Below are 115,343 nucleotides of genomic sequence, written 5' to 3'. Positions count from 1 at the left end.
ATCTATGGAGAACAATCATGTACCAGGCTCCATCCTCAGAGAATCACGATCCATGCGGTAATGTAAGCCCTCTCGTTTCAAAGTCCTCCCTGACGCGGGCTCTGGGGCTGGCCTCGGCCATGATACTGCTGGCGGCCTGCTCCGAACCGGCGCCTGACACCGTTCACGAAGCAATGACCGATGCGGCGCCTGACTATCTTTACGACACTGAAATTCGCTGGACCAGTAACGGTATCCCGCACGTCAAAGCAGATGACTGGGGCAGCCTGGGGTATGGTTTTGCCTACGCCACAGCCAATGATGCGATCTGCACCATAGCCCGCGATGTGCTGATGGTGAACGGGGAGCTGTCCGCCAACTTCGGGCGCGACGGTGGTAACTATGAGAGTGATGTGTTTCACCGGGCCGTGCTGGACGATGCCATGATCGAGCGTTTCCGGCAGGGACAGAGTGAGCAGACCATCGACTTCTCGGCGGGTTATGTAGCGGGGTATAACCGTTACCTCAGCGAGAATGCCAGTAATTTGCCACCGGCATGTGCGGGCGCCGACTGGGTGCGGCAGCTGACAGAAAGAGATGTCGACAAACTCACCGTGGGAGTGGGCATTCGTTATGGACTGGGCCTGTTCCAGCGTGAAATGGCTAACGCCGCGCCACCCGGCACCGAGGTGGCTGTCGTGGCGACCGACTTTGATCAACTGACCGGCATTGGCAGCAATGCTGTCGCTTTGGGTGGTGAGGTTACAGAAAACGGCAGTGGCATTCTGCTGGGTAATCCGCATTACCCCTGGCAGGGTTCGTCGCGCTTTCACATGATCCACACCACGATTCCCGGTGAATTGGACGTGATGGGCGTCAGTCTGTACACCACCAGTCGTGTGTCCATCGGCTTCAATCATGATGTTGCCTGGACCCATACAGTGTCCACTGGCATGCGTTCCACACTGTACGCGCTGGAGCTTGATCCGGAGGATCCTACCCGCTACCGGTACGGTGATGAGTACCGGGACATGGAAGAGATCACCATTGATGTGCCCGTCGACGGTGGCACAGAAACGCACACTGTTTATTCGACGCACTATGGGCCGGTAGTCGTTTCGGCGCAATTGCCCTGGACAGAGTCGATGGCCTTCGCCATACGCGACGTCAATCTGTACAACGATAAGTCGGCCGCCACCTATGATGCGCTGAACAAAGCTGAAAGCATTGATGATGTCGAAGCTGCACTGAGCATGCAGGGCGTATCCTGGGTGAATACCATTGCCGCCGACCGGCACGGTACGGCTTTCTACGCGGACATCAGTGTTGTGCCGAATGTCGATGCGGAGCTGTTCGAGCGTTGCCGGGTGCCAGCCAAAGGTGTGCCGTCACGCCTGGTTATCCTGAACGGCGCCGATCCGTCCTGTGAATGGTATGCGTCCGATCAATCAGAAGTACCTGGCGCCATGCCGGCAGACAATATGCCGCGTCTGCGCCGTGACGATTACGTGCATAACGCCAACGACAGCTACTGGCTCTCAACACCCCGCGAACCGCTGGAGGGTTATTCACCCATCATCGGCAGCGAACGCTCCATGGTCAGCCTGCGCACACGGGCAGGGCTGACATTTATTGAAGAGGCCTTGCAGCAAAAGCAGGCGGCGGGCGAAAAGATGGGCCCGCAGGACCTGCAGGACATGCTGTTCAGTCATCGGCACTATGGTGCCGAGCAGCATCTCGATGATGTGCTGGCGCTGTGTGAAAGCGCAGAGCAGCCCGTGACCCTGGATGACAGCGAAGTTGATGTGACGCCTGCCTGTGAGGCGCTGGCAGCCTGGGACCGTCGCGAAGACATCGACAGCCGCGGCGCGCATGTCTGGCGCGAGTTCTGGCGTGACGTGTCTGGCACCGACAATCTGTTTTCGGTGCCGTTTGATGTGGCCGATCCGGTCAATACGCCCCGGGATCTGGCGCTGGACCGCACCGAAGTGCGCCAGGCTGTACTGGAGTCGCTGGCGCATGCCCAGACCTTCTGGCAGGACCAGGGTGTGGCGCTGGATGCCGAGCTTGGCACATTGCAGTACGAACCGCGCAACGACGAGAACATACCGATTCCCGGTGGCGATGGCGGGGCCGGCATGTGGAGTGTCATCACCAGCCGCTTCAACCCGGAAGCTGGCGCCTATACGCCGATTCTGCACGGCAACAGCTACATGCAGGTGGTCAGCTGGGATGCGGACGGCAGGGTCAATCCCACCGGTATTCTGAGTTATTCACAGTCGGAAGATCCACGATCGCCACACTTTGCCGACCAGACGCGGTTATACTCCCAGAGTATGTGGCTTGATCTGCCGTTTCATGAAGCTGATATTCTGGCTGACCCGGAATTGAGGACCCTGAGACTGCAGGAATGATCAGCTTGATAAATTGCATTGAGAGATGGGGTAGTTGTAAGTGTTGATCAAAGAAGTTCGGTCAGTAGCCCTGGTGGCACTGGCTGCATTGCTGGCGGCGTGTGCGAGTAGCCGGGTGTTGGATGAGTGGCCGGAAACCGTTCCGGAACAGAACTGGTTTATACAGGCCTACCAGGCAGACGAAGCGAATCAGCAACGCCAGACAGACGTTGAGTACCTGACCTGGGTAGTTCGCTTTTATGAAGGCTGGGAACTGATGGCAACCGGCTGGAACGACATCACACCGGCACTGATGGTGGATATGGAAGGCGAACAGCGCCGCGAACTGGCGGCACGAAGTGAGCAGCTGGGCAAGATGATCTCGGCAGAGTGGGCCAAGGACAACGATGTGCGCTCCATCGATACCTCTATGCTCAGTCTGTGGGGCAGTGTCATGCTGGCAGTCGAGGAACCGCATGCCAAACTGGCAGCGGTGGCCCTGATTGATCAGGATGTTGATGCCCTGCTCAGAGGTGAACTGAGCGCAGATGAAGTCAACGATCAGCGCTATATGCAGCGCCTGGATCTGCCGGCTGACTTTTAGATCGGGCCGGCAGGTTCAGTGCCGTCAGGAGACCCCTTACTCAGGGCGGTTGCAGCGCGGATCGCCCTGCTGAATGCCAACAATCATTTCGCGGCTCAACGGAATCGGGTCACAGCCGTGACCGGTTTCGCAGATCATGTCCCACTGTGGCTCCGCTTTCACGTGGCAGTCCAGGCAGTTCCCGCCAAAACGATTGACCACATCGGTAAAGCCACGCGTCACAATCTCCGACTCACCTGAGCTGACATCCAGCTCAAAAAATTCCCAGTCATTGGTCTGCGGGCTGGTCCCAGCGGGCTGTTTTACCATGACTTCAGTCGGCACCAGCTGTACCACAGAGCCGGTAGGCCAGGTGCCGCCGGTTTCTGAATTGGCGACCGCCAGCGTGGCTGCGATATCACCAAGCAGGTTATCAACATAGAATCCCCGCACAGGTGTCATCTCGGTAATGCACTCAAAGGTGTCTGCATCGATTTCAATCGGTGCGTCAGCAGCGTAAATCTGGGCAACGCCAGCCAGTGCAGCGGCGCTGGCCAGGGTAGTAGCTAGGGCAATCTTTTTCAGTCGTGTCATGGCAGGTGCTCCGTAGTTATGTTGTTTGCGATAATATCGCGCGCGATATAAATTATCAAGTACTGCAAATGCGGTCGATCGTGCAGATAATGCCATTGGCCGCGAAACGTCAGTCGGTGTCGAGACCTTTCAGGTGTGTCAAAAACTGGTCCAGCTGCCGCTTGAGAGCGATAGCGTCCTCTATCGGATAGCCAACCTGGGTGAAAAGCTGTTCGGGTATGCAGGCGCACCGTCGGCGCAGGGCTTTGCCAGCGCGCGTCAGAAGTATGGTGACCACGCGCTCGTCATCGGTGCTCCGGCGGCGCTCAATCAACTCCATGGCCTCCAGGCGTTTAAGCAGTGGTGTCAAAGTGTTGGTCGCAAGCTGCGCGCGGCGACCAATGTGAGAGACAGTGCAGGGCTGATCCTCCCACAGAATCAGCAGCACGATATATTGCGGATAGGTCAGGCCCAGTGGCTCCAGCAGGGGCTGGTAAAGCCGGGTTACCAGACGTGAGGCCGCATACAGCGGAAAACATATCTGGTTGTCCAGTGCCTGCGCGTCGATGTCGGCAGGTATGGTGTTCTTGTTATTGGCAGACAACAGGGCCTCTCCTCAAGCGGGTCATGGGGACCCGGGTGTTATTGCTGTGTCATTCCGTACGCAACTCCTTGTGGCGCACGATAATACGGCTCATATCGTGACGGCAGGAGCCGGCTTTCTTGATCAGCTTGTCTTCACAGATATCACAGCGTACACATTCCTTGAAGTCAATCTTCTCCCGCCGGATGGCACCGGTGGGGCAGGCGTGTTCGCAAACGGTACACACGGTGCACTGTGGCACCCGCTTTATGCGCAGCGGACTGACAAAAGATACCACACCCAGGGCTGCACCGAGCGGGCAGACATAACGGCAATAAAAACGCGGCACAACCACACAGGCCAGCAGGATCGCCGCCAGGATGGCAAACAGCACGGCCGAACCACTCAGGAAGAACAGCGTGCCAAATGGCTCAAAGTACTGGAAAACGGCAACATTGTTGGCGATCAGTGCGGCACCGATGATAAACGCCAGGAAGCCGTATTTCAGATAAATGGCCTTGTCATGGACCTTCTGCGGCATCAGCCGGCTGAATTTATGGCGCAGTCGCTTGGGTGTCAGTCGGGTAATAATGTCCTGTACCGCACCAAAAGGACACAGCGAGGAGCAGAACACGCGGCCCCATATCAGGGTAGTGACGACGGTAAAGACAACCAGCATGGTCAGTGGAAGGTTGTTCAGAAACACATCTGGTCCCTGCAGCAACACGCCAGTGATATGCGCCACCGACAGGAATCCTGCCTCCATGATACCCAGGTACACCAGTGTGGCGGTCAGGGCCACCCAGCGCCAGCGTGAACTCTTGCGTATAAAGGCGACCATCACCAGGGTGAAGATAAGCAGCGACATCAGCACGCTGCCCCAGGGCGTCACGCCCCATGGCGGATTGTTGATGAACTGCCGAATGGCGCTGTTTTCGGCGCGGATGATGCGCTCTATTTCCTGTTCGCTGAGGATGGGGTCGCCACTGGCAATGCGCGCACCCATGCCTACTGGCTGGAATGTCAGCTCATAGGGCTCCAGGCTGCCCAGCGGCTGATAAAAAATATTAAGCGGTTGAGTGATGTCATAGTTGTCGTCAATGACCAGCGCACCGGCGAATTCGGCGTGACCTGCAATCATGCCGACGTCGGCATTACCCGCGGTAACCAGTCGGTTTGCCATCACGCGCCGACGTGGTGAACCATCCTGCTGCAATTGCATGCGGTCCTGGCGGAATTGCCCGAAGCCACTGCCGCCAACGCCAAGCAGAATCAGCTGATTGCCACCCAGTTGGGCTGCGGCATCCCGTTCTGCGCGGGCGTAGGCCTGACGGCCGATAAAAAACTCACCAAGCGCCGGGTGGCCCATGTAAGTGAGTGTCAACTGCAGCTCCTGGCCGCCAGGGATGGGCATGGTCAGCTGCTGCACAATGCCTTCCTCCAGCAACTGCTCCCAGGTGAATTGCTGCATGTGTTCAAGAATTCGCTGCGAGCGGGCCACGTCGACGGCGTTGTCCGGCGTAAACCCATTGTAGGCAGCAGCCACCCGGCGTGCGGCTTCCCGGACACCGCGGCTGATGGCAAAGCTGGTGACGGTGGCGCCGGCAATGCCGTCAATGTCCCGACGGACCTGGAAGTCATCAGCGATATGCTTGCCCTGATATTGCGCCTGAAATACCGGGTCGGCGGCAAAGTCGCCGACGGTGTTCACGTAGGATTCGACGTAATTGAGTATCTTGATGCCTGTCAGCTCATTGTCCAGATTAACGCCCGCAAGCATGTCGATGGGTGCGCTGAAGCCTCGTTCCTCGGGAGGGACGTCAGCAGTCAGGAAGACATAACCTGCCAGAGTCTGTGCGCCGGAGTCCGGGTCGGTCTGGTAACCGCGATACACTGGTGGTTCGCCGGACTTTTCAGAAAATGAATCTGCCTCTGGCATGACCTGGGTCAGCCACTCTGGCTGCACCTCGGTGGAAAAAGGGGTTCTGACCGGATTGCCTTCAACGGGCTGGCGTGGTGGCTGGGCTGTGACCAGCGAACTAGCCATCAGGCTAATGGCCAGGAGTGAAAGCTTTATGATTCGCTTGAACATGAGAAATGAATGTCCTGCTGCCTGGAAAATGGCGGTAACTATACCCTTGCATCACCGGCAGTGGTATAACGGGGCAGTTAAAAATAATGACATTGTGTAACGGGCAGCATGGCAGTCAGTTCCAGTAAATCACTACAGCAGACATGGCGGTTGCGACCGCGCGCTATCACTCTGGCAGTTGCTTACGCAGGAGTGGCCGGACTGTGGATATTCACCTCAGACTGGATATTATTTGCCATTTTACAGGACAGCGCGGCCGTCGAGCGCTGGAGCGTTGCCAAAGGCATCGCGTTTGTCACCATCACCGCGCTGTTTCTACTGGTGTTGATGTGGCGCACCCTGGGGGTACTGGAAAACGCGTTCAACGCACTGAAAGCCTCCGAACGGCGCCTGAGCAGCAGTCGGTCGCAACTGTCCGCTGTGATCAACTCGGCGCGTGATGCCATCATCACCATCGATGGCAACGGCTCTGTGCTGTCATTCAATCCAGCCGCTGAACGTGTGTTTGGTTGCTCGGCACGGCAGGTGCTGGGCAAGTCTGTAAACCAGCTAATACCCACCGGGGTTGACGACAACACCCACGAGTTTCTGATTACCCAGGCGCTGCGCGCAAGTGGCGAAGATTTTCCGGTCGAAATGTCAGTGTCACGTGTCCGTGGCCGTTACGGTGTCATGTACACCGTCATTCTGCGTGACATCGGTCGCCGCCTTGAGCAGGAGAAGGCCCTGCGCGATCTCAATGAGAATCTGGAACGCAAAGTTGCTGAACGCACGCGCGAGCTTCGGGATGCGGTTGTTCGCGCCCAGGCTGCCGATCGTCTTAAGTCGGCATTCCTCGCCACCATGTCCCATGAACTGCGCACACCGCTCAATTCCATCATTGGTTTTACCGGTATCGTGCTTCAGGAGCTGGCCGGCCCTCTTAACGAAGAACAGTCACGTCAGTTACAGATGGTTCGCGGCAGCGCGCGTCATTTGCTGGATCTGATCAATGACGTTCTGGACCTGTCCAAAATTGAGGCAGGTGAGCTTCAGGTGCGCAGCGAGCCATTTGATGCGCGGGAATCGCTGGAACGGGTGGTAGCGTCGATAAAACCCCTGGCAGACAAAAAAAATCTGCAGTTACATGTCAGTATTGATCCGGCAGTCGGTCTGATGATCAGTGATCGGCGCCGTCTCGAACAGATTGTCATCAACCTGCTCAACAATGCCATCAAGTTCACCGATCGAGGGTCTGTCACGCTTGAGTGCCAACTGTTGGGCAAGGAACACGGCGAAAAAGAATTACGGGTCGATGTCAGTGACACGGGTATTGGCATAGAACCGGTGCATCTGAGCGGCCTGTTTCAGCCATTTAACCAGATCGATACCGGCCTGACCCGGGAGCACGAGGGAACCGGTCTGGGCCTGGCTATCTGCCGGCGCTTGTGCGAGCTGCTCGGGGGGCGCATCAGTGTCAGCAGCGAGCAGGGCAAGGGCAGTCGATTTACCGTCGAGTTGCCTGCCAACCAGCCGCAAGAGACTGAAATAAAGGAGTTGCAGTGAACCAGAGTGGCTCTGAAAAACGTAGCCTGAAAATACAGCTCATTGAAGACAATGAGCAGAATCGCTACTTGCTGACTTTCCTGCTGCAGAACAAGGGGCATCAGGTGCTTGCCGCCATCGATGGCCTTAGCGGCATCGAAATGGCCCGCAGCAATGAGCCCGATCTTATCCTGCTGGACATTCAACTGCCGGCCATGCACGGCTACGATGTAGCAGCTGCCCTGAGACAGATCGATACCCTCCAGCAGACACCCATCGTGGCCGTGACATCCTATGCCATGCCGGGCGATCGCGAAAAGGCATTGGCGGCAGGCTGCGATGGTTACATTGAAAAACCGATAGACCCTGAGACCTTCGTTGACGAAGTAGAGCGTTTCTGCCCGGGAAGCTGATAATGCAATTTGTGTTGGTGGTGGACGATAAAGAAGAAAATCGCTATTACCTGCAGGCGCTGCTGACGGGTTATGGCTACCAGGTGGCCGTGGCCCGGCATGGGGCCGAGGCGCTGACCCTGGCACGTCAGACACTCCCGGACATGGTTGTTTCCGATCTGCTGATGCCGGTCATGGATGGCTATACGCTGCTGCGCCACTGGAAAGCTGATCCGCAATTGCAGCACGTCCCCTTCATCGTATACACCGCAACGTATACACAGGCAGAAGATGAAGAGCTGGCACTGAAGCTGGGTGCTGATGCGTTTATTCTCAAGCCTGCCGAGCCAGAAGATTTTGTTGCCAGCATTCGAGAGGTTGCCGATCGGGTCCGGCCGAGACAGCCAGGGCCTTTAGAGGGGGGTACGGTTGAAGACGGCAGTGATGAAGAGCTCCTGAAGCACTATAGCGAGACCCTGATACGCAAGCTCGAAGAAAAGAGCATGCAACTCGAGGACGTCAATGCCACGCTGGCAGCCAGCGAGGAGCGGTTTCGGTTGCTGGCGCAGGCGACCAACGACGCTGTCTGGGACTGGGATGTGACCCAGGACCGCCGCTGGTGGGGAGCCGGGTTCTCCAATCTGTTTGGCTACCGGGAAGGTACGGTTGCAACGTCGCGCAGCAGCTGGGCGGAATTGATTCATCCGGATGATCGTGTCGAGGTGCTCGCTAAATTTCGCCAGACACTGGCATCGGAAGACGACTGGTATGCGGAGTATCGATTCCGGCGCGCCGACGGCAGCTGGGCCCATGTCGAAGACCGGGGGCACCTGGTTCGCAACCAGCACGGCACCCCTGTACGCATGGTTGGCGGTATCTCGGATGTCAGTTCACGCAAGCTGCTGGAGGAGCGTCTGCACAATGCCCAGCGGATGGAGGCAGTGGGTCAATTGACAGGGGGCATCGCCCATGATTTCAATAACCTGCTGACCGTTGTGCTGGGCAATGCCGAGTGTCTGGTGGAAATGCTCGAGGACCAGCCGGATGCGCAGTCTTTTGCGCAAATGATCACCGACGCCGCAGAACGAGGTGCCGATCTCACACGCCGCCTGCTCACCTTTGCCCGCAAGCAGTCGCTGACACCGGCGCCGACCGATATCAACAGATTGATCAATGGCTTGCAGCCCATGCTGCAGCGAGTACTGAATCGACATATACGGTTCGAGTACATACCTCAGCCCGGCCTGCCACCAACAATGATAGATGTGGCGCAAATGGAGAACGCACTGCTGAACCTGTGTGTGAATGCGCGCGACGCCATGCCGGATGGGGGTGTTCTGAAAATCGAGACCTCTTCCAGGCATCTGGACAAGGCAGAAAATCTGGGCGATGTCTCGCTGGCCGCAGGTGACTATCTGCTCGTATCTGTCAGTGACACAGGCGCTGGTATTGCGGCGGAATATCGCGACAAAGTGTTTGAGCCGTTTTTTACCACCAAGCCGGAAGGCAAGGGGTCGGGGCTGGGCCTGGCCATGGTGTATGGTTTTGTACGCCAGTCTGGTGGTTATATTGCAGTCGAGTCATCGCCCGGCGAAGGCGCCCGCTTCGACCTGTATCTGCCAGTGGTGGAAGCTGCCGACCACAGCTCAGAGTCCCCCCGTGCAGACCAGGGCATTGCTTTGGGGTCGGAACGGGTGCTGCTGGTTGAGGACGAGCCGCAGGTGCGAGAGCTGGCAAGGGTAAGCCTGGAGTCTCTGGGATATCAGGTGACGGTGGCAGAGTCGGGTGAGCAGGCCCTGGCCAGACTGGATGCCGCGCAGGATGGCGACGCCAGAATCGACCTGCTGTTCACCGATGTGCAGATGTCCGGAATGAATGGTCCCGAGCTGGCGGCCCGGGCGCTGGTCCGGCAACCCGGACTGCCGGTGCTATATACCTCAGGTTTTACCGGCTCTGGCGAGCGAGGCCCCTTGCCGCATACGGACTTCCCGGTTCTGGGTAAACCCTACCGGCGTGCCGAGCTGGCCGAGGCCGTTGCGCAGGTATTTGGGCGCTCCGCTCAGTAGTGCTATACTCCGCACCACTTTTTTCACGCGATTCCACCCAAATTCAAAGAAGTAGGAAACACTATGTCGAACGATGGTGCCAAGATTATCTACACCGAAACCGATGAAGCGCCACGCCTGGCAACATACTCCCTGTTGCCCATTATTCAGGCGTTTGCAAAGGCTGTGGGCGTTTCGGTGGAAACCCGGGACATCTCACTGGCTGGCCGCATTATCGCCAACTTCCCGGAGTATCTGAACGAGAATCAGCGAATTGGTGACGCCCTGCAGGAATTGGGTGAGCTGGCCAAGACGCCAGAAGCCAATATCATCAAGCTGCCCAATATCAGCGCTTCTATCCCACAGATGACCGCGTGCATTAAAGAGCTGCAGTCACAGGGCTACGCGCTGCCAAACTACCCGTTTGAGCCGCAGACTGATGAAGAGCGTGATATCAAGGCGCGCTACGACAAGATCAAGGGTTCTGCTGTAAACCCTGTTCTGCGTGAAGGTAACTCTGATCGCCGGGCACCGGCATCCGTCAAGAACTACGCCAAAAAGCATCCGCATCGCATGGGCAAATGGAGCAGCGACTCCAAGACTCACGTGGCGCACATGCACGAAGGCGACTTCTTCGGCAGCGAACAGTCCACGACCTTTGCCAAAGCAGACGAGCTGAAGATCGTCCTGAAAACGGCAAGCGGCGAACAGGTGCTGAAACCCTCCGTTAAAGTGCTGGCAGGCGAAGTTGTCGATGCAGCCACCATGAGCGCTGCCAAACTGCAGGATTTCTTTGCACGTGAAACGGCTGCCGCCAAAGACGAAGGTGTGCTGCTGTCACTGCACCTGAAAGCCACCATGATGAAAGTGTCCGACCCCATCATGTTTGGTCACGCCGTCAAAGTGTTTTTTGACAAAGTGTTCAGCAAGCACGGTGATATCTTCAAGACACTGGGCGTTGATGCTACCAATGGTTTTGGCGATGTCGTGGCCAAGATTGCTGAGCTGCCTGCCGACAAGCGAGCAGAGATCGAAGCCGATATTCAGGCAGCCTACAACGATCGCCCTGAGCTGGCGATGGTCAACTCCGACAAAGGCATTACCAACCTGCACGTGCCCAGCGATGTCATCATCGATGCCTCTATGCCTGCGATGATTCGTGACTCGGGCAAAATGTGGGATCGCAACGGCGAGCGTCAGGACACCAAGGCAATGATCCCTGATCGTTGTTATGCCGGCGTCTACCAGGAAACCATCAACTTTTGTCGTGAAAACGGCGCTTTCGACCCGTCTACCATGGGTACTTGCCCCAACGTTGGCCTGATGGCGCAGAAAGCCGAAGAGTACGGTTCGCACGACAAGACTTTTGAAATTTCTGCAAACGGTACTGTTGTTGTGCTGAATCAGGCAGGCGAAACCGTGTTTTCACACGATGTCGAAAAAGGTGACATCTGGCGCATGTGTCAGGTAAAAGATGCACCGATCCGTGACTGGGTCAAGCTGGCGGTAACGCGTTCGCGCCTGGGCGGCATGCCTGCCGTATTCTGGCTGAATGAAAAACGTGCTCACGATGCCGAACTGATCAAGAAGGTCAATGAGTACCTGAAAGAGCACGACACCGATGGTCTGGATATCCAGATCATGTCGCCGGAAGATGCCACACGTCACACACTGAAGCGCATGAAAAACGGTGAGGACACTATCTCTGTAACCGGCAACGTGCTGCGAGACTACCTGACCGACCTGTTCCCGATTCTGGAGCTGGGTACATCGGCCAAGATGCTGTCCATTGTGCCTCTGATGAATGGCGGTGGCCTGTTTGAAACCGGTGCCGGCGGTTCGGCGCCCAAGCACGTGCAGCAGTTTGTTGAAGAGAACTATCTGCGTTGGGATTCACTGGGTGAGTTCCTGGCGCTGGCAGCGTCACTGGAGCATCTGGCACAGCACGCTGGCAACAAAGGTGCGCAGATTCTGGCGGATGCACTGGACAAAGCTAACGCCAAGTTCCTGGACAATGACAAGTCACCGGCTCGCAAGATTGGTCAGATAGACAATCGTGGCAGTCACTTCTACCTGGGCATGTACTGGGCCGAAGCCCTGGCCGCGCAGGACAAGAATGCCGAGCTGGCCCAGCGTTTTGGCAAGCTGGCCGAGTTCCTGACAGCCAATGAAGACAAGATCGTTCAGGAGCTTAACGGTGTGCAGGGTTCACCAGTAGAAATCGGCGGATACTACCAGCCGAATGCAGACCTGGTATCCACGGCCATGCGTCCTTCAGCTACGCTGAATCAGGCACTGGCTTCTCTGTAAGCAACTGCTGACCCGTAGCCGGCCGCATACTGATCGGCCGGCCAGAAAAAAAGGCGACCCCGCATAGCGAGGTCGCCTTTTTCACATCCATGTGAAACATCCCTGTCATTTCATCCGTGCTCCAGGTTTCCTCTGGAGTGTTGCGCGTGCTTTCCCGTCAATCAATCAGATGACCGATACAGACATAACGGATCAAAGCTAATGTTTATTCCCGCCAAAGCCACGCAGCTGATTCCTTAGTGCTGAGCTTTCGCTGCCAGGCCATGCCGGTGTTAATGATTCACAATTGAGATCGCCGCATTAGCCGTCAGCCGACGCCTGTGTTACTGTTCAAGACCAACATCGGAGGAGCAAAGTCAATGGAAATCAAGACGTTTGGTAATCTGATAGAGTGGACTCGCATCAAGCACGCCGAGCTTGCGAAATGCCTGACACATGCCGCTGACAAACACCCCGACCAGCGCACGGCCATGTTATTGCACTATCTGGCCTCCCAGGAGGCACGCCTGGACAGCATGGTGACGGTATTTCAGGAAAAGGCCGACCCCAAGGCACTGGACATGTACGCCTACGACATGAACATGCACAATCCAATCACGACGCACATGGACATCGACGACCATTACGTGCGGATGAATGCAGATGAAATCCGGGAAGAGGTGTTTGGATTTCATGATCAGATCGCCGAGCTGTTCCGCGCCATGATCGCCAAGGCAGAGATCCCGGAAGCTTCAGATCTGTTGCGTGAGTTTCTTGATATGGAGGTCAACGAGTCGAAACTGCTTGTCCGGCAGACCGAGCGGATGGATGATATGTAGGTCCTGCAAAGTACCCCCTTACTACCACGCCACACCAATGATAGGAGTTAAACAATGAAAAGAATCGCACCACTCCTGGCCGCTATCGCTCTGACTGGCATTTCAACGACTGCCCTGCCCCAGGACAACAGTCTCAGTTTCTTTATTACCAGCGTCGGCAGTGGCGATGGGGCAAATCTGGGAGGACTGGAAGGCGCTGACGCACATTGCGCGGTGTTGGCTGAAGAGGCTGGCGTTACCGGCAAAACCTGGCGAGCCTACCTCAGTGCTCATGCCGCCAATGGCAATCCGGCTGTCAACGCACGCGACCGGATCGGTGATGGTCCCTGGTACAACGCCAACGGTGTGCAGGTGGCCGCCAGTGTTGATGACCTGCACAGTGAGAACAATCGGCTGAGCAAAGAAAACTCTGTCGACGAAAACGGCAATGTTGTTAACGGTCGCGGCGACACGCCCAACCGTCACGATATCCTCACGGGCAGCACCGAAGATGGCTACGCCACGGATGCCACCTGCAATAACTGGACGTCCAATGGTGAAGGCAGTGCCCAGGTTGGGCATCATGATCGCACCGGTGGCGGCGCCAATCCGACTTCCTGGAACAGTGCCCACGGCTCACGTGGCTGCAGCCAGGAGAACCTGGTCGGCACCGGCGGCGATGGGCTGTTTTACTGTTTTGCGCGGTAAGGCTGTCCATTAACCGTCGCGGCCCCGGCAGGCGGCCAACAGGAGCAGGCTCATGAAAACCTTGCATGGTGCCGGCATGGCACTTTCCGCTGTGTTGATGTCCTTGTTGCTGCTGCCGCATGCTGTGGCCCAGCAAAGCGAACAGTACGACTACTGGGCGCCCCAGCGCGCCATGATCCAGCGTGGCCAGCAGGCCATCTTTATGTGCAATGGCCTGTTTACCAGTGAACGGACGCTGGAGCAGGTCTTTGCTGATGAGCTGGCATTTCTGCGTGAGCCAATCGGGACCGCGGCCGGCGGCGATTACCAGGTCGACTGGGAGCGTCGAGCTGTAGAAGTCGGTGCTGCTGATGGCGTACCTGTCATGCGGGCGGTTTTTCGGGACGGTATTGGCTGCATCATCCTTGCACCGGATCAGACGCTGGCCGATATCGACACCCTGCCGCAATTGACGCTGCCGGCTCCGCCCGGTGATGCGGCGCAGATACCCTGGCCGGACGGTGACCTGATCGAATCAGACGAGCTGCCCGATAATATAAATGCCACTGCACTGCAGGCGGCTTCGGACTGGGCGTTCGACCGACCCACCGCCGAGCAGAACACCATCAGTCTGTTGGTCGTCTATAAGGGACAGATCATAGTTGAGCGCTATGCACCTGGCTTTGACATGAGTACTCGCACCAGAACCTGGTCCACCGCCAAGAGTATCGCCTCTACACTGATTGGCATGACGGTAGATGAGGGGCTGCTGGCGCTGGATGAGCCACTGGACCTGGAATGGTTGCCTGCAGTTGGCTCCACCGACACTGATCCTCGACAAAACATTACACTGCGCCATGTTCTGAACATGAGCAGCGGCCTGGAAAGCGTTGATAACAGCGGCATGGAATACGCTACCGGATCAGGTCTTTCCTATTGGGCCGGCGCCAGTTCGGTCAATGGTGCCCTGCAACGCGCCTTGATCCGCGCCCCCGGCACTCACTGGGATTACGAAAACTACGACACCCTGCTGGGCGTGTATGCCATGAAGCGGGCGCTGGGTGATGACCAGGTGTACGCTGAATTCCCACGACGGGCGCTGCTCGACCGGATCGGCATGCGCAATACACTGATCAGCACCGACCGCTTTGGCGACTTTGTGCTGAGCAGTCAGGTTTATACCAATGCCAGAGACCTGGCGCGCTTTGGCCTTCTCTACCTCAATGGCGGAATGTGGAATGACCAGCGGCTGATTTCCGAGGAGTGGATTGCGTTTTCCCGCACGCCGGCGCCGGCAACCCTGGGTCGCGGCAGTCAGTATGGAGGTCAATGGTGGCTGGTGCCAGAAGGGCGCAATGATGTGCCAGCGGACGCATACACCACCAACGGCAACCGTGGGCAGTATACGGTCGTGGTCCCATCACACGACCTGGTCATTGTGCGACGGGGCCTGGATTACGGCCGCCAGGGCTTCAATCCCTGGGATCTGACGCGCGAAGTAATTAAGGCAATCGATTGAACGAGTCAGACCTTATCGTGTAATTCGATACCAAGTTTGAGCAACCGGTTGCGAGCCAGCGCGGGATCGGTCTCGGCTTCTGCAAACTGAATACTAGCGGACGCTTTCTGATGTCCGGCCAGTCCCAGCACCCGCTCTATCTGTATGACAGTGCCAACGGCCGTCAGATAAGTCTGACCCTGTTCTGCGCGAATATACAGCTGACGATCCGCTGCCTGTCCGGCGTCATCCCTGCCCTGAGCAGTCAGCAAGATGCGATGCGCACCGCCATCACCGGGATTATAGAGAATGGCGTGGCGTGTGCGCTCAAAGGCAGGGCGGTTCAACAGCGACCAGACAGGACTGCGCACAAGCCATTTCAGGCTTTCTGTGGCTGATGGGCTGTCGAATGCGATCCGAGCCGATACCGAACGGGCCCCAGTCAGCACGGGCAGGGTCAACTGGTCGGGGGCATCAAATCGATAGGTCCGGGCAGTGCCGTGATCCGGAAAGGTGACTCGACGCGGCTCGGTAAACGGGCGTTTGAGCGTCGATTTGCCCTGTTCAATAACGGTGAACGGGGTCCTCAGCCTGTCCATATACTCGGTAGAGTTGGGGCCGGCTTTGTCATGCATGTCGAACAGAATGTCCATGTTCAGTTCCGCATCATGCAGCCCTTCTGCGAGCGCCCGCGCCAGCGTGGCAGCGGTGGCTGCCATCCACGATGAAGCAAATACTACCGGAGCCTTACTTTGCCCGCCGGTCAATGCCAGCAGGCGGCTTTGGCTTTGCTGCAGGCGCTCGGTCCAGCGCGTGATGTCGATATAGGCACTGCCACGCCGCACCGCACTGAACAGCAATCGATCGTCAGGGTCATTGACCATGGCCACCACCAGATCGGGTATGGCTTTCAGAGATGCCAGCGAGTCCGCATCAACCACATTCATTGTGATTGGCTCTGCGTTCGGCAGAGACCCAAGCAGGGACACCGCTTTATCGGGTGAGCGACCTCCGACAAGAAGCCTGAGTTCCGGATACAGCCTGCCCAGTAGCTGCGCCACCTGCGAGCCAACCACACCTGCACCTCCTGCCAATAGAACCGTTGTCATTGCGTACCTCCTGTCTGACGCCGGGTTGGACTGCACCCAGGACCAGGTGAGTGAATTTTCATTTAATTGGTCATGCGACCAATTGTGCAGAGTATAGGTCGGATGACCAATAGTATGCAAGCTGCTAAACTGCCTCTGGCCAATACAGATCGCGCGGGCGGCAAATCATGAAAAACACCAAACAGGCGGCGATACCCACTAGCATCAAGGGGCGTGAGCGACGGGAGAGTATCCTCGATTGTGCCGAACGGTTATTGGCCAGCGAAGGTTACGCGGGCTTTACCCTCAGAGGTGTTGCCGAGTGTTCGGCTGTTCGCCTGTCCAACGTTCAGTATTACTTCCCTTCCAAGGCGAGCCTGTTGACCGGGCTGCTGCAGCGGTCCCTAGAGCGTGCGTCACAAGAGCTTGTGCAACCACAGCAGGGTAATACCGATCTGGCACAATTGATTGACTACGTGCTCGCCCAGCAGGGTGGGGCGCAATGTCAGCTGTTCTGGGAACTGTGGGCCCTGTCCGCCAGAGACCGGGAGGTGGAACAGATACTGATGAGCTTCTATGAAGGTTATCGACGGGCACTGGCTGAGGCCGTATCGGGTTACACCTTGATACACAGACAACAGGAATTGTCAGCGACTGACGCGCTTAATCGTGCGACACTCATGATGTCATTGCTTGAGGGCGTGTCATTGTTTCGATCACGATTGACTGACCCGGATTTTGATGCGGTGCTCAAGCATAGCCTCATTCGCATCGCCAGTGGCGATTAAGCGTTTATGAGGGGTGTTTCACATCCCAGACTATTGTTGCCAGGGAGGTCATCATGTCCAATCGTCTTGCTGTCATTACCGGTGCTACCAGTGGAATCGGAGCAGCCTACGCCAGGGCATTTGCCCGACAAGGTTACAAGCTGCTGCTTACTGGGCGACGTGAGCCGGAACTGCAGGGCCTGGCAGAGCGACTTCGCACGGAGTATGGCATCACCGTAAGCCTGCAGTTGGGTGACCTGTCAAATACGCAGGACCGGCAGGCACTGGTGGAAACGATTGAGGCACTGCCAGAGCTGGACGCTCTGGTCAATAACGCCGGCTACGCCGAAGATGGCAGGCTGGGAGAGGTGGCCTGGGATAAACACCAGGCACTGATTGATGTACACGTAGTGGCAACCACTCAGTTGTCCCACGCAGCACTGCCCAAGTTACTCAAATCCAAAGGCATGCTGATCAATGTCGCCTCGGTGGCCAGCTGGATACCAACCGGGCAGAGCGTGCTGTACGGTCCCACCAAGGCTTATGTGCGCAGCTTTACCGAAAGCGTTGGTCTGGCCTATCGCCGCGATGGCCTGAAGGCCCTGGCGATCTGCCCGGGATTCACCATCACCGACTTTCACTCGCGAATGGGCATTGATCCCGACCGCTTCTACAAGAAGAAAGGATTCACACGTGCGTGGACGGCGGACCAGGTGGTGGCACGATCATTCCAGGATATTGAAAAAGGCAAGCTGATCTCGATACAGGGCTGGAACTACCGGCTGCTCGTATTTCTGATGCGGCATCTGCCGATGAGCTGGATGATGGCTGCACTTGGGCGTTCCGAGTCGGCCCGGTTCAGCAAATAACAAAAACACAGAGCAGGGCAGAGAGCCTTCTGCCCTCTAAGCTTTGCACATTGTTGTAGCATCCTGTGACAAAACCTGAGCGTATACGATTCGACTTGGTGCACCGACTGCAAATTTTCCCGTTGAAATTCATATAAGTTCTTCATTCCGTCATAATGCGTAGTTTGCACTTTTGGTGCATACGTAGCTCGATAACGGTGCCACATCTTGTCCCTTTAGCGCCGGGTATCACAACACTTTGCTGATATATGCACTGAATTAGTGATTCGTAAAATCCATCACGCCCCGTTTTGGATGCGAAAAATACCACCCTATACAACGCTCGTGATTTTTGCGGTGGCATGAAAGATGCTCCTATCCCCCTGACTGTTTCAATGACGCCAGATTTCGCTGGACTAGACCTAGTGTATGAGGATTCCGCCATGCCCACCAAGAATGACAAAGCATCCGCAAGAGCCGCCACACCTTTTAAGTTAAAAATGCTGTCCGCCGCCATATCCGTATCCATGTTTCCCGTTGCGGCGCCACTTGCGTTCGCCCAGGATCAGCCGCAGCTGGAAGAGGTTGTAGTAACAGGGTCGCGTATCACTCGATTTGAAGGCGACTATGTAGCTCCGGTGCTGTCGCTGGGCGCTGAGCAAATCGAACGCTCAGGCAAAGTCAACGTAGAGGATTTTGTCAGCGAAGTGGCTGCACTGGTGGGCTCGGAAGGGTCCTTTGAAGGAGCTGATGAAGGTGGCCCGATGACCGGTGTCAACGCCCTGAACATGCGAAACCTGGGTACCAACCGTACGCTTGTGCTGGTCAATGGCCGGCGCCATGTCAGTGCCATCGCCACAGGTGAGCCTCTGGTGGATACCAATACCATTCCAACTGCGCTGATTGAGCGCGTGGACGTGCTGACTGGCGGTGCCTCGGCGGTATACGGTGCTGATGCGGTCTCGGGTGCGGTCAACTTTGTCCTCAAGGATGACTTTGAAGGTTTTGACATGCGCACCCAGGGCAGCATGTCGGATCGTGGTGACTCTGAGGACTATTACGCATCATTCGTCTGGGGCAGTAACTTTCATGAGGGGCGCGGCAATATAACCGGCAGCTACGAGTTCCGCAGGCAAGAGAAGCTGGAAATATTCGAGCGTGACTTTGGTCTGGAGGAACGCGTCTATCTGGTTAACAACCCTGCGGAATTCCGTCAGACCGATGATCCCAATGTGCCGGACCGCATTGTAGCCGGACAACGCCATTACATCTTTACATCACCCGCCGGTCGTTATGACATCATGGGAACCGACGCGAATACGGGAGAGGAGATTGGCTTTGGCGACCTGACCCTTAACTCGCAGGGCAACCCCTATCGATTGGGTACTCCTGTTTCCGGCGCACACTATATCGGTGAAGGCGGTGATGGTACGCCCACAGCATATTTCACCAACCAGTTTCTGCCGGAAACGGAAGTGCATTCGGTCAACGCGCTTGGTCGCTATGATCTGACACCGGCGATGACAGCGTTTACAGAACTCAAGTACGTAAAAACAGATGCTGTCAGTCCCAGAAACTCTTCGTTTACCTCGGCGCTTGAGCTCACACTGGATAACCCATTCTTGTCAGACAGCTTCCGTGAGGTGCTGGCTGGCGTCAACGATCCAACCATCAGCCTTGCGCGTGACGACCTGGAGATGCGTTCCGTCGATGACAATACGCGCGAAACATTCCGTGCGGTCGTAGGCCTGCGCGGTGATCTGACCGACTGGCTTAACTATGAAGTCTCCGCCAACTACGGCCGAACTGATGTGCGTGCCAGCATCACCAATATGCGTCGGGAAGACCGCTATTTTGCGGCACTTGATGCCGTGGTGGATCCGGTCACTGGACAGCCGACCTGCCGCTCCAATCTGGATCCGGCTGCGGTACCACCCAATGATGATGTAGTGTCTTCGTGGAAGCCCGCTGTGTGGGGTGACCCCGCCAACATGACATTTACGCCAGGCGCCAACAGTGGCTGTGTTCCTTTCAACCCGTTTATTGATGGTACATCTGGCTACTTTGCCTCAGGCAACCTGCCCGACACGCACCCGAATGCAGCGTCCATCGATTTCATCACCGGCAATGGCATACCGCTGGTCAATCGCGGCAAGATCACACAGGCTGTACTCAACGGTTTTGTCGCGGGCAACAGCAGCGGGCTCGGATTCACATTGCCTGCAGGCCCAGTAGATTTTGTGTTTGGTGGCGAATACCGCGAAGAAAAAATCTCCAATGACGTTAACGATATCAGCAGCAACATTAACGCCCTGACCCAGCTTAACTTCGAACGCGACAGTAAAGCGTCTTACGATGTCAGTGAATTGTTTACGGAAGTATCAGTACCAGTGTTTAACGACCTCGGCCCGTTCCTGCAGGCACTGCGACTGGACGGCGCGTATCGTTTCTCAGACTATTCCACCATTGGTCAGACCAGTGCATTCAGTGTGGGTCTGAACTGGACCCTGAACGACAACTTCATCGTGCGCGGCTCACACGGTCAGTCAGTACGCTCGCCTAACCTGGAGGAACTGTTCTCGCCGGATAACGAAGCTTCATTCCGCCCGGATGATGTCTGTGAACAGACTAACCTGGGGATCCAGACGCCGACCACGGTCGCCAACTGTGCCGCCGTACTGTCCTCGCTGGGTGTTGATCCGGCCACTTTCATCAATGCCTATCCAGTTGGGCGACCGGGTGTGGTCGGTGGTAACCCTGACCTGATGGAGGAGACGGCTGATACGGATACTATTGGTCTGGTATTTACGCCGACCTTCCTGCCGGATTTTGTCGCGACGCTGGACTACTGGAGGATCTCCATGGATCAGGGCATCCTGTATCCAAGCGCTGATGAAATCGTTGAGCAGTGCTACAGTGCTGCCACGCTGGATAACCCGTTCTGTTCACTGTTTACACGGGTATCGCAGGGTCTCGAGGGGGTTGTGGGCGTTGTGGATGCACTGGAGCAGCGACCGGTCAACGTCAGCCAGATCCAGACCTCCGGTTACGACTTCAGTCTGTCCTACCGCACTGAACTTGGCTTTAACGCTGGCTCACTGGCACTGTCGTTTGCCGGTACCAAGCTAGAGGAGTTGTTGAGTCAGCCAACAGTTGCACCTCGTCTGCTTGACGAGACCGGGCAGGTGGATACGCTGCTTGGTGGTCAGGCGCCAGAATGGGTTTTCAACGTCGATGCCGTGTGGGAACGAGGTCCGCTTTCCGTGGCCTATGGTGTTCATTACCAGAGCGGACTGGGCCGCTACCGGGCTGAGGAAATTCAGCGGTCGCCAGATATCTCGGCGCTGCTGGGCACCAAGGACCTGTTTGTCCACGACATACAGGCGGACTACCGCTTCAGCGAGGGGCTGCGTGCCTACGCTGGTGTCAACAACCTTAGTGATCGCATGCCCGATGTTACATATCTGAATGTGCCAGTTGGCGCCCGTGGTCGCGTTGTGTACTTAGGCCTGAACGTCAGCTTTGAAAGTCTGTCGGGATTCGGCTTCCTGTAATGGAGTTGGTGCAGTTGCCTCAGCAAGGCGCCTCACAGGCATGGACGCCTGCCTGCTCCCGGGCTGCACGCTCGCGGAACTGGCCACTCATGCAACAGATTGCGACTGCCTGGACTCGCGCCGAACCTGATTCGGTACAGGCCTGGCAGTCGCTTTCGCATGCCTGCTTTGAGCAGAAACTTTTCACCGAGTCGCTGGACGCCTTCGATGTTGTCCTATCGCTTGACCCGGAAAACTTCCGGCAACATGTCAGTGCGGCACGGATTGCAACAGCCGCAGAGCGTTTTGAACGGGCCCAGCGTCACCTGACGACGGCCGATCGCCTGCAGCCGGGCGCCAGTGAGGTGCAGTTGGCATCGTGCCGTCTTAACTACCTGACCGGCAAGCTGCAACAGGCAGAGCAGGATTGCCGGCAGGCACTGGCTGCCAGCCCGACGCTGGTGCCGGCCTACGTCACTCTCGGGCAACTGTGTCAGGGGCGCCTGCGACGCGAAGAAGTGGCAGCCATTCAGCGGCTGCTTGCGCAGACCTGGCTGCATCCGGAGTATCGTGCAGCGCTGCTGTTTACCTTGGGCGAGGCATTGGACCACGCTGGCGAATATGGAGCTGCGTTCTCTGCCTGGCAACAGGCAAATCGCGTCAACATGCAGTTGAGTCAGCAGGAAGGGATTGCCTATCAGCGCACCGCACAGGAACAGGAGCTGGACATACTCATATCCCTGTTCCCGCATGGCAGTGTCAACCCAGTCAGTCACAGAAAGGCTGCAGGCACGGAGTCACCGCAACCGATATTTGTGCTGGGTATGCCGCGCTCAGGCACCACGCTGGTTGAATCCATACTGGCTTCCCATTCGACAGTACATGGTGGCGGCGAACTGCCGACGTTGCCCGAGATACACGATGAATTAATTACCATGGCGCGTCGCATTGGCATCGAAGAGACGCGCAGCGTCATGCAGCGAAAACTGGCGCGCTGGCGCGAGGCCTATCTGGCTGCATTGCCAACACCGGCTGGTGATGACGCGGGAGAGAAACCAAGGTGGGTTGTCGACAAGCAACCGTTGAACTTCCGCTCCATTGGCCTGATACGCCTGCTGTTTCCCGACTCTCCGATCATCGCCACCGAGCGTGATGCGCTGGAGATTGGCCTGTCGATATACCGTCACGATTTCTCGAAGAACTGGCCCTGCGCCCACCGACTTGAAGATATTGGCCATTACCTCGGACTGCACCGCCGATTGATGGCGCACTGGTACGCTCTGGCACCGAACCACATTCATCGACTTGAACATGCTGACATGATAAAAGATTCATCTGCAGAGATTCGAAGCCTGTTGGCGTTTGCCGGTTTGACTGAAGAACCGGCCTGCCATGAGCCGCATAAAACACAGCGTGCGGTGAGCACCTTCAGTGCTGTACAGGTCAGACAGCCAGTATCAGCGGCTTTCAGCGGACGCGCCAGGCATTATGTGTCCTACCTGGAACCTTTGAAAAAGAATCTTTCTGCATGATCGTGCCAATGTAAATCGTTAGTCCGGTATCCCCGCCAGGAGCACCATGGGTCAACTCATTCAAATGTTCAGCCACCCGGTTATCACAATTGATGACTTCCCGGAGCTGGACGCGATTGCCGACAAATTCTACGAAAAGGCCATGCAATTAAAAGCGGAGTATCCGGATGCCGGCCTGATCAGTGACGCCTGGCACAGTGGCCAGCGTGCAAAAAGCCCGCACGATATCGAACAGCACGGCTTTACATCCTTCTACAACGTCAACCTGGTCAATCGAGCCGACTTTGAATTCATGAACCGTGCCGCCATGGCCGTGTTTGGTGAATACATGCGGATAGTCGGCAAGCCTGAGGTGGGCATGCATTTGGGCAGTGCCTGGGCGTCCATCTATGGGCGCGGCCATTACATCCCCCAACACACCCACCCCATGGCACACCTGAGTATGGTTTTTTACGCGGCGGCGACTGAAGGCACCGGCCAGCTGATTTTCGAGAATCCGGCGCGCGGGCATTTCCAGCACTTCTACCCACCGGAAATCTGCTGGATGCCTTACCGTTTCAGTGTGCAGCCCAAAAAGGGGCTGTTTGTGGTGTTTCCCAGTTACCTGACGCACAACACCGAACCCCATCAGAGCAACGAGTATCGTGTGATTTACTCAGCCAATGTGCAGCTGGCTTTCAGCAAACCCACTGATGCTGATTTAAACGCCCACCGATGAAGAGCTCGTGATAGCAATTCCTCCCCGTAGCCTGTGATCTGCCACTTAAATCTGCGATCTTGAGACACAGGGTCAATATCTTGAGACCCCGGGTCAACCTGTCTCGCTTGACGCAATGCTAGGCTCCCTCCCAGAGAATCCGCCTTCGGCGGGTTCGTGCCGTACTGGTTTCACTGAGGGTTGCAGAACATGGACAAACAACAAAACGGTTTCACGTTGATTGAGATGTCAATCGTGCTCGTCATCATTGGTGTGATTATGGGGGCAGTCGCGATTGGAACCGGATTGCAGCGCGACGCCGAATACAAACGCATCAAGCAAACCTATCTGGATCCCTGGGTCCAGGCCTACAACTCGTATTACCAGCGAACCGGTGTGGTGGTTGGAGACAACCAGGTTGAACCGCGCCTGATGGTCAATGGTGAGCGCTATTCAGCCGCCGGCGGCGCGCCGATTTCTGGTGGCAACATGACCGCAATTACAGCCCCTAATGCTGTATGCAGAGGAGCTGCAGGGCAGAACATGGCGCGTGGTTTCACAGCTGGCACTGACGCCAGTATCCGCGATCTGATGCTGCAGGCCGGTGTGCGCATGCCAGCCGGGCGCGCTGTCGGCTCTGAGGACCGCTACGCCTACCTCGACTCAAATGGAAATCCCCAGGAGCTGCAGGTCTGCTTTCAATGGAACAATCCTGGCACAGCGTCGGGCTCAGGCAATGTTCTGGTTTTGACAGGCCTGACGCCAGATCTGGCGAGAGCACTGGATCAAATGATTGATGGTGTGGCGGATGCACAGGAGGGTGCTTTTCGCCAGGAAGGAATCGCCAATGGCACAGCCAATCAGGCCGGGGTGCAATGGGAGGGTAACAACCAGCAGAACATTACTCAGACTGGTGCCGCAACTGGTGGCAGCGCCTTGAATGAAGATCAGGTTCTGGTTGTGACGGCGCACTACAAGATGAACCAGTAAGTCATACGGAGAATAAAGAATGAAAGATCCAGTTAAATCTTATTCTGCGCAACGCGGGTTCACTCTTATTGAAATGGCTGTAGTGCTGGTAATTATTGGTGTTGTACTCAGTGCGGTTTCGGTCGGCAGAGACCTGCGCCGGGATGCTGAAATGCAAAGAATATTCAGCTCCTTCGCAGGTGCCTGGAAGCAGACTTACGACCAGTATTTTCAGCGAACTGGCGTTGTTCTGGGTGACAACCAGGTGGCTCCAACGTTCATGGTCAACGGACAGGAGGCACAGATCAATAATGCCGGTGGTGCCGTCGCAGGACTTCCGGAGAACTATACAAACACTGGTCTGCGAATCTGCCGTGGACAGGGCTATGCCAGTAATTCAGTGGGCGACGGCGACCCTCAGCTGTCAGGGCAGAATCTACATGAGCTGGTTCGTCGTGTGGGCATCAGCATGCCCAATGGTCGCGCTGTCGGTCAGGAGGACCGTTATCTGTACACAGACAGCAATGGCAATGCCGCAGAACTACAAATATGTTTCCAGTGGAACCCGCCGCAAACAAATAGTGGCGCTGGTAACGTGATGGTGATTCGAGGGCTGACGCCGGATCTCGCCCGAGCACTGGACAGAATGGTGGACGGCGTTCCAGACGCCATCGAAGGCCGCTTTCGGCAGCAGGATTCCTCACTGAATACTGGCGCCAATACGAGTCAGCAGCCAGGCCGGGAGTGGAGTGCCAACAATACATTTGCACAGGGTGGTGGTCAGCAGACAACAGCTGATGGTGAAGGTGACAATCAGGATGAAAACCGGGTGGTGTTGCTGACAGCACACTGGTTGATGGATCAATGACTCCGGCATCGGCAGTGCAGTCCAGAGTTCGCAAATACCGAATAATCTCGTACGGATTTATGCTGATTTCAGCGGTTCTGGTGGTGTGCTCGCTCGCTTATGCACTGGATGCGCGCGCAAGGCTTGCCACAGTGATGAATATGAACCAGGCACAAAGTCAGCGCGCAGACCTTTTGTCGCAGCTACGGCAGGCGCATGCCAAATGGCAGCAACACGCAGCGGAGCGTCAGCAGATGAATCACGACATAGAGTCGACCAGTGTCCTGACAGGAAACTGGCGTTCACGCTCCCTTCTCATTGAGCAGGCAAGCATGACGCGGGATCAGGTGCAGGCCTACCTGGCCTCTTTGCAGCATGCGGAGGGCTATCTGTTCATTCCGCGCCGTTTCGAGCTGAAGGTTCTGCAGGAAGGTGATGATCTCATGAGCTGGACTCAGGGTAGCACCAACCAGTTGGAACTTTCGTTGTCAGGTGATTACCTGATCCGGAGTGAACCATGAAATTAGTGGACTATGGCCAGATACGATTGGACCTGCAGAGCGGGCAATGGTTGATTGAAGATCAACAGGTCAAGCAGGTTGAGGATGAGTTCAGTACATCGGAACCGTGCCTGCTGATATCTGACTTCGGGGGCGCCCCGCAAGGTGTTGAAAAAGTAAAGAGCAACCGCAGGTACGCTGCAGCCATCCTGGAAAAAAGTCTGCGTGACCGGGGGGAAACTGAAGGGATCAGCCAGGTATTGTTGCTCGATACACACACGGATTCCGGGATCACGCAGGCCCTGTACCATGCGGTAAGCTCAGAGGACTATCTGGATTACAGAAAACGAACGCGCAACAGTCGAGATCACCTGATTATAGGCTCTCACCTGTCTCTATTGCTTGCACGGGCCCGCGCAGAAAAAGTAGGTAATGTCTGTGTGCTGTTCCAGCACCAGAACTGCCTGGATGTTCTCGTTCTGCTTAACGATCGCGCTGAGTTCTGCCAGCGCTTTACCGTCTCTGAAAGCAGTGCAGAAGCATGGCTCCGGACTATACAGTTTGTCTCAGAAGAGATCAAAGAGGTCGCGGAAAAGGTCAAGGCAGATCTTCAGTATGCGGTCTGGGCCGACTGGAATCCGATAGGGCCGAATGTATCAGACTCAATCTGCCAGTGGATCGAAAACAATACGTCGATGCAGGTAAGCAGGGATCCGGTTACTACACTTCATTTCGGCGATTTCGTACTGCAATCAGCGCTACCGGGATGGGGCAGACGCTTCCACAGCAAGCATACAGTATTCCCAATGCCCTCACTTGTATGGTACTGGTCGGAGCGCCTTTTGCCAGCCGCAGCTGTGGCATTGCTTGCTGCAGGTATTTCACTCGCAGCTGCGGGTTATCAGTGGCAACAACAGATCGATCTGATTGAGCTCAGCAACGAATCCATGATTTCAGACAGCGATGTAGCGGTGCTGCAGTCTGCGCGTCAGGCTATGCAGCAGGGCCTGCCCGCCATGCCGTCCAGTGATCTGCAACAACTCATTCAGACCTTAACCGATGCGAACTCACAAATGTCGCTGGCATCGGTGATTGCAGATGTTCAGTCCTCCATGCCTGATGAAGTAAGGCTGAGCAGTATCCGTCTGGACACAGTGCAGGCATACCCACAACTTGTTCTCGATGGGTGGATTGATACAACGCCTGCCAACGTCAACACCAGCCTGGAAAATTTTATCGAACAGCTCGGCGCCGCCGGTTACAGCGTCAGAGACAATGGTCTTTCTGCGTATCGGCAGAAGAATTATTTTCAGCTGATACTCGGTATGTCGAAGGGAGCAGCACATGAAGTTTAGTGCCGCGCTCGTATTGGCAATCTCCGCGCTGCTGATTTATGGGGCGCTGCAGGTATTCAGCGGACCTCAACAGGCAAGGTCCAGTCAGCCCGATTACTCGGAGCTGTCGGAAATCGTGCAACTGCGTGATGCGGTGTTTATACAGAGTCAGGCGGAGGCAACAGTAAGTGAGCTACGCGCCAATCTAAGGCTGCTTGATCAGTATTCACAAATCACGCCAGTTGAAATCGACAATCTGATAGCGGTGCGGCCGCCTCCTGTTGTCAGCCCACTAGCCGGATTACCGCGAGCTACTCAAGTCACGGCCGAGCGCGGACAAGAGGATCTGTTGGTAAAGCCGGAGTACAGGCTGTCCATGGTATTTGTCGGTCCCGGCAACCGGTTTGCGGTAGTGAACGGGATGTTTCGCGAAGAAGGGGATCGCATGCCTGAGGGGGGCATATTGCAGAGCATTGGGGAAGACCGTGTTGTGATTGAGAATTCTGGTGAAACTCTCGTTGTTCAAATGCAATGAGGGTAGAAACAGGAAGCGGGGAGTGAACGGTGTATCGGATTTTTTTGTGGACTGTACTGGTTGCTGGCGTTAGTGCGATTATTTTTATGCTGCTCCGTATGTTGGCGACACCAGAGCCAGTAGTCTGGATGCCGACATCAAACCAGATAGCGCCCAACGACATGTTTGAGGAGCGAACCGAAGCAGTTCCGCCTCAGCGTGCTGCTGACACCCAGCTCAGCGGGCAGCGATCGCAGTTACCTTTATCAACAGAAAATGCTGCGGGCCCCGAAACTGCACAGCGTTACGTCCCACCTGATGCCGACAGCAACACTAACGAAGTTGACATGACGCCTGCTTCAGGCAGTCGTGCCACAGATGCGCAATCGGCGTCCGCCATAGAGACCGGGCGAGAAAGGGCAGAAATGCTCAGGGCTGTGCAGAGCAATCTTAATGAAATGCTGATGAGCAGGCAGCAGATAGATGTGAATGATCTTGACAGCATTCTTGGTCGCCTTGAGTCGCTTCAGGGCCCTGATGGTACCGTCGGTGGATTACGTGTCAGCGCTTTGCGCGAGAATCTGAATGCCGCCAACGAGATGATGAGACTTGTTGAACGCATCAATACCGCTGCGCAGGCAGGTGCGGATCAACAGACCATGCAGTCATACGTGGACCAATTGCAGGCCCTGCAACAGAGGATGCAGGCAGGCAGCCAGGGACTGGTCGTCCCCGGCGCAAACCTGCCGCAGGGAGCCGGGCAATGACAGAAGCCCCAGCGGACATCAGCTGTCTTCGCGGTTTCAGCGCTCTTGAGATTGCGCTGGTTCTGCTGGTAGTGGGTTTGCTGCTGGCCGGTGGCCTGGGAGCCTTGCGTGCCGGAGCCAATGCCATAGAAATATCCACAGCCGAGGCGTTTCAGGAGCAGGTCGCCAGCCAGTTGATTGAATTCGCTCGTGCCAACCATCGCCTGCCGTGCCCGGACAGCAATGTCGATGGACTGGAAGATGATTGCAGCAGTTCAACGATTCGGACTGGCGGCGTGCCGTATTACAGCCTGGGCATGGAACCGGGCAGCACTATCGCCAATACCTCTACTGGCATCGAAAACCTGATGTACGGTGTTTACAGAAACAGTACGGCGGGCAGCGCAGGCAATGGTGGAGCTGATCTGTCGATTCTGGATGAGCGAACTGGTGATGCACAGGGAGATGCTGGATACAGAAATCGTGAAGATTTCCGGCAGGCATTAAGAAACGCAGGCAGTGAACTGGTTGATAACGGTGTTACGGCATCCGAGATATATGTGACGGGTGATGGGCAGACTTCCGGTGATGAAAACTGCCAAACGAATCAGGTGGCCAATATGGCATTTGTCCTGATCAGCAGTGGCGCCACCGATATGGACGGCAGCGGTGGGCGCTTTGATGGTTTGAATGATGCCTGGCGCAAAGATGGCAGCGGTGCACTTTGTGCCAGTTCACCCAATAAGCGCAAGAACGCAGGCTACGACGATAAGGTCCTGGCATACAACTTCGACGCCCTGCTGGGCGAACTGAACTAGAACAAACGGGAACTGATGGCTAATGCAAGATCACAATAACATGGTACGCAATTCGTTCAACCCGAAGGCATTTCGGGGTTTGATGCTGGTGTGTTCGGCTACCTTGCTGATTGGGTGCAACAGTGCATCTATTGACTCGCAGCCGGGCGATGAGCCCATCGGTTCGCTGGAGTCAGCGGAGGACATACACGCAAGAATTCGCGCCGAATCCAGTCGACTGCTGGCCATGCAGGAGCGCATTCGCAGTGAGCTGGCGAACGAAACCCCACGTGAAGAACCGGTGGCTGAGGTAGTGGCAGAAATCGACCCACTGGATGATGTTCTGGTCACCATCGATGTTCATAATGAGGATGTTCAAAACGTTCTGCGAGCATTGTCGGAGCAGGCAGGTATGAATCTTCTGCTGGATCCGGAACTGGCAAATCTGAACCGTCGCATCAGCATGAGTTTACGTCAGGTGCCTGCCAGTCTGGTGCTGGATCGCGTCATGCAATTACTGGATCTGAATGGCGAGGTTCAGCGCAATGTGCTGGTTGTCAGGCCGTTTGAGGAGGTCGTGTTCAACCTGGATTTTCTGCAGGATGTAACCAGCATGGATTTCAATATGGGGGGCGATGTGTTTGGCGCCAACAGTACCATGTCGGGCGCCAGTGGTGGTGGCGGAAGTGGCGGCGGAGAGAGTGCCATGACTGGCAATATCGCACTGACAGGCATCAACGCGGAAGGTATGGATCCTTATCAGCAGCTCGATGAAATGCTGCAGGGAATCATCGGTCGACGCGAACGTGGTGGCCGCGAAGGTCCCACTTTGCCCGGTATCAGTCAGTTTCCGGCCACCAGTTCCACGTCAATTGATGAGCTGGAACGCGAAAGCCTGGCGGCAAACCCTGTGTACTCCTTAAATCGAATGACAGGAACACTGTTTATTCGGGCGCGACCCTCCCAGGTTAGTGTGGTTAGAAAACTCATTGATCAGTACCGGGATGTTCTGCAGCGGCAGGTGCTGATCGAAGCACAGATTCTTGATGTGTCTCTGAGTGACCAGTTCGAGTTTGGCATTGACTGGGGGCTGTTGCGCGATGGTGTTGCCGCTGGTTATGGAGGCGGAACCTATACGGCAGACTCGATTACCACACAGCTTCCCGATTCAGTTGAGCAGGCGCGCTCCATTACGATTCCGGGGTTGCAGGCCGGCGGTGAGGGACGGCTTGGTCTGATGTATGGAAGTATGTCCTTTAGTGCGGCGCTGAATATTCTGGATAACTTCGGTAGTGTGCGCGTGCTTTCCAACCCAAGCATCAGGGCACGCAACAGTCGTCCGGCATTCATAAGTGTCGGGCGCAACAGCCGCTATATTGCCGAATCAACCGCTGTCACCAATTCTGTTGGGGGTGGTGATTCGGTGACGAGTACCAGCGTCACAACCAGCTCTGTCTTTAACGGCATCATGCTCGGTGTGCAGCCGTTTATCAGCGACGATGGTGAAATCAGCCTTTCCATCCATCCCATGCAGAGTGAGGTTCAGGAAGAGAGCCTGCAACTGATCGAAGTGGGCGGTGACAGCCGGGTATCACTGCCAATTATTGATTTTAAGGGTATGACAACCTCACTGAGCATGAACAGCGGCGACACAGTCATTCTGGGCGGGCTCATTGACGAAGTAGGTGGTAGTTCCGGCAGCGGCATCCCGGTATTACGTGAGTTGCGGGGAGTCGGAGGTCTGTTTGGCAGGCAGGGACACACCAGCCGCGTGCGCGAGCTGGTGATTGTTCTGCGCGTGACAATAATCTGAGTGCCCTGAAGACGTTATGAGTATGAACGAGGCATTGGATATACAGGAAAATCTCAGTGAACCGCAGCGCATGCGGCTCGGGGCATATTTTCTCATGGCTGGGCTGGTCAGTCCCGATCAGCTGGAGATGGCACTTCAAAAGCAGAAAATAAGTGATGAAAGGCTTGGCGAACTGCTGCTACGGCTGGGTCTTGTCTCAGAGTTTGACCTGGCGCGCATGCTTGCCCGTCAGGCAGAGATACCTTTTAAAGATATAGATGAGCTGGAGAATCCGGCTCCCGCAGTGCTGCGACGATTCAATCAGCAGTTGTGTCTCAACAAGGCGTTTCTTCCGATAAGCATTAGCGATGACATGATGCTGGTAGCGATAGGCAATGCGGATCAGCAGGACGTCGAACAGACGGTACGCGGTCGCACCGGGATGCGGTGTCAGATTGTGCAGTGTGAATTCAGCAAGCTTTTGCAGGCGATTCGTCAGTACTACTACTTCGCAGATCATCCCGTGTCGGATCTGCTGCAACTGGAGATTCGACGCCTGGCGCGGGACACGGAGCAGGTACTGCTGGCCGATAAATTGATCGATCACATTCTACACCTCGCAGTAAAGCAGAGCACCTCCGATATTCACATCCAGCCGGAGGAGCGCAGCATTCACATTTCGTTCCGCATTGATGGCGTTCTGCATCCTATTGTTGCCTTGCCGTCTTCGCTGCGCCGCTTGATCACGACGATAAAAATGCAGGCGAGCATGGATATCTCCGACAGTCTGCGCCCACAGGATGGCAGTTTCTCGGTGAACATTCTGGAGACTGCTTACGATGTGCGTGTCTCCAGCGTAGTTACCGAATACGGGGAGAATCTGGTGATGCGCCTGCTGCCCAGTGGCATGCAGGTCAAGGGTCTGAATCAGCTCGGCTTTTATGACAGTGACCTGGAACTGGTCAACCAACTGTTTGCCAGTCCCCACGGCATCCTGTTGATGACAGGACCCACCGGCTCAGGCAAAAGTACAACGCTGCATGCCGGGTTGCGCGGCATAGGCATGCAGGGCAAAAACATTGTTACTGTTGAAGATCCGATCGAATACAAGCTGCCGGTCATTCGCCAGACAGAAGTCAACCGCAAGGCGGGTTATCAGTTTGATACCGCGATTCGCCACTTTCTCAGACACGACCCGGACGTCATGCTGGTAGGTGAGATTCGCGATGCTGAAACTGCAAAAGCAGCCATCACTGCTGCGGAAACCGGTCACCTGGTGCTCTCCACATTGCATGTCAATAACTTCCTTGGAGTTGTTCCCCGCCTGCAGGCGCTGGGGGTCGGTGCGGACATGATCGCGAACAGCCTGATTGGTGTCATCAACCAGCGACTGGCCAGACGAATTTGTTCGACCTGTAAAGAGTCCTATGTTCCTGATCAGAAAGAGCGCAGTGTGTTCGGCAATCAGAACGTAGATCAACTGTATCGTGGCAAAGGCTGTGAGCACTGTCTGGATACAGGCTTTTCCGGCCGCGTTGCAATTTATGAGGTGGTGCGTATATCGGAAACCATGGCGCAGCACATTGCTGCGGGTGTCATGCGTGCGGAGCTTGCCAGTCTGTTGCGACAGGAAGGGGCTATCAGCATCGTACAGGTGGGCCTGCGACGAGTACTGGAGGGCGACACAACACTGGACGAACTGACACGACTGCTGGGCAGCACACTGTTGAGGGATGCCACATGAAATGCTTTTACTTCCACAGACTGGTTGCCGGCGGGAAACTGGAAAGCGGTTTCGAAAAGCTGTCGTTTACTCAGGCAGAGTCGGCACGATACTACCTGGAGCAGCAGAAGGATTGTGTGATTGTCCGGCTATGGATGCTGCCGGGCTGGGTCGGTAGTTTTTATGACATGTTCAAGCGCGTGTTTCGGTCGCCAATGTCGATGGATGAGATGGCCGACTTTTTCCACAATCTTGCGGTCATGCAGCGCAGTGGTATCCCGATGTTTGAGGCGATGGAAGAGCTGTCGGGTGATGAAAGTTCGGCCTCCGCGCGCAAGCTGGCATTGCATATTCTGGATAGCCTGCGCTCTGGTGCCTCGCTTAGCAGCAGTCTGCAGCGGCATTCGGACACCGTGCCGCATACCGTGCTGCATCTGGTCAGTATTGGCGAAAGCTCCGGCACACTAGATCGCACGCTCATGGATGCAGCCGACCACCTCAGGCGCGTTGGCAAAATATCACAGGACGCGAAGCGGGCGATGATTTACCCGCTGTTTGTTTTTCTCAGCATCCTGGCAGCAACACTGTTCTGGATCGTTTATGTGATACCCGGCCTTTCTGACCTGTTTCGGCAGATGGGCGTTGACATGCCGCCACTGACGACCGCACTGCTGGCGTTCTCCGACATGATCGCGGCCAATCTGACCTGGATATTGCTGGCAGCGGCCATCAGCTCCTATGTGGCCTATGTTCTGGTCCGTAACTGGCAGCCGGCAAGGCTGTGGTTTCACAGTTTATTACTACGACTTCCTGTGTCCAGGGTATTGGTTCGTTCCTCGTCCATGGCCTTTATTACTGAATACCTGAGCTTGCTGGTGGGGGCGGGCATATCAATTCTTAACAGTGTGAAAGTACTGGAAGACGCGACCAGCAATGAAGTCTATCGCCGTGCTTTGCAGCAGGTCAGGGTGGGTATGATGCGTGGCAACAGCCTGAGCCACGAAATGCGTCAGACAGGCCGGTTTCCGGGCTTTGCAGTACGCATGATCAGCGTGGGTGAACAGACAGGGGGGCTGGATGTGCAGCTGCGATATCTGGCCGACGATTACCGAAGGCGCTTTGATCACGTTGTAGCGTCGATAGCCGAGATCGTAAAACCCGTTGTCATGCTGCTGGCGGGTGGTCTGTTTGTGATCATGATCATGGCGCTGTTCCTGCCCATCTACGAATTGATCAGACACATGAGCAACCAGGGCTTTTGATGGATATGCGCATCAACACATGCAATCGTCAACGCGGCTTCTCACTGCTTGAACTGTCAGTGGTTCTGGTTCTGCTGGCCGGGGCTGCTCTGCTTCTGGTGCAGGGCAGGAGCAGTGGCCCGGATGTGTCCAGCACCGATACCTTGCTGGCGTCGGCAGATGAGCAGCTGATTTACTTTCTGGCGATTCACAGCCGATTACCATGTCCGGATTTCGACGGGGACGGGCGTGAGGATTGTGGTGGCAGCGCGAGCAGCAAAGGCACTCTGCCATACAGGACGCTGGGAATGCGTAGCAGTGCATTCAGCCTGCAGGATCTCCCTTTGCGCTACAGTGTCTACCGCCGCAACACTGGTGGGTCAGCGACCACACTGAATGCCACGGATGCCGACCTGACCGCGCGCCGCAATCGTTTTGAGCCCGTCATGGCCAATGGCGAGCTGGTGAGCGTGCAGCAGGTTGGTGCCCCGGATTTTTGTCAGGCCCTGGCGACCGCTCATGATTCATCGTTCAGTGCCAGCTTTACATATACGGCCAGCGCGGATTCGAGCAGAAACGTTGCCTATGCCCTCGCCGCACCCGGCCGCCAGAACAGTGATGGTCAAAACGGGCTGTTTGATGGCAGGAACGGAGTCAATGGCGCCGGCTTCGAAATGCCGAATGCGGCTGCCACCTCGCAATATGATGACCGCGTTCTGGCGCGCGATTTTGATGAACTGTATACCCTGCTGAATTGTGGTCCGCTGATACAGACCATGAACCTGCTGGCCAATGGTCACCAGGCTGAAGTTGAGGTTGCGGATACGCTCGCCTCGAATCAGGAATCCACCGCCATCGGCGCCGCGCTAAACGGCATTGGGCTGGCGCTCAACGCGGTTGACCTGGTGCAATCCGGGTTTGGGGTGATTACCGCCACAACCCAGATTACCGCTGCTGCCAGCCTGCTTTCCGGCGCCATCAGTGGCTGTTTCGCACTGGTCGGGTGTGCGCTCATTCCGGTCTACGCCGCCTCTCTGGCTTCAGCGATAGCCGGACTGGCCAGTGCGGTTGTGGCTGTGGCATCCGCAGCTATCGCCACGGCGGGCCAGCTGACCACCACTGGCCTGTACGTTGCCGCAGCCATCTCGGCGGGCATCGCCACGGCAAGCTATGACCAGCTGGACTATGACGAAACCATAGGCCAGGTGGAAGATCAGTTGAGTGAGGCACGTAACGACCGTGGCGAAATTGTGGCGGCGCGCGACAATGCCAAGAGTCGCAGAGATCCCGCTTTGCAGAAATACCAGGCAAGTCGGGATAAGGTATTCGACTATATCGAATCTTCCAAAGCGCCAGGTGACACTTCAGATGCAGCTGTCAGCCAACGTATATCCGCAGCGTTGACTGCTACCGATGAAGTGCAGGAAGCCCGCAATAACCTGGAACTTCTGCGCCAGGAAGAAGAAACCAAAAAGACAGAGTGTGAATATCGAGATGAAGACACTGCCGCAGAAGATTTTCCCGCCTGCACACAACTGGACAACCTGGCTGATCAGGTAGCCGAAGCTGAAACCCAGGTTGGCCAGAAAAATCTGCAAAGGACACTGGCCGTGGCCGAAGCTGTTGCGGCTGCCAATTCCCATCCGGTGTATATCTCAGACGGTGCCGATGGGCCGGTTTATCAGAGCTGTGATGCTGTACCGGGCTGTACTCTTGGGGAGGACATCTGGCTGCAGGAAGGGCTCGATGAAAACGGCAATGAAATCGCCTCGGGCATGATTGGCGACTACGACTCCTTTCTGTTCGCCGACATCGAATATCAGAATGAAGTCGAACGGCTCGAGCAGCATGATGACATGATTGTAGCGCTTGAAGATTCAGAACAGACTTTGCGGTGTATGTCTCAGGAACTGGGGTACGACCCGAATACCGGTCAGTGTGTGGATCCGGACGACAATCCAGACGCCGTCACCATAGTGCTCGTGCAGGGAGGGGAGGCCGTCATTGAGGCTGTGAGTGCGCGAAGTCTGATGGGGGCACAATGAAAGTGCAGTACTTGCAGCGCCATCGTGGTTACAGTCTGCTTGAGCTGGCGATTGTCATCAGCATCATAGGTGTTTCCGCGTTTATGTTCATATCGCTGGTTGCGCCCGGCGATCCAGGCGGTCAGATAAACAGCGGCGCATCCACAGCGGGAAGCACGGACCGGCGGCTGCTGGCCGCAGAAAGTCTCGCCAGTGGCCAGTCACAGCTGATGGGGTTTCTGCGGGCCCGAAATCGTCTTCCGTGTCCGGACACAACCGGAGATGGCCAGGAAAACTGTGACGCCACAGAGAACACGACAGGTCGCCCTCAACAGGTAGGCGTGTTGCCCTACCGGAGCATGGGGCTGGCTCAGCCGCTCATGAACAGCGACCAGCAGGCTATTGTATACGCCGTATACCGACGCCCTCATGCAACTGCAGCGCGGGATATGGATCTGGCAGTGCTGCGTAACCGCAAGGAACCAGATTTGCCAGACAACACCGTGACAGGCATCAGCAACGCGGTCGACTTCTGCTGGGCTGTTCGAAATGCTGCGCTTGCATCCAATAGTGCAGACTATGTACACACCCATGTTGAAAACCCTTTAAGTCAGGCCTTTGTGCTGGTTGATCCTGGCAGTGCTGATGCCGATGCATCAGGCAGTGTCACCGATGGTCCCAACAGCCCATCACACAGCAGTCAGGCATGGGGGTTCGAGCGTCCCGCTGCGCAGCTGACAGAAACTTACGATGATGTGGTATTGAGTGTCGGGTTCGGACAGCTGGCAGCACGGGTCGGTTGTCCCATGATTCTGGGTGCTGTCAGCAGTGCGGCGAGAGCGGCTGTTGCAGCAGATGACGTGGCTTCATTGACGGACTTTTTTGCCGATTTTCGCGCTTATGCACTGACAGTCGCTGAGCAGGATATCACCATGGCCGATGTCAGCCTGGGCTTTGCAGTCACCGGTGGGCTGTTGACTGCCGTTGACTCGGGTGTGGCCATTGCCCAGGGCATCAATAGTGGGGGGACGGCCGCCGCGGCCGCCGCAGCCGGCATTGCTGTGTCGGTTGCCTTGCAGGTCGAGTCACTGGTGTCAGCCGGCGAAGGGGTTGGCAGTGCCCGGGAAGCGCGTGATGATTCCGCCAGTCTGCGCGACTCGGCAGTCAGCGCCCGGCAACAAACACGAAACTATGCTGACACCTTGCTGCAGACAGCCATAGATACCGAGCGGGAGGCAAGACTGCGATGAAGATCTTGAGACAGCAGGGGTATTCATTGCTGGAGCTGGCAGTAGTCATCGTGGTTGCCGGTGTGCTGCTGACAGCCGGCGCCGGTCTATACGTGCAAAGAGCAGAGCAGGCCCGCGATGTCAGTCATCAGGCACTGGTGGCCGTTGCCGACGATGCCATTGCCGGGTTCCTGTTTGCCAGAGCCCGTATGCCCTGCCCGGCGACGGGCGATAATGGCATTGAAAACTGCCAGGCAGTTATTGGCCAGTTGCCCTATCGATCATTGGGGCTGGCAGAGCCACTCCTGAACACAGCAGGTCAAGCACTGACCTATGCGGTTTACAACCAGCCAAGTGTCACAAATACCCAGGACGCTGCGCTTACGCTTCTGAAAGATCGACTTCAACCATTTTTTGCTGACGCGACTCCGGCCGTTGCCAGCGCGCAGGAGCTCGGTTATCAGAATGGCCTGGATTTTTGTCAGGCACTGGTAATCGCAGCGAGTAAGCCGCCGTCAAGTGCTCATCTCAATGTTGGGCAAAGTGATGATAACTACATCAATGTGGCCTATGTGCTGATTAACCCGGGTGCGCGAGACAGTGACGGTGATGGACAGCTGCTGGATGGCGTAAACAGCGCCATGAGTGATGACAGTCCTCGCGCGGCGTACCCGGATCAGCCCGCTGATGCGAATTATGACGACCAGGTACATGCAGTCTACTTTAGCCAGTTGAATCAAAAGCTCGGCTGCGTTAACGCAATGACGCCCGGAGCAGCACACGCCAATGCCTTGAGTGCGGCTGCGGTGATGCAGCAGGCAATGATCGAGTACCGCGAACAGCTGGAACTTATAGCATTTCTTGCCGGCGCTGATATTGCGGCAGCAACGGCGGATACGCTCAAGTCGGTAGTCGATACGGCTGTCACGGTAGCGGAGTCAGCCACGTCTGTCGCGTCTGCCATCAACAGCGGAGGTGGTTTGTCAGGCGCCCTGGTGGCGGCAGGCCTGGCAACCGGGCTGGCGGTAGTCTCACTGACAGCCACCACCGCTGGACTGGCATTTGCCATCGCAACCGCAGCCATCAGTGACCAGAACGTGAACAATTTTCAGGCGCAGGAGCAGGCTTTGTCGGCGATACGCATACAGATAGACAGCAACCTGAGGGCTGCCGATCAAGCAGGACTTTATGAATAAAAATCACTTGTCATGTAAATCTCAACGTGGGTTCAGCCTGATCGAAATTTCAGTTGTGCTGGTTGTTATCGGTCTGATCATTGGCGCGGTTTCGATTGGCAAGGATCTGCAGCGCAATGCCACTTACCAGAAAATGAATGCGGTGTTTATCCAGGGCTGGCAGAGCGCATATCAGAACTACTATAACCGCACGGGTCTCATCATCGGTGACGACAGTGCCGCTCCTACCTCTCAGGTCAATCAGGGTGGCGCAGCCCTGTGTGGTGACGATCTGGTATCAGAGATGCAGCAGGCAGGTGTCTCCACACCCACCGGGCGAGCGGTGGGTCGAGAAACCGAATACGCCTATCTGGACAGTAACGGAAATCCGCAGCAGGTGGAGATCTGTTTTCGTAACGTCAACTGGGCGATACCTGACGGGACGGGCACCTTTGTCCAAAGGCGGCGCAATACCATGACCCTGACCGGACTGACACCAGACCTGGCGCGCTATGTGGATGCCCAGATAGATGGCCGCTCCGATGCGCGGTTTGGACAATTCAGGGAACAGTCGCAGGCCGCAGCGACGACAACAACAACTGCACAGGCGTGGAGTCGGGATAATCGCTCTGAGTTTTCAGGCGCCGTCAGTAATCTGGATGAGTCCCAGATTGCGGTTTTGCAGGCCTACTATCTGATGAGTCCGTAAACTAATGTTGCGCCGCTACAGCAACTGCTGCGTAAGCCACTGCTCGTAGAGCCTGTCGCCTATCTCAACGTCCTGATCAATGTTTGAGCCCGCTCCATCAGACAGTGAATGACAACCTCGCGCTTCACCCGGCGTCACACCAAACACGCGGCGGAAGATCCTCGTAAATGTGCTGGGTTCGTGAAACCCCCAGAACCCTGCAATCTGAGCGATGCTCAAATGGCGCAATTTGGTGTCCATCAGCGCTGCCAGTACTTTTTTGAGTCGCTGCTGCTGAATGTAATTTTGGACACCTCCCAGCGGGCCACAAAGTCTGTACAAGGTAGCGCGTGACATGCAGCAGGCATGGGCGATTTTGTCAGGACCAAGATCGGGATGGTCCAGATGTTGATTGATGTAGCGTTTGACGGCCATCAGGCTGGCGACGCTGGAGACACTTGAGCGATGTCTGTATTCATTGCGCACAGCAGGGTTTTGGTCCAGCGTAGCGACCAGCAGATCCAGTGTCGGCTGAGTCATGGCCTGGGCCTGTGCGACCGTCAGCCCGGGCGCCTGCTCGTGCAGTGAGGCCAGATAGGTTCGCAAAATGGTGGCAGACGGATCGTCGGCCTTCAGCAGCATGCCATGCAAGGCATCAGGGTCCGTGACCAAAGGTTCCAATAAATTGCGCGGGATCCACAACGTAAAATTTTGTAAATCTTCTGTGTGGGTGAGCAAGGAGCGAGTTGCATCGGTGATATAGATGTCGCCAGGTTTGAACCGTGTCAGTCCCCGGCTATCTGTTGTGTACTCACCGCTTCCACGGACATAGAACTGCACAAGAAAGTGATCCACACCATTGCGTGCGGCATCCAGTGGCGATCGGCGCCACGATGAGCTGACAGTGTTACACACAGACGTGACGATAGAGCCGTAGTTGTAGCTTTCGAGTTCAGCAAAAAAAGGCTTTTTTTCAGGCGCTTGCAGTGGGTTGGTGTCAAAAATGAAGCCAGCGCTATCACGCCAGGCAAGCACACTCAACTTGCTGTCATCAAGCTTTGCTGTGGTAAAAAACGAGCGCTCAATGCAACGTTGTGTGTCGTCTTCAGCAGCAGAGATGTCAGGGTTTTTCTCAAAAGCCATAACAGGATTTTTGCGTATCGCTTATTTTTATCAGTGATTTCTTATTTTAACGCGAGCATTGGAAAAACTTGGCCCCGATGCTAATCCATCGAGGGCCATGCTGCAAATTATTTGGTCCGCCCGGGTCGAAGTTATTGTGTCAGTTCACGGCGCCAGACTGGAGCGTGCCTGAGTTCCCCACTTGCCCTGAGCGTCACGCGTCACAATGTAAAGCGACTCGTAAGTGCCAATCGGTTCATTGCTGGCGTTGTAGCGCTGAAACACCGTATTGATATGTACCTTGCCTGACGAAACCAGCACCGGTTCACGGCTCAGCCAGGCAGAATGATCCCAGCCCGTTGCGGTCAGTCGTTCGAAGGTAGGCTGCTGCGCAAACTCTTCGGCGCTCTGCCAGACAGTCACGGTGCCACTGGCAAATCGCACATGCGGATAGTTCAGTGTTGCCGCCCAGGCCTGCATGTCACGCGCGTTAAAGGTCCGCATAAAATCATCCAGCGCCGCCATGGCGCCCGCGACGGCTTCGGTATTCTCGTCAGCGCTGGTGGTCTGGGCCGATGCGAATCCCGCAGAAAACATCAGGCAGCAAAGCAGGGCAAACGTTTTTATTGTCAGTTTATTCATGATTATGTATTGGCTCCCGTTGAGTGGTCCTTTGGCGATACAAACCGATGGCAATGTCCGCGCCGCAGAAATTTAGCTATTATCCTGCCCCAGGCCAAATATAGCTGAGAACAGCCTGGAAACGCGAACCTCTGGTGCCGAGGCAGCATGATCACTATTAGCTTTGTCAGCCTTCTCGACCTGCTCATACGCACGATGGTGCTGGGGCAGTTGTTGCTGTTAGGTGGATTGTTGTGGCGTTCGCCGCCCTCTACCGTGAGACATCTTGTGTTTGCCGCGGGTGTCAGTGTGGCCGGGCTGCTTATGCTGACAGCGCCCATACCGGACGAACAGTACGGATTATTGCGTAATGTCCTGCTGATACTGACCGACGCTTTCGCCTTCATTTTCTGGTTACTGATTCGTTATTTGTTCGATGACGATTTTGCCCCCCGGCAATGGCCGCGTCCCATCAAACTGTTTCTCGGTCTGTTTGCTCTGATGTACTTCTATGCCCTGGGCGTGCGCGCTGGCGTCAGCCCCCTGCACGACCTGATTCATGCTGTGGGTCTGATACTGATTCTTCATTCGGCTTACGTTGCCTATCGCGGATTTGCCGACGACCTGCTGGATGAGCGCCGTCGCGCCAGAATCTTGGTGGTACTCGTCATCAGTCTTTACAGTACCGTGCTGGTGGGTTTTGAATTTGCTGATGAGCGTTATCGTAATGCTGCCTGGTTTGGTCTGATGAATGCCAGCGTTTTGCTGCTGGCCATATCGGTAGCAATTGGCCGGTTATTTCGTCTGCAATACGAGCCCGCCAGCAGAAAAACTCCTGCTGCGCCCACGGCCATTGCTGGCTCACCCATCGCGACGCTGTCAGCCGCCGACCGACAATTGTCGGAGGCACTGGATGACTTTATAGCCCGCAAGGGCTATCACCAGAATGCCCTGACAATTGGTGTAATGGCCCGTCAGCTTGACTGTCAGGAGCATCGGCTGCGACGACTGATCAATCAAACGCGCGGCTACCGGAATTTCAATAGTCTGCTAAACGATCTACGGGTAGCGGATGCAACAGACCGTCTATCTGACCCTGGCTGCGACCATCTGCCCATACTCAGTATCGCGCTGGATCTGGGCTACGACTCGGTCGGACCGTTCAATCGTGCATTCAAGGCAAAAACTGATCAGACACCTGGTGAATACAGGCGCTCTGTTCAGAATCGGCGCTAGATTTTTGAAATCGGCGAGCCAGCATCCCATGTGATGCCTAGACTCCGGGGCATTAATTCTGGTCTTCGGAGTCTGACTGTCATGATTGTTCGGAAAGTGCTTGCCTGTATTACTGCCATTGTTGTTGCCGTTGTGCTGTTCATTGCCGCGCCAGTGGTTGGTTTCTTCAGCGAGACCACGCCCTGGATGCGGAATCCCCTGGCGTGGCAAGCGGTGCCGGCCAGCAACACCTGCCAGTCGACACCCGTTGCACCGCAGTGGCAGCTAGCGGCGGACAAGGCATGCGAAATGCTGATTGCCCACCGGGCAAGTTTGCACGCACCGTCTTTATCGGCTGCCATCGCCATCGAGGGTGAGGTGGTCTGGCGAGCAGCCGTGGGCTGGGCCAATCTGGCCGACGAGCAAGCGGCCACTCCGGCCACACTGTATCGCATTGGATCAACGTCGAAACCTGTGACCGGTACTTTGCTGGCGCGCCTGGTCGACACTGGTGTCGTAGACCTTGATGAACCCATCGCGTCCTATGACGCCGCGCTGCCCAATGCTGAATGGGATGCCCTGACGCTGCGGCAACTGGCCTCACACATGGCTGGCCTGCCTGAGTACGGCACCAACAGAGATCTGCGTGGCCTGTACCACTCCATGGCCTTGCGACAGCATCACACCGACGTTCGGGAAGGTCTGGCGCTGTTCGATGGCAGTCCGCTGAGGTTCGCGCCAGGCAGTGACTTTGAATACTCCTCATTTGGTACGCATTTGATGGCAGCTGTTTTACAAAGCGCTGATGGGCAAGCGTTTCATGAATTGATCAGGCAACAGGTGCAGCAAGCTCTGGGTCTTTCATCGCCCGTGCCAGACCAGGAGTCACCGCAACGTGCCCGTTTTTATCAGCAGGATGGACAGTGTGTACAACTGTGGCGAGACGTTGATCTGAGCAGCAAGCTGCCAGGCGGCGGGTTCATGTCCACGCCGTCGGATCTGACGCTGATTGGCTCAGCCTGGCTGGATCCGACCTACATCAGCGAGGCGACACGCAAAGCATTCTGGACGCCGCAGGAATTGAACACGGGTGAGGTCAACCCGCAGTCCTACGCGCTCACCTGGCGCTGGAACAGTCGCGACCGCTATGCGCACCATGGTGGCGTGTCCAAGGGTTCGATGGCGTGGCTTGCCGTCTATCCGGATCAGGCGCTGACGATCGCGTTGACGATGAATACAACTATCCCGGACTTTGCAGATTTCTCTTCGGTACAGGGCGAGTTGGTCGAGCTGTTTAAGAAAGCAGCGATGAATGGGGCGGCGTCCGACCGCCAGTCCGGGTCTGCAGAGAATTAAGTGAGGTCACATCCCTGCGCAAAACCCCTTGTGCTGAGGTAAAGTGTAGATCTCACCCTCAGCACGTCGGGCTAGCGGGATGTCCAGAACGTTCACAAGAGTGAGCTGACAATAACAACAGGCAGGGATACTTCGGGGGAGCTCATGCAGAAATCCAGGTCCACGCAGCCATTCATCTCACGCCGCAAATTGCTCGGCTTGACGGCCTCCGCAGTGGTGATATCTGCCACAGGTCTTTCCATTTCAAAACGAGCGCTGGCACAGCTTCCTGAGCTGGCAGATGTACAGGCACTGGTCTTTGACGTGTTTGGCACGGTGGCAGACTGGCGGGGCACCATCATTCAGGAAGGCAATCAGCTAAACGCCCGCAAGGGTTACGAAGTCGACTGGGGCGAGTTTGCCGATCGCTGGCGCAGTGGCTACGGCCCGGCGATGAATCAGGTGCGCAGCGGTGAACTGCCGTGGACCAAGCTGGATGATCTGCACCGCATGGTGCTGGATGAGCTGATCGTGGAGTTTGGGCTGACCGATATGAGCGAGTCAGAGATACAGCATCTGAATCGCGTCTGGCATCGTCTCACGCCCTGGCCTGATGCCATCGCAGGTTTAACACGACTGCGTGAGAAGTACACCATCGCGCCATTGTCCAACGGCAACGTATCCCTGCTGCTGAACATGGCAAAAAATGCCGGACTGCCCTTTGATACCATTCTGTCGGCTGAGTTGTCCCGTCACTACAAACCCGATCCGGAAGCCTATCTCAAGGCGGCGGAGCTGTTCAGCCTGCGACCGGAGCAGGTCATGCTGGTGGCTGCCCATCCCAGTGACCTGCGGGGGGCGGCCAGGGCCGGACTGCGGACCGCCTATGTTCACCGCCCCATGGAGCGTGGGCCGGAACGACCCACGATTGCGCCGGCGAGGGATGAGTTTGATCTGTTTGCAGACGACTTTATCGATCTGGCCGAACAGCTGGGTGCTTAACGAGAGCAGCTTTACTGCTGACGTGCGCCCAGCCACCAGCGCAGCGTCTCTGTCACCATCTCTGCAGCGTCCTGCTGCACAAAATGCCCGGCATTGGGTACTGCCACAATCGTGGTGTCGGCATCGTTCCAGTCCCAGGTATTGTTCAGCCCGTCGGAATGCAGCGCGGTGTCATCCAGGCCATGCATGACCAGTAGCGGAACGTCCAACTGCGGTACCTCGGGTGAGGGTGGTGGTGCTGTCTCCGCCAGTGGCGGCAGCGGCGGATAGTTACGCTTGTAATAGGCCAGCATGGCATCAAAGTCGGACTGGCCAAACGCCTCGATATAACGCTCACGCGCCGTGGGATCCTGCACCCAGCCGGCCAGTGTCTGTGGCATCATCGGCATGCCAAAAAAGATGTCGGGATCGGACGGACTGCCAGCCTGAAAGCGCTGCGCGTAGTTGCTGTTGGCGCGCTGCTCTTCGTTGATGGTCAACTCACGCAGCATGCCGTTCGGATGCGGCAGATTCATCACCACCAGCCGGTCGACCATCTGCGGATAGGCAAAAGCGAAATTCCAGGCCACCATGCCGCCCCAGTCATGCCCCACAATGACAGCGCTGTCTTCCCCAAAGCTGCGAATCACGGCAGCGACATCAGAGGTCAGCAGTGTCATGTCGTAGTTCTCGTCACCCTCAGGGGAGTCGCTGAGGTTGTATCCGCGCTGGTCAATCGCAACCACCTGATAATCATCCTGCAGGCCTTCCATCTGATGTCGCCAGCTGTACCAGAAATCCGGGAAGCCGTGGATCATCACCACCAGCGGTCCTTCGCCGACCGTAGCGTAATGAATGCGCACGCCGTTGTTGTCGGCGTAACCGTGAGTGGCCGTGTCCCAGACGTCGGCGTGCAGGTGTGATGTTGCGGACAGGGTTGCGGCGAGTAAAAAAGCAGAGGAAAGGCGGGCGATCAGGGTCATGACGGGCCTCCGTAGTGAAAAAAGCGCAGCCCGTGAATCAGGCTGCGCCTCTCATTTTTCGAAGTCAGTTGGCACTGACCTTTCAGTTAGAGCTTACTTCCGGATTGGCTTTAACTTCTTTCCAGTAAACCTGACCAAAGAACATCTCGTCCCAGCTCTGCTGGCCCCATGGCACCACACGTGATGGGTCGGGGTTGGCCTTGTTCTGTTCTGAGTTGTCGAAGGCGCCAGTGACTACGACACGAGTGCCGGCTGGTACAAACTTCGGCTCAACCAACTGGTATTCCATCTGCCAGTTGTAGTTGTACTGGGCGATGTTCAGCAGGCGTTCCACGCTGCCATCCGGGTAGTGAGCATCAAACACCATGCGCTTGCCACGGAAATGCATGTGCGGCGTAAAGGCCATGATTTCTGCATCGGTGGTGATCAGCACCTCAGCAGTCTGCTCGAAGTCCGGATCGTAGGCTGGAATGTCAGTCCAGGTTGGTGTGAAGATACAGGCACAGTCACCCAGTCGACGCTCGGTGGGGATCTGATCATCCGGGTAGAACCAGATGCCGATTTCACTGGCATCCACGGTTTCTTTACCGGTTGTTGTGTAGTGCAGGTTCAGCGCCAGTTGCGTGCCAGCACGCAGCAGTCCGCCGGTGTTGGGTTCTTCCACGTGCGGATCCGCACCCGGGATGTAAGGCGTAATGTAGGCCTGGTCGGGGTTGCTGAAGCGGGTGATCAGACCCTGCGACGGACGCTCGCCCGGCACAATAAAGGCATTCAGTGTGTGGTGCAGTACGGTTCTGTCACCAGGGACATACTGGCTGGCACGGACCCAGCGATCGCGTGTGTGACCTTCCAGTGGCACAACCACGTCAATGTAATCCAGCACGCCGGTGGCAGGTATCTGCTGTGGTGGCACCTTGACGATCAGGTCCGGCTCACCAAAGGCCCACTTCTCCTGCGACCAGGTCAGCTCGGCCAACGGATCCGAATCGCCATCCTTGACGGAACCGGCGGCGATCCACTGGATCACTTTCTGCTGCTCTTCCGGCGTCAGCGTGTAGTGGTTGCGGAAGTTGCCGATGTGCGGATCAATCTGACCTGGCGGCATGCGCTTGGTCATCAGCACTTCGCGGATCATCGGTGACCAGCCCTGTGCCATGGTGTGGCTGTTCAGGGCAAACGGTGCAATGCCACCCTCTCGGTGACAGCTGGCGCAGTTTTCAGCCAGAATCGGTGCAACATCCTCACTGTAGGACACACCTGACTGTGCCAACTGGTCAAGCGAACGGTAACTGACCGGGGTGCCCTGGGTCGCGACCATCGCATTGGGAACAGCTTCATCCGCTACCACGGCAGCCAGTGCCTCGGCCAGTGGTGCATCGGCCGGGCCACGGTAAATCACCTGGAAAGTCCTGGGATCGTAAACAAAGGCCTCGCCGGTTTTATCAACGCCCATGGCTTTGGCGATGATCTGCGCATCATCTATCAGCACGGGAATATCGATGCCCAGGCGCTCGGCATCTGCCTTGACGGTAGCGCGCGGCTCACCCAGCGGGTTGATCATCATGAAGACGATGCCCTGGTTGGCGTACTGCTGCTTCAGCGCGTTAAACGATGCCAGCGAGGCCTCGGTGGCAGAGTCGCCACTTGCTTGCACCAGGAATGCGATCGCCTTGTTGTTGTCGTACCAGGCCATGTGGTGAAACAGGCCGTCCTGATCCAGCAGGGCGAAGTCGCCGACGCGATCCTGAGCCATGGCGGAAGCCGCGCTCAGTGAAAACGCCAATGCGGCAGCGCCGACAAATACGGCCTTTCTGCCCCCGGATATCATACCCTTCAGTAAATTATTCATATTATTCTCCGGCATCAAAGCCAGTACAGACCGTAAAGATCAGCACAGATTCTCATTAATAGGTTCGGGGCACGATTGATGATGGACTGCATCAGCGTTAATGAACTCATTCATGTTTGAGCCCGTCAACGCTGACTTTAGCATTAAATTCAGGAACAAAAAGTAGTTATCTGCAAAAAGTGACTTTTGGCAGGTGCCTGTCAACCTCTCTGGAAGCCTGTAGTCGACAGTCCCGGAAATACGACTTCACGTAATAGCTGTGCGTCATAAGCCATATGCGAATGCAGGACTTCAGCCATGAGCTGGCGCAGATCATTGGTCGGCTGCAGATCCCGGCCATCACGCAGACTGCTCTCGCCCAGGCCCGGCCAGGGTCCGGTAACAGCGCTGCCCGAGCTGAATTTGCTGACACTGCCGCCCGCCAGAAACGCCACGCTCGCTGTGCCGTGATCGGTGCCCAGCGACCCGTTGACGCGAACCGTTCTGCCAAACTCTGTCATAACCACCACAACCGTATTCTGCCAGGTGCTGCCCAGCCCGAGCTTTAGCTGTGCCAGGCTGGCATCGAGCTCGGCAAACTTGCGTGGCAGCGTGCCCTGTTCAGTACCCTGGTTGGCGTGGGTGTCCCAGCCATCGTTTTCCAGCACAACAATATTGGGACCATTGACGGCATTTAAAAAACTGGCTGCGGCGTCAACCAGTGCCGGAAATCCGGTAAGGCTTGCTTCGCTGTCCATATCGGTGCCAACAATCTCGCGCGCATTCAGGGCTTCCAAAAGTCTTGGCCCCAGAAAACTGTCCATGTCGTAGAGTTTTTGCAGGCGACTCAGTGTATCGCCATTCATCGCTGGCAATGTGGGTGGAGACCAGGACCCGACACTGGCCTCGCCGCGCAGAATCAAGGGAACTGCCTGCCCCAATGCCATGGCCTGCTGCTGGGTCTGTAATTGCAGGGCCCGGTTCAGCCAGCCGGACGGATTGGGCATGGCAATATCCAGGCCGCTTTCCAGCACGTTCTGGCCGTCAAAGTGGGAGCGCTCGCGGTAGGCGCTTGCCACGGCGTGCACGATGCCCAGCTCACCCGACTGCTGCAGTTTGAATGATTCTGTGAAAGCCGGGTGCAGCGCAAAATAGTTGTCCAGTTTAAGCAGGCTGCTGTCTTCTGGAATCAGGGCGCCACGATAGCCTGCCAGTAATGGATCGCCGTAAGGGATCACGGCAGACAGACCATCCATAGCGCCGCGCAGAATAATCACGGCCAGTTTGTTGTTGCCGGAGATTCCGGTGCTGGCCCAGCTCAATCCGGGAATGCTACCGGCACCTGCCAGCAATGCCGCAGACTTGAGGAACTGGCGACGATTCAGCGAATGTTTTTGATGTTTGGACATGTCAGGCTCTCCACTGAAATTGAGGGCTGGCCAGCAAAAGTGTCAGCGCCTGCGTGCGGCTTTCCGAACGTCGCACCGCCGTCTGTAAGTCAGAGTCTTCAGGCAGGATCAACGGCGCGATATCGCGGGCATCAAAGTCGGGGCCCACCGCGCCACCTACCATGTTGATAAACTCAATGCGTTTCAGCAGCGCATCGGGGCCGCCCCAGTGCTCGGCCTGTTCCGGCCAGCCAGCGGGAGAGGGGGCGGTAAACGGCGTCTGATTAAAACTGCTCAGCGCCTCGTTGATGATCTGCAGGACCTCATCCGTCAGCGGTACGCCAGGAAGGGCGCGCGTGGTGGACACTACAAAATCCTCGGCCGTCTTGAGTTTTTTCATGGCCGGATCCCAGGCCTCGTCCAGCTCCACCAGCGCTGTATGCAGGCTGGGCAGATCACCCTGCGTTTGCGCAAACACCTGCGCCAGCTTTTCCACCGCCGAAGCCGGTGGCTGGTCAGCAACAAAATGGCGAGCCAGTTTGCCGGCAATAAAGTAGGCAGTAGACGGGTGCCTGGCCAGGTCGCGCAGTGCGCTGATGCCCTGTTGTACACCGGTATTGAAATAGGATTTGCCCAGTAGCTGCTGGGTGCCCGGTTCATGCAGTACCGGGTAGAATACAAAGCTGCCAGGTGTCGCCTGCGGGTTGGGCAGGTTACCGTTTCGGGTTGGGACGTTCACGGTCCAGCCGGTCAGGATGCGGGCCAGTGCAATTACATCGTCCTGTGTGTAGCCGCCATCCACGCCCAGCGTATGCAGTTCCAGTGTCTCCCGTGCATAGTTCTCATTCAGGCCCAGCCCATTACGCTGCTGGGCTGCCGTGGAGTTGGGCCCAATGGAGGTGATGTTGTCCAGGTAGGTCAGCATCACCGGATGGGTCGCCACACTGATCAACATGTCTTCAAAACGGCCATTCATATTGGCGCGGATGGCTTCGTTTTCGTAAGCCAGGCCAGCGTAGAGCGTTGTGGGTTTGTTGACGCCCAGGGAGATACTGAAATGATTGGACCAGAAGCGCACCAGGCGTTCAGTAAACGGCGTGTCAGATTCAATCGCGACGGCCAGTCGCTGATTGGCCTGCTCACGATAGAAGGCGGCATTGCGTTCGCGAATCTCCCGAAACTGCTGCACTTCATTGGGGCTCACGCGGCCGTCCTGCTGAATCATCTGCCGTGCGCGATAATCGTCGTAAGCCATCTGAATCAGCCTGGCCGAGGGTTCCATGCCTTGATACCGGGGCGGCAGTCGGTCAGCCAGGGGCAACTGGGCCAGCAGCCAGCCGCGTGGATCCGAATCAATCTCTGTCAGCTCACCGGGCTGAATTCCCAGACCAAACTTGTTGGCGGCAATAAAGGATGAGTAAAGGGCCATGGTCGTATGTTGCTCTTATTGTGAGAGTCTTAAACCAGTATACGCAGGGCCGATTATTTTCCGTCGCACTTCAAGAAAAATATTTTGAGCAGAAACTGGTCGGGTCAACGCGGGCGGGGTGGCATATGCCAGGCATAAACGAGCAGCCACAGACTGTTCACAAGAATCTCTGACTTCTGTGCAAGAGCCGTGGTGCCAATGTTGTAGTCGGTTTCCCCGTTCCAGACCAGTACCACAAAGGTGGAGCTGCTTAGCAGGGCCATGAGCAGGGTAAACCTCCCTAGCGCATCGCTGCGGTGCAGGAACACCCGCAGCCACAGGAATATCGGGAACAGGCCCAGTTGCATGGCCGCCCCAAGGTTGTGCGGAAACCGGATGGTGTAGGGGTAAAAAGCCACCAGGGTCACGCCGAAGGCTGCCATAACGAGCAGGAAAACGCTCAGCAGGTCGCCGGCGGACTGGCGCAGCTCATACAAACGCAAGGCAATCAGTAATTGTGCCAGAGCAATGGCGTAGAAGCCGCTGACCAGCAACCAGCCAGCGGGGCCAACCGCATAGATGCTCAGGTTGCGTTCCCACAAAACCAGATCGGGTCGCAGCGTATGGATAAACACCGCAGTGATGCAGAACCACATCACCAGGGCAAAGGTGAGCCTGCGATAAAGGATGTCGGAAAAACGTGTTGTTTCAGTCATGGTGCCCATCGGGTGTCGTTGCTATTATTCCTGCTCACTCAAATAGTAAACGCCAGGCTGTTGCCAAGCCATAGCCAATGGAGAGCCCCCATCATGATCCAATTGCCGTCCGCCTGTCTGTTGCTTGCCATGGTGTTGCCACTGTCACTGCAGGCGCAGCCACGTTCGCTGGAGGAGGCGCTGGCCGACTCCACTGTGCAGCAAGGGCTGGCGCAGATAGAGCAGACGGCTGATCTGTCGGCTCAACAGTTGGTCCGCATTGGCGGCATCATTTCGCCCTCGGGCCAGGAGCATGAGCGAGCAGCAGCCGTTGCCGACTTGATGCGCGAGATCGGATTGAGTGATGTCTCAGTCTCAGACGCGCCAAATGTCACAGGCCGCATTCCGGGCCGTTCCGGTCAGGCGCTGGTGTTTGTTTCCACGCTGGATGATCTGGCTACCGTCGCCGAACACCAGCGCGCCGCCGATGGCCCACCCGTGATTGACGGTGATCGTGTGGTAGGGCCGGGTACCAATACCTCGCTGACCACCATTGCCATGCTGTCTGCCGCGCGAGCCCTGCTGGAGCAGGGTGTCACGCCGGAACACGACCTGGTATTCGCCTCGGTTGCCCAGGAAGAAACCGGGCTGGTGGGCATGAAGGCCCTGTACGAAGCTTATCGCGATCAGGCGGTGGGGTTTGTGGATATTCTGGGCGAGGGCAACAGTATCAGCTATGGCGCCCTCGGGATTCACTGGTGGCGCGTGCATGCCGAAGGTCCGGCTGGCCATACGCTCAATGGCGGTCTGCCCAACGTCAATCAGGGCATAGGTCGCGCTGTTGACCGCATCCTGCAGATTCGCGATCCACAGCTTTACGATGACCGGCGTACCCGCCTGAACGTGGCCATGCTCAACAGTGGCGCCGTGTTTAATCACAAACCGGAAACTGGCTGGTTCTCACTCGATATCCGCTCGCTGGATCCCGAGCGCATCAACTCCATGGAAGCGCAGGTGCGTCAGATTCTGGCTGATGTCACCGATGAGCTGGGTATTGAGTTTCGCATGGAGCCGTTCTCCATGATGCCGCCTGGCCAGATTGAGGGGGCTCGCGACAGCGCCCTGGTGCAGACCTCGCTGGCCATCTCCGAGTACCTGGGCTCCACACCCAATCTGTCCGACGCCGGTTCTGCCAACCTTAATGTCGCCATTGCCGGTGGCACGCTGGCGATTGGCATTGCCAGTGAGCGTGGCGGTCAGCGCGGCTTTGCCGACGAGTGGGCCAGTATTGAGGTCATGCAGCGTACGGCCAAGAACATATTCCTGACAGCAGTGACGGTGGGCGGGGCTGGTTAATGTGTGCTCAGGAGGTTTTGTTCAGGTTTTCCAGCTTGGCATAAATCGCCTCCGCCTCTTCCTGCAGGGCGGAGTAGCCGCGGATATCTCCATTGCGCTGTGCCTTCATGGCCTCGGACAGCTTGTCTTCATAGGCTTTCTGCAGTTTCTTCTGGGGATCGGCTTTAAACAGCTTGAACATATCAGGTTCCTGGCGGGGTCTGGCCGCAATGGGTCGATGGGTGTTGAGTTAGCATGTCATCGTTGTAGTAGATTACGGCTGAAACGTCGGGGCAGATGACACATGCCAGCTCCAGCGGCCGTGCGGCGTCTGGCGACTGCAATGCATCTGGACAAGCACGGCCACTGTCGATACCTTTGCTTACATTCCGTAATTCCGACTGGACTGTCCCATGAAGCCTACTTTCTCGTTTGCCTCCTTGCCGATCGCTGCACTGCTGCTCACCACCGCATTTAGCGCGCTACCCCTCACTCAGGCTCACGCTCAGCCTCCCGTTCAGGTGCCTGCGTCCGCACCTGCCCATGTACATCCGCTGCCCACCCTGCGTGAGCAGGCGACTGAACAGCAGGCCTGGCTGGAAGCGCGCATGGACCGTGTATTGCCTGCGCTGATGCGTGAGTACGATGTCGACATGTGGATACTGTCGATGCGCGAGTACGCCGAGGACCCTGTGTTCTGGTCCATCACCTCGCCGACCACTTTCGCTGCGCGCCGTCGTTCCATCTATGTGATGACCCTGCAGCCTGATGGCAGTGTCGAACGACTCGCCCTTGGTGGCTCCAGTCAGGGTGGTGTATTCGAAGCATTTCGCTCCACCCGCCCGGCGCCGACACAGGATACCGGCGAGCTGGTGGGCAATGAACAGTGGCGGCTGCTGCGCGAACTGATCGAAGACCGTAACCCCGACAATATTGCCCTGAATATCGATGCCGAGTGGGCCTTCTCCGACGGTCTGCATGCCGGTGAGCGCGAAGCACTTGAAGAGGCACTTGGCCCCTATGTGGATCGCGTTGTGCGCGAACCGCGTCTGGCCATGAACTATATCGCCCTGCGTATTCCCGAGATGATGCCGCGCTACCGCAAGATCATGGAGACGGTGCACTCGGTCATTTCAGAGGCCTTTTCCAATGCCGTGATCACGCCCGGCGAAACCACCACTGAAGATGTCATCTGGTGGATGCGTCAGCGCGTGCAGGAGCTGGGTTATCAGGTCTGGTTTCAGCCCTCGGTGGATGTCTCGCGTCAGGGTGATGGTCGCATCAGCGGCAATACCGTCATCCAGCCCGGTGACCTGCTGTGGACTGACTTTGGTGTGGTCGCCATGAACCTGCACACCGACACCCAGCATCTGGGTTATGTATTAAAGCCGGGTGAGACCGAAGCACCCGCCGGTCTGCAGGCCTGTCTGGACGATTCCAACCGCATGCAGGAACTGCTGCTGGAAGAAATGGAACCCGGCCGAAGCGGCAACGACATTCTCGCCTCCACTCTGTCGCGCATGGCTGCCGAAGGCATCACCGGTACCGTCTACACCCACCCGATTGGTGACCACGGCCATGGCGCCGGCCCGCTGATCGGACGCTGGGACGCCCAGGAAGGGGTGCCCATCAGAGGTGATGCAGTCTTGCTGCCATCAACCTGGCATTCGATTGAGCTGCAGGCCACGCGCGCCATTCCAGAATGGGGCGGTGAGCTGGCCAACTGCCGTCAGGAAGAAGGGGCGTATCTGGATGAGAACGGTGAGCGGCATTGGGTGTTCCGACGTCAGGATGCATTTCATCTGGTGTGGTGACAGGCGCGGGTAAACGATGGCTGTAACACCCTTTACACAACTCGCCTGCCCACTGGATGGCGAGCCACTGCAGCGAGACAGTAACACATGGCGCTGTCCACAGGGGCACAGCTTTGATGTAGCAAAACAGGGTTACGTCAATCTGCTGCCGGTGCAAAACAAACGCTCACGCGATCCGGGCGACAGCAAAGCCATGATGGTCGCCCGCCAGGAATTTCTGGCTGCCGGTTTTTATCAGCCGATTGCCGATGCCGTGGCTGATGCAGTGCTGAACGGTGCTGATTCGTCTGCCGCGTTGAGCTGCCTGGATGCCGGTTGTGGCGAAGGCTATTACCTGCGTCAGTTGGCAGCTCAAAGCGGGGCTGCTCATGGTAGTGCTAGTCAGGTATTGAATCTGCTGGGGCTGGACATCTCCAAGTGGGCCGTGCAGGCTGCTGCCCGCCAGGACAAACAGGTGTCCTGGGTGGTCGGCAACAATGCCAATCTGCCCGTTTTGCCAGGCACGCTCGATCGAGTGTTATGCATGTTTGGTTTCCCGGTGTATCCAGAGTTTCTGCGAGTGCTCAAACCAGGCGGCAAGCTGTTGATGGTAGATGCTGGCGCTGACCACCTACGGGAGCTGCGCGAGATCATCTACCCCACCCTTAAACCCGCCCGTCCCCCGCAGGCTCAGCCACCAGCAGGGTTTGTAGAGGAAGAGTTGCAACAGCTAAGGTTTTCAGTGCATCTGCCTGATACGCAGCAGATCCAGAACCTGCTGATCATGACACCCCATCTCTATCGCGCCAGCGCAGAAGGGCGGGCCAGGGCAGAACAACTAACAGAGCTGACGGTCACCGTGGATGTGCGACTGAGCACACTGGTAAAAATGCGCCGCGATGCCGAACCGAATCAACAATGAGGACAATATGAGAGAGAAACTGAGAGCCATCTTTGCCCCCGTACTGGCCGTGTTTGAAAAAGGCGAACCCGCCGTCAGCTATCGCCCCTCGCACCGCAAGATACTGCTGGCACTGGGCACACTGTTCCTGCTACTGGGCGCGGTGTCCGCCTACCTTGCGTTTAACTCCGGACAACTGGCCTCGCTGATACCGGCGCTGATTTTCGGGGCGGTGAGCCTGGTGAGTGTCGTGGTGGCGACGTTGGGGAATGATACGGCTGTGGCGCGGATTTGGGGGTTGAAGTAAGGGGGATAACATTCTTCATCAATTTCTCTGTATTCGAATTTTAATCGCCCGACTAGACGCGATAATCGAAATTAGAAAAAATAAAGTCACAGGCGGCATGACACTGAATGGCAAGTACCATCCTTCGCCCCAAGGTGCGCTCAGAAATACTGTTAGCAAGCTCAAACCAGAAATCGCATAGAATCGATAGAACCTGGACGAATACTCGGACTGAAAATTGACATCGGAAAGCGCGAATGTCGTCACACCTTGTCGCAGCACTAAGGTGCTGATCCATACTAGAAAAACCGGGACAGAAATCAGAGCAGCTAAGAGGCTCACCGTATCGAATGTGAGAGGGGCAAGGTAGATCTTGCTGATAAGACCATATCCACAAGCAGGAATCGCAAGTCCGACTTGAGCAATATACGAATACTGATATATCCGCATTAGCGTCCGCAGTTTCTCAGGCCCAAACTCGTGTGCGGGTAGCGCTCGAAACTGATTCGTTGACGCAGAGTCAGCTAAACCGTTCAGGTAGTACGTCTCTCCGTTTTGGTAGATCGCCATGCCAGGGTTGTCCCTCGTTGATTAGGTTAGCTAATTAATGGAGGTGTGGCGGTAGCCTTGAACAGCCACCGCCGTGCTCATAGTTAAATTACCTACGAAGCATCCGCTGTCGACAACGTCATCAGGGCACCACCACCGGCAACCAATACCGCGCCGCTTGCCGCTAAGCCGAAGCCGACAACCGCACCGGCTCCAAGAAACGGCACAGCGGCTGCTGTAATCGCACCGCCTACCGCATATCCAAGTCCCTTCATAAAGGTACTGCCATCAAAGTCACCGCCTGAGACGGCGGACACTTCAGCTTCTGTCAGTTCACGCATTTCACACCTCCATTGTGCTTTAGAAATCATGGTGTTACATATCAGCATCGCGAAAAATCTAACGGAGCTGATATTTAGGTTATAGGTGTTGGTTAAAGATTTTGCCAATTCGGAGCGACTTCAATCTAATGAAGACGATATCTATTCAAAGTAGATAGTGTCAGGCTCAACTTGGCGAGATGTATCTGTCCTGATCAGGGTGGTTTGCTGTACTATTCTCTGCACAACAAGGAGATAGCAGCGGGAACTATAGGTGACCATACCCGATTTTCAAACAACCATGCGACCAGTTCTCGAGGTCGTCAAAGACGGCGAAGCATATCCATTGTCATCTGTGCTCAGGCGAGTCGCAGATGCATTTAACCTCACTGACGCAGAGCGTCGAGAATTGCTACCCTCAGGCCGCCAAACTGTCATTAACAACCGGGTTGGCTGGGCGCGCACCTACTTGAACAAAGCTGGACTATTAGTTATCCCGGAACGTGGGATGGTGCAAATCACTGATCGAGGGCTCGAGGCGCTCGCTAACGGCCCTGAGCGCTTTACCATCAGATGGCTCAAACAATTTCCCGAATTCGAGCGGTTCCACACTCACCGCCCAGAGGTTTCCACAACCGCTAGCGTCGTGGAAAACAATGATTCAGATAGCGCAACTACGCCAGACGAGCAGCTTGAATCCGCCTACCAGTCACTAAAAGAGAGCCTGGCTGATGATTTACTCGCTCAAGTTCGGGCAGGATCACCCAGCTTCTTTGAGCAAGTGGTCGTCGATTTAATGCTGGCCATGGGCTATGGCGGCTCACGCAAAGGCGCTGGGCAGGCCACGCAATCAACGAATGACGACGGAATCGATGGCTTTATCAACGAAGACAAACTCGGTTTGGATGTGATTTATCTGCAAGCCAAGCGGTGGACTCAGACCGTTCACCGTCCGGAGATCGACAAATTCATTGGTGCGCTCACACGCCAGAGGGCGAAGAAGGGTGTCTTTATAACCACTTCAGACTTCTCTGCTGGGGCTCGTGACGCGGCAACGGGCTTGGATATGCGGGTTGTGTTGATTGATGGTCGCGAGCTAGCGCAGTTGATGATTCAGCATAACCTGGGTGTAAGTACCCGCGAGGTCTATGAGGTTAAGCAGATCGATAGTGACTACTTCAATGAAGTCTCTTGATGCCCGTCCGAATCGATTCTCTGACGCAGGTTTGAATTAGCAAAGGTCAGGTATGCCGGAGTCACTAACCAGGGAAGCAGTATGAAATTCAACGAAGACACCAGAGTAAAAATCCCGACCATCCTCCATCTGATGAGGCTGGGCTATCAGTATCTCTCGCTCAAGGGCCAGAGTTGGGATCTGGACACCAACATATTCCCTGAGCTGTTTTCGTCAGCAATCACCCGAATCAACCCCGGCATCGAGGCGGATGATGTTTCCCGGCTCCTGGAAGACGTCAAACTGCTGCTAGACAACGAAGACCTCGGGCGCGCCTTCTTTGAACGGCTAAGCGACCGCTCCAACACCAAGCTGATCGACTTCGAAAACTTCGACAACAACAGCTTCCACGTCGTTACCGAACTGACCTGCCAGAATGGCGATGAAGAGTTTCGGCCAGATGTCACTCTGCTGATCAACGGCATGCCGCTGGTCTTTATTGAAGTAAAGAAGCCGAATAACCGTGAAGGTATTTTGGCGGAGCGGGATCGCATCAACAAGCGCTTCCAGAACCCCAAGTTCAAGCGCTTTGCCAACATCACGCAGTTCATGATTTTCTCTAACAATATGGAGTATGACGACGGCGACCCGGAGCCTGTTCAGGGCGCGTTCTACGCCAGCAGCTCTTATCACAAGCCGATCTTCAATTACTTCCGTGAGGAAGAGACTCTGAACCTTACGGCCCTGCTCAAGCCGCTATCGGATGATGACGAGCTCAAGGTGTTGAAGGACAATAACGTGGAAGTCATTCGCAGTAACCCCGAATTCCTCGTAAATAAAGACCCGAACCGACCAACCAACCGTATGTGCACCTCTTTGGTGAACAGAGACAGGCTTGCGTTTATCCTGCGTTATGCACTTGTGTATGTGACTGAGACTGGCGGATTGCAGAAGCACATCATGCGCTATCCTCAGTTGTTCGCCAGCAAGGCCATCGAGAGAAAACTCAATGAAGGCGTTAAGAAGGGGATCATCTGGCACACACAGGGCAGCGGCAAAACAGCGCTTGCGTTCTACAGCGTGCGCTTTCTGACGGATTACTTCCAGAAGCAAAAGGTCATTCCCAAGTTCTACTTCATCGTCGACCGTCTGGATCTATTGCAACAAGCGCAGGAGGAGTTCCGCGCTCGCGGCTTGACGGTGCACACTGTTAACTCCCGTGAAGCCTTTACCCGCGACATAAAAGCAACCCAGGTTATTCACAACCATTCAGGCAAGCCTGAAATCACGGTCGTGAATATCCAGAAATTTAAGGACGACCCGGATGTTGTCTCAACCAAGGACTACGATGTTGCCATCCAGCGTGTGTACTTCCTGGATGAAGTACACCGCAGCTACAACCCCAAGGGCAGCTTCCTGGCTAACCTGAGCCAGTCAGACACCAATGCCGTTAAAATTGGCCTCACGGGTACTCCGTTATTAGGCGACGATTACAACTCCCGAGTGCTATTCGGCGAATACATCCACAAATACTATTACAACGCATCCATTGCCGATGGCTACACCCTGCGTCTGATCCGGGAAGAGATCGCCACCAACTATAAGATGGTGCTGCAACAAGCTCTGGATGAAGTGGAAGTCAAAATGGGTGACGTGGATCGCAAGCTCATCTACGCCCACCCGAGCTTTGTCGAACCCATGCTCGAGTACATCGTCACCGACTTCGAAAAGAGCCGTGGCGCTCTGAATGACGCCACTATCGGCGGCATGGTCATTTGTGATAGCTCCGAGCAAGCAAAAGAAATGTACGAGCTGTTCGTTAGGCAAATGAGTACGCCTGCTTTGGTTGCCGAGTCAGCCGATAACGAATACGAATGGCCAAAAGTTGCTCAGGAACCAGCGAGCTACAAAGTAGTCAGGCAAAATAGAAATAAGGTTAAGACGGCCGCACTTATTCTTCATGACATCGGCACTAAGGAGGAGAGAAAGGACTGGGTAGACGACTTTAAAGCTGGCAAAATCGACTTCCTGTTTGTGTTCAACATGCTGCTCACTGGATTCGATGCCCCAAGGCTCAAGAAAATCTATTTGGGCCGTGTCATTCGTAAACACAATCTGCTTCAAGCGCTGACACGGGTCAATCGTACGTATCAAGGCTTTAGATATGGATATGTGGTTGATTTTGCGGATATCAGCAAAGAGTTCAGGGAGACAAACGAGCGCTACTTAAAGGAGCTCAATGATGAGCTCGGCGATGAAATGGAGCACTACTCCAACCTGTTCAAGTCCCAAGAGGAAATAAAGCAGGAAATCGAGCATATCAAGGATGTGCTGTTCCGCTTCGACATCGAAAATGCCGAGGTATTCACTGACCAGATAAGCCAGATTCAGGACAGGGAAATCATTCTGGCGCTGAAAAAAGCACTGGGCGATGCGAAAAGCCTCTACAACCTCATCCGCCTGCAAGGTGAGTACAGCATCCTGGATGAGCTGGACTTTGCCAAACTGAACATCCTCTATCGGGAAACCTGCAACCACCTGGACATGCTCAACCTCAAGGAAAGCATCGAGCAAGGCACGGATACCGCCAATTTACTGAATGTGGCCCTTGAGGATGTCATCTTTAAATTCATCAAGGTGGGCGAAGAAGAACTGGTGCTGGCCGACAAGCTGAAAAACACCCTGCGCCAAACCCGCGAAGCCCTGGCCAGTAATTTTGACCAGCAAGACCCCAAGTTCGTTAGCCTGAAGGAAGAGCTGGAAAGGCTCTTTAAGAAAAAGAACCTCGGCGAAGTCACCCAGGATGAAATGGTGGCCAACATCGATGCGCTCAACAAGATCCACGAGCGCGTCAAGGAGCTGAACCGCGAGAACAACCAGCTTCGCCAAAAATACCATGGCGATGCCAAATACACCCGCATTCACAAACGCCTGCAAGAGCGTGGCCCAAAACTCAATTTAGCCAGTGAGTCAGAGCGCAAGATCTTTGAAGCCCTCACCGGGGTAAAGCAGGACGCCGATGAGCAGGTACTGAATAACAGCCAGATACTGGACAACGAAAGCTATTTTGAACGCCAGATGGTGCCCTTGGTGATCAGGCGCTTCAAAGGCGAGCAAAACATACAACTCAACGCCGACGCCTCACGCTATATCAATCACCTGGTTGTCGCCGAATACCTGAATGAATTTAGTACCGGAGCACGTACGTGGTAGAACTTGAATTTAGAGACAAAACAAAGGCGCTGATCGATAGCCTGAAGAACATATGCGCCCACTATGGCTTGGGTAACGATGGTAATGAATTCAAAATTATCACCCAAACCTTTCTATACAAGTTCCTGAACGACAAATTCGCCTACGAGGCGAAAAAGATCGACGAGAATGTCGCCAATTCCGAAAAGTGGGAAGAAGCCCTGGTCGCCATGAGCGAAGACGAGCTGGAAATGCTCCAGTTGCAAATGGGCGGCGATACCGCACGCTTAAAGCCGCATCACTTTATCAGCTATCTGTTTAGCCAGCAGAACGCGCCGGACTTCGCCAAGCTATTTGATGACACCTTGCGCGATATTGCCCTGACCAATAATGACGTGTTCGCGGTAAAAACCGATGGCGGCGCCAAGGTGGTGCTGTTTGACCGCGTGAGTGAGTACATTGCCGATGAATCCAAGCGCGATGCCTTCTGCCGCGCCATCATCAATAAGTTGGTGGAGTTCAGCTTCGAGCGAATCTTTACCCAAAAATTCGACTTCTACGCCACCATCTTTGAATACCTGATCAAAGACTATAACAGCAACTCCGGCGGCAAATACGCCGAGTACTACACGCCCCATGCCGTGGCCCGCATTATGGCGGCTATTCTGGTACCCACGGAGCAACAAGGCAAAGTCAAGAACGTTAGTTGCTACGACCCTTCCGCAGGTTCAGGCACGCTGCTAATGAACGTAGCCCATGCCATTGGTGAGAACCGTTGCAGCATCTACACCCAGGACATCTCGCAAAAGTCCTCAAACCTGCTGCGTCTTAACCTGATTCTGAACAACCTGGTGCACTCCATCCCCAATGTGATCCAGGGGAACACCATCTTGCACCCCTTTCACCGGGACGGAAAAGACCTCAAGCGTTTTGACTACATCGTCTCCAATCCGCCGTTCAAGATGGACTTCAGCGACTTCCGCGATGAGCTGGACAGCAAAGAAAACAAAGAGCGTTTCTTTGCGGGCATTCCCAAGATCAAGGCCAAAGCCAAGGACAAGATGGAAATCTACCAGTTGTTCTTGCAACACATCATCCACTCACTAAAAAAAGGTGGCAAAGCGGCTGTGGTGGTGCCTACCGGCTTTATCACCGCGCAATCGGGCATCGACAAAGGCATCCGTAAATACCTGGTAGAGCACAAGATGCTGGCAGGCGTGGTGTCCATGCCCTCCAATATCTTTGCTACTACCGGTACCAATGTTTCCATACTGTTTATGGATGACAGCAACAAAGACAGGGTGGTTCTGATTGATGCCTCTAACCTAGGCGAAAAAATCAAGGACGGCAAAAACCAGAAGACGGTGCTCACCCAAGAAGAAGAGCAACGCATTATCGATACCTTTAATGCCAAGAAGGCAATGGAAGACTTTTCCGTTGCCGTAAGTTACGAGGAAATCGAAGCTAAAAGCTATAGCCTGAGCGCGGGCCAATATTTTGATGTCAAAATCGAATATGTGGAGATTACCCCGGAACAGTTTTCGGAAAAGATGCAGGGATTTACCCGCAATCTGGACGGCCTATTTAGCCAATCTCGCGAACTGGAAGCCCAGATCAAAAAGCAGTTGACAGGGCTGAAGTATGAATAACCAGTTTAGTACATATCAAATAGGTGAAGTTGCAGAAATTATTGCGGGAGGCGATAAACCGAAAGTATTTAGCCTCGAAAAAGAAGCGCCAGTTAGTATACCCGTTCTTGCAAACGCAGAAAAAGACAATGGTTTGATGGGGTACACGGATAATGCACGAATCTTTGAGCCTGCTGTGACTGTCGCAGCAAGGGGGTCGAATGTAGGATTTGTTGCAATTAGAAAAGAACCATTTTTTCCGGTAGTCAGATTGTTGTCATTAATACCGAAGGAAGAGCGCTTAGACGTAGACTATCTGTTCTACAATTTGAAGCAAAATCGTAAAACAGGCACAGGTTCAGGGCAGCCTCAAATTACCATTCCTGACATCTCTACCAAAACTATTTCGTTGCCACCCATTTCTGTTCAGAAAAAAGTTGCTAGGGTTCTTTCCGTACTAGATGTAAAAATCGAACTCAACAAACGCATCAATGCCGAGCTGGAAGCCATGGCCAAAAGCCTGTACAACTATTGGTTTGTGCAGTTCGACTTCCCCAATGCCAACGGCAAGCCCTACAAAACCTCCGGCGGTAAAATGGTCTACAACCCGACCCTAAAGCGGGAAATACCGGAAGGTTGGAATGCCACACCTTTATCGAAAATCACTCCAGTTAGTAACCAGTCAGTAAATCCAGTCGACTATCCTAACAAGGTTTTCAGGCACTTCAGTATCCCAGTATATGACGCCACTAAAACGTTTGGCCTTGAAGCTGGGGAAACCATTGGTAGCAACAAATTTACTGTCAAAGAAAACGACATTCTGGTCTCAAAGCTAAACCCGTGGTTTAGCCGGGTCATCTATGCCATGGAAGAGGAAGATCTTATCTGCTCAACCGAGTTCGTAGTATGGCGAGCACCGAATAGCAGCATTATAAACTTTCTTTATATGGTGGCCACCTCGCCACAATTCATAGCGCACTGCACCCAATCAGCAACTGGCACATCCAACAGCCATAAGCGGGTAAATCCAGGTGTCATGATGCGTTTCGAGACTCCTTTTAAGGAAGAAATCGCTAGTGCTCTTGGCAAGAAGCTAGAGCCCATGATCAAGCAAATTTTAATCAATCAAAGGGAGAATACAACGCTCGCAAAACTGCGCGATTGGCTCCTCCCGATGTTAATGAACGGCCAAGTAACAGTAAAATAAGGAAGTTAGGCGATGACCATAAGCCAAATCGAGATAAGGAACATCAAAGGCATTTCGCATGAATGCTTTAAAGTGCAATTAAAAGCCTACAAACCCAATCTTTTAGTTGCGCCCAATGGCTTTGGCAAGAGCTCGGTCGCTACCGCATTTTCGTCGTTGAATACCAAGCGAATAGATCTCGCCGAAAAGGATCATCATAGAGAGAACGATAGGCTCGCGCCGGAACTTAGTATTACGGTTGACGGGCAGAAGTTAGCCGCCGACAAAACCAAAAACGAGATTCGACAACAATTCGATGTTCTAGTAGTCAATAGCGGCCTCACCCCGAAGGCGAAAAAGCACTTCAAAGGGGCAGTATCCTCCACTATTGAAGTCAAGCCCATAACCATCTGCAAAACCCCAGAAAAAGCAGAATTTTCCTATAAACCCGCCGAGGCTAAAGCCAGCTTTGGTCAAAACGGAAAGATTCTTCCTAATATTTCTGAACAATTAAAAGCCCCAAGACTTTTGAATGCGATTCAGGGCGTCGATCTATCAAAATTCACCCAAGTTCGCATTCAGGCAGCAGTTCAAGCCATAGTCGACAAGGTGAACCAACAGAATGGAAGTGCAGCCGTCCTATCCCAATGGATATTGAATAACTGTATTCATGAACTCAGAGCAGTGCCATTCTTAAATAGCATCTCGGACAGATTAGTCCAGTATGGTGCTGCTGATTCCGAGATTGAAGGCTTTTTTGCAGCTTACCAGATCGCCAGCCTACACGCAGCCGATTCTAAGGCATTTTCCGCTGCGACAGACTGGCTACATTACGTTGCGATCAAAGCTCACTATCAAGACTTGCTGGCCAACTTCAAAAGCTCAACCTGGCAATGGGCTAAAGTTGAAGAAACCAAAAAAAAGAAAGAGCTGGTTGTCAATTTCCCAAAAGCCCACCAATTATCGAACGGACAGCGAGACATTATCACACTTGTGGTTCAGCTCCATAAAACCTTGTACGAGGGCAGCAAGAAACCGCTCATACTGGTCATAGACGAAGTGTTCGACTATCTGGATGACGCCAACCTGGTAGCCTTCCAATATTACGTCACCTCAATTATTGAAGGATACAAAGCACGTAACCAAGTAATTTATCCAATAATACTGACACACCTAGACCCTGGCGTATTCTTTGATTTTTGCTTCAATAAGCACAAAATACAAATCAATTACCTTCTGGCAAAGCCGACCGGCAAGGCACAGAATACTCTGCGGCTTATAGAAGCAAGAGATAGTCAAGAGCAAATCAAGGATAGGTTAGAAAAATACTGGTTTCACTTCCACATTGATCCGTGTGAGATTCCAGAATGTGAGTGGCCAAATAACCTTCCGCAAGACTGGAGGAGTTCGGGGAAATTTCATAATTACACACAGAGCGAGCTGGCCCGATACCTGGGAAACAAGAATTACGATCCTCTCGCGGTGTGTTTTGCTACACGTATTGCTGTTGAAAAACTCGGCCATGGCCTTTTGGTACAGGACAACCAGAAAGACGAATTCCTAGAGACCAAGAAGACCCAAAGTAAAATGGATTTTGTGGCTAACACTGGCGTTGATATTCCGGAAAGTTACTTCCTGCTTGGGTTGATTTACAACACAAACTTGCATTGGAACCAAGGAAGGGACTACGTATCCCCGCTTTCGGCAAAGCTCAACCACCCAACCATAAGGCAATTGATATCCGGTCTTTATGACGTGGCATACAAAAAGGGTGTGTAAATGATTAGAGCTGAATATCCTCGTTTTTTACAAACATTAAATAATCCATCAGTGCCTGAAGCTGTCTGCAAAATGGGCAATTTAGTAGCAGCTAATTTGGATGAGCTGGCGCCACTGAGCACTTATCAGGGCCAACGCATCAAACGAATTGTTGCTCTGGCCCAAGAAAATTGGGAGACAATTCGTCCCGATATACAGCCAATCCCCACAAGTAATGAAGGGCATGTGCCGAAGCTTTCCCATCTTAAACGCATAACAGTTGGCCCCTTTCGCGGCTTTGCCAGACAGGAGGTTTTTGATCTGGCAAGCCGCCTTGTTCTGATTTATGGCCCAAATGGAACCGGTAAGTCTAGCTTCTGCGAAGCGCTGGAATATGGTTTGCTGGGTAACGTTATTGAAGCTGAGAGTAAACGATTCCGTGATCAAAATGAATATTTGAAGAACGCTTATGTAAACCAGTTTTCACCGCCGAATATTTACGGGGACGACGGCGAAGGCAACGAAATAGCTGTTGCGCCCAACGAGACAGCATATCGCTTTTGCTTTGTCGAAAAAAATCGTATAGACAGTTTCTCCAGAATTGCAGCCCAGGCACCTGCAAAGCAGACAGAACTGATTTCCACCTTATTTGGTCTTGACTCCTTTGCAGAATTTGTTCGCAATTTCACGGCAGAAATAGATGGCCGATACATAGATCTGGAGGGACGAAAGGCAGCGTTGCTCACACAGAAGCGGCAGGCATTAACTGGTGCACAACAACAACTTCAGAGCTGCAGCAATGACCTTCAACAAATTGCCGCAGAGGAGTTGGGGCTAGCCAATAAGTATAGAGAAGGTGTTACCTTTAGTCAGATGGTGCTAGAACTCAATGGTAATGACGAAACGCGTGGGGTAATTGAGCGTCTTGAAACCGAGCTGCAGCAACCAGTTGCAGCCAAAAGCAATCTAACCAGTATAGCCTTGGAAACGTTGGGCAATAGTATTACCACAACCATCCAAGAGCTGACCGGAAAACAAAATGAGCTAGCCGCTGCAAGCCTGCAGGTTTCATTTAAACAACTATATGAAGCCGTCTCGCAAGTACAACAAAGTAGTTCAAGCGAGTGTCCCGCATGCAAAACTCCTCTAACCGAGGTTGCCGTAAACCCATATACTCATGCAGGCCAAGAGCTAGAAAAACTTCAGCAGTTGGCTGCTATCCAGCAAGATGCAACTCGGCTTGAGCTAAGCGCAAGACAATCCCTGTTTCACCTCTCGCAAATCATAAATGCGTGCTTGAAGTACAACCCGCAAAGCAACCCCATTAAACCATATGAAGTAGAAGATAACGGTCAACCCAGCATAGAATGGTGGAATTCCATGCTTTGTAGGTTAGCTGATGGCTACACACCGTGGCAGCACTTGTCCTCACAGGTTCAGCATCTTGAAGAGAATGACAAAAAGATTGACCAAACAAATGAACAGAAAAGCAACAAGCAATCTGAACTGATTAGACTTCGTGAATACTCTCGTCAAATTACAATACTGCAAACTCGCAGGCAGACAGCAAATGCGGCAATTACATCTGCTCAACAACTGATCGACAACTTCCAAAATGAAAATGCCCAACTGATTGCAGATGTTGAAGAAGAACAAGCCGTGATATCGAAGAACCAGGAAATCACTTCTGCCTATGCTACATTCGTTCGGAAGTTGAGCAATTACAGTAATAATTTACCTGCACAGTTAGTCGCAGACCTTGGGGAAATAGTCGTTAAATTTTATAACGCTTTCAACCGGAATGACTCAAACTCAGAACAGTTGGCAAACGTTACGCTACCACTGACACAGAACCAGCGCCTTAAAATTGCTTTTTGCAACAACCCCAACCAATTCTACGACGCCCTGCATGTACTTAGTGAAGGGCATATACGATGCCTTGGCCTTGCAATACTGCTGGCCAAAAACCTTAAAGAAAACGCTCCGGTATTGATTTTTGACGACCCTGTAAATGCCATTGACGATGACCATAGGGAATCTATTCGACGGACGCTTTTCGAGGATCAGTATTTCTCAAACAAACAGATACTTTTGACTTGCCATGGTGAAGAGTTCTTTAAGGATATTCAGAATCTATTGCCTGCCCAAGAAGCTAGCCGAGCCAGATCATTTTCTTTTTTACCTCGTCTCGAAGATCCACATATACGGGTAGACTTTAACTGTGCTCCCCGGAACTATATCCTTGCCGCTCGCGGGCACATAAACCAGAACGAAATCAGAGACGCACTAACCAAGTCGCGTCAAGCTCTAGAATCACTAGCAAAAGGAAAAGTCTGGAGATACGTTTCCAGGTACGGAGATGGCAACCTCAGCCTAAAACTACGTTCGTCTTCAGCTCCAATAGAGCTCAGAAATCTTACCGAGCAATTGAAGAGTAAAATAGGTAAGCAAGATTTTTTGGACCACAATAAATCGGCAGTTTTGACTCCTATTGATACCTTATTGGGGGTGAGTGGTGATTCACGTGAATGGCGCTATTTGAATAAAGGTACTCATGACGAAAGTGATCGCGCTGAGTTCGATAGGCATACTGTTAATGTAATCATTTCCGCATTAGAGCATATTGATGCAGCCCTTGTGTGAGAGAAATGAGTTTTGAAATATTAAGATTTCATGGTATTTGGGAACTATAACGCACTATTTTCGCATTCTAAATGCTCTCGTATCTTTGTGTTCAAGGTTGTTGTATATGAAATTGGCCGTTAATCTAGAGTGTCAAATCGACACGGCAACGCTGGCGCGTTTCTTCTCGCCTGGCGTGTTGTCAGATCTGGGCTCTTCAAGCCATTCCTCCTTGGCCTCCCGGCTTTTCCGGCAGCTGAATCTCCATCGTTTTTTTGATTTAGACAACACAGTCGGTCAGTTCTACGACAGACTGTTCTCACGGCTCATTCGCGATTACCGATTTGAGTATGTCTTCAAGAACGCTATCGCAGAAAAGCGCTTTCTTGGTGTCCACAACCTGAATACGGCCTTCATGCTGACCGAGTTCGGGGCGGCAGGCTGCAAGGCGGATGCCGTGATCGTCAATGGCACGTCCCATGTGTATGAAATCAAGACCGCCATGGATGACTTCACGCGCCTTGGCAGTCAATTGTCAGCATACGCCAGGATATTCGACTATATTACGGTAGTGACTGAGGAGCGGTTATTCGCAGCAGCCGAAAGGTTTTTGCCGGTGGAGGTTGGCATCCTGACATTGGCTGATAGAGGCTATCAGTTCCGGGTTCGTGGCAATTACCGGGCACCTGCCAGCAACAAACGGAATACCAAGCCTGAGGCTGTGTTTGATTCGCTGACCAGGCAGGAGTACCTGACCATTCTGAACAATGAGTTCGGTATTTGTCTGAAGGGGCTGCCCAATACAAAAGTCTACACCGAGGCCAAGCGACTGTTCTCCACGCTCGCTCCGGAATTGGCACACGATTACATGGTGGGCGTGCTGCGTTTGCGGAGTAATGCACTGAGCTTGCGTGAGCATCTGGATAGTTTGCCATGCAGCCTGAAAGCAGCCGCGTTGTCGCTGCGACTGAACAGGGCGCAACAAGAGCAATTTGTCAGCCGACTGAACAGCCCGGTAGGCGCTGTTCTGGCATAGTCATGTAGCAAGGGGATTGCGATGTACTACCCATATCTGCGCGGCAAGCAGTTCGAGTTGGTCATGCTCCGGGAGCAGGCTGGAAACATGGCACGCTGGGGTTTTGTGCCGATTATCGAACCTGTGCGCGAGAACTTCCCTGCATTAAAAAGAGCGCTGACGGCGCTGATTGAAAATAACTGCCAGTTTATCCTCATTGCCAATCCCTCTGTTGGGCAGCTTGTTCACGGTAATGGGGATTTGCGCGAACAGATATTTGAGGAGTTGCTGGCGGGCTACCCTGATTTTCAAGCCGGCCTGTGTTTGACACAAAACAGCTCAGTTGCGGATGTCGAGAATTACTTCGCTGGTTTTGAGTTGCCTACTGCCATAATTCATAAGGGTTTTTCTGATGGCCGGGTGCTGGCCGAGGCGCTTGCTGAGTATCAGGGGCAATTGAGCTCCCACGTATTTGTTGGTTTGCAAGCTGCCAGGATGTACCGCAGACATTTCACCGGTATCACACGTGTCATTGTTGAGGATGGGTTTAACAAGCCCCTGCGAAACGCAGATTACCCGGCGTCGGAGCGCTATTCAGATCTTTACCTGACCTACAGCGAGGTGCCGGGTGAGGCCTTTGGTGATTTTCTGGTCGTTGGTGATGACTACAGCGACGGCGGCGGGCCTGCGTTTGCGGTGGCTATTCACCTGACCTATGCGGAACCAGATGACGAAGGGCAGCTTTATATCAACCATTACGTTTCAACGAGTAACGACACCGCCGCTGACACTGCCGGCAAGTTCGCTGAAGCGTTGGAAAAGTTGGTCGCGGACGTAAGCAGCCCCGGTACCAAAGTGTTTCGATCCAATGCTGTCGCCGAATACCTGCGACTTCATCAGGCGCAGCATTTTCCGGGTCTGGGGTACATTAAAAAGCTGTCGATGCAGCATCACATGGAGTTGATGGCTCATCTACTGGGACGGTAAACATGATGTATTGTTGTGCAGGATGCTTCGACGATATACACCTCTCTGAACACATCAATAAGATCGCAGTACGTAAGGGTGATTGTTCCTATTGTGGTGCGACGACCGTCAGCGTTATAACGCCCGACCAGCTGCGGGATGACTTTCAGGCAGTGGCAGCCGCCTATCTGGAATCGCAATCCGAGGAGGCGAGGACATTGCTTGACTGGTTCAGGGTGGACTGGCAAATGTTCTCAGCGCTGGAAGATAACTCAGCGTCAAGGCTTTTATGCGATATTCTGGATGACGCCGGTTACGAAGATCGTGCATTAATTCCGGTTCTATCGACCAGCGAATCACCTGTTATGAAATGGTCTGAGTTTCGAGCAGAGTTGCTGACTCAGAACCGATTCTTTTTTAGGCAAAACCTTGATTTAAAAAGTCTTGAGGTATTCCTCAATCGACTGGAAGTTCCTGCAATGGAAATCGGCACCCCTCTGTTTCGCGCGCGAGTCTGGAATTCGGGGAGTGAGTTTCAGATCGCGGAGTTAGGCATGCCACCGCCCTTCCTCGCAAAGAGCGGACGGGCGAATCCTATCGGCATTCCGTATCTGTACGCCGCATCGACCCCCGAAACTGCGATCGCCGAGGTTCGCCCACACCCTGGCGACAGGGTGAGCGTCGTATCTCTAGGAATGGGGTCAGCCGCTCGCTTGGTGGATTTGCGTTTTCCACGTCGAACCGTCTCGCCGTTTATGACATTGGCGGAGGAGGAAATACCGGAATTTCGACATCAAATGGCATTTTTCACGCATTTGGAAGAGGAGTTATCCAGGCCGGTGCTGCCCAGAGAGGCGGATCTCGAATATCTACCGACTCAGTATCTTTGCGAATTCATCAAAAACTGCGGTTATGACGGGTTGGTGTTTCGGAGCTCGTTGAGCGATGGTGTGAATGTTGCGCTGTTTAACGAGAGTCATGTGGAGTATTTGGACAAGTCTGTTTATGAAGTGACACGACTTAGTTACAGTCAGTGTCGACTCAGCTGAAAAACGTTAAGCCGTTGTCTGGAACTTCTTCAGGGCGTCGATGATTTCGTTCATGGTTATTGTCTGTCGATGGCCAGGGTTATTGAGCCGTATGATTCCATGTACCGTTGCAACAGGCAATAGCGTATGCTGTCTCACCCACAGTCTGTTCTGGAGAAGTTATGGAAGCCAATCATGTCGAGATTCGCCATCTGACTATTGATGATATGCGGGCGCTGCGAGAAGCGTCCGAGCAGGTCTATGACGTTGGCCCACTGCTGACCTGGACTGAAGAGGTTGTTAATACCTTGTTGACGCGATTTCCCGAGGGGCAAATTTGTGTTTGTGTTGATAACAAAGTAGTAGGTTGTGCCTTCTCATTAATAATCGACTACGCGAAATTTGGCGATGATCATACTTACGATGAAATCGTAACTGACTTTTCTTTTCGCAATCATGACCCTGATGGCGATGTGCTGTATGGAATCGAGGTCTTCATCCATCCGGACTTCAGGGGTTTGAGGTTGGCAAGACGACTTTACGATGCCCGTAAGGAGTTGTGTGAAAATCTGAACTTGCGAGCCATTATGGCCGGTGGCAGGATGCCAAACTATGGCAAGTATGCTGATAAGCTGAGTGCGAAAAAGTATATTGAAAAAGTAACAAACAAAGAACTGTACGACCCGGTACTGAGCTTTCAGCTGGCCAATGGATTTCACGTTCGAAAATTGCTTAAAGGGTATATTCCGGGCGACGTCGAGTCTCAGGATTATGCCACCTTGCTTGAATGGTCAAATATTTTTTATACCAAATCGGTCAAGTTGATCAATGCCCCAAAATCCCAGGTTCGTATGGGTCTGGTGCAGTGGCAAATGCGCAGTATGGCAGGCATTGATAACCTGTTTGACCAGATGGAGTTTTTTGTTGATGCGGTTTCGGACTACGGCAGTGATTTTGTCTTGTTTCCAGAGCTGTTTGCAGCTCCACTTATGGCACAATACAACCACTTGAGCGTTACCCAGAGCATTCGCGAGCTGGCCAAGTACACCGAAAGTATCCGCGATAAATTTATCGATTTCGCGATCACCTACAACATCAATATTATCACCGGCAGTATGCCTTACCTCGTAAAAGGAAAGCTGTATAACAGTGGTTTCCTGTGCCGACGTGATGGAAGCTGGGAGAGATATGACAAAGTGCATGTGACGCCGGCAGAGCGAAGGAACTGGGCGATGTCGGGCGGCAATCAGGTCAAAGTGTTTGATACCGATTGCGGTAAAATAGGCATTATGATCTGTTACGATGTTGAGTTTCCGGAATATGCCCGGTTGCTCTCCGATCAGGGAATGAATATTTTGTTTGTGCCATTTCTGACCGACACTCAAAATGGTTATACCCGCGTGAGGCATTGTGCCATGGCGCGCGCTATCGAAAATGAATGTTATGTCGCTATTGCAGGTGCCGTTGGCAATCTGGCGCGGGTTAATAATATGGATATTCAGTATGCCCAGTCCGCCTTGTTCACGCCGTCGGATTTCGCCTTTCCAACCACCGGTATCAAGGCAGAAGCGACACCCAACTCTGAAATGTTGCTGATCGTTGATGTTGACCTGGATGCGTTAAAAGAACTGCATACGCATGGCAGTGTTCACACCATGAAAGACCGGCGGCATGATGTTTACCGGCTGTCGCTGGTGACGTCGGACAATGCCGGGAAGTGAGTCCATGGCGGGGATGTGGTTGTCCCCATCTAACATACTGATACACCGAGGTTTTCATGCGTGGCGCGTTGATTGTTGTTTTGCCCTTCATTCTTGTCGCCTGCGAGCGGGCAGCAACACCGGTTACTGACGGGCCCGGTGAACAACTGACCATCGAGCGACTCTACGGCTCGCCAGATCTGACCGGCCCGACTGCCCGCAATGTGCAGTTCTCACCCGATGGCAGTCGCATCAGCTTCCTGCGCGCAAAAGAAGATGACCGCACCGTGCAGGATCTGTGGGCAATGGATGTTGGCACCGGCGAGGCTTATGTACTGGTCGATGCGCGCCAGCTGGCACCCGAAGAGCGCGAGCTGACGGAGGCTGAAATTCAGTTCCGCGAGCGATCGCGCATCACGTCTTCCGGGGTGGTGACCTATCAATGGGACGAAACAGGCGCAGCGGTGCTGGTGCCTCTGGACGGCGATGTGTTCTACGTCGATGTGGAAAGCGCACAAGCCCGCCGACTGACCGAAACAGAGGCGTTTGAGACCGACGCCAAGGTCAGTCCAGACGGCGGCTTCGTCTCTTTTATCCGCGACCAGAATCTATGGATACATGATCTGTCTACCGGGGAAGAGCGTGCCCTGACGACCGAAGGCGGCGGTGATATCAGCTGGGGCATGGCCGAGTTTGTTGCGCAGGAGGAGATGAGCCGCTACACCGGTTACTGGTGGTCGCCCGATGACAGTCGCCTCGCGGTTGCACGCGTTGATGAAAGCCCGGTAATGGTGGTGGATCGCTTCGGCATTTCGGCCGACGCCGTTTTGGTGTCGCAGCAGCGTTATCCGCGCGCCGGCACGCCCAACGCACTGGTGACACTGCACGTCATCGACCTTGGCTCTGGCGACATACGCGAGATGGATCTGGGCAGCGATACCGACATCTACCTCAGTCGCGTCAACTGGAGCGCGGCTGGCGAGACCTTATGGGTGCAGCGCCAGAATCGGGCGCAGACGCAGTGGGACCTGCTGGCACTTGATCCGAGCACGGGTGCTGAAGACACAAGACGACGTATCACAGAGCAGGCAGATACCTGGATCAATCTGGAGCACGATCTGCGAACACTGGCCGGGGGCGGCCTGCTTTATCTGAGCGAACAATCCGGCTTTCGCCATATCCGTCATGTCAGTGCAGATGGCGTAGCCCGCGATATCACATCGGGTGAGTGGGTGGTCGATAGCCTGGAAGCCGTCGACGCGGACGCGGGTATTGTCTGGTTCTCCGGCTGGACGGATACACCACTGGAGCGCCACCTGTATTCAGTGAACCTGGATGGCGGCGAACCGCAGCGTATTACGACTGGCGAAGGACGCTGGAACGTATCGGTCGGTTCTGGCGGAACAGGTTTTATTGGCACCTACTCCGACATCGACACACCGCCCAACACCGCGCTGTATTCCATGGAAGGTGAACGCATTGCCTGGGTGGAGGAAAACCCGCTGAACCAGGATCATCCTTACGCGCCGTATCTGGCGCGCCATGTCCGACCCGAGTATGGCACGCTGACGGCCGCAGACGGGCAGACCGAACTGCACTGGCAGATGTACCGGCCGGACCACTGCACCGCAGCGACGCCCTGTCCGGCCATTGTTCAGGTGTATGGCGGGCCGGGCGTACAGTCTGTCACCAGGGGATGGCAGTCACTGCGCGATCAGATTCTTGCCCAGTCCGGCTACGTGCTTTTTAAGGTCGATAACCGGGGCAGTTCTAACCGCGGCCACGCCTTTGAAGCGCCGCTGCATCTGCGCATGGGAATTCTTGAAGTTGAGGACCAGCTGGCCGGGTTGGACTGGCTGCAGGAGCGCGATTTTGTGGACGCCGACAGAGTGGGTTTGTGGGGCTGGTCCTATGGCGGCTACATGACATTGATGACCACGCTGCAGGCGCCGGGCAGGTTTGCCGCGGGCATTGCCGGGGCGCCGGTGACGGACTGGGCGCTATACGACACACACTACACCGAACGCTTCATGTCGACTCCGCAGGACAATGCCGAAGGGTATGAGGCCGGCTCGGTCTTTGCCCATCTTGATGGTTATCAGACCCCGCTGCTGATCATTCACGGCATGGCGGATGACAATGTGACCTTTGATCACTCCACCCGATTGTTCGCAGAGCTGCAGGAGCGCGGCGAGGTGTTCGAAATGATGACCTACCCAGGCCAGCGCCACGGTATCCGTCCGCCTCCGCTGCAGACTCACCTGCTCAGAACGCAAATGGCGTTTTTCGACCGGCACCTGCGTGGCGAATGAATCTGTCGTTCGGACACAACATGGCCATGTGTGAATGTTATCGACGCATTCGCCGGCGCAGGAACTCATTGCCAGAGCCGGCTAACAGGACACGCAAAACACTCGGTATGAACCAGCGGCAACACATGATTACCCCCATACAACAGCACGCCGCCCCTGAAGTCCCTGCCAGCCCGCTCCGCCAGCCGCTTCAGCCCCGCACCATCTTTTTGGGTGTCCACGGTGACCGCCTTTTTTACTTCCACCCCCCAGACTTCACGGCCCCGCTCAATGACGATGTCGACTTCAACCTGATCTTTGTCGCGGTAGTGCGTAAAACGCAATTCCTCTTCCAGCGCGCTGGCCTGGCAGACGGTCTGCTGTAGTACAAAACTTTCCAGCAGGTGCCCGAAGGCCGTGCTTTGTGTCAGCCACTCGGCCGGCGCCAGTTTGCTGAGCGTTGCGGCGAGGCCAGAATCAACAAGATGTATTTTGGGTGATTTGATGAGTCGTTTTGCATGGTTCCGGTGCCAGGCAGGCAGGCGCCTGATCAGAAACAGTCGCTCCAGTACGCTGAGATACTTTTCGATCGTTTCCCGTTGTACACCCAGGTCCTGGGCCAGGCTGTTGACGTTCAAGAGTGAGGCGGTTCGGTATGCCAGTAGTTCAATCAGGCGGGACATGGAGTCCTCGTCGTTGATATTGGCAATGTCATGCACGTCGCGCTGAATAATGGCGTTCACGTATTGGCGATGCCACTGCCGCGCCCGAGCCAGCGTCCGTTGCACAGGTTCCGGATAGCCACCTTTGCACAGTAACTCCGCTAACGCGGGGATCTCCGGGCTGGATTCAGCAATTTGTATGCTGAAGCGACCCTCCAGCAGGGTGGTCAGGAATGTGGGTGGCATGCGGTGCAGTTCGGCCATGGACAGAGGATTCAGGTGCAGCACTTCCATGCGGCCTGCCAGCGAGTCCTGTATCTTTGGCAACAACAGCAGATTGGCTGATCCAGTGAGCAGAAAGCGTCCCGGTGTTCGCTGTTGATCCACCGTACTTTTGATGGCTATCAACAGTTCCGGCGCGCGTTGCACCTCATCCAGTGTGACCTGCGCAGGCAGGCTTTGCACAAAACCGGCTGGATCGTCATTGGCGAGCTGGCAGATCGCGCTGTCATCCAGTGTGAAATATGCGCGCTCAGGCGCCAGGCTGCGGGCGAGTGTTGTTTTGCCGGCTTGCCGTGGCCCCAACAGACAAACCACAGGCGTGTCGGTGAGTGCTGTTTGCAGTCGGTTTTTGATGGCTCTGGGAAAGAGGTCAGTGGTCACGTCGTCGGCCCGTTTTATCAGCGTCCATTTGCAGGTTATAGTAGCGTCCGTTTGCTGGTTTTTCCAGCGTCCATTTGTAGGGTGGCAAGCCGTCTAATTGGTGGTAGCATACCGCGCTTAGAGAGCGACTAAATGAGCGAAACCGCCCAACAACGTACACAGCGCTATGTCGCTGCCCGAAATCAGCACCCTGCATGGCTGTTACTGGCGTCGCGCCGGGCGCCGCTGGTATTGGGCTGTTTGCGAACGCTGTTTGATCAGGCGCAAGATGGCATTCTGATGGAGGATGCCTTGCAGGCAATGTCTGATATGTTGCAGGCCTATGCCAGCGACGAGTTGTACGATATTGATCCCGATAGCACTCAGCAGCAGGCCGGCAGGGAGCTGCGCCAGTGGATAAAGCGTCGCCTGGTGGTTGAGCGGGAAGGGCGGATTTTTGCGACCGACGCGCTGGAGTCTGCGATACAGTTTATTGAGTCTCTCGATAGTCGGATCATGACCTCAACTGCATCTCGCCTGTCGGTGGTGCAACGCGAAATCGAAAATCTGGAGATGGGCCTTAATCCCAATCCAGCCAATCGCATTGCCAGTTTGAAACGACGCATCAAATCGATGGAGCACGAACTTCAGCAGGCGGAACTGGGCAATGTTCCGGTGCTTGATGAAGCAAGCGCCATCGAGGGTATTCGCGAAGTCTATAACCTGGCGATCGGTTTGCGAGCAGACTTCCGTCGGGTTGAGGACTCCTGGCGTGACGCTGACCGTGCACTGCGTCAATCAATTATCAGTGACCAACTGCACAGAGGCGAGATTGTTGATACCTTGCTGGAGGGCCATGAGCAGCTGCTGAGTACACCAGAAGGTCGGGTATTCGACAGTTTTCAACAACAGTTACGCCAGTCTATTGAACTGGACCATATGCGTGAGCGTCTGCGTACAATCCTGCGTCACCCCGTTGTTTCCAAAGCACTGGCCCGGCCGCAACAAAGCGAATTGCGATCGCTGGTGGTGCGACTGGTAAAGGAATCGGAGTCGGTCTTGCAGGCGCGCGCCCGCAGCGAGCGTGATGTTAAGGGGTTTCTCAAGACCGGTCTGGCGGCGGAGCACCACCGTGTAGGTCAGTTGTTGAATGAGTTTTTTACGGCAGCCATGAATCTGGATTGGCAACGCCAGTCGGTGCGACGTCAGGCTGTGCCATTGCCGCCAGTCGCAATTGGCGCTGGAGCGTTCCCAGCCATAGAGCGTCTGCGTTTTAAGGCCGGTGATGACAGCGCGGCATCGGAGCCAGATCTGCGAGTGGTTAGTGCCGGGCTTGATGAGATTGCCGATGATTTCTGGGACGCCTTTGATGGACTGGACCGAGACGCCTTGATTAATGAAACGCTGGCTACGCTGCGTGAGCAGGGTAAACCTCTGAGTCTGGGCGAGCTGGCAGCCTTATTGCCGCCAAGCCATGACCTTGAAACCTTTGCATTGTGGATAGGTATGGCGCGGGAGGCGGGAATCGAGGTGATGGATGAGCAACGTGAGAAAATTGAAGTGGTGGACCAGGAACAGCGGCCGTGGCGCTTTGATTTACCATACGCAGCGATGGATGGCGAAGCACTTGCCAAAGTTGATTGGGAGCTTTAAGCATGGCAGGCATTTTTGATCGAATCACCGGTGCCGCGGATCAAGGGGCTCGTGTCGATGAAACGCCGGAAAGCGGTTCGACCGACGATGCCGCGCTGCCAGAGGAGGCTGCGCAATCCGTATCGACAGCTTCCGCATCCCAGGAGGAAGAGCGCACGCCGCAAGGTATACGGGGTGCCGCCCAGGAGTTACTTAAGTATGGACTCCTGGAGCAGGCGCAGAAGCCGAATCTGTATCGCCATGCGCTGAATCATCCAGATGCGTTGAACAAAATACTGGAACCGCTGGATTTGCAGATGGCGGTTGATGACGTGCGTGGCCTGGCTTTTGTTGTTGTTCGCCATGAAGATGCCGCGGATGAAGACGAATGGTCACACCCGCTGGTACGCCGACAACGTCTCAATCTGGAACAATCCTTACTGGTCGCTATCCTGCGTCGGCAGTTTATCGCTCATGAACAGTCCAGTGGTACCGGCGCCAGTGACGCGCGAGTGGCGCTGGATGAGCTCATCCCGGAACTACAGGTGTACCTGGGCGACATGGGAAGTGACGCGCGCGAACGGAACCGGGTCATGGCGCTGCTGGATGCATTAAAGGGACATGGTCTGGTCAGTGCACCTGACGCGCATGACCGTGTACTGATTCGGCCAATCATTGCTCATCTCGCCAATCCCGAGAATTTGCAGGTAATGCTGGCGTGGTTGCGCACACAGGCGGGTATGCCAGGTCATAATGATTACAGAGGCGATGATGGGCAAACCGGAGCGGAGGCAGGCGAATGACTCAGGCCGGATTTGCATTTGATGATCAGACACACGTGCTGACGCAGTTGGAGCTCTTCAATTGGGGCGGATTTCAGGGGCGACACCAGGCCATTATTGACGGTGCAGGCACGGCGGTGATTGGCCCAACAGGCAGTGGTAAAACCACCCTGGTTGACGCACTGATGACATTGTTATGTGCCAATCCAAGATACAACCTGGCGTCGACCGGTGGGCATGAAAGTGATCGCGATCTGGTGTCTTATGTCCGAGGCATTTCCGGTCCGGGCGATGGAGGCGCGGCTCAGTCACACATCGCCCGACAGGGCAAAACCATCACTGCTATTTCGGCAACGCTGGCCAGTCAGGAGCATACAGTGCGACTGGGCGCCCTGTTCTGGTTTGACGACAGCAGTTCAGCTGCGACGGACATGAAGCGTCTTTGGCTGTTTGCTGTATCGCCGGAGCAGACAATTGAACACTGGTTGATGTTGCATCATGAGGGCGGTATGCGCGCCTTGCGACAACAGGAGAAACAGTCAACTGGTATCTGGGTGTATCCCAGCAAAAAAGCATTCCTGGCACGGCTGCGGGATTATTTTGATGTCGGTGAAAATGCGTTCACACTGCTTAACCGGGCGGCAGGCTTGAAACAGCTCAACAGCATCGATGATATCTTCCGCGAGCTGGTGCTGGACGATCATTCTGCTTTTGATCGTGCCGCTGAGGTTGCCAATAGCTTTGACGATCTGACAGAGATTCATCAGGAGCTGGAAACAGCGCGCAGGCAGCAGCGATCGCTGCAGCCAATTGCCACTGCCTGGCAGCGTTATCAGACGCTGCAGCAGGAGTTGTCTGAAAAGCAGGAGATCAGCAGGCTGATGCCTGTCTGGTTTGCGGAGCAGGCATATCGATTATGGCGCGCAGAAGCAGACAGATTAAGTGACGCGCATGGGCATGCTGAGCAGACTCAGCAACAATTACAAATTGAGCTGACGCAGCACCGGAAACGCGTTGACGACTTGCGTCAAGCCTATTTGCAGATCGGTGGGGCCAGCATCGATGATCTGAATGACCGTATCGGCGACTGGCAGAAGAACTGTGGTAGTCGGCAATTGGCTGCTGATCAGTATCAAAGGCTCGTCCGTAATCTAGATCTGAGCGAGGACTTGCGTGCTGAGGTGTTGGATGCCAATAAGCGGGAGGCCAGGACACGTCTGGATATCCTGGAGCAGGAGATAAAGGCCGCCGAAAATAATGCCTACCGCCAGGGCGCGGATGAGCAGGCTATCAAGACCGAGCTGGAACAATTAAAGACAGAAGAAGCGGAGGTCATCAAACGACCGGGCTCGAATCTGCCTGCTCAGTTCCAGACCTTTAGAACTGCGCTTGCGGAACAATTGAATTTGCCAGAGGCTGCTATACCGTTTGTGGCCGAACTGGTGCAGATCAAGGCTGATCAGCAAAGCTGGCGGGGTGCTATCGAGCGTGCCCTGGGCAGCCATCGCCTGCGTGTCCTGGTGCCGCCAGCGTCTGCAAAAGAAGCATTGCGCTGGGTCAATGCGCGAGACAATCGCCTGCATGTGCGCTTGCTTGAAGTCAAAGAGCCAGAGAAGACGCCGCGTTTTTTTGACGACGGATATACCCGAAAACTGGATTTTAAACAGCACCCCTACCGGGAAGCGGTGAAGGCTTTATTGGCGGACAACGACCGCCACTGTGTAAGTTCTCCGGACCAACTTCGTGAAACCCCGCACGCAATGACCGCACAAGGCTTGATGTCGGGCAAGGCGCGATTTTTCGACAAGCAGGATCAGAAGCGACTGCATGAAGACTGGATGACGGGCTTTGATAACAAAGATCGCCTGGCTTTTTTGCGGACCGAGATATCGCGTGTAACAGAAGAGTTGAACCAGGCCACGCAGGCGTTTGAGCAGGCCAAGGGCGTTGTAACAACGCTGCAAGGTCAGGAAAAAGCACTGGAGCAACTGCTTTCAATTGTTTTCGATACCATCGACCTTCCGGGAGCAGAGCGCGAACTGAAACAGTTGCAACGCAAGCTGGCGGCATTGAGTCAGCCGGATTCTGATCTTGCCGCGGCGAAAAATGCACTGCAGCAAGCGCAGAACGAACAAACTCAGCTTGAAGAGCAGCACAAGGCTGCTATTGGTGACGCAGCCAGAGTCAAAAAAGACCTTGAGTGGACCGAAACATCCAAACTGAGAGCTTTCAAGGTCTGTGAGAGCGGTATGACGAATGCTGAACGAGAGCTGGCGGGCTCGCATCTGCCAACGATCGCTGTCAGGCAACTGGTTGATATCCACGATATCGAGCGTGACTACCGGGATCGCGTGCAGGAGGCAGTTAAAAGCCTGAGCACTGCCGTTGCCGACACCGTCCAGAATCTGACGAAATTGATGTCCGATGCCAAGAAAGAAGACACAGGTGCGCTGGCCGAGGTGGGCCGAGACCTGGAAGACATTCCCCAATATCTGGAGCGGCTGAACGTCCTGACTGAAGAAGCCTTGCCAGAAAAACTGAAGCGCTTCCTTGATTACCTGAATCGCTCGTCCGATGAGGGGGTAACACAATTGTTGAGTCACGTTGAGAATGAGGTCTCGATAATTGAAGAGCGGCTGGAAGATCTGAACAGTACGATGCGGCGAGTAGATTTTCAGCCCGGACAGTATTTGCGACTGGTGGCGAAAAAAGTTGTGCATGAAAGTCTACGGAGCTTGCAACGGGCTCAGCGAGCGCTCAATTCTGCACGCCTGACAGACGATGCCGGTGAAAGCCACTATAAGGCGCTCAAAGAACTGGTGCTCTTGTTGAAAGACGCCTGCGAACGCTCCCGCACGCAAGGTGCGCAGGCACTGCTGGATCCGAGATATCGCCTGGAATTTGCCGTGTCAGTGATAGACCGAGTTTCTGGTCAGGTTGTTGAAACCCGGACCGGATCACAAGGTGGCAGCGGCGGAGAAAAGGAAATCATTGCGTCTTACGTTCTAACTGCGTCCTTGAGCTACGCACTGTGCCCGGACGGGAGCAGTCGCCCCCTGTTCGGAACCATCGTCCTGGATGAAGCGTTTTCTCGAAGCTCACATGCGGTTGCCGGACGAATTATTGCTGCACTCTGCGAATTCGGCTTGCACGCGGTTTTTATTACCCCCAACAAGGAAATGCGTTTGTTGCGACATCACACACGCTCTGCGATTGTTGTGCATCGACGCGGTGTCTCATCCAGCCTTACCTCGTTGAGCTGGGAGGAGCTGGAGGCGCATAAACAGAGTCGGGCTGCGAACCGTCATGAAATCGCCGACTGATTTGTCCCTGCGTTTGGCGAAGCAGTGGCGTCGCAACTCGATACGCTCTGAGCGATTACTTGATCCAGATGCCTGGCCGATCAGGCTTGCAATTGGTAAACCTGCACCCGGTAATTTCTCACAAGAGACGAATGCGGTTCAGCGACATGTAGAACAGTGGCGCCAGGTCAGTGTCGGGGAAGTTGTCTGGGAAACGGTCAGATATCGGGCTGGCAGCACGCCGGTAACCGTTCCCATTACCTGGATATTGGAGTCGCCCTCGGAGTGGATTGCTGCAACTGAAAACAAGGAAATCAAGAATGAGTACAGCCAGCTTGAACGGTTGATCGAAGGCGTTGATGAACTTTTCCACCCCTTGTTGGTTGCCAGGCAATCATTGTGGCTCAACAAAGACATTGACGAAATTATTGCGGTTGCAACGCTGGCGATGCAATTGGAGCCGGGTTGTGCAGCGGGTCGACCACTTCGCTTGATGTCCGAGTACGGCGTTGATACCAAGTTTATCGAGCGCAATGTCAGTTTGATCACCCGATTGCTTGATGAACGCTTCGGCAATGAAACTTCGAAGTTGGGACTTGCGACGTTTCTGGATGCATTAGACGAAAGTAATCACTGGGTGCTAGTGGCCCCGCTGGGCACCGAAATTCTGCCGTTTCGGCGGTTGCGGCTGACAACTGCCGAGTTGAGTGAGACGGAACTACCGTGCGCTCGAGTCCTTGTTGTGGAGAACGAACAATGTGTGCACCTTCTGCCGGAACTGCCAGACACGATTGCCGTGTTGGGGGCAGGATTGGACTTGCGGTGGCTCGCCTCTGCGTGCCTTGCTGGTAAATCGATAGCGTATTGGGGGGATATGGATACCTGGGGGATGCTTATGCTGAGCAGGGCGCGTCAGTACAATCCGGAGATTTATCCTCTGCTAATGACTCGGGAACTTTTTGAACGATATGCTCCGGGTTCGGCTGTTGCAGAGCCTAAAATTGCTCAACTCAGTGTTCCTGATTTTTTGCGTGGCGAGGAAGCTGACTTTTACAGATATTTGCTGTTGCAAGAGCTGGGACGTTTGGAGCAAGAATTTTTACCTGGCTATGAGGTAAAAAATGCTTTGGACAAGTGGGTGAATTGTTCACATTGACCTCATGGTGGTAAGCGTCGCTTATGGCGCATGATTTCGGACATCCGGGCATTGTCCATAATATGCCAGGCGCCGCAACTCAGGCGACATAAAAGTACACCGCCACAAAATGGCAGCAACTGCCGAGCAATACAAACAGGTGAAATATGGCGTGATTAAGCGGCAGGCGCCGGATACTGTAAAGTACCGCGCCCAGGGTGTAGGAAACACCACCAGCGATCAGCCAGCTGAGACCTGGACCGCCAAAGCTGGCCAGTAAGGGTTGGATCGCGAACAGGATAATCCAGCCCATGAAGACGTAAAGCAATGTTGACAGCAGACTGAACCTGCCGGTGTAAAACAGCTTCAGAACAATGCCTGCCAGCGCCATGGACCAGGAGACTGCAAAAATAGTCCAGCCGATACTGCCTTGCATAACAATAAGTGCAAAAGGGGAATAGGTACCGGCAATCAGCACATAGATGCTGGCGTGGTCGGCTACGCGCAGGCGGCTGCGCAGTCGCGGATTCTGCGTACTGTGGTAAAGAGTGGATATGGCGTAGAGGAGGACCAGGCTGACACCGAAAAGGCCAAAACTCACCAGCACCAGCATCGAATCCAGGGCACTGGCGCGCAGCAGCAGCGCAACCAGTGCCGCCACACTCAGCAAAAAACCGAGTGCGTGCAAACTAACGTTAAGTCGTTCTTCTGTCTGTGAGTATCGCGGATAGCCTGTCATGACAGATCAGCTTTGTTGGTTTCATAGGCTGCTGCACTTTAGCAGATGAAAGCGATCCAGGGTATCTGCCATCACAATCGACAATACCCTGGTCAGGTGACAGGGCGTTGGTGATTTCATCGATGGTTATTGTCTTTCGATGTCCGATTAGATGTGACCCATGATTCCATGTCGTGCATAAACAGGCAATTAATACATGTGTTCGAGACGAGTAGAACCAATCAACAAAATACTGTATATATGAACAGTGGTATTTATACAGCACTTATCCACAGTTATTCAACAGGCTTATGCTTTGACAGGCTTGTATCAATCATTACACTCGGTTCCGTGGCACATACTATGTTGTGACTAGAGTCAGTGCGAGCCTGGTGAGCTTAAAAGGCAATTATGGCTATCAATCATCCTGAGGTGCAAATTGCGAATGCGATACCACCACTGCGTGCCAAGGAAACCCGCAAAGGAACGACTTTCCAGGCTGCGATAAGGGATACCTCCAACGTACGTCGAGAAGCTTTTCTCAAATTATTGAGACTGGAGGATATAGCTCGTGAGGTGTTGTGTGCGGTTCTTGCCCGGATGCTCGGTTTGCCAATTAGGCAGGCGTATTATGTTTACGTGGAACCATCGTATGTCCCAGGGCATCGTGCCGGCAACCGCCATAATCTGGCTTTCGGTTTGGAGCGGGAATTCTACCCGACATTTCGAATAGCGAACGACCAGATTAATGAAGTCGTTAATCGATGGCCCGAAGCGCTGGTCTGTGGCGTATTTGATGAGTGGATTTTTAATACAGATCGTCTGCCGAAAAATTTACTGTATTCCGACATCCGCACGTACTGGATGATCGACCATGACGAGGCGCTACCAAATAGTGCACAACCAGAAGAGGTTTGTTACTCACAGGTTTTGCACGTTTTGGCGGACGGAAGGACTGAGCTGGAATTGCATAGGATCAGACGAGATGCATTGTCTGTAGTTGAGAGGCTGAACAATATTGACTGGAATGATGTCCGAACGTACGTATTGCTACCGGATGTGGCGACTTATGGCATCAATATTCATGTCGAGAAATATATTCGATTTTTGAGTAGTCGAATTAAATATATGCCTGACATATTGACGCAAAGTTTGGGGATAAGACAGTTGAACATGAAACTGGAAAATTACATCAGCTCTACGGAGCTGAAAGAGGAAAAACCATGACATTCCAGTTCCCTACTTTACCGGACTACGCTTTTTCCTGGCGCAGTCTTCAGGTCGAGCCTATTCCCTTTTCCGGAGAGAGGATAACGGTTGGACTCGTACTAAAGGGGCACGACCAGGCGCTGATTGCTGCCAGGTTGGTACCGTCCTCAAGGCTGAAGAGAATATACGGGTTCGAAATGGGGGCGAGGATCGCAGATGCACTGTCCCTGTGCGTGGATGGAGCAGATAAATTCTACTCCAGACAGCCATTGACGGGCGACTGGCTGCCGCCATTGGAAGGATTCTATCTTGGAGACCTGCAGTCGTCATTGGCCGAAAACATCGAGGATGCATTGATAGTGGCGTCCAAAAGCTCGTCTTCAATCAGCCTGGCAATGTCTTTGGAAAACAGCGAAGAACCTGCGAGGCCAGAACGCTCTGCGCCAGAGGATTGGCGCAAGAGTATCTATGATGCAGTGACAGGGCGGCGAGGTGAGCTTGCGGAGTTCTTCGAACGGAGTGTCACGATTAGAGGTTATGGCCTGCCCATGAAATTCGGCTTTATCGCAGGTAATTATGCAGCCCAATTCGATGCAGTATACGGTGAGAAAGGTATTCAACAGGCACTGATCCGGGCCCAAAGTAAACTTTGGCAGCTAGACCGGCTCAGAGATGAAAGCCAGTTGTTTCCGCTTGAAACTTGCGAGTTGGTGCTCAAAGCACCTGCTCAGGAAGCAGGTGCTGAAAGCTCTGTGTTTAGTGACTTTGTGGAAGAATTGAAATTTGAGGCTTCCCGTCGTGATCTGGCGGTTTTCGCTACGGATTCAGCGATTGTAGCTGCGGAGCATGTTATCGAGCGCGCTGCTTAGTGGCGCAATGTAGGCTCTCATAAGTTAAAAACGCCGGCTACATCGGATGCGTCCCTCTTAGATTTATCGCACTCACAGATTGAACTAGTCCTCCCCTGCGCCGGAGACAATCATCGGTGCTGGCGTAAACGGGCGAATGCCAAACTCAGGATAAATATCACTGGGGAAATAGACATTGCCATCTTTGACCACCATTGAAATTGTCTTGATGGCTTTAAGGTCTGCCGTCGGGTCGCCCGGAATCAGGAAGAAGTCAGCCAGCTTGCCTGGTTCAATTGAGCCCAGGTTGTCGCCCTCTCCCAGGTAAGTTGCCATGTCGAGCGTGGCCATTTTTATTACTTCGGCTGCTGTCATGCCAAGTTCCTGGTAAAGTTCGAGCTCGCGGTGGTAGCTAAACGATCCACCCAGATCAGTACCCGGAATAATGATCACTCCCTGATCCCGCATCTCGCGCACAGTCTCCAGAATTTTGGCAAAACCCCCGCGATAGGCGATGTCATCCTCGGGTGAGGCGATTTCAGAACGCGCCGTTCTGGCGTTGCGCTGAATACCCACAGGCATGTGATCGATGTAGTCCACCATGCCGGGTGCCACCTCGCCATTGCGGGACAGCATCAGATTCTCATGGATGGCCAGCGTTGGGTCGATGCCCATGCCGCGTTCGGCCATGCTAGAAATGGTCTGTTGCACAGCGGCTGAGTTGATATCAATGGCAGGGAATCGCTTCATGGCGGTCAGCCGCAGCAGGGTGCGGGTATCTTCGTCGGGCTCCAACACCCAGCCCAGCATGACCTGGTTGATGTGCGTCAGCTCATCGTAGCCTGCAGCGATCATGGCGTCCGCGTTCGAGAAGGCGGGTACATGTCCTGCCACGCGCATGCCCCGCGCGTGCGCCTCGGCCACCATGGCCGGCACCCATTCCGGGTTCATGCTGTTGTAGATTTTTATCTGATGGAAGTCGCCCTGATCGGCATACCATCTGACGGCGTCAAGCGCCTCCTCCTGTGTCGCCACCAGGATGCCACTGTTGGAGCTGAACGGGCTTCTGCCTTCGATAAAACCGCTGCGATGAATGCGCGGTCCGACCAGCCGGCCCGACTCGATTTTGTTAATCAGGTCGTCAAGTACGGCGTTGTTGTTGCCCATGTCACGAAAGCTGGTGACCCCTGCCGCAATATTCAGCAGCGCGCTGCCCTGGCCGGCGTGCGCATGCATTTCAAACATGCCGGCAACCAGGGTGCCGCCCGCGCCGTCAATCAGAATCTCATCGGCGTCAGCCGTCTCTACCACGTCATCCACTGAGGCGATCCGGTTGTCGGCCACCAGCACGGAGACTGGATCAGTCAGGCTCAGGCTATCGGGATCGAATACCCTGACGTTATTGATGCGCACCGGTTTATCAAAAACACGGGTGACATTCTCCTGTATGGATTCAAAGCGGCGGGTTGCGTATTCGGCTGCCAGATCACGCAGGCGCTGCTCTTCCTGCTCGAAGCCGGCGCGCACCAGTGCAAAGCGTTCATTCATGGAAGCGAACAGCATGCCGGCCTCATCCAGGGCAAAATAACTCGGATTCAGGTCAATGCCCGACAGCGCATAGGTAGTGACGGCCATGGATGCGCCATCGCTGCCAGTGACATCCAGTGTATCGATAGCCTCCAGTTTCAGCTCGCCGGCCGGCAGCACCGCCAGGGTATTATCTTCAGCAGCCAGCAACAGTCGTGCATAAACCCACAAGGCATAAGGACTGGACTCCTGGGCTACATACAGATTGGCTTCCGCCATGTCGGACGCGCTGGTACCGGTGGTATCGGTCCAGTTTGCTGTGCCGCCCTGCACCTCAAACTGCTCATCGATGATATTGCCAAACGTGGTTGCGCCGGTAATGCGCCAGCTTCGCGGTACACCCTCATCGGTAAACTCAATGACTTCTTCAACAGAGGGGCCACGGCCGTTGTTGCGGTACTCATAACCCACTTCAGTGACGTCGCCGTGCTGAACCTCCATCTGCCCAACCCGCGTGCCAGAGATGATTGCGGTAAACGCCTCTGTTCCGGCAGGCCGTGCAAACGCAGCTTCCTCCGTCACGGCCGCGACAGGTGTTGATTGTTCAGGCTGGCCGCAGGCGGCCAGTGACAGGACGGCAAATATGAGTGCCACGGCTTTGCTGCGGCGGACTTGAGAATTCATGAGGTGCTCCGTGATCTGGCGGCCCAGCCTTCTGGGGCGCTGCTATGTAAAGGGGCAGGATACCGCAAATTCTGTTGGGGCAGTAATCCCGACATCGACTGACGCTGCAACGACCTGCTAGTAATGACGCTAGTGCAGGAGCTGGCAAGCAGTGCCGTTCTCAAGCCGCGCTTTACATCTAATTCAGAGTTGCCTGTGCGGACTGCTTTTTCAGCGATCAGTTGTTTGTTGTATCAGCATCAATTTGCTGGTTGTTGGCCAGTCCAATTTGTGACTGGTTAACTGGCGCTATGCGTGAATATCATTGATTGCCCATCACTTGCTCCTATGCTCAAATTATAGGTTAGGAATGTAAAGCAGTCTGGGGTTAGTCCAGTATTGGTCAGTGAATTAAAGAACAGGGCGTTTGCATATGCCATATTTCAGATGCTAGTAAATAGGCGGCTGGTTATCCTGAGAGGGAGAAACAAGGGACGTAGGGAGTTCGATGGAATATATTATTTACTGCGACGAATCCGATGCTGATGGTCAATTTTACGGAAATTTTTACGGCGGCATGCTTGTCCGCTCCCCTGATCTTGAACAGACTGTCGAACTTTTGGAATCCAAAAAAGCTGAGTTAAATCTTCAGCGAGAACTGAAGTGGCAACGTGTCACGGGCAACTATCTGGATAAATACCTAGAATTCTCTGCGTTGCTATTCGACCTGATTGCCAAAGACAAGCTGAAGGCGCGAGTGATGTTTACTCAAAATATTCATCGTACTGGTCCATACGATGAATATAGGCGCGAATACAAATATTTCCTGCTTTATTACCAGTTTATCAAGCATGCTTTCGGTTTGAGATACGCGCCGGCTGCGGAAAAAATCGCACGAGTCAGGGTGTATTTAGACAAGATGCCGGATACCCGGGAAAAGGTGGAAAGCTTCAAAGATCATTTAGAATCGTTAAACAAAAATGCCGCTATTCAGCGAAACAGGATAATGTTTCAAAAAGAGCAGATAGCCGAAATCGACTCTAAGGATCATGTATTGGCTCAGTCGCTAGATATCATATTGGGCGCGATGCAGTTTAGGCTCAACGATAAACATTTGGAAAAACCAAAAGGACAACGATTTCGAGGCAAGAGGACTATCGCCAAAGAGAAGTTATACAAATATATCAATTCGCGTATTCGACAGATTCATCCCGGTTTCAATATTGGCGTGAGTACAGGGACAAAGGGTGAAATCAGGAATCGCTGGCACCATTCATACAGGCACTGGTTATTCGTGCCAGCAGGTGCGGAGATAGATACCAGTTTGGGGAAGAGCAAAAAATAACCCCGCGCTCGCTATGCCTTAGGCGTATCTCAAGTGGAACTTGAGACTTCACGAGTCGCAGGGCTTCAACTAGTATAGGTGTGCGTGTCGCTACAAATCAATCAGCGTCCCATAGATTTCATGGAATAATTTTTGAACTATAAGATGATTGACTTATTGAATATGGTGCCCAGGAGAGGACTTGAACCTCCACGCCCTTTCGAGCACTAGCACCTGAAGCTAGCGTGTCTACCAATTCCACCACCTGGGCATTTAGGGATGGAGCAAATCAGAGCGCGCATTTTGCCGATACCAAATGCCGCTGTCAACGGTCTTTGATAAATTCTTTAAGAATTATGCAAGGCAGGGGTGTATACTGACGCGGAGTATATAAACGACAAGCAAATTATAGAGACATAAGAGAGTAAACAGAGCATCTATGCCGAACCCGAAAAAGCCCGGAAAGCAAAAATCCAGTAAATCCAGCACGCCTCCCCTGAATCACGACCCGTTTGCCACGCGCGAAGCCGAAAAATACGACAATCCCATCCCCAGCCGCGAGTTTATTCTGGCGAAGATGGAGGAGATTGCCGAGCCGGTCAGTTATGAGACGCTGTGCGAGACCTTTAATCTGGCGGACGATCCGGATCAGGCTGAGGCACTGCGCCGCCGGCTGATTGCCATGAGCCGTGACGGTCAGCTGATCAGCAACCGCCGGGGCGTGTATGGCCTGGTGGACAAGATGGAGCTGATCAAGGGTCGAGTGCAGGGTACCAAAGACGGCATGGGCTTCTTTATACCCAACGATGGCTCCGGCGACCTGGTGCTGCCGCCCAACGAGATGGTCAAGCTGTTTGATGGTGACATAGTGCTGGCGCGGGTGGCGGGTGTTGACCGCCGTGGCCGCAAAGAAGGCATGGTCGTCGAGATTCTGGAGCGCCGCGTCACGCAGGTGGTGGGCCGCTTCTATAAAGATCAGGGTTTTGGCCTGGTGGTGCCTGACAATCGACGCATCAGCCACGAAGTGATCATTCCGGAGAAAGACACGCGCGGCGCCCAGGACGGGCAGTTTGTGGTGGCGGTGATTCGCAGCTACCCGGATAAACGACGCAAGGCCATTGGTGAGGTCACCGAGATTCTGGGTGATCACATGGCGCCGGGCATGGAGATTGATGTTGCACTGCGCAGTCACGGCATTCCGCATGAGTGGCCGCGTGAAGTGACGCAGGCCGTCAAAGACCTTAAAGAAGAAGTCGCCAAAGACGACATCAAGGGCCGCGAGGATCTGCGCCAGCTGCCGTTTGTCACCATCGATGGTGAGGACGCCAAAGACTTTGACGACGCCGTCTATTGCGAGCCGGGTCCGCGCGGTACAGCCAAATTGTATGTGGCCATCGCCGACGTCTCGCATTATGTAAAACCCGATTCTGCGCTGGATGAAGAAGCGCAGAATCGCGGCAACTCGGTGTATTTCCCGGGGCACGTGGTACCCATGCTGCCCGAGGTGCTGTCCAATGGCCTGTGCTCGCTGAAGCCCAAAGTGGATCGTCTGGTGATGGTCTGTGAGATGGAAATCGGCCGCACCGGCAAGGTCAACAATTACACCTTCTTTGAGGGAGTCATCCACTCCCATGCGCGGCTGACCTATACGGAAGTCGCCGACATGCTGGAAGAGCCGGACAGTGATCTGCGTGAGCGCTCACAAACCCGACTGCGCAGTAAATATGCGGATTTGGTGCCGCACCTGGAAGCGCTCTACGGTATTTATCACAAGTTGTCCGAGGCCCGTCAGAAGGCCGGTGCGCTGGACTTCTCCAGCACCGAAACCCGTATTGTGTTCGGCGAAACCCGCAAGATCCGCGAGATCGTGCCCGTGGTGCGCAACAGTGCGCATCGTCTGATCGAAGAGTGCATGCTGGCCGCCAATGTGTGCACCGCCAAATTCCTGGCCGAGTCGGGCCTGCCGGTCCTGTATCGCGTCCACGAAGGCCCGAATAACGACAAGCTGGAAAACCTCAAGCTGTTCCTGCGCGAGCTGGGTCTGGTGCTGACGCGCTCCGACAAGCCGACGCCGCAGGATTATCAGCGTGTGCTGCAGGCCATCGAAGGCCGGTCCGATGCCAATCTGATCCAGACCATGCTGATCCGCTCAATGATGCAGGCGGTGTATCAGCCGGACAACATCGGTCACTTTGGTCTGGGCTTTGAGTCCTATGCTCACTTTACCTCGCCGATTCGCCGCTATCCGGACCTGCTGGTGCACCGTGCGCTGCGTTATCTGATCCGTTCCGGCAAGCAGTGGGCCTTTATCCGACGCATCAAGGATGCCGTCAAGCTGAACAAGCGCGACATCTATCCGTATCAGGAAAAGGACATGGTGCACTTTGGTGAGCTGTGTTCGATGACCGAGCGCCGCGCCGATGCCGCCAGCTATGACGTGCTGGACTGGCTGAAGTGCGAATATGTGCAGGATCGCGTTGGTGATGAGTTTGACGGTACCGTCAGCTCGGTCACTGGCTTCGGTCTGTTTGTGCAGCTTAGCGACATTTATGTAGAAGGCCTGGTGCACATCACGGCGCTGCAGAATGACTATTATCAGTTTGATCCGGTGCGGCAGTTGCTGCGCGGTGAGCGCAGTGGTGTGACCTATCACCTGGGTGACACGGTGCGTGTGCGCGTGGTTCGGGTAGACCTGGATGAACGCAAGATCGACCTGCAGGTGGTCGATGGCAGTCACGTTGGCAAGCCGGGTGGCCCAGGCAAAGGTGCCAGGACCGGCAGCGGTAAAGATGGCAAGAGTGCCAAAGGCGGTCGTGGTAATAGCTCAGGCGGCAAAGGTCGCGGCGGTAAAACTCAGGCGGATGCCGGGGCTGGCGCAGGCGCGGCCAGGCGCGGTGGCCGCTCAGGTGACAAGTCGGCCAGCAAAACTGCTGGCAAGAGCAAAAGCACAGGCAGTCGGTCTGCCAAAAGTGGTGCGGCCAAGGGTGCCGGTGCTGCCAAAACGGCCGCCAAGCCGGCCGGTAAATCGCGGAGACGTTGATGGCCGGGCAGCAGGACTGGATTGTCGGCATTCATGCCGTCACAGAATTATTGAAGCGTAATCCGCAGGACGTGCTGGAGCTTTGGCTGCAGCAGGATCGCAATGACAAACGTCTGGACGAGGTGCGCGCACTGGCTGCGGAGCTTGGCCTCAAGACCCGTCAGGTCGCTCGCGACGAGCTGGAAAAGCAGCTGGGCGGCGCGCCGCGCAAAGGTGGCAAGCCGCGCAACGATCGGCTGCCCGTGCATCAGGGCGTGATTGCCCTGTGTCAGTGGCGCGATACCACCAAAGACGAAGCCTTCCTTAATAAGCTGCTGGAATCGCTTGATCATCCACCGCTGTTGCTGGTGCTGGATGAAATCACCGATCCGCATAACCTGGGCGCCTGCCTGCGCACGGCCGACGCCGCAGGCGTGGATGCGGTGATCGTGCCCAAGGATAATTCCGCGCCGATGAATCTGACGGTGCGCAAGGTGGCCAGTGGCGCTGCCGAGAAAGTGCATCTGGTTGCGGTGACCAACCTCAGTCGTACCCTGTCGGCGCTGCAGCAGCGCGGTATCTGGATCTACGGTGCGGCCGGCGAGGCGACACAAAGCCTTTATGAGGCAGATCTGAAAGGCCCGCTGGCGCTGGTAATGGGCTCGGAAGGCAAGGGTATGCGCCGCCTGACGCGCGAGCACTGCGATTATCTGCTGTCGATCCCGATGGCCGGGGCGGTAAGTAGTCTGAACGTCTCTGTTGCGACCGGTGTTTGCCTCTTTGAGGTGGTAAGACAAAGGTCCGGCTGACGGCCGGGCCTGCTCTAAGCCCCTGCAAATAGGCGTTGCAACGCCTGTTAATCTTCTCTACAATGCACGACCCCTGAATTCCGTGCCGGAAGGCCGCTTCACGGGCATTTAACTTTAACTCCTTGTCTTACCGCGGCGTCGTAAACCCAGGAAGACTTATTGCCAAAAGGAGTCTCTATGAGACATTACGAAGTAGTATTTGTTGTACACCCTGATCAAAGCGATCAGGTTCCTGCGATGGTTGAGCGTTACACGCAGATGATCACCGAAACGGGTGGCAAGATCCATCGTCAGGAAGACTGGGGCCGCCGTCAACTGGCATACCCGATCAACAAGATTCACAAAGCCCACTACATCCTGCTGAACGTTGAGTGCGGCCAGGAAGTGCTGGACGAGATCGTGACTCTGTTCCGCTACAACGACGCCATTCTGCGTCACCTGGTCATCAAGACCGATGAAGCAATTACCGAAGAATCACTGATCCTGAAAGGCGAACGTGAGAGCCGCGAGCGTCGTGCCCGTGCTGAGCAGAAGCGTCGTGTTGAAGAAGAAGCTGCTGCCCGTGAAGCCGCGTCCAAAGACGACTCCGATGATGACGAAGATTATGATTCTGATTCAGACGATGACAGCGACGAAGACGACGACAATTAATCACTACGTTATTAAAGGATACTGATCATGGCACGTTTTTTCCGCCGTCGTAAGTTCTGCAAATTCACTGCAGAAGGCGTAAAGCAAATTGATTACAAAGATCTGGAAACACTGAAGGCCTATATCTCTGAGACAGGCAAAATTGTTCCCAGCCGTATTACTGGCACCAAGGCACGCTATCAGCGTCAACTGGCTGTCGCCGTCAAGCGCGCGCGTCACCTGGCCCTGATTCCGTACACTGACAGCCACAACGTATAAGCCGTTCCGCTGCGGCGGACGACTGGAGTAGGAACTGGCAATGCGGGCTCTGGCTGCGTTTGCAATGGCTGGCCGCCGACAGGCGATTATCGCGGCCGTGCTGTGTGGCATTATCCCGCTGATCAATATGATCAGCCCGGCGCTTGTGGCCCTGGTGCTTTTGCGCCACGGACCCAGAGAAGCGTTGATGGTAGCGGCCTTTGCCGTGCTGCCGTTGATAGGATGGGCCAGCGTCGGTGATATGACGCCGCTTATTCTGTTAGTCGGCGTGGGTGTGATGGCCGAGGTATTGCGACGCACAGCATCCTGGCAGTACGCCTTGCTGGCCGCGATCCTGGTGGCCGTGGGTGCCGAAGCCGTACTGATGATGCGGCCAGCAGTGATGGATTTGCTGCTGCAGCAGGTTGAAGCCTTTATGGCAGCAGGCGGCGGATCGGCCGAGCTGCCGGAAGTGACGCCGGAGACATTGCGCGAAGGTGTGCTCACGCTGTTTGGCCTGATGCACATGCTGATGGCAGTGTTTCTGCTGATACTGGCCAGATGGTGGCAGGCCCTGATGTATAACCCGGGCGGGTTTCAGAAGGAATTTCATGAATTCCGACTGCAGCCGTCAGTCGCCATGTTGCTGGTGGGATTGTTCCTGCTGGCGAGCCTGGGTGGCACAGTGCTGACCGGATGGATACTGTATTTTGTCATTCCATTGGCGGTAGCCGGGGTGGCACTGGTACACGGACTGGTGGGCATCAAGCGTTTGTCGCGGCTGTTCCTGGTAGCTTTCTACCTGTTGCTGCTGAGCCCGCTGGCTGTGCAGCTGTTATCGGTCGCCGCGTTGCTGGACAGTTTTTACGATTTTCGCCGTCGCATACAGCCGCCGGCTGATGATGGCAGCATCTGACTTTAATTGAGGAAATAGACATGAACGTAATTCTGTTGGAAAAAATCGGTCGCCTGGGCAACGTTGGTGATCAGGCTTCCGTGAAAGCGGGCTACGCACGCAACTTCCTGTTCCCACAGGGCAAAGCACTGCCTGCGACCAAAGCAAATCTGGCGGACTTCGAAGAGCGTCGTGCAGAACTGCTGGCTGCTCACAACGAGAAAGTGGCTGAAGCACAGGCTCGCGCTGCCAAGATCAAGGACCTGCGTGTTTCCATCGCGGTTAACGCGGGTGACGAAGGCAAGCTGTTCGGTTCCGTTGGCACGCGTGACATCGCTGATGCGATCAACGCAGCTGCTGAAGGCGCGGACGTCGTTAAAGCTGAAGTTCGTCTGCCTATCGGTGTAATTCGCGAAGTCGGCGAGTGGGAAATCTCCATCGACCTGGGCTACGAAGTCGAAGAAACCGTCACTCTGGCAGTTGTTCCAGCCTAAGGCTGTAACTACCAGCAGGCGCTTGTCTCCAGGCGCCCGGTGATAGACAATAAAGCACCGCGTTCCGGTATCGGGCGCGGTGCTTTTTTTATGGGCCCGAACAGCCAGCGTGGACGTCATCAGGCCGGGTCATAAACAGCGCAGGCATCAACTGGACATAACAAGACATGGCGGACACCTTGGATCAGAGCAGCAATCAGGAGCGCAGCACGCCATCTGGTATGGGCGGTGGCCGCAGCGGGGCTCAGGGCCCGGTCTCGGCACTGAACAAACTCAAGGTGCCACCACATTCCGTGGAAGCCGAGCAGGCCGTGCTGGGTGGCCTGATGCAGGACAACAGTGCCTGGGATAACGCCGCCGAAGTGCTGCAGCCGGAAGATTTCTACCGCCACGAACACCAGCTGATCTATTCGGTAATGCAGCGCCAGATCGAGTCCAGCAAGCCCATCGATGTGGTGACGCTGGTGGAAGCGCTGGACAGTCTGAACGATCTGGAAAGCGCCGGTGGCATTGAGTACCTGACCGATCTGGCCAGCCATGCGCGTGGCACTGCCAATATTTCTGCCTACGCCAACATCATCCGTGAGCGTGCCACGCTGCGCACGCTGATTCGTGTGTCCAACGAAATTTCTGATAACGCCTTTAATCCGGCCGGCCGCGCTGCCACCGATGTGCTCGATATGGCCGAGCAGATGGTGTTCAAGATTGCCGACAACCGCGCCCGTGACGGTGGACCGCAGCAGGTCAATCCGCTGCTGACCAAGGCGGTGGAAAAAATTGACCAGCTGATCAAGTCCAAGGGTGGCATTACCGGTCTGGCCACCGGTTATATCGACCTGGACAAAAAGACCTCGGGTCTGCAGAAGTCGGACCTGATCATTGTTGCCGGTCGTCCGTCCATGGGTAAAACCACCTTTGCCATGAATCTGGCCGAAAATGCACTGCTGAACCAGGACAAACCGGTACTGGTATTCAGTCTGGAAATGCCGGCAGAGAGTCTGGTGTTTCGTATGCTCAGTTCCATTGGTCGCATCGATCAGAGCCGGCTGCGCAGTGGTCAGTTGGAGGATGAGGACTGGCCCAAGCTGACCAGCGCCATTGCCAAACTCAAGGACAGGCCACTGCTGATCGACGATTCGGTGGGTTTGAGCCCAACCGAAATGCGCGCCCGCGCCCGTCGTGTCGCCCGTGAATACGATGGCCTGGCGCTGGTGGTGGTCGACTACCTGCAGCTGATGCAGATCAAGGGCTTTGGTGACAACCGTGTGGGTGAGATCTCGGAGATCTCGCGCTCTCTCAAAACCATGGCGCGTGAATTTGAGTGCCCGGTGATTGCGCTGTCACAGCTCAACCGCTCGCTGGAACAACGCCCCAACAAGCGACCGGTGATGTCGGACCTGCGTGAATCGGGCGCCATCGAGCAGGACGCCGATATCATCGCCTTTGTGTATCGCGATGAGGTTTACAACGAAGACACGCCGGACAAAGGCGTGGCGGAAATCATCATCGGCAAGCAACGTAACGGCCCCATCGGTACGGTCCGACTGGGCTTCCTGGGTCAGTTCACCCGCTTTGAAAATCTTGCCCGACCGGCCGACTACGAAGGCGGCTATGGTTGATTCGCTGGCGCCCCACAGCTGGGCTGATATCGATCTGGCTGCGCTGCAACACAATTTTGGCGTAGCCCGTCAGCATGCCCCCGACAACCGCATCTGTGCCGTGGTCAAGGCCAATGCCTATGGTCATGGTGTGTTCCAGGTGGTACCCGCACTAAAGCAGGTGATGCAGCCAGGCGATCTGTTTGCCGTGGTAACACTGCGCGAAGGCCAGGCGCTGCGCAGCCGCGTTGACAATACCGATACTCTGCTGATGCGCGGTCCGCTGAATGCCGAGGAAATGCGGCATATTCTGGAAGGCGGTTTCTTTTTTGTTATTCACTCTTCCTGGCAGGCGACGCTCTTGTTCGAAGCACTGCAGGCCGGCATCAAACCGGTCAGCGGCTGTCTGAATGTGTGGTTCAAGGTGAACACCGGTATGAACCGGCTGGGCATGCCACCGGCAGATGCCGTTGAGCTATGGCAGCAACTGGGACAGCAGGCGCAGCAACATGGCTTGTCTGTAAAACCGGTACTGATGTCGCACCTGGCCATGTCGGATGACCTGGAGTCGCCTATGACGCCGCAACAGCATGCAGCCTTCCTGGAGCTGGCGGAAACGTTGCCCGCCGAATCAGGGGGTTGCACGCTGGCGGCCTCCGCAGGCATTCTCAACTGGCCGCAGACCCATGTGGGTATCGTGCGGCCCGGCATCATGCTCTACGGTGCCTCGCCGATGATCGGACGCGAGGGCCCGCAGGACAATCTGCAGCCAGTGATGAATCTGAAATCGCGCCTGGTTGCCATCAATGAGGTCAAGGCTGGTGACACAGTTGGTTATGGTGCCACGTATACCGCTAAACAGGATATGCGTATCGGTATTGTTGGTATCGGTTATGGTGATGGTTATCCACGCCACGCTCCGAGCGGTACGCCGCTGATCATTTTTTCGCAGGGCAGGGCCTATGAGTCACAACTGGCAGGCCGCGTGTCCATGGACATGCTGACGGTGGACCTGACCGACATACCGGCCCGTATTGGTGATGAGTGTCTGTTGTGGGGCGCTGCGCACGGTGCCTCCTTGTCTGCCAATCGCATTGCCGACTTGTGTCAGACCATACCCTACGAACTGTTCTGTCAGATCACCGGGCGTGTGCAGTTTAATTATCTGTTGCCGGAACAAACCTCCTCATCCAGCTAGTGAGTGCTCATGGCAAAAACCAAAACAGCCTACGTCTGCAACGACTGCGGCTCTGAATTCAGCAAGTGGCAGGGGCAGTGTTCGGCCTGCAAAGCCTGGAACACGCTGACACGTATCAGTGTCGGCCAGGCCAATCAGTCCCCATCGGTGCAGGCAGATTTTCGGCGCCAGGGTTATGCCGGGCAAACGGCAGCCAGTGTGCAGGATCTGTCGGAAATTGATGTTGCGTCCGTGCCACGGTTCTCCTCGACGCTCAGCGAACTGGACAGGGTGCTGGGCGGTGGCCTGGTGCCCGGCTCTGTCATCCTGATTGGTGGTAATCCGGGTGCCGGTAAAAGTACGCTGTTGTTGCAGATCATGTGTCACCTGGCACAGCAGATGTCTGCCATGTATGTGACCGGTGAGGAATCGCTGCAGCAGGTTGGCATGCGTGCCAAGCGGCTGGGTCTGCCGGAAAAGAATCTGAAGATGCTGGCTGAAACGCAGGTCGAGACCATCTGCCAGCTGGCCACCGATATTCAGCCGCGTCTGCTGGTAGTTGACTCCATTCAGGTGATGCACAGTGCTGAGGTGGCATCGGCTCCCGGCAGTGTGTCTCAGGTGCGCGAATGTGCAGCCTATCTGATTCAGTATGCCAAGCAGACCGGTACGGTGCTGTTCCTGGTTGGTCACGTCACCAAGGACGGTACATTGGCCGGGCCCAAAGTGCTGGAGCACATGATTGACTGCTTTGTCATGCTGGAAGGTGGCAGTGACACGCGCTACCGCATTCTGCGCGGGCAGAAAAACCGCTTTGGCGCCGTCAATGAACTTGGTGTGTTTGCCATGACCGAGAAGGGCCTGAAGGAAGTGAAAAACCCCTCTGCGATATTCCTGGCGCGTACCGAGGAGGACAGCCCCGGCTCGCTGGTGATGGTGTTGTGGGAAGGCACCCGTCCGCTGCTGGTGGAGATTCAGGCACTGGTTGATGGCAGTCAGTCAGGCAATCCACGCCGTCTGGCCGTGGGCCTGGATCAGAACCGCCTGGGCATGCTGCTGGCGGTGCTGCATCGTCATGGCGGCCTGTTCATGGCCGATCAGGATGTCTTTGTAAACGTGGTTGGTGGTGTCAAAGTGACGGAGACCAGCGCCGATCTGGCCTTGTTGCTGGCGATTGTGTCGAGTTTCCGCGACAATGCTTTGCCTCGTGACCTGGTTGTGTTTGGAGAGGTCGGACTGGCTGGTGAGATCAGGCCGGTGCCCAGCGGGCAGGAACGCCTGCAGGAGGCGGCCAAACATGGTTTCCGGCGCGCCATTGTGCCCAAGGCCAATCGTCCCAAATCGCCCATCCCCGGCATGGAGGTGGTCGGTGTGACCAAACTGTCGGAGGCGCTCGCGGCGCTCTGACAACGCGCGTTATTTCGCGCCCCCGGCGCGGTTGTCGACCAGGTAATTGACGCCAGACTCTGGCTGTCATGGACCCAGAAAAGTGAAGGATGTTATGGAACCTGTCGTTTCGATCAAGAACCTCAACAAAACCTACCGCGGCGGCTATCAGGCGCTGAAGAATATCAATCTGGATATCTATCCGGGTGAGATCATCGCCCTGCTGGGACCCAATGGCGCGGGCAAGACCACGCTGATTTCCACCATCTGTGGTATCGCCCAGCCGACCTCTGGCTCGGTGACAGTGGGTGGCAAGGACATCATCAAGGATTACCGTGATACCAGAAGCCTGATCGGGCTGGTGCCGCAGGAGCTGACCACTGACTCTTTTGAAACGCCCTGGGTGACGGTCAACTTCAGCCGTGGCCTGTTCGGCAAGGCGCCCGATCATGCCTACATCGAAAAAGTGCTGCGTGATGTCTCACTGTGGGAAAAGCGTAATAACAAGATCATGACGCTGTCTGGTGGCATGAAGCGGCGGCTGCTGATTGCCAAGGCGCTGTCGCACGAACCCCGGGTACTTTTTCTGGATGAGCCGACGGCCGGGGTGGATGTCGAGTTGCGCCGAGAAATGTGGCAGCTGGTGCACCGCCTGCGCGAAAACGGTGTGACCATCATCCTGACCACGCATTACATTGAAGAGGCCGAAGAGATGGCAGACCGTATTGGCGTGATTGCCAACGGCGAGATCATCCTGGTGGAAGACAAGGCGGCACTGATGCAGAAGCTGGGCAAGAAACAGCTGGTGCTGGATCTTAAACAGCCGCTGACGGCAATTCCCGAAAGCCTCGCTTCGCAGGCTCTGGAGCTGCGTCGCGACGGCTACCAGCTGGTCTACACCTTTGACACTCAGGCTGACCGCACCGGCATTACCAGTCTGCTGGATGCGCTGCGACGAGAAAACATAGAGTTCAGTGACCTGAGTACGACACAGAGTTCGCTGGAACAGATATTTGTACAGTTGCTGGAGGAAGCCTGATGAACATTCATGCCATCAAGGCCATCTATAAGTTTGAAATGGCCCGTACCGGGCGAACGCTGCTTCAGAGCGTGGTGGCGCCGGTCATCTCCACCTCACTGTACTTTGTGGTGTTCGGATCGGCAATCGGCTCGCGGATTACTGAGGTTGAAGGTATCAGCTATGGTGCCTTCCTGGTGCCTGGTCTGATCATGCTGTCGCTGCTGACGCAGAGTGTGTCCAACGCGGCCTTTGGCATTTACTTCCCGAAATTCACTGGCACGATTTACGAGCTGTTGTCTGCGCCAGTTTCGATGATCGAGGCATTGATCGGATATGTCGGGGCCGCCGCCACCAAGTCCATCATGCTGGGGCTGATCATCCTGGCGACGGCGACGTTTTTTGTGGATGTGCGTATTGCCCATCCGATGCTGATGCTGGTGTTTCTGATACTGACCGGCATTACCTTCAGCCTGTTCGGTTTTATTATTGGAATCTGGGCCGATAACTTCGAGAAACTACAGTTGATTCCGTTGCTTATCGTGACGCCGCTGGTGTTTCTGGGCGGCAGTTTTTACTCAGTCAGCATGCTGCCGCCGGTCTGGCAGACCATCACACTGCTGAACCCGGTGACCTATCTGGTCAGTGGTTTTCGCTGGAGTTTCTACGAAATTGCTGATGTCAGTCTGTGGATCAGTCTGGGCATGATCGGTGTGTTTCTTCTGGCCTGCCTGCTGGTGGTGGGCTGGATATTCCGCACCGGTTACCATCTACGCAGCTGAGACTCGCTGCGGCGGGCCGTCGCAGCAGAACTGGGCGGCCAGCGCGGCTCAGTTGGCCAGTACCACGCGATCGCGGCCGGACTCCTTGGCTTCGTAGAGGGCCGCATCAGCGCGTGCAATCATGCGCTCCAGCGGCTCGCCGGAATGGTATTGGGTGACCCCCATACTCAGCGTGACCTGAATGGTCTGGCGACCAATGGCAACATTGTGGTTTTTGACAGCGTTGCCGATCTTGCCTGCCAGTATCAGGGCTTCATCAGACGTGCAGCGGTCCAGCAGCAGCACAAACTCCTCACCACCCCAGCGGCACAGCGAATCGCTGTCACGGATATTTTCCTTGATGACGGTCGCCACGGCCTGCAACACCATGTCGCCAGCATTGTGGCCATGGGTATCGTTAACCAGCTTGAAATGGTCAATGTCGATCGTGATCAGTGACACCGGACGCGCATAACGCGGCAGACTTTTGCTGATGTGTTCAAAGATGGATTCAAACAGATGGCGGTTGGCGGCGCCGGTCAGCTGGTCAGTGGTTGCCATTTGCTCCAGTCTGCGCTGATAGGAGCGCAGGGTGAAATGCGCAGCCAGCAGCACCAGAATCATGATGGCGCCGGACAGCGCGAGGTTATTGATCAGGGTGTTGTCCAGACGTTGCTCACTGGCGGCATTGCTTTGTTCAACAATCAGGTACCAGTTAAATTCCGGCACCAGCCGGCTGTTCAGATAGCTGTGGTTGCCAGCATTGTCAGTTATTTCCAATGAAATACTGGGTGAGCTCAGAATCTGTGTGGCGTGCAGCGAGAAGTTTTCCCGCTCCTGCAGGCGGTTGGGGCCCTGATAGCCTCTGCCGGTCAGCGTGACATTGCCCTGGCGGTCCACAAAATAAATCGTGCGGTTATAACGCTCCTGATAGGTATCGATTAACTGCGTTACAGCCTGGACCGAGAGACCTACACCAGTGGCACCGATGTACCTGCCATCGTAATCCTGTACTTTGTAGTTGATGAAAATGCTGACCCGGCTGGTGTCAGCCGTATCAGTATCGATATTTATTTCATAGTCATCGCGCATATCACGCACCCGGAAATACCATGCATCCTGGGGGTCGTCGCTGCTGACCTGTCTCAGGATGCCGCTTGGGTGGTAATACTGGCGAGTCTCGTCCGACACATAAAACGCCGTGATGGTGTCATATTGGCGCTGGATCTCGTTAAGGTAGGCGATGATGCGTTCGGCGTCTTCCTCGCCACTGATAGCCCAGTCGCGAACAAAGGTATCAGAGGCCATCACCGACGAAATCAGGATGGGGCGCAGCAGATCGCGTTGTATCTCGGAGTAGATGTTGTCACTGGTCAGCGGCAGCATCTGGTTGGAAATGCTGCTGGACAGCGATTCCCGTGCCACGAAATAGCTCGTCAGACTGGTAGCTGTAAAGCCCGCCACCATAAGGATGATGAGAGCTGTGACGAACAGGTACTTCCGTTTCAACATTGTCGATAATTCTCTTGCGCTAGCGCATTTTGGCACATGGCGGTGGTTTTGTGACTAAAGTCACAGAATTCGGGGCCGATACTCTTGATGTGGTGCCTGTCAGTCGTCAATGGTATCACTTTTTCATCCGATGGCAGTTGATCGCCGTCATATGCTGGAGTTTGCCTCATGTCTACATCTCATAAATCCAATTCATCCCGCAAAATGGGCTTTGGCAGTCGATTGACGCTGTTGATGACAGGCCTTGTTCTAACGTCTGTGCTGGTGGTCGCCAGCGTGTTGTATGTGTCATACCGTAATTCATTTACTCAGGTCACACTGGACGAGTTGAGCACCACAGGTGAGCTGAATATGCAGTCCTTCCTGGACTGGGCGCTGGCCCGGCAGGATGAGATGCGCTATCTGGCGTCACTGGACGCAGCGAGGTTTCAGGATCTCGAGCAGCTGGAACAACTGCTGCAGCGTATCGCAGACATGCAGGGATTTTACGACACCATCTTTTTTGTGGATACCCGCGGAGTGGGGGTTGTCGGCGTTGAATTTGATGGGCAGTCACGTGTCATGCCACGGGAGGAGGCCAATGCCTTTGTGGTCAGCGACCGCGCCTGGTTTCAGCAGGCGATATCTGGCGAAGATGCCTTCTCGCAGCCTGTAGTCTCGCGGGCGACCGGCAATACGGTCAGTACCATCGCCATTCCGGTCAGGGTCGGCAATCAGATCGTCGGTGTCATGCGCGGTGCCGTGAAGGTCGACACGTTGCTGTCGCGCGTCAGTGAATTGAGCCGTGGCGCCGGGTCTGAGGCCTATCTGCTGGACAGCCAGGGCGTTCCTGTCACGACGGCGGCTTCTTTGCGTCAGGTGAGTGGTGCCATCAGCACCGAAGCGGGTCGCGCCATCAGTAACGGCCAAAGTGGTGTGGGCCTCTACAATAACGCCGCTGGCACACCGGTGGTGGGCAGCTATACTTTCATGCCGCTGATGGGCTGGGGACTGGTCAAGGAAATCACGCAGGAAGTTGCGCTGGCGGAGTTGAGCGCTGTGCTGTTGCGGGTTATCGGCGTCACATTCGTGGTGTTGCTGGCGGCCATTACTGCCAGTCTCTTGCTGGTTCGCAATGTGCTCAAAACCCTGGGCGGCGATCCTGAGTATGCGGCCGATGTTGTCCGCCAGGTGGCCGATGGCGACCTCACGGGGGATATCAGACTGCGATCAGGTGACAAGAGCAGCCTGCTGGCATCCATCGCGACGATGCAGGACAGCCTGCGCGAAATGCTGGATGAAGTAACCCGCTATGCGGAAAACGTGGCCTCGGCCGCCACCGAGCTTACCCAGGTTAATGACGTCACGACACAGGGCATTGTCGATCAGAATGCGCGAATTGACAGCACTGCGGCAGCCATGAATGAAATGACTGCGACGGTGGAAGAGGTGGCCTCCAATACCCACCGTGCAGCGGACAGTGCGCGTGATGCAAGCAGCCAGGCAGGGCATGGTCGTGAGGTGGTCGCGTCCACGGTGGAAGCGATCAACGCGCTGGCAAGTGAAATTGAGCGCGCCGTAGAGGTCGTGACAGAGCTGCGTGCTGACAGTGATCGCATTGGCAGCGTTCTGCAGGTGATCGAGAATATAGCCGAACAGACCAACCTGCTGGCGCTGAACGCTGCCATCGAGTCGGCCCGGGCCGGGGAAAGTGGCCGCGGTTTTGCGGTGGTTGCTGACGAAGTGCGCTCACTGGCCAGCCGCACCAAGGATTCGACCACTGAGATTCAGTCGACCATTGAAAAGCTGCAGGGTGGCGCGGTCCGTGCCGAGCAGGTCATGCAGCACAGCCGTACTGGCGCGACCAAGATGGTGGACCGCATCGCCGAAACAGACCATGCTCTCGAAAAAATATCGCAAGGCATTGAGTTAATTGAACAAATGACGCAGCAGATTGCCAGCTCGGCTGAGCAGCAGACGGCTGCAGCGCATGAAATCAACCAGAACATTCACGGCATCAGCGATGTGGCGGCCAACACCGGTCGCAGCGTCGAACAGTCCGGCGAAGCCAGCGAATCCCTCGCCACTCTGGCAGAGCAGCTGCGCGGTCTGGTACTCAAATTCCGAGTGTAGCCCCCTGTCAGGGGCTTGTGTGACCCAGTGACGTGGTTTACTGTCTAGGGATGGATGTTAAATCAGGAGCGGCAACGGTGCCATGTCGACGGTGATTACGGAATTTTTCAGCACCAATGTGATGGACGTCATCGCATTGGTGTTTTTTGTATCCTGCTTTAAAGGCTACCTGTACTACACGGGTCTGCGCAGTGCCGACACACCCTGTCTGGCTTTTGCCATGCACCGCTTTCGCAAGCAGTGGATTCGCATGGCACTCACGCGTGATAACCGCATCGCGGATACCAATATCGTCGCCAATCTGGAACGCAACGTATCGTTCTTTGCCTCGTCATCCCTGCTGGTACTGGCCGGCCTGGTAACACTTCTCAGTGCCTCCGACGCCGTGCTTGGCATCCTGGCCGAGGTGCCTTTCTCTGACCCCACCAGTCGTGGCGAGTGGGAGGTCAAGGTGCTCGTTCTGATCACTCTGTTTGTCTACAGTTTCTTCAAGTTTACGTGGGCGCTGCGGCAGTACGGGCTGGTGTCCGTGATGATTGGCGGTGCTCCGGAACTGTCCCTGAAACCGTCGGCCGAGGAAATGTCGCGGCACGTCGACTCCATCTCCAAGATGTCATCCAAGGCTTCCGGCAACTTTAACAACGGGCTGAGAAGTTATTATTTTGCGATGGCGGCACTGGGCTGGTTTGTTAACGCCTGGCTATTCATCGCTTTATCGGCTCTTGTCGTATTTGTTTTGTATCGTCGGGAATTCAAGTCCGATACGCTGGGAATAATGATGGAGGATCTGCCGGAGAGCTGATATTCTCGCCCGGCCTTTCAGAGCGGAGTCATGTGATGAGCAGTTCCATTTCGGTCAAAATGCGTCTGCTGGAAAACTACGTCTTCGAAATAGATTTTGGCGAATTCGGTAAAGAAGCCCCTGGTGAATTGCATGCCACCGTTACAGGAACCACCGAAAGGGTCGATAACTACCTCAGAATCACTTCGCTTGCTGTAACGCTGAAGCTGGGCAAGGCGGCAAGCGAGTACCAGTCGCTGGACAAGGTGTTGCCAGTGTTTGAAAACTATTGTGTGGTCACGCAGAGCGTCAAGCGTGGTATCCCCGTAACGGTCGACATACAGGACGCCGATGGTGAAAAAGTGGTGGTCTGAGTTCCGTTCAATGCTCGATGATCGAACCTTGCTGCTGTCATGGCTCGCCCTGGCGCTTTTGGTGCTGGGGCTGCATGTGTATGCGGAACTGCGATTAGTCCAGCAACGTGAACTGGCCCAGCGCGAAACCCTGACTGACCGTTTAAGCGTTGTGCGCTATCAACTTGAAAGCACGCTGACCAACAATCTGTCTCTGGTAAATGGTCTTGCCGCATTCATTTCAGCCTATCCAGAGTACACCCCCCTTCAATTTGAAACCTATGCCAGAACGATCATGGCGCGTGAGTCGAGTCTGGTCAATCTGGCGGTGGCTCCCGACCTGGTGGTCACACACGTTTATCCCCTGGCTGGCAATGAGGCCGTCATCGGACTGGACTATCGCCAGCAGATGGATCAGCGCGATGCCGTGCTGCGGGTTGTGCGCGGCGGTGCCATGGTGATCGCCGGGCCAGTCAATCTGGTGCAGGGTGGTGTTGCATTCATCGGTCGTGCGCCGGTTTATGTCGAGGATGGCGGTGGCCAACGGCTATGGGGCATTGTGTCGGCGCCGATACTGGCTGATGCCATTTACGAACAGGCGGGCCTGAACAACCCCACGCCAGGCATGCAGCTGGCGATTCGCGGCAACGACGGATTTACTTCCAGCGAGCCCTTCTGGGGTGACTCAGTTGTGTTCAACCGCAATGACGCAGTGATCGTCCCGATTATCGCCGGAGGCAGCCGTTGGGAGCTGGCGTCCATACCGACACGACCTGCTGTCAGTGGCGCCGAGATTTCAGCCTTACGAGCGGCCAGTGTGCTGATTTTCCTGTTGCTGTCTGTGTTCCTGATTCTGCGTCACCGTCATGCCTTACAGAATCAGGAGCTGCGCAATATCATCTTCAGTAACGAGCGCTTTCTGCGCGCGGTAGAAAATGTGTCCCGGGTCGGAGGCTGGTGCTGGACCGGCAGCGTCTTCACTGAGCTGTCGGCTCGGACCTGTGAAATGATGGAACTGCCCGATGACAGAAATGAAGTCGACATGGATACTTTCTGTCATACGCTGGATCGCACCAGTCAGCAGAGCCTGCTGCACTATCTGAATTCGGCACTGCAGCTGGGGCACCGGCTGGATCAGGAGCTGGAAGTACATCGCAAGGATGGGGAGGTGCTGTGGTTCCAGATAAAAGCTGAGGTCGCACAGCTGGATGGCAACGAACGCGTGCTGCTGGGCGCGGTGCAGGATGTCACTCAACAGAAAAAGGTAGACCAGCTGGTTGAGTATCAGGCCAACTATGACATGCTGACCGAACTGCCTAACCGCTCATTATTTATCGACCGGCTTGAGAACGCTCTGCTGCAGGCACAGCGCCGTAGCACGCGGATCGCTGTATTATTTATAGATCTAGATAACTTTAAATCTGTAAACGACAATCTGGGGCATGATGCCGGCGACGAACTTCTGGTTGAGGCGGCACGTCGCATTAAATCGTGTGTGCGGGCCGAGGATACCGTTGCCAGACACAGTGGCGATGAATTTGTCGCACTGCTGGTGGACGTATTCTCAACCTCGGTGGTGTCCCGCGTTGCGGACAGAATGGTCGCCAATATGCGCAAACCGTTCCGCATTGATGAGCGTCAGATCTATTGCAGTGTCAGTATTGGTGTCTCGTTTTACCCTGATGACGGTGACGATGCCGACACGCTGGTGATCAAAGCCGATCAGGCAATGTACGAGGTGAAGAAATCCGGTCGCAATACCTGGCAGTTTTATACCGTTGCCATGCAGCTGGAGTCCGAACAGAAGCACCGTCTGTTTAATGAGCTGGTGGCCGCAATAGACAATGACGAGCTGGAAGTGTTCTATCAGCCCGTTGTTGATGCAGACAGTGGTTATGTCAGTGGCTGTGAGGCCCTGGTGCGCTGGCAGCGGGAAGATGGTAATTGGGTGACGCCTGGCGCTTTTATTGCCATTGCCGAGGAGCGGGGCCTGATAAACCGGATCGATCTGCTGGTGCTGCGCAAGTCGCTGAAGTTCATTCGCGAACTCAACGGTCAGCTGGGCAGGGCTGTCAGTCTGTCTGTCAACGTATCACCAAGGCTGTTGCATATGCGTGATGACGACGCACAGGACTGGCTGCGTGAGCTGCAGATGAGCCACAACGTCGCGGTGACTATAGAAATCACGGAACGTGTGCTGGTAGACGAGACTGCGGGCATCAGCAAGGTGCTGGCCGACATCGACAGCGCTGGTGTGCGTATCGCCATTGATGACTTTGGCACAGGCTATTCCGGCTTGAGCTACTTCAGTCGCTTCCCGGTTTCATCTGTCAAAATTGACCGATCCTTTGTCAAGAATCTGGAAAGCAATGCCACGGAAACCACTCTGGTGGAAACCATTCTGCTGATGGCCTCCAAGCTGGGTATCAAGGTGGTCGCTGAAGGAGTTGAGACGGAGTCGCAGGCGGCGTTCTTGAGAAACCACCGCTGCGACTACCTGCAGGGATATCACATTTCGCCGCCGTTGCCCGGCGACGACTTCAGTGAATTTGTCAGACGAAATACGAGCGTAGTGGCGGAAATCCATTAAACTCCACCGAGCTGTAGCTGGTGGTGTAGGCGCCGGTCGAGAACCAGTACATACGATCGCCGGTCGCCAGGTTCAGAGGCAGCTCGTACTTGTACTGCTCGTACATGATGTCAGCACTGTCGCAGGTAGGGCCGGCGATAATCACTTCTTCGGCCTCACCACCTTTCTCGGTATAAATCGGGAACTTGATGGCTTCGTCAAGCGTCTCGATCAGCCCGGAGAACTTGCCGACATCGGTAAAGATCCAGCGGTGCAGGGCAGTGTGCGACTTGCGTGAAATCAGCACCACTTCAGACACCAGAATACCCGAGTTGGAGATCAGTGAACGACCTGGCTCCAGAATGATTTCCGGGAACTCATCACCAAAGTCTTCGGTAATAAAACGGGTAATTTCTTCGGCGTAGGTGGGCAGCGTGTTCGCCCGCATGATGTAGTTGGCCGGGAAACCACCGCCAAGGTTGATCATCTTCAGCACGATGCCATCTTCTTCGCGCAGACGCTCGAAGATCACTTTGACCTTGGCAATTGCCGCGTCCCAGACACCGATGTCGCGCTGCTGCGAACCGACGTGGAAGGAAATGCCATAGGGCTCAAGACCCAGCTCGCGGGCCAGGATCAACAGATCGATGGCCATGTCGGTATGACAGCCAAACTTGCGTGACAATGGCCAGTCGGCGGTATGGCTGCCTTCGGTCAGGATGCGGACGTATACCCGCGAGCCTGGAGCGGCGCGCGCGATGTTGCGCAGGTCAGCTTCCGAGTCAGTGGCGTACATGCGTACACCTTTCTCGTAGAAGTATCGGATGTCTTTGCTTTTCTTGATGGTGTTGCCGTAGCTGCAACGGTCTGCCGACACGCCCAGGTTCAGCAGCTTGTCCAGCTCGTAAATGGACGCCACGTCAAAGTTGGAACCCTTGTCACGCAGCAGCGTCAGGATCTCGGGGGCCGGATTCGCCTTGACCGCGTAATAAACCGAAGCGTAAGGGAAAAACTCACATAAAGTGTCGTAATGCTCACTGATCGTTTGCAGGTCAATCACCACAAAGGGTGTTTCCTTGGTGTCAGCCAGTGCTTTCATGCGCTGGAATGTTTCGGGCGGGTAAAAATCGACAACTTTGGTGAGTTCAGTGCTCATGCTGGGTTCATTCTCCTTCAGCCGTGGCAGGGGTGATGCCGGGCATTGTAGCAAAGGCCACTCAGCGGTAAAACGCCGATTTTAGATATCCCCAAAATTGGGCTGTTTTTAATGGGTCAAAGCCGTATCATGCACTAATGTGTTGTCTTGTGCACAGTGTGGCGCAGAACAAGAATAATGAGTACATGGAGTGAGTTAGTATGGCTCTGATCGATCGTTTGGGGCGCTGGCTGTGGAAGCGTCAGGGCAGCCATCGACAGTGGTACAGGCCACTGTTCAAGCGGCTGTCGCGCCGCGCTGATGCTGATTATCCGTTTCAGGCAGATTTTTTCGGGCTGCGTTACGATGGCAACCTGAACAACAACATCGACTATGCAGTTTACTATTTTGGTGCATTCGAGAAACCGGTCCTGTTTTTCCTGCGTGATACCTTGACCAGCCTGGTACCCGAGGGTGACCGCTGTTTTATAGATATCGGCGCCAATGTCGGTCAGCATACGCTCTTCATGTCCAACCACGCCTGTCGCGTGCATGCTTTCGAGCCCTACCCGCCGGTGCGCGATGTGCTGGTATCGCGGGTTCTGAAAAATAACATTGAAAACGTGGCTATCCATCCGGTCGGGCTCAGCGATGCTAACGCCTCGCTGCCATTTTATGCACCGACCGGGCGCAACAAGGGTATCGGCTCTTTTGACCAGAGCTCGGTCGCCAAGGGCAACCAGCCGATTGGTGAGCTGCAGCTGGTGAAAGGGGATGACTTTCTGGAAACGCTGGAACTGGAAAAAATCCACCTGATCAAGATGGATGTGGAGGGTTTCGAGAAGCCAGCACTGCGGGGGCTGTCACAAACGCTGGCACAGCACCGCCCCGTGGTCGTGTTTGAACTGACCTACGATGGTGAGCTGTCCTTCAAATCCATGGAGGATGTTCTGGAGACACTGCCTGCTGACTACGAGCTGTATGCCTTTGTGAGTCGTGATGCCAACGGGCGGCGGGCGAGATCGCGTAATGCGCGTGCTCGGGTGACTGGTGAGTATCAGCTTGCGCCCGTGACCGAGTGGCGCTCGACAGGACAGGACGATCTGGTCGCCGTGCCCGCGGAAAGCCGTGAGGTACTGGCTGGGGTGCTCAACCGGTAAAGCATCTGAACCATCTTTCAGTCAGCCGCTTTCACCCACCCGGGATTCAGATGTAAAAAGGGCCGACCTGCTTAAGCGGGTCGGCCCTTTCTGTTTGGCCGTTTGGCGACTTACGCGGAGCGCAGTGCCGCCTGCGCCGCAGCCAGACGGGCGATCGGTACACGGGGTGGTGAACAGCTGACGTAGTTCAATCCCAGATTGTGGCAGAAATCGATCGAGTCCGGATCGCCGGCGTGCTCACCGCAGATACCCAGCTTCAGGTCTTTGCGTGTCTTGAGTCCGTTGGCGACAGCAAACTGCATCAATTTGCCCACGCCGGTCTTGTCGAGGCTGGCAAACGGGTTCTTGGAGTAGATTTCCTTTTGCTGGTACTCGTCGTAGAACATGCCCATGTCGTCGCGGCTCAGGCCCAGCGTGGTCTGAGTCAGGTCGTTGGTGCCAAAGCTGAAGAATTCGGCGTGTTCGGCAATTTCGTCTGCCGTGATCGCGGCACGTGGTACTTCGACCATGGTGCCAACCATGTACTTGATCTTGATACCTTTTTTCTTCATCACTTCGTCAGCGACACGACGCACGATGGACAGCTGGTCGGCCAGCTCTGCCTTGAAGCCTACCAGCGGGATCATGATCTCCGGGTGAACTTCGATGGCGTTTTTGCCAGTGCTTATTTCGGCGACGGCTTCGAATATTGCCTGCACCTGCATTTCGGTAATTTCCGGATACAGGATACCCAGACGACAGCCGCGGCAGCCCAGCATGGGGTTTTCTTCATGCAGCGCCTTGATGCGGTCAATTACAAATTCCAGTGGCAGACCCAGTTTGTCGGCCAGCTGACGGCGCACTGCGTCATCCTGTGGCAGGAACTCGTGCAGTGGTGGATCCAGCAGACGGATGGTCACAGGACGGCCAGCCATGGCCTTGAACAGGCCCACGAAGTCTTTTTTCTGCATTGGCAGCAGTTTCTTCAGCGCTTCACGGCGCTGCACGCCATCGACAGCCAGAATCATCTGGCGCATATCATCGATGCGGCTGCCTTCAAAGAACATGTGCTCCGTGCGGCACAGACCAATACCTTCGGCGCCGAAGGCTACGGCCTGCTGTGCCATGGCGGGCGTATCGGCATTGGTGCGGATACGCAGGCGACGATATTTGTCAGACCAGTCCATGACCGTCTGGAACAGCTCATAGGTGTAGCTTTGAGAGGGCTTCAGGGTGCCTTCCAGAACACGCTTGACCTCGGAGTCCGCGCTTTCGATCAGGCCCTTGTAAACGGAGCCAGTGGTGCCGTTGATGGAGATGTAGTCACCTTCCTTCAGCACGATACCGTTGGCAGTCAGCGTTTTCTTTTCGTAGTTGATGGTGATGTCACCGGCACCACAGACGCAGACTTTACCCAGCTGGCGGGCAACCAGCGCCGCGTGCGAGGATACGCCGCCGCGGGTGGTCAGAATGCCCTGGGAGTGCAGCATACCCTTGAGGTCATCCGGGGAAGTCTCGGATCGGCACAGGATAACTTTGTTGCCTTTGCGGGCTTCGACTTCAGCCTGTGCGGCAGTGAAGGCGATGCGACCGGTGGCGGCACCAGGACCCGCTGGCAGGCCCTTGCAGATTAACTGCGCGGCTTTTTGTGCTTTTTCGTCGAACACCGGTACCAGCAGGGTATCAACCGACTCGGCCGGGATTTTCAGCAGTGCGGTTTTCTGGTCGATCAGCTTTTCTTTGTTCATTTCCACGGCGATACGAATCGCAGCCAGGCCCGTGCGCTTGCCGTTGCGGGTCTGCAGAATGAACAGGCGGCCATTTTCGATGGTAAATTCGAAGTCCTGCATATCCTTGAAGTGTTTCTCCAGGCGTGCACGGACTTTCTCCAGGTCGGCAAAATTCTTGGGCAGCTCCTGGGCCATGGCGGCGATGGCCTTGGGTGTGCGGACACCGGCAACTACGTCTTCGCCCTGGGCATTGGTCAGGTATTCGCCGTAAAACACTTTCTCGCCAGTCGCCGGGTCGCGCGTAAAGGCCACGCCAGTGCCACTGTCGTCGCCGGCATTACCGAACACCATGGCCTGTACGTTAACAGCCGTGCCCCATTCTGCCGGAATGCCGTATTGCTGACGGTAGAGAATCGCGCGGTCATTTTTCCATGAGCCGAAAACGGCGCCCACCGCGCCCCACAGCTGCTCATAGACATCCTGCGGGAAGCTCTTGCCAGTCTGTTTGCTGATCAGCAGCTTGTAGCGCTCAACCAGCTGCTTCAGTTCGTCGGCAGTCAGCTCATTGTCCAGCTCTTTGCCGAGCGACTTTTTAAGGTCGTCCAGCAGGGCGTGGAAAGGATCTTCGGATTCTTCATTGGCTGCCTGGACACCCATGACAACATCGCCATACATCTGAATGAAGCGGCGGTAGCAGTCCCATGCAAAGCGTGGGTTGCCGGAGATGTTGGACAGACCTTCGACGGTTTCGTCGTTCAGACCCAGGTTCAGGATGGTGTCCATCATGCCGGGCATGGAGTCGCGGGCGCCTGAGCGGACAGATACCAGCAGCGGGTTGTCGCGACTGCCGAATTCACGCTTCATCTGCTTTTCGACCAGATTGATGGCGTTTTTAACGTCTTTGCTCAGCGTCTTGGGGTAGCTGCGCTCGTGAGCATAAAAATAGGTGCAGACCTCTGTGCTGATGGTGAAGCCGGGTGGAACGGGCAGGCCAATGGCGGCCATTTCCGCCAGATTGGCGCCTTTGCCGCCGAGCAGCTCGCGCATTTTGGCATTGCCGTCTGTCTGGCTACCGAAGTTGAAGACGTATTGAGTGGTTTTTTTGGTTTTGCTGGTATCAGATGTCTGTTTCATGTTTCCCGGATTCTTAGTCAGCAGTTGGAGTCTCAGCAGTTGCTAATCAGAGGTGTGCCATCCATGTCGGCAAGGTGCGGAAGAATATAGTAATTAACCGCTAAAATCCAGCGCACAGTCCACACAGTTGCGTTGAAATTGCAGACAACTGTCGTTAACTGGCAGGGATTTCTCAGTATCTGCAGGATTGTGTAGTAATACTACATAATGAGCCGGTTTCAATTGAACAAGTGTTCTGCTGCAGAGCCCTGACTGTCAGGCCCTGCAGCGGGCGTGTTGCGTGAATTATTCTTTATCAGGTTTGTTGCCAGTCATGCGATTAAGGGATTCCAGCAGGTTCATCGGTAGCGGGAATACAATAGTTGAATTTTGTTCGCCGGCAATTTCTGTCAATGTCTGCAAATAACGCAGTTGAATTGATTCTGGCTGCGAGGCCAGCTGGCGGGCAGCTTCAACCAGTTTCTGTGAGGCTTCGAACTCGCCGGCCGCGTGAATGACCTTGGCGCGCCGGGAGCGTTCTGCCTCTGCCTGCTGGGCAATGGCGCGGATCATGCTCTCATCTATATCTACATGCTTGATTTCGACATTGGACACCTTGATGCCCCAGTCGTCTGTCTGCTGGTCCAGAATGTCCTGAATGTCGGCATTCATGCGTTCGCGCTCGGACAGCAGTTCATCCAGCTCATGCTGGCCCAGCACGGAACGCAGTGTGGTCTGGGCCAGCTGGCCGGTGGCCTCCATGAAATCTTCAACGTTGATGATGGCTTTCTGGGGATCGGTCACCCGAAAATACAGTACCGCATTGACCTTGACGGAGACGTTGTCGCGCGTGATCAGATCCTGTGATGGGATGTCCCAGACGGCTGTGCGAAGACTGACTTTTTCCATCTGCTGAATGATGGGGATGACCATGATCAGGCCCGGGCCTTTGACCTTGTGATAACGGCCGAGCATAAAGATCACGCCGCGCTCGTACTCCTTGAGAATGCGGAAGGTGCTGAAAAGCAGGCCGAGAAAAATGGCAATGAGTGCCATGCTGAATACTTCCATGATGATGCCTCCTTAATGCTGGTTCGAATGTGTGTCGTTGGGCGCTGCCTGCGCCGCACTGACGTGTAGTGTTAGTCCGTCAACGTGGTCAATCTGCAGTTGATCTCCCTTTCGCACAGGTGTTCTGCTGACCGCCTGCCATATTTCACCGTGAAGCTGGACGTGTCCTCGTGTCTCGAAATCTTCGCGGGCAATGGCTAATGCGCCGGTCATTGCTTCCACGCCAGTGGTTACTTTTGCGTTACGCGCCTTGAGGGCGGCACCGAGTACAAAAACGACCAGCGCGCCGGTGCTTACAGTGATTGCCGCCACCAGTGACAGCGATATCTGCCAGGCCGGGTCATTGGTGTCCATCAGCATGACGGAGCCCAGCGCAAAAGCAATCACTCCCCCAACCCCAGCCACACCGAAGGTGGGTGTAATAACCTCGAAGGCCATCATGGCGATCCCGATCACGATCAGTGCCAGCCCCGCGTAACTGATCGGCAGCAGTTGCAGGGCGTAGGCACCGACCAGCAG

90 protein-coding genes and 1 tRNA gene (1 of these 91 only partly in view) are annotated in these 115,343 nt (G+C 55.0%); 69 read left to right on the top strand and 22 right to left on the bottom strand.

Annotation, left to right across the window (positions count from 1 at the left end; translation table 11 throughout):
- Positions 1-17 precede the first annotated feature (17 nt).
- Positions 18-2,393: a penicillin acylase family protein gene (locus tag QGM61_RS01980; RefSeq protein ID WP_281131693.1), complete on the top strand. Its 2,376-nt coding sequence runs from the start codon at positions 18-20 to the stop codon at positions 2,391-2,393.
- 40 nt (positions 2,394-2,433) lie between these two features.
- Positions 2,434-2,976: a hypothetical protein gene (locus QGM61_RS01975; protein ID WP_281131692.1), complete on the top strand. Its 543-nt coding sequence runs from the start codon at positions 2,434-2,436 to the stop codon at positions 2,974-2,976.
- 36 nt (positions 2,977-3,012) lie between these two features.
- Here the strand turns inward: QGM61_RS01975 and QGM61_RS01970 are convergent, their stop codons facing one another.
- From QGM61_RS01970 to QGM61_RS01960, 3 genes are all read right to left on the bottom strand, one after another.
- Positions 3,013-3,549: a hypothetical protein gene (locus QGM61_RS01970; protein WP_237133077.1), complete on the bottom strand. Its 537-nt coding sequence runs from the start codon at positions 3,547-3,549 to the stop codon at positions 3,013-3,015.
- 109 nt (positions 3,550-3,658) lie between these two features.
- A complete protein-coding gene (locus QGM61_RS01965) occupies positions 3,659-4,132 on the bottom strand; it encodes a MarR family winged helix-turn-helix transcriptional regulator (protein WP_281131691.1) in 474 nt (157 codons plus the stop codon).
- Positions 4,133-4,181: 49 nt separating this feature from the next.
- On the bottom strand, positions 4,182-6,203 hold the full coding sequence (locus tag QGM61_RS01960) for a NosR/NirI family protein (RefSeq protein WP_281131690.1): 2,022 nt from the start codon (positions 6,201-6,203) through the stop codon (positions 4,182-4,184).
- A gap of 108 nt (positions 6,204-6,311) precedes the next feature.
- Here QGM61_RS01960 and QGM61_RS01955 point away from each other — a divergent pair, with 108 nt between their 5' ends.
- The 7 genes from QGM61_RS01955 (at position 6,312) to QGM61_RS01925 (ending at position 15,477) form a co-directional block, all read left to right on the top strand.
- A complete protein-coding gene (locus QGM61_RS01955; RefSeq protein WP_281131689.1) occupies positions 6,312-7,748 on the top strand; it encodes an ATP-binding protein in 1,437 nt (478 codons plus the stop codon).
- A complete protein-coding gene (locus QGM61_RS01950) occupies positions 7,745-8,140 on the top strand; it encodes a response regulator (protein ID WP_281131688.1) in 396 nt (131 codons plus the stop codon). Before QGM61_RS01955 ends, QGM61_RS01950 begins: the two co-directional genes overlap by 4 nt.
- Positions 8,141-8,142: 2 nt before the next feature.
- Entirely contained in the window at positions 8,143-10,185 is a 2,043-nt protein-coding gene (locus QGM61_RS01945) for a response regulator (RefSeq protein ID WP_281131687.1), read from the top strand.
- 63 nt (positions 10,186-10,248) lie between these two features.
- Positions 10,249-12,474: an NADP-dependent isocitrate dehydrogenase gene (locus QGM61_RS01940; protein WP_281131686.1), complete on the top strand. Its 2,226-nt coding sequence runs from the start codon at positions 10,249-10,251 to the stop codon at positions 12,472-12,474.
- Positions 12,475-12,833: 359 nt separating this feature from the next.
- Complete coding sequence (locus tag QGM61_RS01935) at positions 12,834-13,292, top strand: ATPase (protein ID WP_281131685.1); 459 nt, start codon at positions 12,834-12,836, stop codon at positions 13,290-13,292.
- Between the two features lie 54 nt (positions 13,293-13,346).
- Positions 13,347-13,979, top strand: a complete 633-nt coding sequence (locus tag QGM61_RS01930) for a hypothetical protein (protein WP_281131684.1) — start codon at positions 13,347-13,349, stop codon at positions 13,977-13,979.
- Between the two features lie 52 nt (positions 13,980-14,031).
- Positions 14,032-15,477, top strand: a complete 1,446-nt coding sequence (locus tag QGM61_RS01925) for a serine hydrolase domain-containing protein (RefSeq protein WP_281131683.1) — start codon at positions 14,032-14,034, stop codon at positions 15,475-15,477.
- Between the two features lie 5 nt (positions 15,478-15,482).
- On the opposite strand, the gene QGM61_RS01920 is transcribed toward QGM61_RS01925, so the two are convergent.
- Complete coding sequence (locus QGM61_RS01920; protein ID WP_281131682.1) at positions 15,483-16,565, bottom strand: saccharopine dehydrogenase; 1,083 nt, start codon at positions 16,563-16,565, stop codon at positions 15,483-15,485.
- A gap of 167 nt (positions 16,566-16,732) precedes the next feature.
- On the opposite strand from QGM61_RS01920, the gene QGM61_RS01915 reads away from it, so the two are divergent.
- From QGM61_RS01915 to QGM61_RS01825, 19 genes are all read left to right on the top strand, one after another.
- Positions 16,733-17,332: a TetR/AcrR family transcriptional regulator gene (locus QGM61_RS01915; protein ID WP_281131681.1), complete on the top strand. Its 600-nt coding sequence runs from the start codon at positions 16,733-16,735 to the stop codon at positions 17,330-17,332.
- Positions 17,333-17,385: 53 nt separating this feature from the next.
- On the top strand, positions 17,386-18,180 hold the full coding sequence (locus QGM61_RS01910; RefSeq protein WP_281131680.1) for an SDR family NAD(P)-dependent oxidoreductase: 795 nt from the start codon (positions 17,386-17,388) through the stop codon (positions 18,178-18,180).
- A 422-nt stretch (positions 18,181-18,602) separates the two neighbouring features.
- The gene (locus QGM61_RS01905) at positions 18,603-21,713 is read left to right on the top strand and encodes a TonB-dependent receptor domain-containing protein (RefSeq protein WP_281131679.1); all 3,111 of its coding nucleotides are present in this window, start codon (positions 18,603-18,605) and stop codon (positions 21,711-21,713) included.
- Positions 21,714-21,802: 89 nt separating this feature from the next.
- On the top strand, positions 21,803-23,224 hold the full coding sequence (locus QGM61_RS01900; protein ID WP_281131678.1) for a tetratricopeptide repeat-containing sulfotransferase family protein: 1,422 nt from the start codon (positions 21,803-21,805) through the stop codon (positions 23,222-23,224).
- A gap of 46 nt (positions 23,225-23,270) precedes the next feature.
- Positions 23,271-23,942 (top strand): putative 2OG-Fe(II) oxygenase, encoded by a 672-nt coding sequence (locus tag QGM61_RS01895; protein ID WP_281131677.1) that lies wholly within the window; start codon positions 23,271-23,273, stop codon positions 23,940-23,942.
- Positions 23,943-24,131: 189 nt separating this feature from the next.
- Complete coding sequence (locus QGM61_RS01890; protein WP_281131676.1) at positions 24,132-24,911, top strand: type II secretion system protein; 780 nt, start codon at positions 24,132-24,134, stop codon at positions 24,909-24,911.
- Between the two features lie 19 nt (positions 24,912-24,930).
- Positions 24,931-25,758, top strand: a complete 828-nt coding sequence (locus tag QGM61_RS01885; protein WP_281131675.1) for a prepilin-type N-terminal cleavage/methylation domain-containing protein — start codon at positions 24,931-24,933, stop codon at positions 25,756-25,758.
- Positions 25,755-26,258 carry a hypothetical protein gene (locus QGM61_RS01880; RefSeq protein ID WP_281131674.1) on the top strand — a complete coding sequence of 168 codons (504 nt, stop codon included), beginning with the start codon at positions 25,755-25,757 and terminating at the stop codon, positions 26,256-26,258. Before QGM61_RS01885 ends, QGM61_RS01880 begins: the two co-directional genes overlap by 4 nt.
- Complete coding sequence (locus QGM61_RS01875) at positions 26,255-27,592, top strand: hypothetical protein (protein ID WP_281131673.1); 1,338 nt, start codon at positions 26,255-26,257, stop codon at positions 27,590-27,592. Before QGM61_RS01880 ends, QGM61_RS01875 begins: the two co-directional genes overlap by 4 nt.
- Positions 27,582-28,106, top strand: coding sequence for a hypothetical protein (locus tag QGM61_RS01870; protein ID WP_281131672.1), 525 nt, complete (start codon positions 27,582-27,584; stop codon positions 28,104-28,106). The genes QGM61_RS01875 and QGM61_RS01870 overlap by 11 nt, the downstream gene beginning before the upstream one ends.
- Positions 28,107-28,234: 128 nt before the next feature.
- Positions 28,235-28,852 (top strand): hypothetical protein, encoded by a 618-nt coding sequence (locus QGM61_RS01865; RefSeq protein ID WP_281131671.1) that lies wholly within the window; start codon positions 28,235-28,237, stop codon positions 28,850-28,852.
- The gene (locus QGM61_RS01860; RefSeq protein WP_281131670.1) at positions 28,849-29,649 is read left to right on the top strand and encodes a hypothetical protein; all 801 of its coding nucleotides are present in this window, start codon (positions 28,849-28,851) and stop codon (positions 29,647-29,649) included. The genes QGM61_RS01865 and QGM61_RS01860 overlap by 4 nt, the downstream gene beginning before the upstream one ends.
- 22 nt (positions 29,650-29,671) lie before the next feature.
- Entirely contained in the window at positions 29,672-31,441 is a 1,770-nt protein-coding gene (gene mshL, locus QGM61_RS01855; RefSeq protein ID WP_281131669.1) for a pilus (MSHA type) biogenesis protein MshL, read from the top strand.
- A 16-nt stretch (positions 31,442-31,457) separates the two neighbouring features.
- Entirely contained in the window at positions 31,458-33,164 is a 1,707-nt protein-coding gene (locus tag QGM61_RS01850) for a GspE/PulE family protein (RefSeq protein WP_281131668.1), read from the top strand.
- Complete coding sequence (locus QGM61_RS01845) at positions 33,161-34,405, top strand: type II secretion system F family protein (RefSeq protein ID WP_281131667.1); 1,245 nt, start codon at positions 33,161-33,163, stop codon at positions 34,403-34,405. Before QGM61_RS01850 ends, QGM61_RS01845 begins: the two co-directional genes overlap by 4 nt.
- Positions 34,406-34,410: 5 nt before the next feature.
- The gene (locus QGM61_RS01840) at positions 34,411-36,429 is read left to right on the top strand and encodes a prepilin-type N-terminal cleavage/methylation domain-containing protein (RefSeq protein WP_281131666.1); all 2,019 of its coding nucleotides are present in this window, start codon (positions 34,411-34,413) and stop codon (positions 36,427-36,429) included.
- Positions 36,426-37,658, top strand: coding sequence for a type II secretion system protein (locus QGM61_RS01835; RefSeq protein WP_281131665.1), 1,233 nt, complete (start codon positions 36,426-36,428; stop codon positions 37,656-37,658). The genes QGM61_RS01840 and QGM61_RS01835 overlap by 4 nt, the downstream gene beginning before the upstream one ends.
- Positions 37,655-38,833 carry a type II secretion system protein gene (locus tag QGM61_RS01830; RefSeq protein ID WP_281131664.1) on the top strand — a complete coding sequence of 393 codons (1,179 nt, stop codon included), beginning with the start codon at positions 37,655-37,657 and terminating at the stop codon, positions 38,831-38,833. Before QGM61_RS01835 ends, QGM61_RS01830 begins: the two co-directional genes overlap by 4 nt.
- The gene (locus QGM61_RS01825; RefSeq protein WP_281131663.1) at positions 38,826-39,521 is read left to right on the top strand and encodes a type II secretion system protein; all 696 of its coding nucleotides are present in this window, start codon (positions 38,826-38,828) and stop codon (positions 39,519-39,521) included. The genes QGM61_RS01830 and QGM61_RS01825 overlap by 8 nt, the downstream gene beginning before the upstream one ends.
- A gap of 15 nt (positions 39,522-39,536) precedes the next feature.
- On the opposite strand, the gene QGM61_RS01820 is transcribed toward QGM61_RS01825, so the two are convergent.
- Positions 39,537-40,643, bottom strand: coding sequence for a helix-turn-helix domain-containing protein (locus QGM61_RS01820; protein ID WP_281131662.1), 1,107 nt, complete (start codon positions 40,641-40,643; stop codon positions 39,537-39,539).
- Positions 40,644-40,787: 144 nt separating this feature from the next.
- Positions 40,788-41,264, bottom strand: a complete 477-nt coding sequence (locus QGM61_RS01815; RefSeq protein WP_281131661.1) for a hypothetical protein — start codon at positions 41,262-41,264, stop codon at positions 40,788-40,790.
- Positions 41,265-41,411: 147 nt separating this feature from the next.
- Between QGM61_RS01815 and QGM61_RS01810 the strand changes: the two genes are divergently transcribed.
- From QGM61_RS01810 to QGM61_RS01800, 3 genes are all read left to right on the top strand, one after another.
- On the top strand, positions 41,412-42,479 hold the full coding sequence (locus QGM61_RS01810) for a helix-turn-helix domain-containing protein (RefSeq protein WP_281131660.1): 1,068 nt from the start codon (positions 41,412-41,414) through the stop codon (positions 42,477-42,479).
- Between the two features lie 81 nt (positions 42,480-42,560).
- Positions 42,561-43,814 (top strand): serine hydrolase domain-containing protein, encoded by a 1,254-nt coding sequence (locus tag QGM61_RS01805; RefSeq protein ID WP_281131659.1) that lies wholly within the window; start codon positions 42,561-42,563, stop codon positions 43,812-43,814.
- Between the two features lie 144 nt (positions 43,815-43,958).
- Positions 43,959-44,795, top strand: coding sequence for a haloacid dehalogenase type II (locus tag QGM61_RS01800; protein ID WP_281131658.1), 837 nt, complete (start codon positions 43,959-43,961; stop codon positions 44,793-44,795).
- A gap of 11 nt (positions 44,796-44,806) precedes the next feature.
- Here QGM61_RS01800 and QGM61_RS01795 read toward each other — a convergent pair whose 3' ends face one another.
- The 5 genes from QGM61_RS01795 to QGM61_RS01775 all read right to left on the bottom strand — a co-directional run bounded on the left by QGM61_RS01795 (position 44,807) and on the right by QGM61_RS01775 (position 51,097).
- Positions 44,807-45,757 (bottom strand): alpha/beta fold hydrolase, encoded by a 951-nt coding sequence (locus QGM61_RS01795; RefSeq protein ID WP_281131657.1) that lies wholly within the window; start codon positions 45,755-45,757, stop codon positions 44,807-44,809.
- A gap of 82 nt (positions 45,758-45,839) precedes the next feature.
- Positions 45,840-47,606 carry a redoxin domain-containing protein gene (locus tag QGM61_RS01790; RefSeq protein ID WP_281131656.1) on the bottom strand — a complete coding sequence of 589 codons (1,767 nt, stop codon included), beginning with the start codon at positions 47,604-47,606 and terminating at the stop codon, positions 45,840-45,842.
- Between the two features lie 200 nt (positions 47,607-47,806).
- Positions 47,807-48,994, bottom strand: coding sequence for a DUF1501 domain-containing protein (locus tag QGM61_RS01785; protein WP_281131655.1), 1,188 nt, complete (start codon positions 48,992-48,994; stop codon positions 47,807-47,809).
- A gap of 1 nt (position 48,995) precedes the next feature.
- Positions 48,996-50,402, bottom strand: a complete 1,407-nt coding sequence (locus QGM61_RS01780; protein ID WP_281131654.1) for a DUF1800 family protein — start codon at positions 50,400-50,402, stop codon at positions 48,996-48,998.
- 104 nt (positions 50,403-50,506) lie between these two features.
- The gene (locus QGM61_RS01775) at positions 50,507-51,097 is read right to left on the bottom strand and encodes a DUF998 domain-containing protein (protein ID WP_281131653.1); all 591 of its coding nucleotides are present in this window, start codon (positions 51,095-51,097) and stop codon (positions 50,507-50,509) included.
- 93 nt (positions 51,098-51,190) lie between these two features.
- Here QGM61_RS01775 and QGM61_RS01770 point away from each other — a divergent pair, with 93 nt between their 5' ends.
- Entirely contained in the window at positions 51,191-52,432 is a 1,242-nt protein-coding gene (locus QGM61_RS01770; RefSeq protein WP_281131652.1) for a M20 family metallopeptidase, read from the top strand.
- Positions 52,433-52,439: 7 nt separating this feature from the next.
- On the opposite strand, the gene QGM61_RS01765 is transcribed toward QGM61_RS01770, so the two are convergent.
- Entirely contained in the window at positions 52,440-52,613 is a 174-nt protein-coding gene (locus tag QGM61_RS01765) for a DUF6435 family protein (RefSeq protein WP_281131651.1), read from the bottom strand.
- Between the two features lie 211 nt (positions 52,614-52,824).
- On the opposite strand from QGM61_RS01765, the gene QGM61_RS01760 reads away from it, so the two are divergent.
- From QGM61_RS01760 to QGM61_RS01750, 3 genes are read left to right on the top strand one after another with little or no spacing between them, the layout of a single operon-like run.
- A complete protein-coding gene (locus tag QGM61_RS01760) occupies positions 52,825-54,225 on the top strand; it encodes a M24 family metallopeptidase (RefSeq protein WP_281131650.1) in 1,401 nt (466 codons plus the stop codon).
- A 16-nt stretch (positions 54,226-54,241) separates the two neighbouring features.
- Positions 54,242-55,126, top strand: coding sequence for a putative RNA methyltransferase (locus QGM61_RS01755; RefSeq protein ID WP_281131649.1), 885 nt, complete (start codon positions 54,242-54,244; stop codon positions 55,124-55,126).
- 7 nt (positions 55,127-55,133) lie between these two features.
- Positions 55,134-55,412 (top strand): hypothetical protein, encoded by a 279-nt coding sequence (locus QGM61_RS01750; RefSeq protein WP_281131648.1) that lies wholly within the window; start codon positions 55,134-55,136, stop codon positions 55,410-55,412.
- Positions 55,413-56,053: 641 nt separating this feature from the next.
- Here QGM61_RS01750 and QGM61_RS01745 read toward each other — a convergent pair.
- Positions 56,054-56,281, bottom strand: coding sequence for a hypothetical protein (locus tag QGM61_RS01745; RefSeq protein WP_281131647.1), 228 nt, complete (start codon positions 56,279-56,281; stop codon positions 56,054-56,056).
- A gap of 253 nt (positions 56,282-56,534) precedes the next feature.
- Here QGM61_RS01745 and QGM61_RS01740 point away from each other — a divergent pair, with 253 nt between their 5' ends.
- From QGM61_RS01740 to QGM61_RS01690, 11 genes are all read left to right on the top strand, one after another.
- Positions 56,535-57,455, top strand: coding sequence for a restriction endonuclease (locus QGM61_RS01740; RefSeq protein ID WP_281131646.1), 921 nt, complete (start codon positions 56,535-56,537; stop codon positions 57,453-57,455).
- 81 nt (positions 57,456-57,536) lie between these two features.
- On the top strand, positions 57,537-60,647 hold the full coding sequence (locus tag QGM61_RS01735) for a type I restriction endonuclease subunit R (protein ID WP_281131645.1): 3,111 nt from the start codon (positions 57,537-57,539) through the stop codon (positions 60,645-60,647).
- A complete protein-coding gene (locus QGM61_RS01730; protein WP_281131644.1) occupies positions 60,641-62,275 on the top strand; it encodes a class I SAM-dependent DNA methyltransferase in 1,635 nt (544 codons plus the stop codon). The genes QGM61_RS01735 and QGM61_RS01730 overlap by 7 nt, the downstream gene beginning before the upstream one ends.
- Positions 62,268-63,461 (top strand): restriction endonuclease subunit S, encoded by a 1,194-nt coding sequence (locus QGM61_RS01725; protein ID WP_281131643.1) that lies wholly within the window; start codon positions 62,268-62,270, stop codon positions 63,459-63,461. Before QGM61_RS01730 ends, QGM61_RS01725 begins: the two co-directional genes overlap by 8 nt.
- Before the next feature lie 12 nt (positions 63,462-63,473).
- Entirely contained in the window at positions 63,474-65,219 is a 1,746-nt protein-coding gene (locus QGM61_RS01720; protein WP_281131642.1) for a hypothetical protein, read from the top strand.
- Positions 65,220-67,841 carry a chromosome segregation protein SMC gene (locus QGM61_RS01715; protein WP_281131641.1) on the top strand — a complete coding sequence of 874 codons (2,622 nt, stop codon included), beginning with the start codon at positions 65,220-65,222 and terminating at the stop codon, positions 67,839-67,841.
- Positions 67,842-67,947: 106 nt separating this feature from the next.
- The gene (locus QGM61_RS01710; RefSeq protein ID WP_281131640.1) at positions 67,948-68,856 is read left to right on the top strand and encodes a sce7726 family protein; all 909 of its coding nucleotides are present in this window, start codon (positions 67,948-67,950) and stop codon (positions 68,854-68,856) included.
- 21 nt (positions 68,857-68,877) lie between these two features.
- Positions 68,878-69,822 carry a sce7725 family protein gene (locus QGM61_RS01705; protein ID WP_281131639.1) on the top strand — a complete coding sequence of 315 codons (945 nt, stop codon included), beginning with the start codon at positions 68,878-68,880 and terminating at the stop codon, positions 69,820-69,822.
- A 152-nt stretch (positions 69,823-69,974) separates the two neighbouring features.
- Positions 69,975-70,850: an RES family NAD+ phosphorylase gene (locus tag QGM61_RS01700; protein ID WP_281131638.1), complete on the top strand. Its 876-nt coding sequence runs from the start codon at positions 69,975-69,977 to the stop codon at positions 70,848-70,850.
- A gap of 161 nt (positions 70,851-71,011) precedes the next feature.
- Complete coding sequence (locus tag QGM61_RS01695; protein WP_281131637.1) at positions 71,012-72,550, top strand: bifunctional GNAT family N-acetyltransferase/carbon-nitrogen hydrolase family protein; 1,539 nt, start codon at positions 71,012-71,014, stop codon at positions 72,548-72,550.
- Positions 72,551-72,606: 56 nt separating this feature from the next.
- Positions 72,607-74,841, top strand: coding sequence for a S9 family peptidase (locus QGM61_RS01690; RefSeq protein ID WP_281131636.1), 2,235 nt, complete (start codon positions 72,607-72,609; stop codon positions 74,839-74,841).
- Positions 74,842-74,906: 65 nt separating this feature from the next.
- Here the strand turns inward: QGM61_RS01690 and QGM61_RS01685 are convergent, their stop codons facing one another.
- Positions 74,907-76,145: an ATP-binding protein gene (locus tag QGM61_RS01685; protein ID WP_281131635.1), complete on the bottom strand. Its 1,239-nt coding sequence runs from the start codon at positions 76,143-76,145 to the stop codon at positions 74,907-74,909.
- A 132-nt stretch (positions 76,146-76,277) separates the two neighbouring features.
- On the opposite strand from QGM61_RS01685, the gene QGM61_RS01680 reads away from it, so the two are divergent.
- Genes QGM61_RS01680 through QGM61_RS01665 form a run of 4 tightly spaced genes read left to right on the top strand, consistent with a single transcriptional unit; the run spans position 76,278 to position 82,996 of the window.
- Positions 76,278-77,777, top strand: a complete 1,500-nt coding sequence (locus tag QGM61_RS01680) for a DUF3375 domain-containing protein (protein WP_281131634.1) — start codon at positions 76,278-76,280, stop codon at positions 77,775-77,777.
- Between the two features lie 2 nt (positions 77,778-77,779).
- Positions 77,780-78,559 (top strand): DUF4194 domain-containing protein, encoded by a 780-nt coding sequence (locus QGM61_RS01675; RefSeq protein WP_281131633.1) that lies wholly within the window; start codon positions 77,780-77,782, stop codon positions 78,557-78,559.
- A complete protein-coding gene (locus QGM61_RS01670) occupies positions 78,556-81,861 on the top strand; it encodes an ATP-binding protein (protein ID WP_281131632.1) in 3,306 nt (1,101 codons plus the stop codon). The genes QGM61_RS01675 and QGM61_RS01670 overlap by 4 nt, the downstream gene beginning before the upstream one ends.
- Positions 81,845-82,996: a Wadjet anti-phage system protein JetD domain-containing protein gene (locus tag QGM61_RS01665; RefSeq protein ID WP_281131631.1), complete on the top strand. Its 1,152-nt coding sequence runs from the start codon at positions 81,845-81,847 to the stop codon at positions 82,994-82,996. The genes QGM61_RS01670 and QGM61_RS01665 overlap by 17 nt, the downstream gene beginning before the upstream one ends.
- 79 nt (positions 82,997-83,075) lie before the next feature.
- On the opposite strand, the gene trhA is transcribed toward QGM61_RS01665, so the two are convergent.
- Positions 83,076-83,714 (bottom strand): PAQR family membrane homeostasis protein TrhA, encoded by a 639-nt coding sequence (gene trhA / locus QGM61_RS01660; RefSeq protein WP_281131630.1) that lies wholly within the window; start codon positions 83,712-83,714, stop codon positions 83,076-83,078.
- A 390-nt stretch (positions 83,715-84,104) separates the two neighbouring features.
- Here trhA and QGM61_RS01655 point away from each other — a divergent pair, with 390 nt between their 5' ends.
- Together QGM61_RS01655 and QGM61_RS01650 are read left to right on the top strand one after the other, a co-directional pair.
- A complete protein-coding gene (locus QGM61_RS01655) occupies positions 84,105-84,920 on the top strand; it encodes a HipA family kinase (protein ID WP_281131629.1) in 816 nt (271 codons plus the stop codon).
- Positions 84,917-85,771: a hypothetical protein gene (locus QGM61_RS01650; RefSeq protein ID WP_281131628.1), complete on the top strand. Its 855-nt coding sequence runs from the start codon at positions 84,917-84,919 to the stop codon at positions 85,769-85,771. The genes QGM61_RS01655 and QGM61_RS01650 overlap by 4 nt, the downstream gene beginning before the upstream one ends.
- Positions 85,772-85,855: 84 nt before the next feature.
- Here the strand turns inward: QGM61_RS01650 and QGM61_RS01645 are convergent, their stop codons facing one another.
- Complete coding sequence (locus QGM61_RS01645) at positions 85,856-87,961, bottom strand: amidohydrolase family protein (RefSeq protein WP_281131627.1); 2,106 nt, start codon at positions 87,959-87,961, stop codon at positions 85,856-85,858.
- Positions 87,962-88,448: 487 nt separating this feature from the next.
- Between QGM61_RS01645 and QGM61_RS01640 the strand changes: the two genes are divergently transcribed.
- Positions 88,449-89,285, top strand: a complete 837-nt coding sequence (locus QGM61_RS01640) for a DUF3800 domain-containing protein (RefSeq protein WP_281131626.1) — start codon at positions 88,449-88,451, stop codon at positions 89,283-89,285.
- 163 nt (positions 89,286-89,448) lie between these two features.
- Here QGM61_RS01640 and QGM61_RS01635 read toward each other — a convergent pair.
- Positions 89,449-89,535 (bottom strand) — tRNA-Leu (locus QGM61_RS01635).
- A gap of 168 nt (positions 89,536-89,703) precedes the next feature.
- Here QGM61_RS01635 and rnr point away from each other — a divergent pair.
- The 11 genes from rnr to QGM61_RS01580 all read left to right on the top strand — a co-directional run bounded on the left by rnr (position 89,704) and on the right by QGM61_RS01580 (position 101,330).
- Positions 89,704-92,304 (top strand): ribonuclease R, encoded by a 2,601-nt coding sequence (gene rnr, locus QGM61_RS01630; RefSeq protein WP_281131625.1) that lies wholly within the window; start codon positions 89,704-89,706, stop codon positions 92,302-92,304.
- The gene (rlmB, locus tag QGM61_RS01625) at positions 92,304-93,092 is read left to right on the top strand and encodes a 23S rRNA (guanosine(2251)-2'-O)-methyltransferase RlmB (protein WP_281131624.1); all 789 of its coding nucleotides are present in this window, start codon (positions 92,304-92,306) and stop codon (positions 93,090-93,092) included. The genes rnr and rlmB overlap by 1 nt, the downstream gene beginning before the upstream one ends.
- A 177-nt stretch (positions 93,093-93,269) precedes the next feature.
- Positions 93,270-93,743, top strand: a complete 474-nt coding sequence (gene rpsF, locus QGM61_RS01620) for a 30S ribosomal protein S6 (protein WP_237133134.1) — start codon at positions 93,270-93,272, stop codon at positions 93,741-93,743.
- Between the two features lie 27 nt (positions 93,744-93,770).
- Positions 93,771-94,001, top strand: coding sequence for a 30S ribosomal protein S18 (rpsR, locus tag QGM61_RS01615; RefSeq protein WP_237133135.1), 231 nt, complete (start codon positions 93,771-93,773; stop codon positions 93,999-94,001).
- A 40-nt stretch (positions 94,002-94,041) separates the two neighbouring features.
- On the top strand, positions 94,042-94,896 hold the full coding sequence (locus QGM61_RS01610) for a hypothetical protein (protein ID WP_281131623.1): 855 nt from the start codon (positions 94,042-94,044) through the stop codon (positions 94,894-94,896).
- A gap of 20 nt (positions 94,897-94,916) precedes the next feature.
- A complete protein-coding gene (rplI, locus tag QGM61_RS01605; protein ID WP_237133137.1) occupies positions 94,917-95,369 on the top strand; it encodes a 50S ribosomal protein L9 in 453 nt (150 codons plus the stop codon).
- Between the two features lie 221 nt (positions 95,370-95,590).
- Entirely contained in the window at positions 95,591-96,988 is a 1,398-nt protein-coding gene (gene dnaB, locus QGM61_RS01600) for a replicative DNA helicase (protein WP_281132065.1), read from the top strand.
- On the top strand, positions 96,981-98,165 hold the full coding sequence (alr, locus tag QGM61_RS01595; protein WP_281131622.1) for an alanine racemase: 1,185 nt from the start codon (positions 96,981-96,983) through the stop codon (positions 98,163-98,165). Before dnaB ends, alr begins: the two co-directional genes overlap by 8 nt.
- A gap of 9 nt (positions 98,166-98,174) precedes the next feature.
- Positions 98,175-99,551 (top strand): DNA repair protein RadA, encoded by a 1,377-nt coding sequence (gene radA, locus QGM61_RS01590; RefSeq protein WP_281131621.1) that lies wholly within the window; start codon positions 98,175-98,177, stop codon positions 99,549-99,551.
- Positions 99,552-99,645: 94 nt separating this feature from the next.
- A complete protein-coding gene (locus QGM61_RS01585; protein ID WP_237133140.1) occupies positions 99,646-100,569 on the top strand; it encodes an ABC transporter ATP-binding protein in 924 nt (307 codons plus the stop codon).
- Positions 100,569-101,330 carry an ABC transporter permease gene (locus QGM61_RS01580; protein WP_281131620.1) on the top strand — a complete coding sequence of 254 codons (762 nt, stop codon included), beginning with the start codon at positions 100,569-100,571 and terminating at the stop codon, positions 101,328-101,330. The genes QGM61_RS01585 and QGM61_RS01580 overlap by 1 nt, the downstream gene beginning before the upstream one ends.
- A 48-nt stretch (positions 101,331-101,378) precedes the next feature.
- Here QGM61_RS01580 and QGM61_RS01575 read toward each other — a convergent pair whose 3' ends face one another.
- Entirely contained in the window at positions 101,379-102,821 is a 1,443-nt protein-coding gene (locus QGM61_RS01575) for a sensor domain-containing diguanylate cyclase (protein ID WP_281131619.1), read from the bottom strand.
- Positions 102,822-102,989: 168 nt separating this feature from the next.
- Between QGM61_RS01575 and QGM61_RS01570 the strand changes: the two genes are divergently transcribed.
- The 4 genes from QGM61_RS01570 to QGM61_RS01555 all read left to right on the top strand — a co-directional run bounded on the left by QGM61_RS01570 (position 102,990) and on the right by QGM61_RS01555 (position 108,657).
- A complete protein-coding gene (locus QGM61_RS01570; RefSeq protein WP_281131618.1) occupies positions 102,990-104,933 on the top strand; it encodes a methyl-accepting chemotaxis protein in 1,944 nt (647 codons plus the stop codon).
- An 82-nt stretch (positions 104,934-105,015) separates the two neighbouring features.
- Positions 105,016-105,735 carry a DUF599 domain-containing protein gene (locus tag QGM61_RS01565; RefSeq protein ID WP_237133144.1) on the top strand — a complete coding sequence of 240 codons (720 nt, stop codon included), beginning with the start codon at positions 105,016-105,018 and terminating at the stop codon, positions 105,733-105,735.
- A 35-nt stretch (positions 105,736-105,770) separates the two neighbouring features.
- The gene (locus QGM61_RS01560) at positions 105,771-106,088 is read left to right on the top strand and encodes a hypothetical protein (protein WP_281131617.1); all 318 of its coding nucleotides are present in this window, start codon (positions 105,771-105,773) and stop codon (positions 106,086-106,088) included.
- Complete coding sequence (locus QGM61_RS01555; protein ID WP_281131616.1) at positions 106,066-108,657, top strand: EAL domain-containing protein; 2,592 nt, start codon at positions 106,066-106,068, stop codon at positions 108,655-108,657. The genes QGM61_RS01560 and QGM61_RS01555 overlap by 23 nt, the downstream gene beginning before the upstream one ends.
- On the opposite strand, the gene QGM61_RS01550 is transcribed toward QGM61_RS01555, so the two are convergent.
- Positions 108,620-109,792, bottom strand: a complete 1,173-nt coding sequence (locus QGM61_RS01550; RefSeq protein WP_237133147.1) for a type III PLP-dependent enzyme — start codon at positions 109,790-109,792, stop codon at positions 108,620-108,622. The genes QGM61_RS01555 and QGM61_RS01550 overlap by 38 nt on opposite strands.
- Before the next feature lie 200 nt (positions 109,793-109,992).
- Here QGM61_RS01550 and QGM61_RS01545 point away from each other — a divergent pair, with 200 nt between their 5' ends.
- Entirely contained in the window at positions 109,993-110,931 is a 939-nt protein-coding gene (locus QGM61_RS01545; protein WP_281131615.1) for an FkbM family methyltransferase, read from the top strand.
- Positions 110,932-111,041: 110 nt separating this feature from the next.
- Here the strand turns inward: QGM61_RS01545 and ppdK are convergent, their stop codons facing one another.
- The 3 genes from ppdK to QGM61_RS01530 all read right to left on the bottom strand — a co-directional run.
- On the bottom strand, positions 111,042-113,774 hold the full coding sequence (gene ppdK / locus QGM61_RS01540; protein ID WP_281131614.1) for a pyruvate, phosphate dikinase: 2,733 nt from the start codon (positions 113,772-113,774) through the stop codon (positions 111,042-111,044).
- Positions 113,775-114,059: 285 nt separating this feature from the next.
- On the bottom strand, positions 114,060-114,824 hold the full coding sequence (locus tag QGM61_RS01535; RefSeq protein WP_281131613.1) for a slipin family protein: 765 nt from the start codon (positions 114,822-114,824) through the stop codon (positions 114,060-114,062).
- Between the two features lie 12 nt (positions 114,825-114,836).
- Positions 114,837-115,343 carry the 3' portion of an NfeD family protein gene (locus tag QGM61_RS01530; protein WP_281131612.1) on the bottom strand. It continues 861 nt past the right edge of the window, so the window shows 507 of its 1,368 coding nt (coding positions 862-1,368); the start codon falls outside the window, past its right edge; the stop codon is at positions 114,837-114,839.

Origin of the sequence: Pseudohongiella sp. SYSU M77423, from assembly GCF_029911965.1 — a bacterium.
Classification (GTDB): domain Bacteria; phylum Pseudomonadota; class Gammaproteobacteria; order Pseudomonadales; family Pseudohongiellaceae; genus Pseudohongiella.
The sequence above is the reverse complement of the archived record's forward strand: the minus strand, read 5'-3'. Positions and strand labels throughout refer to the sequence as shown.

What these genes read in the sequence shown, in the direction of transcription:
- QGM61_RS01690 (WP_281131636.1), top strand. Translation starts at nt 72,607, where the DNA reads ATGCGTGGCGCGTTGATTGTTGTTTTGCCCTTCATTCTTGTCGCCTGC.
- QGM61_RS01960 (WP_281131690.1), bottom strand. Translation starts at nt 6,203, where the DNA reads ATGTTCAAGCGAATCATAAAGCTTTCACTCCTGGCCATTAGCCTGATG.
- QGM61_RS01795 (WP_281131657.1), bottom strand. Translation starts at nt 45,757, where the DNA reads ATGACCCTGATCGCCCGCCTTTCCTCTGCTTTTTTACTCGCCGCAACC.
- QGM61_RS01665 (WP_281131631.1), top strand. Translation starts at nt 81,845, where the DNA reads ATGAAATCGCCGACTGATTTGTCCCTGCGTTTGGCGAAGCAGTGGCGT.
- QGM61_RS01935 (WP_281131685.1), top strand. Translation starts at nt 12,834, where the DNA reads ATGGAAATCAAGACGTTTGGTAATCTGATAGAGTGGACTCGCATCAAG.
- QGM61_RS01765 (WP_281131651.1), bottom strand. Translation starts at nt 52,613, where the DNA reads ATGTTCAAGCTGTTTAAAGCCGATCCCCAGAAGAAACTGCAGAAAGCC.
- QGM61_RS01880 (WP_281131674.1), top strand. Translation starts at nt 25,755, where the DNA reads ATGACTCCGGCATCGGCAGTGCAGTCCAGAGTTCGCAAATACCGAATA.
- QGM61_RS01920 (WP_281131682.1), bottom strand. Translation starts at nt 16,565, where the DNA reads ATGACAACGGTTCTATTGGCAGGAGGTGCAGGTGTGGTTGGCTCGCAG.
- QGM61_RS01715 (WP_281131641.1), top strand. Translation starts at nt 65,220, where the DNA reads ATGATTAGAGCTGAATATCCTCGTTTTTTACAAACATTAAATAATCCA.
- QGM61_RS01810 (WP_281131660.1), top strand. Translation starts at nt 41,412, where the DNA reads ATGATCACTATTAGCTTTGTCAGCCTTCTCGACCTGCTCATACGCACG.
- QGM61_RS01945 (WP_281131687.1), top strand. Translation starts at nt 8,143, where the DNA reads ATGCAATTTGTGTTGGTGGTGGACGATAAAGAAGAAAATCGCTATTAC.
- QGM61_RS01785 (WP_281131655.1), bottom strand. Translation starts at nt 48,994, where the DNA reads ATGTCCAAACATCAAAAACATTCGCTGAATCGTCGCCAGTTCCTCAAG.
- QGM61_RS01890 (WP_281131676.1), top strand. Translation starts at nt 24,132, where the DNA reads ATGGACAAACAACAAAACGGTTTCACGTTGATTGAGATGTCAATCGTG.
- QGM61_RS01755 (WP_281131649.1), top strand. Translation starts at nt 54,242, where the DNA reads ATGGCTGTAACACCCTTTACACAACTCGCCTGCCCACTGGATGGCGAG.
- QGM61_RS01790 (WP_281131656.1), bottom strand. Translation starts at nt 47,606, where the DNA reads ATGAATAATTTACTGAAGGGTATGATATCCGGGGGCAGAAAGGCCGTA.
- rplI (WP_237133137.1), top strand. Translation starts at nt 94,917, where the DNA reads ATGAACGTAATTCTGTTGGAAAAAATCGGTCGCCTGGGCAACGTTGGT.
- QGM61_RS01850 (WP_281131668.1), top strand. Translation starts at nt 31,458, where the DNA reads ATGAGTATGAACGAGGCATTGGATATACAGGAAAATCTCAGTGAACCG.
- ppdK (WP_281131614.1), bottom strand. Translation starts at nt 113,774, where the DNA reads ATGAAACAGACATCTGATACCAGCAAAACCAAAAAAACCACTCAATAC.
- QGM61_RS01535 (WP_281131613.1), bottom strand. Translation starts at nt 114,824, where the DNA reads ATGGAAGTATTCAGCATGGCACTCATTGCCATTTTTCTCGGCCTGCTT.
- QGM61_RS01650 (WP_281131628.1), top strand. Translation starts at nt 84,917, where the DNA reads ATGACATTCCAGTTCCCTACTTTACCGGACTACGCTTTTTCCTGGCGC.
- QGM61_RS01560 (WP_281131617.1), top strand. Translation starts at nt 105,771, where the DNA reads ATGAGCAGTTCCATTTCGGTCAAAATGCGTCTGCTGGAAAACTACGTC.
- QGM61_RS01805 (WP_281131659.1), top strand. Translation starts at nt 42,561, where the DNA reads ATGATTGTTCGGAAAGTGCTTGCCTGTATTACTGCCATTGTTGTTGCC.
- QGM61_RS01940 (WP_281131686.1), top strand. Translation starts at nt 10,249, where the DNA reads ATGTCGAACGATGGTGCCAAGATTATCTACACCGAAACCGATGAAGCG.
- QGM61_RS01885 (WP_281131675.1), top strand. Translation starts at nt 24,931, where the DNA reads ATGAAAGATCCAGTTAAATCTTATTCTGCGCAACGCGGGTTCACTCTT.
- QGM61_RS01570 (WP_281131618.1), top strand. Translation starts at nt 102,990, where the DNA reads ATGTCTACATCTCATAAATCCAATTCATCCCGCAAAATGGGCTTTGGC.
- QGM61_RS01645 (WP_281131627.1), bottom strand. Translation starts at nt 87,961, where the DNA reads ATGAATTCTCAAGTCCGCCGCAGCAAAGCCGTGGCACTCATATTTGCC.
- QGM61_RS01840 (WP_281131666.1), top strand. Translation starts at nt 34,411, where the DNA reads ATGCGCATCAACACATGCAATCGTCAACGCGGCTTCTCACTGCTTGAA.
- QGM61_RS01705 (WP_281131639.1), top strand. Translation starts at nt 68,878, where the DNA reads ATGTACTACCCATATCTGCGCGGCAAGCAGTTCGAGTTGGTCATGCTC.
- QGM61_RS01585 (WP_237133140.1), top strand. Translation starts at nt 99,646, where the DNA reads ATGGAACCTGTCGTTTCGATCAAGAACCTCAACAAAACCTACCGCGGC.
- rpsF (WP_237133134.1), top strand. Translation starts at nt 93,270, where the DNA reads ATGAGACATTACGAAGTAGTATTTGTTGTACACCCTGATCAAAGCGAT.
- QGM61_RS01780 (WP_281131654.1), bottom strand. Translation starts at nt 50,402, where the DNA reads ATGGCCCTTTACTCATCCTTTATTGCCGCCAACAAGTTTGGTCTGGGA.
- rlmB (WP_281131624.1), top strand. Translation starts at nt 92,304, where the DNA reads ATGGCCGGGCAGCAGGACTGGATTGTCGGCATTCATGCCGTCACAGAA.
- QGM61_RS01815 (WP_281131661.1), bottom strand. Translation starts at nt 41,264, where the DNA reads ATGAATAAACTGACAATAAAAACGTTTGCCCTGCTTTGCTGCCTGATG.
- QGM61_RS01875 (WP_281131673.1), top strand. Translation starts at nt 26,255, where the DNA reads ATGAAATTAGTGGACTATGGCCAGATACGATTGGACCTGCAGAGCGGG.
- QGM61_RS01695 (WP_281131637.1), top strand. Translation starts at nt 71,012, where the DNA reads ATGGAAGCCAATCATGTCGAGATTCGCCATCTGACTATTGATGATATG.
- QGM61_RS01800 (WP_281131658.1), top strand. Translation starts at nt 43,959, where the DNA reads ATGCAGAAATCCAGGTCCACGCAGCCATTCATCTCACGCCGCAAATTG.
- trhA (WP_281131630.1), bottom strand. Translation starts at nt 83,714, where the DNA reads ATGACAGGCTATCCGCGATACTCACAGACAGAAGAACGACTTAACGTT.
- rpsR (WP_237133135.1), top strand. Translation starts at nt 93,771, where the DNA reads ATGGCACGTTTTTTCCGCCGTCGTAAGTTCTGCAAATTCACTGCAGAA.
- QGM61_RS01770 (WP_281131652.1), top strand. Translation starts at nt 51,191, where the DNA reads ATGATCCAATTGCCGTCCGCCTGTCTGTTGCTTGCCATGGTGTTGCCA.
- QGM61_RS01750 (WP_281131648.1), top strand. Translation starts at nt 55,134, where the DNA reads ATGAGAGAGAAACTGAGAGCCATCTTTGCCCCCGTACTGGCCGTGTTT.
- QGM61_RS01550 (WP_237133147.1), bottom strand. Translation starts at nt 109,792, where the DNA reads ATGAGCACTGAACTCACCAAAGTTGTCGATTTTTACCCGCCCGAAACA.
- QGM61_RS01925 (WP_281131683.1), top strand. Translation starts at nt 14,032, where the DNA reads ATGAAAACCTTGCATGGTGCCGGCATGGCACTTTCCGCTGTGTTGATG.
- QGM61_RS01845 (WP_281131667.1), top strand. Translation starts at nt 33,161, where the DNA reads ATGAAATGCTTTTACTTCCACAGACTGGTTGCCGGCGGGAAACTGGAA.
- QGM61_RS01955 (WP_281131689.1), top strand. Translation starts at nt 6,312, where the DNA reads ATGGCAGTCAGTTCCAGTAAATCACTACAGCAGACATGGCGGTTGCGA.
- QGM61_RS01580 (WP_281131620.1), top strand. Translation starts at nt 100,569, where the DNA reads ATGAACATTCATGCCATCAAGGCCATCTATAAGTTTGAAATGGCCCGT.
- QGM61_RS01910 (WP_281131680.1), top strand. Translation starts at nt 17,386, where the DNA reads ATGTCCAATCGTCTTGCTGTCATTACCGGTGCTACCAGTGGAATCGGA.
- mshL (WP_281131669.1), top strand. Translation starts at nt 29,672, where the DNA reads ATGCAAGATCACAATAACATGGTACGCAATTCGTTCAACCCGAAGGCA.
- QGM61_RS01655 (WP_281131629.1), top strand. Translation starts at nt 84,105, where the DNA reads ATGGCTATCAATCATCCTGAGGTGCAAATTGCGAATGCGATACCACCA.
- QGM61_RS01915 (WP_281131681.1), top strand. Translation starts at nt 16,733, where the DNA reads ATGAAAAACACCAAACAGGCGGCGATACCCACTAGCATCAAGGGGCGT.
- QGM61_RS01930 (WP_281131684.1), top strand. Translation starts at nt 13,347, where the DNA reads ATGAAAAGAATCGCACCACTCCTGGCCGCTATCGCTCTGACTGGCATT.
- QGM61_RS01640 (WP_281131626.1), top strand. Translation starts at nt 88,449, where the DNA reads ATGGAATATATTATTTACTGCGACGAATCCGATGCTGATGGTCAATTT.
- QGM61_RS01830 (WP_281131664.1), top strand. Translation starts at nt 37,655, where the DNA reads ATGAAGATCTTGAGACAGCAGGGGTATTCATTGCTGGAGCTGGCAGTA.
- QGM61_RS01735 (WP_281131645.1), top strand. Translation starts at nt 57,537, where the DNA reads ATGAAATTCAACGAAGACACCAGAGTAAAAATCCCGACCATCCTCCAT.
- QGM61_RS01825 (WP_281131663.1), top strand. Translation starts at nt 38,826, where the DNA reads ATGAATAAAAATCACTTGTCATGTAAATCTCAACGTGGGTTCAGCCTG.
- QGM61_RS01745 (WP_281131647.1), bottom strand. Translation starts at nt 56,281, where the DNA reads ATGCGTGAACTGACAGAAGCTGAAGTGTCCGCCGTCTCAGGCGGTGAC.
- QGM61_RS01895 (WP_281131677.1), top strand. Translation starts at nt 23,271, where the DNA reads ATGGGTCAACTCATTCAAATGTTCAGCCACCCGGTTATCACAATTGAT.
- QGM61_RS01860 (WP_281131670.1), top strand. Translation starts at nt 28,849, where the DNA reads ATGACAGAAGCCCCAGCGGACATCAGCTGTCTTCGCGGTTTCAGCGCT.
- QGM61_RS01555 (WP_281131616.1), top strand. Translation starts at nt 106,066, where the DNA reads ATGGTGAAAAAGTGGTGGTCTGAGTTCCGTTCAATGCTCGATGATCGA.
- QGM61_RS01775 (WP_281131653.1), bottom strand. Translation starts at nt 51,097, where the DNA reads ATGACTGAAACAACACGTTTTTCCGACATCCTTTATCGCAGGCTCACC.
- radA (WP_281131621.1), top strand. Translation starts at nt 98,175, where the DNA reads ATGGCAAAAACCAAAACAGCCTACGTCTGCAACGACTGCGGCTCTGAA.
- QGM61_RS01820 (WP_281131662.1), bottom strand. Translation starts at nt 40,643, where the DNA reads ATGGCTTTTGAGAAAAACCCTGACATCTCTGCTGCTGAAGACGACACA.
- QGM61_RS01905 (WP_281131679.1), top strand. Translation starts at nt 18,603, where the DNA reads ATGCCCACCAAGAATGACAAAGCATCCGCAAGAGCCGCCACACCTTTT.
- QGM61_RS01720 (WP_281131642.1), top strand. Translation starts at nt 63,474, where the DNA reads ATGACCATAAGCCAAATCGAGATAAGGAACATCAAAGGCATTTCGCAT.
- QGM61_RS01680 (WP_281131634.1), top strand. Translation starts at nt 76,278, where the DNA reads ATGAGCGAAACCGCCCAACAACGTACACAGCGCTATGTCGCTGCCCGA.
- QGM61_RS01670 (WP_281131632.1), top strand. Translation starts at nt 78,556, where the DNA reads ATGACTCAGGCCGGATTTGCATTTGATGATCAGACACACGTGCTGACG.
- rnr (WP_281131625.1), top strand. Translation starts at nt 89,704, where the DNA reads ATGCCGAACCCGAAAAAGCCCGGAAAGCAAAAATCCAGTAAATCCAGC.
- QGM61_RS01865 (WP_281131671.1), top strand. Translation starts at nt 28,235, where the DNA reads ATGCCGACATCAAACCAGATAGCGCCCAACGACATGTTTGAGGAGCGA.
- QGM61_RS01760 (WP_281131650.1), top strand. Translation starts at nt 52,825, where the DNA reads ATGAAGCCTACTTTCTCGTTTGCCTCCTTGCCGATCGCTGCACTGCTG.
- QGM61_RS01870 (WP_281131672.1), top strand. Translation starts at nt 27,582, where the DNA reads ATGAAGTTTAGTGCCGCGCTCGTATTGGCAATCTCCGCGCTGCTGATT.
- QGM61_RS01610 (WP_281131623.1), top strand. Translation starts at nt 94,042, where the DNA reads ATGCGGGCTCTGGCTGCGTTTGCAATGGCTGGCCGCCGACAGGCGATT.
- QGM61_RS01675 (WP_281131633.1), top strand. Translation starts at nt 77,780, where the DNA reads ATGGCAGGCATTTTTGATCGAATCACCGGTGCCGCGGATCAAGGGGCT.
- alr (WP_281131622.1), top strand. Translation starts at nt 96,981, where the DNA reads ATGGTTGATTCGCTGGCGCCCCACAGCTGGGCTGATATCGATCTGGCT.
- QGM61_RS01575 (WP_281131619.1), bottom strand. Translation starts at nt 102,821, where the DNA reads ATGTTGAAACGGAAGTACCTGTTCGTCACAGCTCTCATCATCCTTATG.
- QGM61_RS01980 (WP_281131693.1), top strand. Translation starts at nt 18, where the DNA reads ATGTACCAGGCTCCATCCTCAGAGAATCACGATCCATGCGGTAATGTA.
- QGM61_RS01970 (WP_237133077.1), bottom strand. Translation starts at nt 3,549, where the DNA reads ATGACACGACTGAAAAAGATTGCCCTAGCTACTACCCTGGCCAGCGCC.
- QGM61_RS01835 (WP_281131665.1), top strand. Translation starts at nt 36,426, where the DNA reads ATGAAAGTGCAGTACTTGCAGCGCCATCGTGGTTACAGTCTGCTTGAG.
- QGM61_RS01545 (WP_281131615.1), top strand. Translation starts at nt 109,993, where the DNA reads ATGGCTCTGATCGATCGTTTGGGGCGCTGGCTGTGGAAGCGTCAGGGC.
- QGM61_RS01565 (WP_237133144.1), top strand. Translation starts at nt 105,016, where the DNA reads ATGTCGACGGTGATTACGGAATTTTTCAGCACCAATGTGATGGACGTC.
- dnaB (WP_281132065.1), top strand. Translation starts at nt 95,591, where the DNA reads ATGGGCGGTGGCCGCAGCGGGGCTCAGGGCCCGGTCTCGGCACTGAAC.
- QGM61_RS01725 (WP_281131643.1), top strand. Translation starts at nt 62,268, where the DNA reads ATGAATAACCAGTTTAGTACATATCAAATAGGTGAAGTTGCAGAAATT.
- QGM61_RS01710 (WP_281131640.1), top strand. Translation starts at nt 67,948, where the DNA reads ATGAAATTGGCCGTTAATCTAGAGTGTCAAATCGACACGGCAACGCTG.
- QGM61_RS01900 (WP_281131678.1), top strand. Translation starts at nt 21,803, where the DNA reads ATGCAACAGATTGCGACTGCCTGGACTCGCGCCGAACCTGATTCGGTA.